This window comes from Aeromonas sp. s3 (genome assembly GCF_040907805.1).
GTDB classification, from domain to species: domain Bacteria; phylum Pseudomonadota; class Gammaproteobacteria; order Enterobacterales; family Aeromonadaceae; genus Aeromonas; species Aeromonas dhakensis.
On sequence record NZ_JBFOCQ010000012.1, the window covers coordinates 1 to 113135 of the forward strand.

The 113135-nt window shown below is 62.5% G+C and carries 101 protein-coding genes and 2 tRNA genes (1 of these 103 running past the window's edge); 58 read left to right on the top strand and 45 right to left on the bottom strand.

What is annotated here, in order from left to right; translation table 11 throughout:
• Positions 1-16 precede the first annotated feature (16 nt).
• Both AB5Y98_RS05965 and AB5Y98_RS05970 read left to right on the top strand, forming a co-directional pair.
• Positions 17-93 (top strand) — tRNA-Met (locus AB5Y98_RS05965).
• An 8-nt stretch (positions 94-101) separates the two neighbouring features.
• Positions 102-185: transfer RNA gene (locus AB5Y98_RS05970), tRNA-Leu, on the top strand.
• 233 nt (positions 186-418) lie between these two features.
• Here the strand turns inward: AB5Y98_RS05970 and AB5Y98_RS05975 are convergent.
• Positions 419-2251, bottom strand: a complete 1833-nt coding sequence (locus AB5Y98_RS05975) for an SLC13 family permease (protein ID WP_042007000.1) — start codon at positions 2249-2251, stop codon at positions 419-421.
• A gap of 263 nt (positions 2252-2514) precedes the next feature.
• Here AB5Y98_RS05975 and pnuC point away from each other — a divergent pair, with 263 nt between their 5' ends.
• The 6 genes from pnuC (at position 2515) to AB5Y98_RS06005 (ending at position 8884) form a co-directional block, all read left to right on the top strand.
• Positions 2515-3237: a nicotinamide riboside transporter PnuC gene (gene pnuC / locus AB5Y98_RS05980; RefSeq protein WP_010633219.1), complete on the top strand. Its 723-nt coding sequence runs from the start codon at positions 2515-2517 to the stop codon at positions 3235-3237.
• Positions 3234-3959 carry a nucleoside phosphorylase gene (locus AB5Y98_RS05985; RefSeq protein ID WP_368231514.1) on the top strand — a complete coding sequence of 242 codons (726 nt, stop codon included), beginning with the start codon at positions 3234-3236 and terminating at the stop codon, positions 3957-3959. The genes pnuC and AB5Y98_RS05985 overlap by 4 nt, the downstream gene beginning before the upstream one ends.
• A 127-nt stretch (positions 3960-4086) precedes the next feature.
• The gene (locus AB5Y98_RS05990; RefSeq protein WP_336288884.1) at positions 4087-4758 is read left to right on the top strand and encodes a Crp/Fnr family transcriptional regulator; all 672 of its coding nucleotides are present in this window, start codon (positions 4087-4089) and stop codon (positions 4756-4758) included.
• A gap of 43 nt (positions 4759-4801) precedes the next feature.
• Positions 4802-5122 carry a N(4)-acetylcytidine aminohydrolase gene (gene yqfB / locus AB5Y98_RS05995; protein WP_368231515.1) on the top strand — a complete coding sequence of 107 codons (321 nt, stop codon included), beginning with the start codon at positions 4802-4804 and terminating at the stop codon, positions 5120-5122.
• Positions 5123-5359: 237 nt separating this feature from the next.
• On the top strand, positions 5360-6109 hold the full coding sequence (locus tag AB5Y98_RS06000) for a DUF1266 domain-containing protein (protein WP_368231516.1): 750 nt from the start codon (positions 5360-5362) through the stop codon (positions 6107-6109).
• A 3-nt stretch (positions 6110-6112) separates the two neighbouring features.
• Positions 6113-8884 carry a J domain-containing protein gene (locus AB5Y98_RS06005; protein WP_368231517.1) on the top strand — a complete coding sequence of 924 codons (2772 nt, stop codon included), beginning with the start codon at positions 6113-6115 and terminating at the stop codon, positions 8882-8884.
• A 4-nt stretch (positions 8885-8888) separates the two neighbouring features.
• Here AB5Y98_RS06005 and AB5Y98_RS06010 read toward each other — a convergent pair whose 3' ends face one another.
• Positions 8889-10562, bottom strand: coding sequence for an Hsp70 family protein (locus AB5Y98_RS06010; RefSeq protein WP_368231518.1), 1674 nt, complete (start codon positions 10560-10562; stop codon positions 8889-8891).
• A 187-nt stretch (positions 10563-10749) separates the two neighbouring features.
• Between AB5Y98_RS06010 and AB5Y98_RS06015 the strand changes: the two genes are divergently transcribed.
• The 5 genes from AB5Y98_RS06015 to AB5Y98_RS06035 all read left to right on the top strand — a co-directional run bounded on the left by AB5Y98_RS06015 (position 10750) and on the right by AB5Y98_RS06035 (position 18241).
• On the top strand, positions 10750-11151 hold the full coding sequence (locus AB5Y98_RS06015) for a DUF1622 domain-containing protein (protein WP_005298442.1): 402 nt from the start codon (positions 10750-10752) through the stop codon (positions 11149-11151).
• Between the two features lie 198 nt (positions 11152-11349).
• Complete coding sequence (locus AB5Y98_RS06020; RefSeq protein ID WP_368231519.1) at positions 11350-12975, top strand: alpha-glucosidase; 1626 nt, start codon at positions 11350-11352, stop codon at positions 12973-12975.
• A gap of 419 nt (positions 12976-13394) precedes the next feature.
• On the top strand, positions 13395-15185 hold the full coding sequence (locus tag AB5Y98_RS06025) for a hypothetical protein (RefSeq protein ID WP_368231520.1): 1791 nt from the start codon (positions 13395-13397) through the stop codon (positions 15183-15185).
• Positions 15186-15541: 356 nt separating this feature from the next.
• Entirely contained in the window at positions 15542-17089 is a 1548-nt protein-coding gene (locus AB5Y98_RS06030) for an ABC-F family ATP-binding cassette domain-containing protein (RefSeq protein WP_368231521.1), read from the top strand.
• A 12-nt stretch (positions 17090-17101) separates the two neighbouring features.
• Entirely contained in the window at positions 17102-18241 is a 1140-nt protein-coding gene (locus tag AB5Y98_RS06035) for an MFS transporter (RefSeq protein WP_368231522.1), read from the top strand.
• A 128-nt stretch (positions 18242-18369) separates the two neighbouring features.
• Here the strand turns inward: AB5Y98_RS06035 and AB5Y98_RS06040 are convergent, their stop codons facing one another.
• The gene (locus AB5Y98_RS06040; protein WP_368231523.1) at positions 18370-19779 is read right to left on the bottom strand and encodes a PLP-dependent aminotransferase family protein; all 1410 of its coding nucleotides are present in this window, start codon (positions 19777-19779) and stop codon (positions 18370-18372) included.
• A 170-nt stretch (positions 19780-19949) separates the two neighbouring features.
• Positions 19950-20276, bottom strand: a complete 327-nt coding sequence (locus AB5Y98_RS06045; protein WP_054544311.1) for a hypothetical protein — start codon at positions 20274-20276, stop codon at positions 19950-19952.
• 509 nt (positions 20277-20785) lie between these two features.
• On the opposite strand from AB5Y98_RS06045, the gene AB5Y98_RS06050 reads away from it, so the two are divergent.
• From AB5Y98_RS06050 to nifJ, 3 genes are all read left to right on the top strand, one after another.
• Positions 20786-21811, top strand: coding sequence for a hypothetical protein (locus AB5Y98_RS06050; RefSeq protein WP_368231524.1), 1026 nt, complete (start codon positions 20786-20788; stop codon positions 21809-21811).
• A gap of 152 nt (positions 21812-21963) precedes the next feature.
• On the top strand, positions 21964-22734 hold the full coding sequence (locus AB5Y98_RS06055; RefSeq protein WP_368231525.1) for a substrate-binding domain-containing protein: 771 nt from the start codon (positions 21964-21966) through the stop codon (positions 22732-22734).
• Between the two features lie 413 nt (positions 22735-23147).
• The gene (gene nifJ, locus AB5Y98_RS06060) at positions 23148-26681 is read left to right on the top strand and encodes a pyruvate:ferredoxin (flavodoxin) oxidoreductase (protein ID WP_368231589.1); all 3534 of its coding nucleotides are present in this window, start codon (positions 23148-23150) and stop codon (positions 26679-26681) included.
• A 67-nt stretch (positions 26682-26748) separates the two neighbouring features.
• Here nifJ and AB5Y98_RS06065 read toward each other — a convergent pair whose 3' ends face one another.
• Positions 26749-28113 (bottom strand): MDR family MFS transporter, encoded by a 1365-nt coding sequence (locus tag AB5Y98_RS06065; protein WP_368231526.1) that lies wholly within the window; start codon positions 28111-28113, stop codon positions 26749-26751.
• Positions 28114-28290: 177 nt separating this feature from the next.
• Between AB5Y98_RS06065 and AB5Y98_RS06070 the strand changes: the two genes are divergently transcribed.
• Positions 28291-28887: an HAD family phosphatase gene (locus tag AB5Y98_RS06070; RefSeq protein WP_010633205.1), complete on the top strand. Its 597-nt coding sequence runs from the start codon at positions 28291-28293 to the stop codon at positions 28885-28887.
• A gap of 88 nt (positions 28888-28975) precedes the next feature.
• Here the strand turns inward: AB5Y98_RS06070 and AB5Y98_RS06075 are convergent, their stop codons facing one another.
• The 9 genes from AB5Y98_RS06075 to rpe all read right to left on the bottom strand — a co-directional run bounded on the left by AB5Y98_RS06075 (position 28976) and on the right by rpe (position 37282).
• The gene (locus tag AB5Y98_RS06075; RefSeq protein ID WP_024941153.1) at positions 28976-29773 is read right to left on the bottom strand and encodes a DUF1338 domain-containing protein; all 798 of its coding nucleotides are present in this window, start codon (positions 29771-29773) and stop codon (positions 28976-28978) included.
• Positions 29774-29836: 63 nt separating this feature from the next.
• A complete protein-coding gene (astD, locus tag AB5Y98_RS06080; protein ID WP_368231527.1) occupies positions 29837-31306 on the bottom strand; it encodes a succinylglutamate-semialdehyde dehydrogenase in 1470 nt (489 codons plus the stop codon).
• Between the two features lie 70 nt (positions 31307-31376).
• Positions 31377-32396: an arginine N-succinyltransferase gene (gene astA / locus AB5Y98_RS06085; protein WP_005298408.1), complete on the bottom strand. Its 1020-nt coding sequence runs from the start codon at positions 32394-32396 to the stop codon at positions 31377-31379.
• Positions 32397-32471: 75 nt separating this feature from the next.
• Positions 32472-33689, bottom strand: coding sequence for an aspartate aminotransferase family protein (locus AB5Y98_RS06090; protein ID WP_010633203.1), 1218 nt, complete (start codon positions 33687-33689; stop codon positions 32472-32474).
• 277 nt (positions 33690-33966) lie between these two features.
• A complete protein-coding gene (locus AB5Y98_RS06095) occupies positions 33967-34548 on the bottom strand; it encodes an aminodeoxychorismate synthase component II (protein WP_005298405.1) in 582 nt (193 codons plus the stop codon).
• Positions 34549-34568: 20 nt separating this feature from the next.
• A complete protein-coding gene (locus AB5Y98_RS06100; RefSeq protein ID WP_005298403.1) occupies positions 34569-34784 on the bottom strand; it encodes a hypothetical protein in 216 nt (71 codons plus the stop codon).
• Positions 34785-34908: 124 nt separating this feature from the next.
• Complete coding sequence (trpS, locus tag AB5Y98_RS06105) at positions 34909-35913, bottom strand: tryptophan--tRNA ligase (protein ID WP_005298400.1); 1005 nt, start codon at positions 35911-35913, stop codon at positions 34909-34911.
• Positions 35914-35952: 39 nt separating this feature from the next.
• Entirely contained in the window at positions 35953-36621 is a 669-nt protein-coding gene (locus AB5Y98_RS06110) for a phosphoglycolate phosphatase (protein WP_368231528.1), read from the bottom strand.
• Positions 36608-37282 (bottom strand): ribulose-phosphate 3-epimerase, encoded by a 675-nt coding sequence (rpe, locus tag AB5Y98_RS06115; RefSeq protein ID WP_010633199.1) that lies wholly within the window; start codon positions 37280-37282, stop codon positions 36608-36610. Before rpe ends, AB5Y98_RS06110 begins: the two co-directional genes overlap by 14 nt.
• 81 nt (positions 37283-37363) lie before the next feature.
• Between rpe and AB5Y98_RS06120 the strand changes: the two genes are divergently transcribed.
• Positions 37364-37525: a hypothetical protein gene (locus AB5Y98_RS06120; protein WP_368231529.1), complete on the top strand. Its 162-nt coding sequence runs from the start codon at positions 37364-37366 to the stop codon at positions 37523-37525.
• 273 nt (positions 37526-37798) lie between these two features.
• Here AB5Y98_RS06120 and AB5Y98_RS06125 read toward each other — a convergent pair whose 3' ends face one another.
• From AB5Y98_RS06125 to tapM, 9 genes are all read right to left on the bottom strand, one after another.
• On the bottom strand, positions 37799-38671 hold the full coding sequence (locus AB5Y98_RS06125; RefSeq protein WP_017765003.1) for a Dam family site-specific DNA-(adenine-N6)-methyltransferase: 873 nt from the start codon (positions 38669-38671) through the stop codon (positions 37799-37801).
• A gap of 70 nt (positions 38672-38741) precedes the next feature.
• The gene (locus AB5Y98_RS06130) at positions 38742-40349 is read right to left on the bottom strand and encodes an SPOR domain-containing protein (protein WP_368231530.1); all 1608 of its coding nucleotides are present in this window, start codon (positions 40347-40349) and stop codon (positions 38742-38744) included.
• Positions 40339-41421, bottom strand: coding sequence for a 3-dehydroquinate synthase (gene aroB / locus AB5Y98_RS06135; protein WP_017778955.1), 1083 nt, complete (start codon positions 41419-41421; stop codon positions 40339-40341). Before aroB ends, AB5Y98_RS06130 begins: the two co-directional genes overlap by 11 nt.
• Before the next feature lie 14 nt (positions 41422-41435).
• A complete protein-coding gene (gene aroK, locus AB5Y98_RS06140) occupies positions 41436-41954 on the bottom strand; it encodes a shikimate kinase AroK (RefSeq protein WP_005298388.1) in 519 nt (172 codons plus the stop codon).
• Positions 41955-42145: 191 nt separating this feature from the next.
• Positions 42146-44347: a type IV pilus secretin PilQ gene (locus AB5Y98_RS06145; protein ID WP_324039610.1), complete on the bottom strand. Its 2202-nt coding sequence runs from the start codon at positions 44345-44347 to the stop codon at positions 42146-42148.
• A gap of 16 nt (positions 44348-44363) precedes the next feature.
• Positions 44364-44894 carry a pilus assembly protein PilP gene (locus AB5Y98_RS06150; protein WP_005298376.1) on the bottom strand — a complete coding sequence of 177 codons (531 nt, stop codon included), beginning with the start codon at positions 44892-44894 and terminating at the stop codon, positions 44364-44366.
• Entirely contained in the window at positions 44891-45490 is a 600-nt protein-coding gene (tapO, locus tag AB5Y98_RS06155) for a PilO family type IV pilus biogenesis protein TapO (protein WP_005298374.1), read from the bottom strand. The genes AB5Y98_RS06150 and tapO overlap by 4 nt, the downstream gene beginning before the upstream one ends.
• Positions 45487-46065 carry a PilN family type IV pilus biogenesis protein TapN gene (gene tapN, locus AB5Y98_RS06160; protein ID WP_216973251.1) on the bottom strand — a complete coding sequence of 193 codons (579 nt, stop codon included), beginning with the start codon at positions 46063-46065 and terminating at the stop codon, positions 45487-45489. The genes tapO and tapN overlap by 4 nt, the downstream gene beginning before the upstream one ends.
• On the bottom strand, positions 46053-47123 hold the full coding sequence (gene tapM, locus AB5Y98_RS06165; RefSeq protein WP_017787953.1) for a PilM family type IVa pilus assembly protein TapM: 1071 nt from the start codon (positions 47121-47123) through the stop codon (positions 46053-46055). Before tapM ends, tapN begins: the two co-directional genes overlap by 13 nt.
• 287 nt (positions 47124-47410) lie before the next feature.
• On the opposite strand from tapM, the gene AB5Y98_RS06170 reads away from it, so the two are divergent.
• Positions 47411-49900 (top strand): penicillin-binding protein 1A, encoded by a 2490-nt coding sequence (locus AB5Y98_RS06170; RefSeq protein WP_368231531.1) that lies wholly within the window; start codon positions 47411-47413, stop codon positions 49898-49900.
• 69 nt (positions 49901-49969) lie between these two features.
• Here AB5Y98_RS06170 and oxyR read toward each other — a convergent pair whose 3' ends face one another.
• The 4 genes from oxyR to AB5Y98_RS06190 all read right to left on the bottom strand — a co-directional run bounded on the left by oxyR (position 49970) and on the right by AB5Y98_RS06190 (position 54461).
• The gene (gene oxyR, locus AB5Y98_RS06175) at positions 49970-50866 is read right to left on the bottom strand and encodes a DNA-binding transcriptional regulator OxyR (protein WP_368231532.1); all 897 of its coding nucleotides are present in this window, start codon (positions 50864-50866) and stop codon (positions 49970-49972) included.
• Between the two features lie 152 nt (positions 50867-51018).
• Positions 51019-52659 carry a methyl-accepting chemotaxis protein gene (locus AB5Y98_RS06180; RefSeq protein ID WP_368231533.1) on the bottom strand — a complete coding sequence of 547 codons (1641 nt, stop codon included), beginning with the start codon at positions 52657-52659 and terminating at the stop codon, positions 51019-51021.
• Positions 52660-52877: 218 nt separating this feature from the next.
• Positions 52878-53525: a DsbA family protein gene (locus tag AB5Y98_RS06185; RefSeq protein WP_368231534.1), complete on the bottom strand. Its 648-nt coding sequence runs from the start codon at positions 53523-53525 to the stop codon at positions 52878-52880.
• A 75-nt stretch (positions 53526-53600) separates the two neighbouring features.
• Positions 53601-54461: a Vmh family MBL fold metallo-hydrolase gene (locus tag AB5Y98_RS06190; protein ID WP_021463574.1), complete on the bottom strand. Its 861-nt coding sequence runs from the start codon at positions 54459-54461 to the stop codon at positions 53601-53603.
• Between the two features lie 127 nt (positions 54462-54588).
• On the opposite strand from AB5Y98_RS06190, the gene AB5Y98_RS06195 reads away from it, so the two are divergent.
• Positions 54589-55488 carry a LysR family transcriptional regulator gene (locus AB5Y98_RS06195; RefSeq protein ID WP_336288867.1) on the top strand — a complete coding sequence of 300 codons (900 nt, stop codon included), beginning with the start codon at positions 54589-54591 and terminating at the stop codon, positions 55486-55488.
• A gap of 63 nt (positions 55489-55551) precedes the next feature.
• Here AB5Y98_RS06195 and AB5Y98_RS06200 read toward each other — a convergent pair whose 3' ends face one another.
• Entirely contained in the window at positions 55552-56328 is a 777-nt protein-coding gene (locus AB5Y98_RS06200; protein ID WP_017781605.1) for a BPSS1780 family membrane protein, read from the bottom strand.
• Positions 56329-56504: 176 nt separating this feature from the next.
• Here AB5Y98_RS06200 and AB5Y98_RS06205 point away from each other — a divergent pair, with 176 nt between their 5' ends.
• Together AB5Y98_RS06205 and AB5Y98_RS06210 are read left to right on the top strand one after the other, a co-directional pair.
• Positions 56505-57356 carry a hypothetical protein gene (locus AB5Y98_RS06205; protein WP_337079030.1) on the top strand — a complete coding sequence of 284 codons (852 nt, stop codon included), beginning with the start codon at positions 56505-56507 and terminating at the stop codon, positions 57354-57356.
• A gap of 43 nt (positions 57357-57399) precedes the next feature.
• A complete protein-coding gene (locus AB5Y98_RS06210; RefSeq protein ID WP_368231535.1) occupies positions 57400-58224 on the top strand; it encodes a peptidoglycan DD-metalloendopeptidase family protein in 825 nt (274 codons plus the stop codon).
• A gap of 87 nt (positions 58225-58311) precedes the next feature.
• Here AB5Y98_RS06210 and AB5Y98_RS06215 read toward each other — a convergent pair whose 3' ends face one another.
• Complete coding sequence (locus tag AB5Y98_RS06215; protein WP_368231536.1) at positions 58312-59646, bottom strand: MATE family efflux transporter; 1335 nt, start codon at positions 59644-59646, stop codon at positions 58312-58314.
• Between the two features lie 155 nt (positions 59647-59801).
• On the opposite strand from AB5Y98_RS06215, the gene mscM reads away from it, so the two are divergent.
• The 7 genes from mscM (at position 59802) to frdD (ending at position 69634) form a co-directional block, all read left to right on the top strand.
• Positions 59802-63080 carry a miniconductance mechanosensitive channel MscM gene (gene mscM / locus AB5Y98_RS06220; protein WP_017778967.1) on the top strand — a complete coding sequence of 1093 codons (3279 nt, stop codon included), beginning with the start codon at positions 59802-59804 and terminating at the stop codon, positions 63078-63080.
• A 22-nt stretch (positions 63081-63102) separates the two neighbouring features.
• Complete coding sequence (locus tag AB5Y98_RS06225; RefSeq protein WP_368231537.1) at positions 63103-63813, top strand: glycerophosphodiester phosphodiesterase; 711 nt, start codon at positions 63103-63105, stop codon at positions 63811-63813.
• 132 nt (positions 63814-63945) lie between these two features.
• Complete coding sequence (locus AB5Y98_RS06230; RefSeq protein WP_368231538.1) at positions 63946-65823, top strand: methyl-accepting chemotaxis protein; 1878 nt, start codon at positions 63946-63948, stop codon at positions 65821-65823.
• Positions 65824-66340: 517 nt separating this feature from the next.
• Positions 66341-68125, top strand: a complete 1785-nt coding sequence (frdA, locus tag AB5Y98_RS06235) for a fumarate reductase (quinol) flavoprotein subunit (RefSeq protein WP_005298339.1) — start codon at positions 66341-66343, stop codon at positions 68123-68125.
• On the top strand, positions 68118-68852 hold the full coding sequence (locus AB5Y98_RS06240) for a succinate dehydrogenase/fumarate reductase iron-sulfur subunit (RefSeq protein ID WP_005298338.1): 735 nt from the start codon (positions 68118-68120) through the stop codon (positions 68850-68852). Before frdA ends, AB5Y98_RS06240 begins: the two co-directional genes overlap by 8 nt.
• A 16-nt stretch (positions 68853-68868) precedes the next feature.
• Entirely contained in the window at positions 68869-69267 is a 399-nt protein-coding gene (locus AB5Y98_RS06245; protein ID WP_005298336.1) for a fumarate reductase subunit C, read from the top strand.
• Positions 69268-69277: 10 nt separating this feature from the next.
• On the top strand, positions 69278-69634 hold the full coding sequence (gene frdD, locus AB5Y98_RS06250) for a fumarate reductase subunit FrdD (protein WP_005298330.1): 357 nt from the start codon (positions 69278-69280) through the stop codon (positions 69632-69634).
• A 121-nt stretch (positions 69635-69755) separates the two neighbouring features.
• Here the strand turns inward: frdD and AB5Y98_RS06255 are convergent, their stop codons facing one another.
• Complete coding sequence (locus AB5Y98_RS06255) at positions 69756-70454, bottom strand: hydrolase (protein ID WP_368231539.1); 699 nt, start codon at positions 70452-70454, stop codon at positions 69756-69758.
• Between the two features lie 94 nt (positions 70455-70548).
• Between AB5Y98_RS06255 and AB5Y98_RS06260 the strand changes: the two genes are divergently transcribed.
• The gene (locus AB5Y98_RS06260) at positions 70549-71190 is read left to right on the top strand and encodes a TetR/AcrR family transcriptional regulator (RefSeq protein ID WP_017787966.1); all 642 of its coding nucleotides are present in this window, start codon (positions 70549-70551) and stop codon (positions 71188-71190) included.
• A 139-nt stretch (positions 71191-71329) separates the two neighbouring features.
• On the opposite strand, the gene AB5Y98_RS06265 is transcribed toward AB5Y98_RS06260, so the two are convergent.
• From AB5Y98_RS06265 to AB5Y98_RS06275, 3 genes are all read right to left on the bottom strand, one after another.
• Positions 71330-72106: a substrate-binding periplasmic protein gene (locus AB5Y98_RS06265; RefSeq protein WP_368231540.1), complete on the bottom strand. Its 777-nt coding sequence runs from the start codon at positions 72104-72106 to the stop codon at positions 71330-71332.
• A 56-nt stretch (positions 72107-72162) separates the two neighbouring features.
• Entirely contained in the window at positions 72163-73383 is a 1221-nt protein-coding gene (locus tag AB5Y98_RS06270; RefSeq protein WP_368231541.1) for a winged helix-turn-helix domain-containing protein, read from the bottom strand.
• A gap of 74 nt (positions 73384-73457) precedes the next feature.
• The gene (locus AB5Y98_RS06275; protein WP_368231542.1) at positions 73458-74096 is read right to left on the bottom strand and encodes a class I SAM-dependent methyltransferase; all 639 of its coding nucleotides are present in this window, start codon (positions 74094-74096) and stop codon (positions 73458-73460) included.
• Positions 74097-74313: 217 nt separating this feature from the next.
• Here AB5Y98_RS06275 and AB5Y98_RS06280 point away from each other — a divergent pair, with 217 nt between their 5' ends.
• From AB5Y98_RS06280 to AB5Y98_RS06310, 7 genes are all read left to right on the top strand, one after another.
• Positions 74314-74958, top strand: a complete 645-nt coding sequence (locus AB5Y98_RS06280; RefSeq protein WP_017787970.1) for a thermostable hemolysin — start codon at positions 74314-74316, stop codon at positions 74956-74958.
• A complete protein-coding gene (locus tag AB5Y98_RS06285; RefSeq protein ID WP_139397256.1) occupies positions 74955-76421 on the top strand; it encodes an AMP-dependent synthetase/ligase in 1467 nt (488 codons plus the stop codon). Before AB5Y98_RS06280 ends, AB5Y98_RS06285 begins: the two co-directional genes overlap by 4 nt.
• Positions 76418-77077: an iron-containing redox enzyme family protein gene (locus AB5Y98_RS06290; RefSeq protein WP_349933036.1), complete on the top strand. Its 660-nt coding sequence runs from the start codon at positions 76418-76420 to the stop codon at positions 77075-77077. The genes AB5Y98_RS06285 and AB5Y98_RS06290 overlap by 4 nt, the downstream gene beginning before the upstream one ends.
• Positions 77074-77919: an SDR family oxidoreductase gene (locus AB5Y98_RS06295; protein WP_368231543.1), complete on the top strand. Its 846-nt coding sequence runs from the start codon at positions 77074-77076 to the stop codon at positions 77917-77919. The genes AB5Y98_RS06290 and AB5Y98_RS06295 overlap by 4 nt, the downstream gene beginning before the upstream one ends.
• A gap of 1 nt (position 77920) precedes the next feature.
• The gene (locus AB5Y98_RS06300) at positions 77921-78559 is read left to right on the top strand and encodes a tetratricopeptide repeat protein (protein WP_005298310.1); all 639 of its coding nucleotides are present in this window, start codon (positions 77921-77923) and stop codon (positions 78557-78559) included.
• Positions 78560-78641: 82 nt separating this feature from the next.
• Positions 78642-79331, top strand: a complete 690-nt coding sequence (locus AB5Y98_RS06305; protein WP_005298307.1) for a response regulator — start codon at positions 78642-78644, stop codon at positions 79329-79331.
• Positions 79328-80770 (top strand): ATP-binding protein, encoded by a 1443-nt coding sequence (locus tag AB5Y98_RS06310; RefSeq protein ID WP_368231544.1) that lies wholly within the window; start codon positions 79328-79330, stop codon positions 80768-80770. Before AB5Y98_RS06305 ends, AB5Y98_RS06310 begins: the two co-directional genes overlap by 4 nt.
• Positions 80771-80852: 82 nt before the next feature.
• Here AB5Y98_RS06310 and AB5Y98_RS06315 read toward each other — a convergent pair whose 3' ends face one another.
• From AB5Y98_RS06315 to AB5Y98_RS06325, 3 genes are all read right to left on the bottom strand, one after another.
• Entirely contained in the window at positions 80853-82145 is a 1293-nt protein-coding gene (locus AB5Y98_RS06315) for a phospholipase (protein ID WP_123246765.1), read from the bottom strand.
• A gap of 33 nt (positions 82146-82178) precedes the next feature.
• A complete protein-coding gene (locus AB5Y98_RS06320) occupies positions 82179-82670 on the bottom strand; it encodes a CesT family type III secretion system chaperone (RefSeq protein ID WP_139397246.1) in 492 nt (163 codons plus the stop codon).
• A gap of 123 nt (positions 82671-82793) precedes the next feature.
• Positions 82794-83291: an ATP-dependent zinc protease gene (locus tag AB5Y98_RS06325; protein WP_005298299.1), complete on the bottom strand. Its 498-nt coding sequence runs from the start codon at positions 83289-83291 to the stop codon at positions 82794-82796.
• Between the two features lie 406 nt (positions 83292-83697).
• Between AB5Y98_RS06325 and AB5Y98_RS06330 the strand changes: the two genes are divergently transcribed.
• From AB5Y98_RS06330 to AB5Y98_RS06355, 6 genes are all read left to right on the top strand, one after another.
• Positions 83698-84741 carry a GMP reductase gene (locus AB5Y98_RS06330; protein WP_005298297.1) on the top strand — a complete coding sequence of 348 codons (1044 nt, stop codon included), beginning with the start codon at positions 83698-83700 and terminating at the stop codon, positions 84739-84741.
• A gap of 95 nt (positions 84742-84836) precedes the next feature.
• Entirely contained in the window at positions 84837-86048 is a 1212-nt protein-coding gene (gene earP / locus AB5Y98_RS06335; protein WP_368231545.1) for an elongation factor P maturation arginine rhamnosyltransferase EarP, read from the top strand.
• A 45-nt stretch (positions 86049-86093) separates the two neighbouring features.
• Complete coding sequence (gene efp / locus AB5Y98_RS06340) at positions 86094-86660, top strand: elongation factor P (RefSeq protein WP_005298294.1); 567 nt, start codon at positions 86094-86096, stop codon at positions 86658-86660.
• Positions 86661-86799: 139 nt separating this feature from the next.
• Positions 86800-87426, top strand: a complete 627-nt coding sequence (locus AB5Y98_RS06345) for a DUF2238 domain-containing protein (RefSeq protein ID WP_368231546.1) — start codon at positions 86800-86802, stop codon at positions 87424-87426.
• A gap of 66 nt (positions 87427-87492) precedes the next feature.
• Positions 87493-88245 (top strand): DUF3530 family protein, encoded by a 753-nt coding sequence (locus AB5Y98_RS06350; RefSeq protein WP_017785051.1) that lies wholly within the window; start codon positions 87493-87495, stop codon positions 88243-88245.
• A 117-nt stretch (positions 88246-88362) separates the two neighbouring features.
• Complete coding sequence (locus AB5Y98_RS06355; protein ID WP_005298289.1) at positions 88363-89319, top strand: D-2-hydroxyacid dehydrogenase; 957 nt, start codon at positions 88363-88365, stop codon at positions 89317-89319.
• 61 nt (positions 89320-89380) lie between these two features.
• On the opposite strand, the gene AB5Y98_RS06360 is transcribed toward AB5Y98_RS06355, so the two are convergent.
• Together AB5Y98_RS06360 and AB5Y98_RS06365 are read right to left on the bottom strand one after the other, a co-directional pair.
• Complete coding sequence (locus AB5Y98_RS06360) at positions 89381-89848, bottom strand: YMGG-like glycine zipper-containing protein (RefSeq protein ID WP_005298287.1); 468 nt, start codon at positions 89846-89848, stop codon at positions 89381-89383.
• 209 nt (positions 89849-90057) lie between these two features.
• Positions 90058-91617, bottom strand: a complete 1560-nt coding sequence (locus AB5Y98_RS06365) for a diguanylate cyclase (RefSeq protein WP_368231547.1) — start codon at positions 91615-91617, stop codon at positions 90058-90060.
• A 288-nt stretch (positions 91618-91905) separates the two neighbouring features.
• Here AB5Y98_RS06365 and AB5Y98_RS06370 point away from each other — a divergent pair, with 288 nt between their 5' ends.
• Positions 91906-92508, top strand: a complete 603-nt coding sequence (locus AB5Y98_RS06370) for a nitroreductase family protein (protein WP_005298281.1) — start codon at positions 91906-91908, stop codon at positions 92506-92508.
• Positions 92509-92554: 46 nt separating this feature from the next.
• Here the strand turns inward: AB5Y98_RS06370 and AB5Y98_RS06375 are convergent, their stop codons facing one another.
• Positions 92555-93205, bottom strand: coding sequence for an HAD-IA family hydrolase (locus tag AB5Y98_RS06375; RefSeq protein ID WP_368231548.1), 651 nt, complete (start codon positions 93203-93205; stop codon positions 92555-92557).
• On the bottom strand, positions 93202-93447 hold the full coding sequence (locus AB5Y98_RS06380; protein ID WP_017780557.1) for a hypothetical protein: 246 nt from the start codon (positions 93445-93447) through the stop codon (positions 93202-93204). Before AB5Y98_RS06380 ends, AB5Y98_RS06375 begins: the two co-directional genes overlap by 4 nt.
• A gap of 116 nt (positions 93448-93563) precedes the next feature.
• Between AB5Y98_RS06380 and AB5Y98_RS06385 the strand changes: the two genes are divergently transcribed.
• Positions 93564-94472, top strand: coding sequence for a LysR family transcriptional regulator (locus AB5Y98_RS06385; protein ID WP_368231549.1), 909 nt, complete (start codon positions 93564-93566; stop codon positions 94470-94472).
• Between the two features lie 57 nt (positions 94473-94529).
• On the opposite strand, the gene AB5Y98_RS06390 is transcribed toward AB5Y98_RS06385, so the two are convergent.
• From AB5Y98_RS06390 to AB5Y98_RS06405, 4 genes are all read right to left on the bottom strand, one after another.
• Positions 94530-95486, bottom strand: coding sequence for a diguanylate cyclase (locus AB5Y98_RS06390; protein WP_368231550.1), 957 nt, complete (start codon positions 95484-95486; stop codon positions 94530-94532).
• 162 nt (positions 95487-95648) lie between these two features.
• Entirely contained in the window at positions 95649-96311 is a 663-nt protein-coding gene (locus AB5Y98_RS06395) for an excalibur calcium-binding domain-containing protein (RefSeq protein WP_368231551.1), read from the bottom strand.
• 116 nt (positions 96312-96427) lie between these two features.
• Positions 96428-96994: a cysteine hydrolase family protein gene (locus AB5Y98_RS06400; RefSeq protein ID WP_274181508.1), complete on the bottom strand. Its 567-nt coding sequence runs from the start codon at positions 96992-96994 to the stop codon at positions 96428-96430.
• A 33-nt stretch (positions 96995-97027) separates the two neighbouring features.
• Entirely contained in the window at positions 97028-98191 is a 1164-nt protein-coding gene (locus AB5Y98_RS06405; RefSeq protein ID WP_368231552.1) for an FAD-dependent monooxygenase, read from the bottom strand.
• A gap of 267 nt (positions 98192-98458) precedes the next feature.
• Between AB5Y98_RS06405 and miaB the strand changes: the two genes are divergently transcribed.
• The 5 genes from miaB (at position 98459) to lnt (ending at position 104185) form a co-directional block, all read left to right on the top strand.
• Positions 98459-99892 carry a tRNA (N6-isopentenyl adenosine(37)-C2)-methylthiotransferase MiaB gene (miaB, locus tag AB5Y98_RS06410; RefSeq protein ID WP_005298264.1) on the top strand — a complete coding sequence of 478 codons (1434 nt, stop codon included), beginning with the start codon at positions 98459-98461 and terminating at the stop codon, positions 99890-99892.
• 55 nt (positions 99893-99947) lie between these two features.
• Positions 99948-100991, top strand: coding sequence for a PhoH family protein (locus AB5Y98_RS06415; RefSeq protein ID WP_010633155.1), 1044 nt, complete (start codon positions 99948-99950; stop codon positions 100989-100991).
• The gene (gene ybeY / locus AB5Y98_RS06420; RefSeq protein WP_042049679.1) at positions 100988-101452 is read left to right on the top strand and encodes an rRNA maturation RNase YbeY; all 465 of its coding nucleotides are present in this window, start codon (positions 100988-100990) and stop codon (positions 101450-101452) included. Before AB5Y98_RS06415 ends, ybeY begins: the two co-directional genes overlap by 4 nt.
• Positions 101453-101547: 95 nt before the next feature.
• Entirely contained in the window at positions 101548-102432 is an 885-nt protein-coding gene (gene corC / locus AB5Y98_RS06425) for a CNNM family magnesium/cobalt transport protein CorC (RefSeq protein WP_368231553.1), read from the top strand.
• A 208-nt stretch (positions 102433-102640) separates the two neighbouring features.
• Complete coding sequence (gene lnt / locus AB5Y98_RS06430) at positions 102641-104185, top strand: apolipoprotein N-acyltransferase (protein WP_017764959.1); 1545 nt, start codon at positions 102641-102643, stop codon at positions 104183-104185.
• Between the two features lie 228 nt (positions 104186-104413).
• Here lnt and AB5Y98_RS06435 read toward each other — a convergent pair whose 3' ends face one another.
• Positions 104414-104902, bottom strand: coding sequence for a zinc ribbon-containing protein (locus AB5Y98_RS06435; RefSeq protein WP_005298255.1), 489 nt, complete (start codon positions 104900-104902; stop codon positions 104414-104416).
• Positions 104903-105047: 145 nt separating this feature from the next.
• Between AB5Y98_RS06435 and leuS the strand changes: the two genes are divergently transcribed.
• The 8 genes from leuS to rodA form a co-directional block, all read left to right on the top strand.
• Complete coding sequence (gene leuS, locus AB5Y98_RS06440; RefSeq protein WP_368231554.1) at positions 105048-107627, top strand: leucine--tRNA ligase; 2580 nt, start codon at positions 105048-105050, stop codon at positions 107625-107627.
• A gap of 148 nt (positions 107628-107775) precedes the next feature.
• Positions 107776-108258: an LPS assembly lipoprotein LptE gene (gene lptE / locus AB5Y98_RS06445; protein WP_005298250.1), complete on the top strand. Its 483-nt coding sequence runs from the start codon at positions 107776-107778 to the stop codon at positions 108256-108258.
• Between the two features lie 27 nt (positions 108259-108285).
• Complete coding sequence (gene holA, locus AB5Y98_RS06450) at positions 108286-109317, top strand: DNA polymerase III subunit delta (RefSeq protein WP_095592195.1); 1032 nt, start codon at positions 108286-108288, stop codon at positions 109315-109317.
• A gap of 41 nt (positions 109318-109358) precedes the next feature.
• Complete coding sequence (gene nadD / locus AB5Y98_RS06455; RefSeq protein ID WP_368231590.1) at positions 109359-110003, top strand: nicotinate-nucleotide adenylyltransferase; 645 nt, start codon at positions 109359-109361, stop codon at positions 110001-110003.
• A gap of 184 nt (positions 110004-110187) precedes the next feature.
• Complete coding sequence (rsfS, locus tag AB5Y98_RS06460; protein WP_005298244.1) at positions 110188-110529, top strand: ribosome silencing factor; 342 nt, start codon at positions 110188-110190, stop codon at positions 110527-110529.
• A 22-nt stretch (positions 110530-110551) separates the two neighbouring features.
• On the top strand, positions 110552-111019 hold the full coding sequence (gene rlmH, locus AB5Y98_RS06465; protein WP_005298242.1) for a 23S rRNA (pseudouridine(1915)-N(3))-methyltransferase RlmH: 468 nt from the start codon (positions 110552-110554) through the stop codon (positions 111017-111019).
• A gap of 156 nt (positions 111020-111175) precedes the next feature.
• Positions 111176-113092 (top strand): penicillin-binding protein 2, encoded by a 1917-nt coding sequence (mrdA, locus tag AB5Y98_RS06470; RefSeq protein ID WP_095592194.1) that lies wholly within the window; start codon positions 111176-111178, stop codon positions 113090-113092.
• On the top strand, positions 113085-113135 hold the 5' end (the start) of the coding sequence (gene rodA, locus AB5Y98_RS06475) for a rod shape-determining protein RodA (RefSeq protein WP_005298235.1). Its footprint extends 1053 nt past the window's final position; only the first 51 of its 1104 coding nucleotides appear in the window; its start codon is at positions 113085-113087; its stop codon lies off the right edge, out of view. The genes mrdA and rodA overlap by 8 nt, the downstream gene beginning before the upstream one ends.

A 113135-nucleotide genomic window follows, 5' to 3' on the forward strand; every position in this document is an offset into this window, starting at 1 on the left:
GTGGTTGACAACAAACGGCTATGTAGCTCAGTTGGTTAGAGCATCGCACTCATAATGCGGGGGTCACAGGTTCGAATCCCGTCATAGCCACCATTACTCTTGCGGAAGTGGCGAAATTGGTAGACGCACCAGATTTAGGTTCTGGCGCCCTAGGCGTGAGAGTTCGAGTCTCTCCTTCCGCACCATCGAAAGCAGTACCAAACAGACCAGCCCAGGCTGGTTTTTTTGTATCCGGCGTTTGCCACTCTTCTCCCCCTCTCCATGCCATTGCACCTCTGCAACCCCTCCCATAGCTGGGCCTTGTGCTCTCCTCTGCGACGGCGCTCATGCCCGGCTTTCGCTTAATGCCGTCCTTTTCATGTCAGATTACTGCGGGCAATAAAAAGGCGGCCCGCAGGCCGCCATGTCACGTGTGTCGTCAGAACGGGAAGAACCAGGGGATGGCGATGACGCTCACCACCATCACCAGCGCCGTGAAGGGCACGCCGATGCGCACGAAATCCACGAACTTGTAGTTGCCGGGGCCCAGCACCAGGGTGTTGACCGGCGAGGAGACCGGCGTCATGAAGGCCGCCGAGGCGGCAATGGCGATGGTCATGGCAAACGGATAGGGCGAGACCCCCATCTGCTGGGCCGTGCCGAGCGCGATCGGGGCCATCAGTACCGCCGTCGCGGTGTTGGAGATGAACAGCCCGATGATGGCGCACAGGGCGAACAGACTGGCCAGCATCACCCGCGGCCCCATCTCCCCCACCGCCGAGATCAGCGCGCCGACGATGAGATCCACCCCGCCGGTCTTTTGCAGCGCGAGCGCAAAGGGCAGCATGCCGACGATGAGGATCAGGGTCGGCCAGTGGATGGACTTGTAGGCGCTCTCCATGTCGATGCAGCGAAACTTGCCCATCAGCAGGCAGGCGATCAGCGCCGCTATCACGTTGGGCACGGGATCCGTCACCATCAGCACTATCATGACCCCGAGCGCGATCAGGGCGTGAATGGCCTGACTGCGGGCCGGCGCCATCTCGTCCACCTCCGCCGGCAGCCCCAGCAAGAGAAAGTCACGGCTGTGGGTCTGCAGCAGGCGGATCAAGCTCCAGTTGCCCACCACCAGCAGGGTATCCCCCATCTGCAGCGCCTCGTCCACCAGCTTGCCGCCAAGCGCCTCGCCGGCGCGGCGGATCCCCACCACGTTGAGGCCATAGTGGGAGCGAAACGCCACTTCGCGGATGCTCTTGCCGAGCAGACGGGATTCGGGGATGAGCGACACCTCCGCCATGCCCACCTCCCGCGCCTGATCGGAAAAATACTCCCCGCGCAGGATCATGGGTTCGAGCCGCGCCTCGCTGCAGAACTCCCGCACGTCCGCATCGGGGTCGGACATGTCGATGAGCAGCACATCCTTGGCCTGGAACTCGGTGACGCCAGAGACGGTCACCATCACCCGCCGGAACTTGCGCCAGCGCTCCACCCCGATGACATTGGCCCCGTAGCGGGCCCGCAACTGCAGCTCGTCCAGGGTCTGGCCGATCAGGGGGGAATCGGGCCGCAATGCCAGCCGGCGCGCCCGCCCGGCCAGCCGATAGTCGCGAATGAGATCGCGCATGGTGCTGCGTCCGCTCTGCTTGTGCTTGCCCTCCTCCTCGCTACGTACCAGAGAGGTGCGCATCAGCAGCATGTAGAGGATCCCCATCCCCAGGATGATGACCCCCATGGGGGTGAAGCCGAAGAAGCCGAAGCCGTGGATGTCGTGGCGCATCAGCTCGCTGTTGACCACCATGTTGGGCGGCGTCGCCACCAGGGTCATCATGCCGCTGATGAGGCCGGCAAAGCCGAGCGGCATCATCAGCCGACCGGCCGGGATCCCCATCCGGTTCGCCACGCTCAGTACCACAGGGATGAAGATGGCCACCACCCCTGTGCTGCTCATCACGGCCCCTAGCAGGGCGACCGCCACCATCAGCAGCACCAGCAATCGGGTCTCGCTGCTGCCGGCCACCTTCACCAGTGCGTCCCCCACCTGATAGGCGATGCCGGTGCGCACCAGCCCCTCCCCCACCACGAACAGGGCGGCGATCAGGATGACGTTGGGATCGCTGAACCCCGCCAGCGCCTGTGGCAGGGTCAGGGTGCCGCTCAGCACGAACAAGATGATGATCAGCAAGGCAACCACGTCCATGCGGACCCTGTTGCTCACAAACAGATAAATGGCGCCCACCAGCATGCAGAGGACCCAGACCAGCTCGGAATTCACGCTCGCTCCTTTCGTTCAACACCACCCCGACTGCAACGGGGGGATTCCATCAGACCACAGCCCATTCATCCCCATTTTGTGACATGTCAATAAAGGGCAGGGCATCATCGCATATCGGGGTGTCATCGGGGGCCTAAAGTTGCTTGCGGTTTGTCCATTATTTGAGGTGGCTCGGCCCTGCACGGACAAAAGTCCTGCAAAGCCCCCCACGCCGCCCCTAGAATAGGCCCGGTTCACTCCCCCTATTTTCCAAGGAAATGAAAATGAGCATATTCGAGTGGTTCAGCATCAATCACACCCTGGTGACCATACCGCTGGGCGGTGGCTACGCCATGTCGTGGATCGAAGCCGTCGGCACCCTGTTCGGACTGGCCTGCATCTGGTGCGCCAGCCAGGAGAAGACCATCAACTACCTGTTCGGGCTCATCAACGTCAGCCTGTTCGCCATCATCTTCTTCCAGATCCAGCTCTACGGCTTGTTGCTGCTGCAGCTGTTCTTCTTCTGCGCCAACCTCTATGGCTGGTACGCCTGGACCCGGCCGGCCAACGCCCAGGGGGACACCCTGCAGATCCGCTGGCTCAGCAAGTCCAAGCTCGTCGCCACCGCCGCCGTGAGCGTGCTGGCCATCGCCCTGCTGACCCTCTATATCGACCCGGTCTTCGCCGCCCTGGCACGCACCTCGGTCGCCCTGCTCAACCTGTTTGGCGCCAACCTCGCCACGCCCGAGCCCTCCCCCGATGCCTTCCCCTTCTGGGATGCCAGCATGACGGTGCTCTCCGTGGTGGCCCAGATCCTGATGACCCGCAAGTACGTGGAGAACTGGATCCTCTGGGTGGTCATCAACATCATCAGCATCGGCGTCTATGCCGCCCAGGGGGTCTATGCCATGTCCCTTGAGTACCTGATCCTGCTGTTCATCGCCGCCAACGGCACACGCCTGTGGATGGTCAGCGCCAAACGTCCGCAACAGGAAGTAATCGCATGAGCCTGCTGCCCCATCTGCAATGCCGCCCGGACCAGATCGCCGAACGGGTGGTGCTGTGCGGCGACCCGGCCCGGGTCGACCGCATTGCCGGCCAGCTCGATGAGTGTGATGTGCTGGGCCAGCACCGGGAGTTTCGCCTGATCAACGGTCGCTACCAAGGGCTGCCCGTCACGGTGTGCAGCACCGGCATCGGTGGCGCCTCCGCCGTCATCGCACTGGAGGAGCTGGTGCAGGCGGGCGCCCGCTCCCTCATCCGGGTCGGTTCCGCCGGCGCCCTGCAGCATGAGGTCGCGCTGGGGGATCTTATCGTGGTGGAGGGAGCGGTGCGCAGCGAAGGCGCCTCGCAGGCCTACCTGCCCCCCGAGTACCCCGCCTGCGCCGATATCCGCCTGCAGGCTGCCCTGCTCGCCCATCTCGGCGCCAGCGGCCAGCCTCACTGGCACGGTCTGGTGCGATCCCACGACAGCTTCTATCGGGATGACGAGCAGGAAGTGTGTCGCTACTGGCACGCCCGCGGGGTGCTCGGGGCGGACATGGAGACCGCCTCCCTGCTCGCCGTGGGGCGCCTGCGCAAGGTGCGGGTAGCCGCCGTGCTCTGCAACGTGGTGGCCTTCGAGCAGGACGTGCAAGCGGGGGTGAGCGACTATGCAGCCAGCGAAGCCGCCATGATGACCGGCGAGCAGCTGGCCATCGCCGCGGCCCTCCACGCCCTGACCCAATAGAGCGGGTCTGCCGGGGCCGCAACGGTCCCGGCAAAACGTTAAGCCCGGCACATTCGGGGGCACCAGCGCTGGCATCCTGCCCCCGCTCTTGCTAGCCTCATGACCCTCGTCAAGCCGGGCCTTCCCCATGCAGCAACAACCCTATCCGCTCGGTCGCTTTCACGCCGAGCTTGCCGCACTCGAACCGCGCTTTGCCGCGGCGCTGACGGCCTGCACCCTCTATTCTCGCCGCTACCTGCCGGGCGAGCCCATCATGCGCCAGGGGGAGCAGTGCGAGCACCTCTATCTGGTGGCGCAGGGCCGCATTTCCCTCAACAGTGCGGTGCACTCGGGGCGACTGTTTCAACTCGGCGAAATCGAGTGCCATAGCCAGATCTTCGGCGAGATGGAGTTCTTCAGCGCCACCCCGGTGCAGTGGAGCGTGGTGGCCGAGACCGAGCTGGACGCCGCCGTCATCTGCGCCGATAAGCTGGCCAAGCGGCTGCTGGCCGAGCCCGAGCTGACCCTCTTCTTCGCCGCGGCACTCGCCAGCGACTATCTGGATACCCTGGACATCACCACCAGCCGGCTGCTGCATCCCATCGCCTACAACATCGCCTTCGAGCTGTGGCGCGAGCGCCAGCGCACCCCCATGCTCGGCTCGCGCAAGCGGGCCCACGAGGCGGCACGCTTCGGTACCACCGAGCGGGTCTACCGGCGCGCCCTCAAGGAGCTGATCGAACAGGGCATCGTCGCCGATGGCCCCGACGGTCCCGTCATCGCCGATCTGGCCAGGCTGCGCGCCTATCTCGACCTTTGATTTCCATTCACCCCATTTCGATTCATCCTGTCAGGAGAGAGCCATGTCGACCCATCCCGAGTTCACCTTCTTCAGCCGCTTCGTCGCCGACATCCAGGCCGGCCGCAAGACCATCACCATCCGCGACGAGAGCGAGGCCAACTGGCAACCCGGCCAATGTCTGGCCCTGTTCACCAACCCGGAGCACCAGCCCTTTGGCATCATAGAGGTGCTGTCGGTCAAGGCAGTCGCCTTCGATGAACTGAATGACGAGCACGCCCGCCAGGAGAACATGACCCTGCCCGAGCTCAAACAGGTGATCCGTGACATCTACCCCACCCTGCCGACGCTCTATGTCATTGGATTCAAATTCGTTGGGATGTAAATACCAACTAACAACCATGACTCATACGTTAGTGGCAGAAATAACTGCGTCCGCGAAGATATCTAAATTCACCTATATCAAGATGCCTTTATGTAAGGCCTAGGAAGTAGGGTTGCCGCCTTAGTGCTCACTGTGTCTACATTGCTGACTCGTGAACTGCAAACCAGCCGCAATTGCATCCTTTCTCTTGCAACCTTATAGTCTACAACCTGTTCCAATCGCAGCTTTTCCAAGACTATGCTAGACAATGCGGCCCTTGCCCCCCACGAGAAGTGGTGGCTGACCCTCACTTCGCCCCAAATCGCTTTTCAGAAAGAGTGGCGCGAATACCTAAAACCCACCTCGCTGCGGGAAGGTCTTGTCGATCCCTCCACTCTCGCAGAAGACTGGAATATCGAGAACCGCCTCGATCTGCACCGACAGATCCGCGAGCTGGCATATGGCGAGTGCCACGGGCACCTCATGCTGGAAGAGTACGCCTCCTTTCATTGCATGCAGCGGAGCCAATGGCAGACGCAACGCGATAATGCGTCGACCACACACAGGCGAGCCTCGCTCGATTTCGTAGCCCGCACTGCGCCCTATATTGGCGCCCACGGTATACAGGCCTGGGACTATGGTCGCGCCTCTTACCTCACTCGTGAAGGGCTGCGTTATGGCTGGGTCAGTGAAGAGGAGTTTTGCTTCATCCACAATCAGCTCGCCTATCAGGCACGGCGGCGCTACAAGTCTTGGCTGCAATACACTCAGGCATGGTATGCCGGTCGCTGTCTCTGGCGGTACAGCCACGAGGACGATGATCCGGAACAGGCAGCACATGAGCTGCTGTACGGCTGGATAGCCAAGCAGATGCGTTCAATGCTGGCCGATGCGCTTCAGGATCCCGAAAACCCAATCCACGGACAGAGCTGGTATGACGTACCGTTGCCGGATATCGAGCAACCCCAGAGCCTAATTGACCTCTTAAATAGCGAGCCGCAGGAATAAATAATGGATATCTGGCAACGACTCGGGATCAAAGAGACCGACGATCTGGCCGCAATCAAGCGTGCCTACCACATCAAGCTGCGTGACTGCCATCCGGAGGATGACCCGGAGGGATTCCGCCTGCTGCGTGAAGCCTATGAAGAAGCCAGCCACCCACGCCCGACGATGAATGACTCCACCAAGCTACCGGTCGAGCTGGTACGTCCAGCCGCAGCCCCCGAACTCACAAATCTGCTTGCGCTGCTGGGCGATGCCAGCCGACGATTTGTGTCCGACGAGTGGGACAAGTGGCTGGCGTCACTGCAATCGCTCTCGCTGGTGCAGCAAAGCCAGCTGTCGGACGAAGTATTACAACATATCTTCGAATGGCAATGGTTGCCCTCTCCCTTAATCGAGCGGCTATGGCAAGCACTTGACTGGGCGGCACTGCTGCGCCGCAGCGGTGATATCCAGAAAAAAGGCGAATTTCTCGATTGGTGGCGCAAGGCGCCTGTTCCGGCACCGCTGGAGTGGCTTGCCACTCTCGACCATGCTCGCCAGCGTGCAGTAATGTCCTTTTATCAACCACTGCTACTTTCGCTGGAGGCTGGCGACCGCAACAGTGTGCTGGGGATCATCTATCACTACGCCATACCGATCGTCGGCGATCACCCGGCTCTATTACGCCTGCAACTGCGAGCCCTACGTGCAGCCGGTGACGACGGCGATATCACCCACCGCCTCTCACTCACCCTCTCCCTGCTCGAACAAGAGCAACTAGATGAGGATGACTGGGATTTGCTCTCCGACTCAGCCCTGCGTTGTGGCAAGGAACAACTGGTGATGCAGGTAGCCAAGGCCTTGGAAGAGCGAGAACACGAAGCGTTGCTCGCCAACCACCTCATCCACTGGTACATCAACAGCGACCAGGAGCTGGCACGTTGGCTACAAGCCCTGGCCCGTTCCAGTCACTGGCCCACGACACGCAGCGCTTTCTGGGAGCCGCAGTGGCTGATGCTGCCATGGCAACAATCCAACCCAATGGAGGAGTGGTTGCATGATCAGATGCTGGACATTGGCGAGGTACCACTCACCACGCTAGCGCTAGAGTCGATGCCTGGCGTTCGCGGTGCGCTGGCACGCCTCTGGTGGAGCAGTGAATTTGGTACTTGGTCATCATTGGAAACTGCGCTTGCCCAACCCGAACTAGCCGACGCCGAAGGCGGCTGGCAATTTGTTTCCCGTCTCTTGCAACGCCATGCTCGCCGCAAGCTGGCCGAGCGCCCCGAGTTACCACTACTGGACGTGCTGTTCGATCAATATGGCAATGATGACTGGCTGAACATCACGCCACCCAATGCTGCACAGATTGCCTGTGCATCTCCGGAGCAGTGGATCTCCTGCCTGCGCCGCTATCCGCTGATGCCGGATGAGTGGTTCAATGCAGTAGTTCAGCGCGCCAATGACGAAGGGTGGCAAGAGCAAATCATCCAAGGGCTGCATCTTGGAGCTCGCCTCTCCCACCAACGCATTCACTGCAACACACGTCTTGGCGATGCTTGGCATGGTGAGGGATGGAGCGGCTGTTTTCGCTGGGCACAATTCTATTACGCCTATGCCTGGACGCCGAGACAACACCTTGACGCAGTACGTTGCGCCATGGGCAGACTGCCGCCCAATCAGGATGACACTCCGCTTTCCACCGTCCTGCGCCTCTCAGCTCAGCCCACCGTCTATCAGGCTGCCATCGTTACTGCATGTGCTCGCTGGCCAGAGCAATATATGCTGTCGCAAGAGCTTCGCAACCAGACCGATCTGCTACGTAGATCCGAAGTGAGCGATCAGTCGCTGCTAGAGCGAGCCAAAGAGAGTGAATTACCGGCTCTCGCGGCCCTGATCGGCCGACGTCTTGATAACGATCCGGATCTCGCCAGCACCATAGTGTTGTGGAACCTGCTGCTTTGCCACAAGGAGAGCAATAACGCCTACAGCTATCTGCTCACCCCCCTGCACGAGCGGCTGATGGCTCTGCGCAGCGCGCAGGGGTTCGATTTAGACTTTTACCCTTATACCGAGGAGTCGCTGATTTATGCCTATTTGTGGCAGAGCCGCGAACACTTCCCTACGCTGGATTCACTGGAGCGCAGCACTCCAGATACCGTATCAGCCAAGTTTGTCTATCCGATCTGTTACGGGCTCGGCATGCTGGCACACGACTTCAGCGAGCAGGGGTTTCAGGCCAGACAACTAGACCCCATCTACAAGCAGCAGGCCGATCTCACCCAGCCACAACAGGAGGCCGTATCTCTGCTGTTGGTGTATCTGGAGGATAAGCTGAACGATCAGCTGGAGCACGATCGGCACCACGCGAAGCAACGCTTTAGGATGCACAGCGGAGCGCAACTGCTGTTTGTCAGCGTGCTAACCGCCATCCTGCCCTACTTCGTGTTTCCACTGGAACCGTCCGTGATCGAGGTTCTCACTTCCGGCTCTCCATACTGGGCCGATTATTATTCGCTCGGCCAAGATATGATAGGAATGCTGTTCCTGAACCTCTATCTGATGTGGCACATCTGTCGGGCCCAGACATGTCAGCGTACCACTCGAAATTACCTGAGCTGGAGTCTGATCTGGATAGCCCTCGCGTTCTACATCAACAGCGCCTGGCTGGCCGTTCCGCTATGGCTCGGCCACCTCTATATGAGCCTTCGCATAAGGCCTGGTGCGCTACGCCGGGGATGGCCAAGGGAATTCTACCAGCAGGGCAGGATGTCGCTTGGCGACATCCTCGACTAGCACACTAGTGCCACTGCTTGAGCAGGCCATTCATCTCCTCTCGAAATGAACGGATGAGCTGCGGGTCCTGGCTGGCCAGGACCCGTTCAAACTGCAGCAACCACTGTTCTACCTGTTGCCGCTCGTCACCAAGGCTCTCTTCGTAGAGCTGCGCCAGCCGCTCGCTCAAGGTCAAATTAGGCAGTGCATCGCGCGGATGATACTTGAGGCGAGCCAACCGCTCGCGGCTCTCCCGCTTTCCCTCCTCGGTTACGCCGGCCGGACTTCTGTCGATCACCTTTTGGAACTGCTCTCCGGTACCAGCGAGGGTTACATCCACCTCCAGCATGCCGTTGATGTCGTAACTAAAACGCACGTCCACCTGCTGAATCCCCTTGCCGGTCGGCAGCGGAATCTCGAGATCATCTATGTGCAGGTTTTCCCGCACCCAGAAGCGCTCACCCTGATAGATGCTGATGCATACCGCTTTTTGCTGCTCATGTGCGCTGTGATAGCGTTCGACTCGCGAAGCCGGCACCACAGTATTGCGTTCGAGAATTGGGCTGAACACACCGACCTGATCGCCCTGAGTGACCGCAATCCCGAGGGTAAAGGGGCAAACATCGGTCATGATAAGCTCGTCGACCGCGCTGTCGCGCAGACGGCAGGCAGCCTGAATGGCGGCCCCCATTGCCACTACCCGATCCGGATCCAACTCGTGACGGCCGAATCGTCCCAGCAGACGCACTGCAGTTTGCTGCACTTCGCTCTGGCGGCTCGCTCCACCGACAAAAATAAGCTCATCTACCTCCTCTGGACGCAAGCGCGCATCTGAGAGTGCCTGGCTGAGCGGTTTACGCAGGCGACTGAGCGTCTCGCGCCAGATGCCGGCCAAATCGAACTCGGAGAAAGTCAGGGTGCGGTTCAACTCACCACCAAGCTCTACGACCAGACCAGTGCCACTGCGATGACGCTTGGCTCGCTCACACGCCAGATAGACTTGGCCGAGCTGCGCCAGTGGCATGTCACTACGGTCGGTACCCAGCAGATCCAGTACCGCATCAACCAGATCCTGAGTAAAATCCTCGCCACCGAGTCGATTGTCACCAGCCGAGGCGCGCACTTCCATGATGTTGTCCTGATACTCCACCACGGTTACATCGAAGGTACCGCCCCCCAGATCAAACACCAGGAAACGGCGACTATGCTGCTCGTGCAGGCTGTAGGCCATGGCTGCGGCGGTCGGTTCATTGATAAGGCGCACCGCATCAAGCCCGGCCAACTCGGCAGCCAGCCGCACTTGTTTACGCTGTTGATCGCCAAAGTAAGCAGGCACAGAGATAACCACCTCACACACCGGGTGACCAAGCCATGCTTCCGCATCTGACTTCAGACTACCAAGCACTAGCGCGCACAACTCGGTCGGGGTGTACTGATCCTTGCCCAGTCGGTAACGCCGCTCGCTGCCGAGAAAACGCTTGAAGTGGGAGGCGGTATTCGCCGGATCGCTCAACAAGCGTGTGGCCGCCGCCTGGCCCACCAGCAGGGTATTGTCCTCACCGATGCAGACGATCGACGGAGTCAGATCTTCACCATGGGCATTGGGAATGAGACAAGCTTTGCCATCTTGCCATACAGCAATCGCACTGTTGGTTGTACCCAGATCAATACCAATCGCAGAGTTCCGCGTCTGCATCATCAAATGCCTCGTAACTATTTAACTAGATGAAAGAGCGAGGATTGTGCGGTGCATACAAAAAGTGGTCAAGTGGAGCCCAACTTTGAATCATCCGCTCATCTCACCCACAGGCCATAAGTGACTTCAATTGGTCTTTGCCGAGCGATGTGTTAATAGTGTCCTCTTTTGAATCAGGGAGGTGACCCGAGTGTTTGAGATAGCGAGCCTGCGAGAGGGCATGATGCACGGGGTCGAGCTGTTCCAGCTGCTGCTGGAGATCATCTCCATCGCCTGTGTGGTGATAGGGTTGGGCAAGACCCTCTGGCTGGCGGCGCGGGTGCGGGATCACGAGCCCGGCTTTCCCCATATCCGGCTCTGTTTCGGCAGCTGGCTCATTCTGGCGCTGGAGTTCCAGCTCGCCGCCGACATCCTGGCCACCACGGTGGCGCCGAGCAAGGAGGAGCTCATTCGTCTCGCCATCATCGCGGTGATCCGCACCTTCCTGAACTACTTCCTCGGCAAGGAGCTGGAAGCACAAGCGGAACGCCAGCAAGACAAGGCAGAGCGCCAGCTGGAACAGCGCAGCGAGCAGGCCAAGGTCGCCCAATAGCCTGCTTTCCTTGCCCGGCATCCGCGCTGGGTACCGTGCCATCCCGACCCCCGTGGTTCGGGATGGCCCAGTTGTGACCCTGCCCTCACTTTTGACAATCAGCCACCAATGGAACCCTTTTCAAGGTTTTCCCTGCCCTGTTGACTTCCCGCTCATCTGCGTAAGATAGACATTCTCCTCCCCCAACCGGCCAAGCGGATGAACAGAGAGCCCCTCCCCCTCGACCAGTGCGTCATCTACCAGATCTATCCCATGAGCTTTCAGGACAGTGACGGCGACGGCATGGGCGACATCAACGGCATCCGCCAGCGGCTCGGTTATCTGGCCACCCTGGGGGTCGACATGCTGTGGCTCACTCCCCTCTATCGCTCCCCCAAACGGGACAACGGCTACGACGTGGCGGATTACCGCGCCATTGACCCCGCCTTCGGCACCCTGGCCGAGATGGAGCAGCTGATCGCCGAGGCAGCCGCTCACGGCATCGGCATCATGATGGATATCGTCGCCAACCACACCTCCACCGAACACGCGTGGTTTGTGCAGGCGCTGGCCGGCGATCCCCGCTATCAGGCCTACTACGTGTTTCGCGATCAGGCCTTTGTCGATGCTCACCCCATTACCTCGATTTTTGGCGGCAGCGGCTGGCAGTACGTGCCGGCGCTGAATCGCTACTACCTGCACAACTTCGATGTGAGCCAAGCCGATCTGGACTGGGACAACCCGGTGGTGCGCGCCGAGATGGCAGAGGTGATCCACTTCTGGCTGGGCAAAGGAGTAAAGGGATTTCGCTTCGATGTGATCGACATGGTGAGCAAGGATTGGGACCGGCTTGCCATGAGCAACGGCCCCCGCCTGCACGACTATATCCGCGAGCTCAATGCCGAGAGCTTCGGCGGCCAGGGGATCATCACGGTGGGGGAGACCTGGTCGGCGGATCTTGCCCATATGCAGAACTATTCGAACCCCGATGGCAGCGAGTTCAGCATGGTGTTCAACTTCGAGCACCTGGGGCTCGGCAGTGACAAGTGGACCTCCCGCTTCGACCCCCTCACCTTCAAGCGGGCCATGGCCCGCCACCAGCAGGGGCTCCATGGCCGAGGCTGGAACAGCCTGTTTCTCGGCAACCACGACCTGCCCCGCGCCGTCTCCCGCTTTGGCGATGACAGACCCGAGTGGCGCGAAGTGAGCGCCAAACTGTGGGCCATGGTGCAGCACCTGATGCAGGGCACCCCCTTCATCTATCAGGGGGAGGAGCTCGCCATGACCAATCGTCACTGGCAGCCGGGCGAGCTGCGCGACGTGGAGGCGATCAACTACCGCGCCAGCCAGGCGGGGCTGGACCCTGCCGAGCTGAGTCGGCGCCTCGATGCCATCGGCCGCGACAACGCCCGCACCCCAATGCAGTGGGATGCCGGCCCCCGCGCGGGCTTCAGCACAGCCACCCCCTGGATTGCCCTCAACACCAATCACATCGAGATCAACGCCGCCGAGCAGCTGGCCCGCCCCGATTCGCCGTTTCACTGCTATCGCCAGCTCATCGCCCTGCGCAAGGCGCACCCCGTCATTCGTCACGGCGACTTCGAGTTGCTGGATGGGGATGACCCGGAGCGCATCGGCTATCGCCGCCGCTGGCAGGGTCCGGCGAGCGTAGGGCGGCACACCCTGCTGCTGCTCGCCAACCTCACTGACCACCCCCTGGTCATGCCACACCTTGACCAGCTGGAAGCTGGTGCCACCCTGCTGATCAGCAACTACCCGGGGCAGCCCGCCGCCACCTTTGCCCCCTATCAGGCAGCGGCCTGGCTGCTGCAAGCAAGGGAGTAACGGGCACTCCCTGACTCGGCGCCAGCCTTCGTCAAGGGGGCTGGCCCCTGTGCCTCCCCCTGGTTATTCCCCTCCCGCTGACCTGGCCGACCCGCACCGGCGATTTACTCACTTAAAAACTTCGCATTTAACGGCTCGTACGACACCGCTTTGAAATATCCGACCCGACCTCGCTATCGACAATTGAAATAGTGCAACACCCTGTTTTTGCTGGAAATAAGCAGCATCAAAAAAGACTCGTTTGTCATCAAGTGAATATATTCAACGCGGTTTAGTCTGGGTTAAAAGTCAATTCAGATTTGCGCCCTTGTGGTTCTTGGCGAGCTCCTTATGGTTTCCATCCGAAGCGTGCGGCGCAGCGCCGTACGCCGACGTTCAGGCTTGCGGGCACCAACCCGCCATAACAACAGGACATCATCATGCGCAAAACCGGTGTGGCACTCGCCATCTCCAGCCTCTTCTGGTTCCACTCGGCCATGGCGGCCCCTCTGCTCTTCCCGGACGACCCCGCCCTCACTAACGGCCAGCACTCCCCCGCTCTCGAGCGCAGCTTCCAGCTGGCCCAGGACGATCTGGGCAACCGGATCCACCAGCTCCACCTGCCCCTCCAGACCGAGCCGGAACTGGTGGCGGAGCTGGAGCAGATCGGCAGGGAACAGAGCTTTTCGGTCAGCACCCACGCTGACATGTACGCCTGGACCGAGGACAACATGTGGCTGTCGCGCGATGGCGCCCTCGTCTTCCGTCCCCAGGCGCCGCTGGCCGACAAGGGGCGCTACCACGCCTTCGTCACCGCCCTCACCGAGCAAAGCCCGGAGGCCCAGCAGGAGGGGCACCACAGCCTCGGCAGCCAGGATTCCCAGGGGCTGGATGATTACATGCTCTCCCAGGCCAACAGCTTCGCCGAGGCGCAGGGACACGAGCTCATCCCCACCTTCTCCATCATCGATGGCGGCAACATGCTGACCGGCCAGCGCCCAGACGGTACCCCCTATGCCCTGATCGGTCGCGACGCCCTGCTGCAAACCACCCTGCACCACAGCCGGCTGGATAGCGAGCGCATCGCCACCCGCCAGCAGAAGATGGAACGCGACGGCGAGTTTCGGCTGCAACTCAGCGAAGAGGAGTGGCTGGGCAGCCCCCATACCTTCCAGAAGGGCCATGACACCGAAGTGGACCTCATCCTGCTGGAGGCGGCCAACCTGCTGCCACAGGGGCTCGATGAGCCGCAGCGCCACGCCTTTGCCAGAACCGCGCGCGCCAAAGCCGAGCTGGCTCAGTCCGAGGTGAACTGGGCGACCCGCCAGGCGGCGGAGCAGCGCATGTTTCTGAGCACGCAGCAAGGGGATCGCATCGCCGAGCGCTATCGCGCCATCCACGGCCAACCGCTGCCGGCCTCCTTCGACCTGCTGGCCCAGCTCAAACGGGAGTACGCAGGCCTGGTGGTAACCGCCGGGCTGCACGCCGACTTCGGCGATGAGCAGATATCCGATGCGCTGCAGACGCTGGCGGCCGATGCCGCCACCCTGACCCGGCTTGGCCGCATGCTGCAGGCCGGCGGCTATCAGCGAACTGGGCTGACCGAGGCCGAGCAAGCGCACCAGACCCGCCGCTTCCTCGCCATGATGGCCATCAGCCAGCGCCTGATGGCGCAGGAGCTCAAGGTGGCCGAGCGGGATTTGGTGATCCTGGCCCAGCCCGGTTTCCACCTCGACATGGCCATGCGCCCGCTGGCCGACGGCCGCATCCTCTTCAACGATCACGCCGCCAGCGCGGCACTGATCGAACAGGTGCTGGCCAGCGATGCCACCCTGAGCGACAGCGAGCGGCAGGAACTGGCCAAGAGCGTGACCGACCTACGCCAGCAGGGCGAGCGCTGGCACAAGATCCACGCCCTCATCCATCAGCAACTGCGCGATGCCGGCCTGACCCCCATCGCTACCCCGGGCGCCTTCAGCGTGGGCAAACGGCCGGTGAACTGGATGAACGGCATCATGGGCACCCGTCAGCAGCCCTTCTACATCACCAATGCCGCCAGCATAACCCCCCTCAATCAGGCGTTCGCCGCCTGGTTGCAACGCGAGATGGCCGGACTCACCCCCTATTTCGTGGGGCAGGCTGCCAGCAACCGACGGGACGGCTTGAACCAGGCGGAGGCCCTGCTGCGCGGCAGCGGCGGGCTGGACTGCATCACCCTGCACCACGAGTAGCGCGGGGGTCGCAGATTTGACTCACCGGCAAATTCTGGGTATTTTGCGACCAGAATTTTTGTAGGACTGCTTTTCAATGTTGTACATCCTGTTCAAATGCTCGGTCAGGAGGCTGTGCTCCGTGCACTAACACGATGAAGTGTTGCCCGAAGCCCATCGACTGAATCTTCATCAGCTGCGCGAATGCCCTCTCTTTGGGAGGCTGCCCCGCATCTGATGAAAACAGGAGACACAGGCCGGCGAGATGCTTCATCGCCGGCCTTTTTGTCTCTGCCATTTGGCAGCGTTTCACCTTGCTGAGACGGGGGGCCGGTACGTCGCGTACCTGCCCCCCGTTTTTTATGGATGTTACAACCATGAGTGTGCTCACTATCCACAACCTGACCTACCACATCGGCGACAAGACCCTGTACCAGCAGGCGAGCTTTCGTCTCAACGCCGGCGAGCATGTCTGCCTCACCGGCCACAACGGTGCCGGCAAGAGCACCCTGCTCCAGCTGATCCAGGGGGAGCGCCTGCCAGACGGCGGCGACATCCTCTGGCAGCCCGGCATCAAGGCAGGCTATCTCGACCAGCACGCCGCGCGGGATGGCCACCTCACCCTGCGGGGCTACCTGCAGTCGGTGTTCGCCGATCTCTATGAAGCGGAAGCCGAGATGCTGGCCCTCTACGCCGACCCCGAACTGGGGCCGCGGCAGCTGGCCCGGGCGGCCGATCTGCAGGCGCACCTGGAGAGCCAGGGTTTTTACCAGTTAGATCCGCGCATCGACGAGGTGGCGGCCGGCCTCGGCCTGACCCAGCTCGGGATGCAGACCCTGCTCGCCAATGTCAGCGGCGGCCAGCGCCACAAGGTGATGCTGGCCGGCCTGCTGCTGCGCACGCCGGAGGTGCTGCTGCTCGACGAGCCGACCAACTATCTGGACACGGCTCACGTCGACTGGCTCGCGGGCTACCTGGAGCGCTTCCCCGGCGCCTTCCTGGTGGTCTCCCACGACCGCGCCTTCGTCAATCGCATCGCCACCGCCATCGCCGACATCGACCGCCAGCAGATCCACACCTATCGCGGCAACCTCGACCAGGCGCTGGCCCAGAAGGGCGCCGCCGAGGCGCTGCACGCCCGTCAATACCAGGCCCAGCAGAGGCAGATCGACAGGCTCGAGCAGTTCATCGCCAAGAACGGGGCCGGGGTCAACGCCAGCATCGCCAACGGCCGCAAGAAGCAGCTGGCGCGCATCGAGCGACTGGCGGCCCCCGAGCAGGCCAAACCGGTCACCCTCAGCTTTCGCGCCGCCCAGGGGGGCCAGCCGCAACTGCTGACCGCGAGCGAGCTGGAGATCGGCTACCACCAGCCCCTGCTGGCGCCGCTCAGCCTGCAGCTGCGCCGCGGCGAGAAGGTGGTGATCGCCGGCTTCAACGGCATCGGCAAGTCGACCCTGCTCAACACCCTGACCGGCCGCCTCGCCCCGCTCGCCGGTGAACTGGCCCTGGCCCCCGGCCTCAAGTCGGGTTACTTCGAGCAGGCGTTGCACTGGCCCGACCCCGCGGTCACCCCGCTGGCTCTGGTCAAGGCGGCCGCCCCCGGGCTGGATGACAAGGGGGCCCGCCAGCAGCTGGCGCGCCTTGGCATCGGCGGCAAGCTGGCCATCCAGCCCATCAGTGCCCTGAGCGGCGGCGAGCAGACCCGGGTCAAGCTGTGCCGACTGGCGCTGCAGCCCACTCATCTGCTGATATTGGATGAGCCGACCACCCACCTGGATGCCGGCACCAAGGCCGCCCTGCGCCAGGCCCTGTGCGACTACCCGGGCAGCGTGCTCGCCGTCTGCCACGAGCCGGCCTTTGTGGCCGACTGGCCGGATCGGGTGGTGGACATCCAGCAGTTCGCCGCCGTGTCGACCCAAGCTTAAGGAATAAAAATTATGTTACTGAAAGTACTGCTGTTTTTGATTGCATTTCTGGTCGGGGCCGATGAGCTGATGCTGGGCCCCCTGCTCGCCCCCATCGGCGCCGAGCTGGGGGTCGCCCCGGAACGGGTGACCCTGTTCATCACCGCCTACAGCGTGGCGCTGGCACTCATCGCCCCCCTGCTCGGCGGCCTGTCGGATCGCCACGGCCGGCTGCGGGTGATGCTGCCGGCCTCCCTGCTGTTTGGTGCCGCCTCGGTGGCCACCGGCCTGGTGGCGAACTTCGAGGTTGGGCTGGCGACCCGGGTGATCACCGGGCTGGCCAGCGCTGGCATGCTCCCCATCGCCTTCGCCATGGCGGCGGACGGCGCGCCGGCCGATGCCATGAAGCGCATCGCCTGGGTACAGTCGGGGCTCACCCTCGGCATGATCTCGAGCCCGGCGGTGGGCGCCCTGCTGGCCCAGCTCAGTAGCTGGCGCACCCCCTTCATCGTGCTCGGCCTCTGCGCCTGGGCCGTGGCAGGAGCCTTGGCCTGGCTCACGGTGCGCACGCCGCAAGTGCATGCCAGCGGCACGCACCCCGCGCCGCAGGGCTCGGTACTGGCCATTCCGGGGGCACTCGGTGCCCTGCTTGCCATGGGGTTGGGACTGGGGGGCGGTATCGGCCTGTTCAACCTGGTTGGCCAACACCTGCACGACAGCCAGGGGCTGCCCGTCTGGTCGGTGGGGCTGCTCTACGGCGCCCTTGGCGTGATCAGCGTGGTCGGCAACGTGCTGATGCCGCGCCTGGCCGGCTATGTGGAGAGCGGCCGCCCCCTGATGCGCGGCGCCCTGGTGGTGTGCGCCCTGGTCAGCGCCTTCTTCTACCTCTATCCGGCCGGCAGCCTGGCCAGCCTCGCCCTGCCGCTGGGCCTGTGGGCGCTGGCCGGCGGCATCGGCTCGCCGGCGCTGCAGGGTTACATCGCCCAGCTTGCCCCGGCCCAGCGCGGCATGCTGATGTCGCTGGCCATGACCCTGATGCACCTCGGGGTGGCGCTCTGGTCCGCCGTCGCCGGCTTTGCCTACAGCGCCGGCCCCATGGCTATGGCCCTGCTGGCCCTGCTGCTGTTTGGAGGGGCCATTCTCGCCCTGCGCCCGGTGCGGCTGCCGGGCTGAATACAACAGGCACAATGACAAGAGGGCTCCCGCGGGAGCCCTCTTCATGACCTCTGCCATGTGGCAGACAACGCCTAGTAACTCCTCCTCTTCACAAGCCGAGGAAGTGCATCACCCAAGGATGGCGCTCACTCTGCCGGCCACAGGGACAACAGCTGCTGCACGGCCCGATCGGCCTGCTCTGCGCTGGCAAAGTTGGCAAACCCCATCATCACCCCCCTTTGTTGCGCCGGGTTCATGTACCAGCTACTCAGGGCGTGCAATGCCAGCCCATTGGCTTGGGCGACCTCGACCAGTTGCTGATCCGTCACGCCCCCGGCAACCTGCGCCAGTAGCTGGATCCCGCCAGCCTGCGGCTGCACCCGCAACCGGTCGCCCAGGCGGGTGGCCAAGGCATCGACCAGATAGCCATGCCGCTCGGCATAGACTCTGCGCATCTTGCTCAGGTGACGGGTGAAATGCCCCTGATCCATGAAGTCTGCCAGGGTGGCCTGCAGCACCGGATTACCCGCGCCGGGCAACTGCGCCACCAGCTCGCGAAAACGGGCGACCTGCGCCTCGGGCACCACCAGATAGGCCAGCCTAAGGCCGGGGTAGAGCACCTTGCTGAAGGTCCCCGTGTAGAGCACGCGCCCCTGATGATCCAGGCTCTTGAGAGGAGGCAAGGGCCGGCCGTGGTAGCGAAACTCGCTGTCATAGTCATCTTCGATGATCCAGGCGTGGCGCCGCTCCGCCCACTCCAGCAGCGCCAGTCGACGCGGCAGGCTGAGGGCCACCCCCATCGGGCTCTGGTGAGTGGGGGTGACCACCGCAAACCGGGCCTCGTCGGCGGTTTGCTCACCCTGGCTGACATCCATGCCGTGCATGTCGACGGGCACCGGGTGCAACCGCAGGCCCGCCTGCTGCAAAAACTGGCGCGCATGAAAATAGCCTGGCTCTTCAAACCAGCCCAGATCTCCCGCTCGCAGCAGGGCGCGGCACACCAGATCCAGCGCCCCCCGATAACCAACCGTGATGAATACCTGTTCGTGGCTACAGCGGATCCCCCGTGAAATGCCCAGATAGGTGGCGATGGCGCGGCGCAGGGCCGGGTGCCCGGCCGGATCCGGCGTCACCATCTCCATATTGCGCAGATGCCGGGTGGCAAGCCGGGCCCAGCTCTTGCGCGGGAACAGATCCAGCGCGGGCACACCCAGCTGGAACGGCAGGATGTCGCTGTGAGGGATCCCCTGAACCGGCGCAGGCGCGGCGGCGGGTCGGGGAGAGGGTGGCGCCTCGACGAGCCTGTTCAGCCCGGCGGCAACCACAGTGCCCGCGGCACCGCGGGATATCAGATACCCTTCACCGATCAGCATCTGATAGGCCATTTCAACCGTGCCGCGCGCAAGGTTGAGTTCGCTTGCCAGACTGCGCACCGAGGGCACACGGTCACCGGCGTTCAAGGCTCCGCTCGCGATGGCATGGCAATAACGCTGGTATATCTGCAGATAGAGCGGGGTTGCCTGCTCCCGGCTGAGGTTCAGATCCTGAATGTCCATGAGAGGGGTCCATGAAATATGGCTCTGTATTCTATCACTTCCGTTGTTTATCCATTATCCACTCCTGTTGGCATCACGATAGAAGAGCAGCATGACAATATTGGCTGATAACACCCTGTACCATGAAAACATGGTATATGGCGCCATCACGGGCGTGCCTTGGCTGACCGCTATTTGCTGATCAGCGTCAGCTTGTCAGTGGTAAAGGTGGTCGTACCGTGGCCATCTGTCGTCGATTTTATTTCATCAGCTTCAGCATTGAATTTTTCGGCAGACAAGGTGACCTTGCCAGAATATTCCATGCCATCCTGGCTTTTTCTGACCGAATCGGCAGAGACAGTCACAGACTCATTATCATTTACCTTCAACATGACATTGCCGGTAAATTCCTGAACAGTTCTGCTTTTATCTGCAGATATTTCCATGGCCATGGCCGAGGAGGTAAATAACAGTGAAAGAGACAGCAGCGCCGCCTTATTAACAGTGAACTCGAACACGACACACTCTCCTTGGTATAGCGCTATCAGTTGGCGTATTTTTTATACAAGCCTGCTCAATACGTCAAGATTAAAATCCATCGCCTCCCGCCCGTCTTTATATCACGCTATGGCCGAATTATCTCTGCCAGCCTGCCGGTTGTCGGCAATCAATAAAAGGGAGTCAAAAGAGATCTCATTACTCCCTGTTATCTGTATGGACTACTCCATATGACCATTCTTGTCCCTGTTACCCCTTGGCCGCTTTTTTTATCCTCACATTATCAACCTGGCACTCAGTTAAAGGGGAAATAAAACATATGCATTACCTGACCTCCTTGCTGAGATATTCCCTGGAATAGATTGGCCCACCTCTCGCCGGCCCCGATTGCTGGGAGCCGACACTCGGTCACTGCGGCCCCTCGCTCATGGCGGCATGACGGGTTGCCCCGCGCAGGATATCGCGCCGCGGTTATCTGAATAGACCCGAATCAAGGTGGTTTTCCGCCCTATCAAGCAGGAATATCAGTATGCCCTTACCTTCCAGGATCGCGGACGAGAGCCGCGAGCACATGATGGTGCAGCGCCCTCACTCACTCTGTCTGCTCCCCCCGCTGGCCGCGCTCGGCTATCCGTTTCTGTTAGTGATCTTCAACACATTGGTCGGCCAGAACGGCGCTGCCAGTCTGCTCGGCGCCCTGCTCTCGCTGCTGCTGGCCTTGGCCGTTCCCCTGGCGGGGCTGATCGTCGCCAATCGGCCCGGCATCACCACAGGCATGCGTCGACTGGCCTATCTGAGCGTGGCGGCCCCCAGCCTCTATGTCCTGCTCGGAGTGGTGCAGACGCTGGTCGGCAGCCCGCTGCCCGATGTGCTGGTGTGGTCTCTGTTCTGGGTTGGCGCCATGCTGCTGGGGTGGGAGTCACACCAGACAGTGGCAGCGCAGGCCCGTCCCGTGAGCGGACTGGGACGCTGGCGCGTCGCCCATGGCATCAGCGCGCTGGTGCTCTGTTGCTATGTGATCTTTCATCTGGCCAATCATCTGACCGGGCTGGTCGGCCCCGAGCTTCATGTCCGGGTCATGGCGGCGGGTCGCACCGTCTACCGGGCCGGCGTTGTCGAACCCCTGTTGGTAGCGGCGTTTCTCTTCCAGGCCGGCTCAGGTCTCTATCTTGCCTGGCGCTGGAGCAGTACCCGGCATGGCTGGCTGACCACCTTCCAGATCGCCTCTGGCGTCTATCTGTCGGTGTTCGTGCTAGGGCACATGAACTCGGTGTTCATCTATGCCCGCAGCTTCCTCGGCATACCGACCGACTGGAGTTTTGCCACCGGTGGTGAGGCGGGCCTGCTGATGGATCCCTGGAATATTCGCCTGGTGCCCCACTACACCCTCGGCGTCTTCTTGGTACTGGCGCATCTGCTGGCCGGGTTGCGGGTGGTGCTCGCGGCCCACGGCGTGGCAACGAGCCGCATCAGGCTGCTGTGGTACACCGGACTGGCCGGCTCGGCAACCCTCGCGCTGGCCATCATTGCCGGTATGGTGGGCGTCAGAATATAAGAAAGAAGAGATGTTAAATCATGGCTTGCACGGCTTTAAATAATATTGATGCCTGACCATGAAATATTTCACCGCACATCTCTCGTTGCAATAAATTCGATAAACGACCGGTCCTTTTCGCTTGAACCATCAGTCCAAAAGGAGTGTAGATAATGAAAAAGCATATATTTATGACGGCTTCCGCATTGGTGACCATGCTGACCAGTTATGCCACATTGGCGGACGTCAACTTATATGGCCCCGGCGGGCCGCACACCGCCTTGATCAAGGTGGGCAGCGCCTTTGAAGCGGAGACGGGGATCAAGGTGAACGTCCATTTCGGGCCGCAGGCGACCTGGAATGACGATGCCAGCAAAAACGCCGACATACTGTTCGGCGCCTCCGAGCAATCGGCCCTGGCGATAGCCACCGACCATCAGCAGCAGTTCGACATCAACAAGATTACCCCGCTCTACCTGCGCCCGGCCATCATTCTGGTCAAGAAGGGCAACCCCAAGAATATCAAGGGGCTGGCCGATCTGGCCAAACCGGGTATCGGCATAGTCGTGCCGGAGGGGGCCGGGGTCAGCAACACCTCGGGAACCGGAGTGTGGGAAGACATGATAGGCCGCACCGGTGACATCAAGCTGGTGGCCGATTTTCGAAACAACATAGTGCAGTACACCCTCAACAGCGGCAGTGCCCGCAAGGCGTTTCAGGAAGATCCCAACGTCGATGCCTGGATCACCTGGATTGACTGGGCCAGGAGCAACCCGGACGTGGGCGACGTGGTGGCGATTGAAGAGCAGCTGGTGGTATATCGGGATGTGAACATAGTCCTTAACAAGAATCCGAGCCAGGATGCGGTACCTTTCGCCGAATATTTGAAAGGGGAAAAATCAAAGCAGATTTTTCAGCAGCTGGGCTGGTCCGATAAATTTTAATGACAAGAGAATGATGACCTTCTGATGACTATTATTGCATGCCAGTGCAGGGACGCATTGGCATCTATTCCCCCATAAACAGGATGGTCTGATTCACCAGATATTTATTTTGGCAATGCCGACTCTTGCTTAATAAATATGAAGCCTTAATTCATCGAGCGGATAAATTTGAAGATTGACAATCACAACCGCGAGACATTACTCATATTAACGTTCCATCACATATTTTCTTGCCGCAACATTGATTCACCCCAGCGCAGGATCAGCGAATTCACCGTCACAGGCCAGTGACACAGATTGCCACAAGGAAGGGCACAGCACGCTTTCGCTCCCCCCGGGGCAAGGCCCGGTCTCTTTTGTCGTTTGCGTACCCACGCCGACTGTGCAACCAAGGTTTGAGAATGAAACACGACATGCTAACGACGGACGCCAACAGCGCCGTTGCCTCCGTGGTTTATCGCACCAGCGAAGTGATCGCCATCTATCCCATCACCCCCAGCTCCGCCATGGCCGAGCAGTCGTCGGCCTGGGCGAGCCAGGGCAGTGCCAACCTGTGGGGGGATGTGCCGCGGGTGGTGGAGATGCAGTCGGAGGGGGGCGCCATCGCCACCGTCCACGGTGCCCTGCAGACCGGGGCGCTGGCGACCTCGTTCACCTCCTCCCAGGGGCTGCTGCTGATGATCCCCAACCTCTACAAGCTGGCGGGTCAACTCATCCCCTTCGTGCTGCACGTGGCGGCGCGCACCGTGGCGACCCACGCCCTGTCGATCTTCGGTGACCACTCTGACGTGATGGCGGTGCGCCAGACCGGCTGCGCCCTGCTCTGCGCCAGCAATGTGCAGGAGGCGCAGGACTTCGCCCTCATCTCCCAGGTGGCCAGCCTCAACAGCCGGCTCCCCTTCATCCACTTCTTCGACGGTTTTCGCACCTCCCACGAGATAGCCAAGATAGTACCGCTGGCTGACGACACCCTGCGCGCCCTGCTGCCCGCCGAGGCGATCCGTGCCCATCGGGAGCGAGCGCTGACCCCCGACAAGCCGGTCATTCGCGGCACCGCCGCCAACCCGGACACCTACTTCCAGTGCAGGGAGGCGAGCAACCCCTGGTATGACGAGGGCTATCGCCACGTGAGCGAGGCGATGGACGCCTTCGGCGCGCAGACCGGCCGCCACTACCGGCCGTTCGAATACCTGGGTCACCCAGAGGCCGAGCGGGTGCTGGTGCTGATGGGGTCCGCCATCGGCACCTGTGAGGAGGTGATCGAACACCTGCTGGCCCAAGGGGAGAGGGTGGGGCTGGTGAAGGTGCGCCTCTACCGCCCCTTCTCGGCCAAGCATCTGCTGGCCGCCCTTCCCGCAAGCGCCCGCAAGATAGCGGTGCTGGATCGCACCAAGGAGCCGGGCACCCTGGCCGAGCCCCTCTATCTGGACGTGATGACGGCACTGGCCGAGGCGGTCAGCCGGGGTGAGCGGGTCAGCCTGCCGCGGGTCATCGGCGGGCGCTACGGCCTCTCTTCCAAGGAGTTCGGCCCGGCCTGCGTGCAGGCGGTGTTTGACGAGCTGGCGCTGGCTAACCCGCGCCCGCGCTTTACCGTCGGCATCTTTGACGACATCACCGGCCTCTCCTTGCCGCTGCCGACCTCAGTGCCCCCGGCCAGCCACCTCAAGCTGGAGGCGCTCTTCTACGGCCTTGGCAGCGACGGTACCGTCTCGGCGGCCAAGAACAGCATCAAGATCCTCGGCAACCACACCGAGCTCTATCCCCAGGGCTACTTCGTCTACGACTCCAAGAAGGCGGGTGGCCTCACCGTCTCCCACCTGCGGGTGGGAACGCGGCCGTTGCAGTCGGCCTATCTGGTGGAAGAGGCGGACTTCGTCGGCTGCCACCAGTGGCAATTCATCGATCTCTACCGGATGGCGGAGCGGCTCAAAGCGGGGGGCATCTTCCTGCTCAACAGCCCCTATGGTGCGGCCGAGCTCTGGGGCCGCCTCCCCCTCGAGGTGCAACATGCCCTGCGCGAGAAGGGGGCCCGTCTCTACACCATCAACGCCGCCAAGATTGCCCGCGATTGCCAGCTCGGCCAGCGCATCAACACCGTCATGCAGATGGCCTTCTTCCAGCTCACCGCCATCCTGCCGCTGGATGAGGCCATCCGGCTGCTGAAACAGGCCATCGCCAACAGCTACGGCAGCAAGGGGCAGGCGCTGGTGGAGCGCAACTGGCAGGCCCTCGCTGCCACCTGCGCAGCCCTGACCCAGGTGCACCTCGGCGAGATGGAGGCCGGCAGTCGGCCCCGCCCGCCAGTGGTCTCCCCCAAGGCGCCGGACTTCGTGCAGACCGTCACCGCCGCCATGCTGGCAGGGCTTGGCGACAGCCTGCCGGTCTCCGCCTTCCCGCCGGACGGCACCTGGCCGGTGGGCACCACCCGCTGGGAGAAGCGCAACATCGCCAAGGAGGTGCCCATCTGGCAGGCAGACCTTTGCACCCAGTGCAACTACTGCGTCGCCGCCTGCCCCCACTCCGCCATCCGCGCCAAAGTGGTGGATAAAGAAACGCTAGAGGATGCCCCCGCCACCCTGGATGCGCTGGATGTGAAGGCCCGCGACATGCGCGGCCAGCACTACGTGCTGCAGGTGGCGCCGGAGGATTGCACCGGCTGCAACCTCTGCGTCGAGGTGTGCCCGGCCAAGGATCGTGCCGATCCGAACCGCAGGGCGATCAACATGGAATCGCGGCTGGATCACCTCGAGGCCCAGAAGGCCAACTACGACTTCTTCCTGGACTTGCCCGAGCGCAGCGCCGAGCAGCTGGAGCGCATCGACATCCGCACCTCCCAACTCATCTCGCCGCTGTTCGAATACTCGGGCGCCTGCTCCGGCTGCGGCGAGACCCCCTATATCAAGCTGCTGACCCAGCTCTACGGGGACAGGTTGCTCATCGCCAACGCCACCGGCTGCTCGTCGATTTATGGCGGCAACCTGCCCAGCACACCCTATACCACCAACGCCGACGGGCGTGGCCCGGCCTGGGCCAACTCCCTGTTCGAGGACAACGCCGAATTTGGCTTGGGCTTTCGACTCACCGTGGATCAGCATCGCGAGCGGGTACGCCGCCTGTTGGCGAGCCTGGGGGACGCCGTCCCGGCCGAACTTCAACAGGGGCTGCAGGACGCCAGCCTGCCGGTCGCCGAGCAGCGGGCCCATATCGCGCAGCTGCGCGCCCTGCTGCAGGGGCGCAGCGACGCAGCGGCCCGGGAGCTGGCCCGTGATGCGGACTACCTGGTGGAGAAATCGGTCTGGCTCATCGGCGGCGACGGCTGGGCCTACGACATCGGTTACGGCGGGCTGGATCACGTGCTGAGCCTGGGGGAGAACATCAACGTGCTGGTGCTCGACACCCAGTGCTACTCCAACACCGGCGGCCAGCAGTCCAAGGCCACCCCGCTCGGTGCCATCACCAAGTTTGGCGAGCAGGGCAAGCGCAAGGGGCGCAAGGATCTCGGTGCCAACGTGATGATGTACGGTCACGTCTACGTGGCGCAGATCTCCCTCGGCGCCCAGATGAACCAGACGGTGAAGGCGATTCAGGAGGCGGAGGCCTACCCGGGCCCCTCCCTCATCATCGCCTACAGCCCCTGCGAGGAGCACGGCTACGATCTGGCCCAGAGCCACGAGCAGATGAAGCAGCTGACCGCCACCGGTTTCTGGCCGCTCTACCGCTACGATCCGCGCCGCAAGGAGGAGGGCAAGGCGCCGCTGGCACTGGACTCTCGCGCCCCCAGCGCGTCGCTGGCCGAGACCCTGCAGCAGGAGCCCCGCTTCGAGCGCCTCACCCGCCAGCTGCCGGAGGTGGCCAGCCGGCTCTATGAAGAGGCGCAGGAGGATGCCCATCGCCGCTTCGCCTGGCTGAGCCAGCTGGCCGGCAAGGAGGCATCGGCGCAGGAGTAAGCGCGCAAGTTGCCACCAATAAAGAGGGCTCCCCGCGGGGAGCCCTCTTTTTATCGGCTGGCGGCCATCAGGCGGGCATGTCGGCCAGCTCGTGGCGCTTCAACGCCAGCAGGGTGACCAGCAGGGCGGCGCTGGCGATCAGCGCCATGCCGATGTAGGTGGCGCTGAAGCCGGGCGCCAGCTCGACCGGGCTCAGGCTGGCCAGGTTGTGGCTGCTGCCCGCCGGCAGGGCAGAGTGGAACAGCACGGCGCAGATGGCCACCCCGACCGCCCCGCCCAGCTCGCGGCCGAAGTTGAACAGCGACATGCCGATGCCGCGATCTTCCCGCGGCAGGGCGTTTTGCACCACCACCGAGAGCGCGGGCAGCACCAGGCCAAGGCCGATGCCGGCAAACGCCAGCCCCAGCCTGATCCAGACGTCGAAGTGGATCTGCCACAGGGCCAGCGCCGCCAGGGCGAACCCCACCACCACGAAACGCTTGTAGTAGCCGGTGTGACCGATCAGCTTGCCGCCGACGAAGGCCCCCGCCGTGATGCAGACCATGAAGATCACCATGATCTCGCCGCTGTCGCTGGCGCTCATCCCCTTCTGCCACTGCATCTGCAGCGGCAGGTAGACCAGCACGGCGAACATCAGCAGTTGTGAGGCCAGCGCCAGCAGCACGCTCACCAGATAACCGGGCTGACGCGCCAGGTGGGCCGGCAGGATAGGGTCGTGGGCCAGCCGCTCGATCAGCACCAGCAACAGCAGGGCCACCACCAGCGCGGCCGCAAGCCAGATGGCGGGCAGCGCCGCCTCCGGCGAGAGCAGCAACAGGGTGAGAGTGGTGACAGTGATGAGCAGCGCCGCCCCCTTCCAGTCGAAGCGGCTGTGACGACGCACATTGAGGTGGCCCAGGTTGCGGTTCACCAGCCAGAGGGCGATGGCCCCGAGCGGCAAATTGATCCAGAAGATCCAGCGCCAGCTGAGCTGCTCGGTAAAATAACCGCCGAGCAAGGGGCCGGCGATGCTGGAAACCGCGTAGACCGCCGAGATGTAGCCCTGATACTTGCCCACCTCCCGCGGCGGTATGCTGTCGGCGATAACGGTGAAGGCGAGCGCGATCAAGCCGCCGCCTCCCAGCCCCTGCAGCACCCGGGCGGCCAGCAGGGTCGGCAGATCCTGGGCCAGGCCGCAGGCCACCGAGCCGGCCAAAAACAGGCCTATACCGATGTTGAGCATGCGCACGCGACCGAACATGTCGCTCAGTTTGCCGTAGATGGGCAGGGCGGCGGTGGCCGCCAGCAGGTAGGCGGTGACCACCCAGGTGAGGGCGGCGCCGGCATTGAGCTCGGCCCCTATGATGGGCAGCGGGGTGGTGACTATGCTCTTTTCCAGTGAACCCAGCGCGATCACCAGGGCCACGCTCGAGAAGATGGTTTTGGGGGACATAAGACGGGCTCGCTCCTTTGTTGCTCCAGCGTCTGCGGCGCAGAACTTGTTATTGTCTCATACATCACTGGCGGATGACCAAAACCGGGCGCCCGTGCCGGCAAGCATGACCCCGGTCGCGGCAATGTGCCCCCCGCTCTGGTAGGCTGCCCTTTTACCCCGAGAGGAAGCAGCCCCATGTCCGAGCAGTTCCGGTTTGAGCAGTACGACGCCCTGATTTTCGATATGGATGGCACCCTGGTGGACTCCATGCCGCGCCACCTGGATGCCTGGGAAGCCACCAGCGCCGAGTTCGGCCTGCCCTTCGATCGCGCCCAGCTCAACGAGTACGGCGGCATTCCCACCCGCAAGATCGTCGCCATCCTGGCCGAACAGCACGGCCTGACCATAGACGTGGAGGCCTTCACCCGCCGCAAGGTGGCCCTCTACATGGAGCATATCCAGCAAGTGAGCGTCTTTCCTGCCATGTGGGAGCTGGTCAGGCGCTGCCACGGCAAGGTCCCCATGGGTATCGGCACGGGCTCGCCGCGCAATCAGGCGGAGTCGATCCTCAAAAGCACCGGGCTCGATGCCTATATCCAGGTGGTGGTGAGCGCCGACGACGTGGTCAACCACAAGCCCCACCCCGACACCTTCCTGCAAGTGGCCGAGCAGCTGGGGGCCAACCCCGCCAACTGCCTGGTGTTCGAAGACACCCAGATCGGCCTGCAGGCGGGCCGCGCCGCCGGAATGGAGACGGTACTGGTGCTGGAGGGGGAGCTCTACCAGCGCTAGGCTACACAACCCTCGCTGTCACCAATGGAAACGCCTCCGCAAGGGAGGCGTTTTGCATGCAGCAGTGCCGGCATGAGCCGGCCCCGGCTTACATGGCGTTGGTGGATTCGAAGATCTTGTCGGCCGACGCCTCGACGAAGCCCGGGTAGAGCACGCCGTCGGCCTGCGGGTAGCGCAGGGCGAATTCGTAGAAGCAGCTCGGGATGGTGCGCACGCCGTCGCTGAAGGCCACGTCCGCCTTGTCGGCCATGGTGGAGGATTGCTCCAGCATCACGTGGCGGTCTCCTTTCACCTCGCCGCCCACGCTGTTGAGCACGAAGCCGGCCGCTTTCAGGGCAGCGTTGACCTGCTCTATGGTGTCGAAATCCCGCAGGCGGTTGATGTTGACGGTGAAGTGGTTGGCGCGATAACCCCAGGCCGCCATCCAGGCCGCATACTCGCTCTCCGCCAGCAGGGTCTGGTAGTCGGCATAGGAGACCTGCCAGGGGGCACCGGCATAGAGGAAGGCGGCGGTATCGGTCAGATGATCGGGCACCTGATCCACCAGCTTGTGGATGATGGCCTGGGCGCCTTCGGAGAGCTCTTCTACCTTCAGCTCGCTGATGAACACCTTGGGAGCGTCCGGATCCTTGTGCTCGAAGTGCTTGGCGTAGAGCTTCTTGGCCTTGAACACGTACTCGCCCTTCTGCTCGTAGCCGAGCGCCAGGAAGTGGGCCGCCAGCTTCTCCAGCCCCAGCTTGGGCAGGTTGTAGGTACGAAACGCCACGTGATCGTTGACGATGGGTTCACCGCCCCCCAGCAGGGTGTGCACCTTGTGGGCACTCGGGGTCACCTTGATGTAGTTGTCCCACAGATGACTGAACAGGGTGTCGATATCCTTTTGCATCTCTCTTTCCTTTGATTGCGGGTACAGACAGGGGCACCCTGAGGTGCCCCCTTTTCGTTGTTGTCAGAAGCTCAGGCCGGGAGACAGCTGATCCGGCATGGCAGCCTTGCTGTCTTCGACGGAAGCGACCGGATACGCACAGTAGTCGGCGGCGTAGTAGGCGCTCGCTCTGTGGTTGCCGGAGGCACCGATGCCGCCGAACGGAGCGGCACTGGAGGCACCGGTGATGGGCTTGTTCCAGTTGACGATGCCGGCGCGAATGCGCTTGAAGAAGTGGTTCCAGTCCGCCTCGCTGTCGCCGAGCAGGCCGGCCGAGAGGCCGAAGCTGGTGGCGTTCGCCTTCTCGATAGCGGCATCGAAGTCGTCGTAGCGAATGAGCTGCAGCAGCGGGCCGAAGTACTCTTCATCCGGCAGCGCGCTGACCGCGGTCACGTCTATGATGCCCGGGGAGACGAAACCGGTGCCCGCTTCCAGGTGCTTGAGAGTGAGCAGGCTCTCGCCACCGAGGCGCTGCAGGTTGGCTTGCGCCTCGACCATGCCCAAAGCTGCACGCTCACTGATCATGGCGCCCATAAAGGGCTGAGCCTCGTCATCGTAGTGACCGACCTTGATCTGGCCGACCACCTCCACCAGGCGCTTGACCAGGGCATCGCCACGCTCGCCGCGCTCGACGAACAGGCGACGGGAACAGGTGCAGCGCTGGCCCGAGGTGATGAAGGCGGACTGCACGATGGCATGGACGGCGCCGTCGATGTCGCTCACGTCTTTCACGATCAGCGGGTTGTTGCCGCCCATCTCCAGGGCCAGGATCTTGCCCGGCTGGCCGGCAAATTGCTGGTGCAGGAAGTGGCCGGTGCGGGATGAACCGGTGAAGAAGAGGCCGTCGATGTCCGGGTTGCCGGCCAGCGCCTTGCCGGTGTCCACCTCGCCCTGCACCAGGTTGAGCACGCCCTTGGGCAGTCCCGCCTCCTGCCACACCTTCAGCATGGCTTCAGCCACCATGGGGGTCAGCTCGGAGGGTTTGAACACCACGGTATTGCCGGCGATCAGCGCCGGCACGATATGACCGTTGGGCAGGTGGCCCGGGAAGTTGTAGGGGCCGAACACCGCCACCACCCCGTGGGGTTTGTGGCGCACGAATGCCTTGGCGCCCGGCATGGGGTTCTCCACCGTGCCGGTGCGCTCGTCATGGGCGCGGATGGAGATGGCGATCTTGCCCTGCATGGCGGCTACCTCGGTACGGGTCTCCCACAGCGGCTTGCCGGTCTCGCGGGCGATGGTCAGGGCCAGCGCCTCCTTGTGCTCGCCAAGCAGGTCGGCGTAGCGGCGCACGATGGCCAGACGATCGTCGAGGGCCAGATCGGACCAATGATAGAAGGCTTGGCGGGCGGCCTTGACGGCGGCATCGACCTGGGCGGCGCTGGCGGCCTCCCCTTGCCAGATCACCTGATTCTTGGCCGGATCCTTTGATTCGAACGGCTTGCCTTCACCGGCCAGCCACTGACCGTCGATAAATTGCACTAAATGAGTCATCCAATCACTCCCTGTGGTATGCAGGCAGCCGAGGCTGCCTGTTTCATATTCGGTTTCGTCGCCAGCCGGATCAGTCGAGATCGACGGCGCGCACCATGTCGCCATCCTGCACCTTGAGCGCCGCCGCCATCTTGGGCGGAATGATGGCCTCGTGCTTGTCGAGATCGACCCGGATGTTGCCGTAGCAGGCGCGGTAGTGCTCGTAGCGGGTGTTGCAGATCAGGTGGGTCTTGCCGCCGATGGGCTCGCCCACCAGTACCCGCAGCTTCTGGCTGCGGCGCACGCTGCGAATGTTCTTCACGTCGCACTCGACGGTGGGGCCGGCATCGAAGATGTCGACATAGCCGCGATTCACGAACCCTTCGTCCTGCAGCATCTTGATGGCCGGGCGGGTCTTCTCGTGGGTCTGACCGATGACGGCGCGCGCCTCGTTGCTCAGCAGATTGACGTAGATGGGGTACTTGGGCATCAGCTCGGCGATGAAACGCTTCTTGCCGATGCCGGTGAGATAGTCGACGGTGGGAAAATCCATCGAGAAGAAATGCTTTTGCAGCCACTCGTAGAAGGGGCTGTGACCATCGCCATCGGAGACGCCGCGCATCTCGGCGAAGACGGTTTCGTCAAACAGCTCGGGGTGTTCGGCCATGAACAGAAAGCGGTGCTTGGAGAGCAGACGGCCGTTGAGCCCCTCGCGGGCGCATTCGCGCAGAAACAGGGTGCAGAGCTCGGAATTGCCGGTGTAGTCGTTGGAGAGGGTGAGCGTCTCCACCACGTTGTAGATGCCGAGCTTGGGGGAAGAGTGCACCACCTTGCCGATGTGATAGTTGTAGAACGGCTGGGACAGGCCCACGGCCGCATCGATGGCGCAGGTACCGACCATTTCGCCGGTCTCCAGATCCTCGGCGACGAAGAAATAGAGGCAGTCACCCTTGCCCGCAGGCTTGTCCGAAAAGGTCTGGGTGGAGGCGTCTATCTTGCGCTGCAGCAGTTCATCGTTGACGGGCAACGAGGTCATGCCGGTGCCGGATTCGATGGCACAGGTCTTGAGACCGGCAAAATCTTTTTGCTCGATGGGACGGATAACCAACATAAATGACAACTCCCTTTCATTGACGACAGGTGGGGGCCCGGCTCCTGCCGGGCGGGTTCCCCACCTCAATTTGGATCAGGCGTTAACCACCTGGGCAACCGCTTTCTCGAACCGGGCCAGCCCTTCCTTGATGTCCGCTTCCGGAATAACCAGGGACGGCGCGAAGCGCACCACGTTGGTGCCGGCAACCAGCGCCATCAGACCCTGATCGATGGAGGCCAGCAGGAAGTCGCGGGAACGCCCCTTGTAGTCGTCGTTCAGCACGGCGCCCAGCAACAGACCCTTGCCGCGCACTTCGCTGAAACAGTGGTACTTGGCGTTGATGGCTTCCAGCCCTTCGCGGAACAGTTGCTCGCGCTGCTTGATGCCGCTCAGCACTTCCGGGGTGTTGATCACGTCGATCACCGCCTCGGCCACCGCACAGGCCAGCGGGTTGCCGCCGTAGGTGGAGCCGTGAGTACCCACTTTCAGGTGGGAGGCGATCTCGGTGGTGGTCAGCATGGCGCCGATGGGGAAGCCGCCGCCCAGCGCCTTGGCGCTGGTGAGGATGTCCGGCGTGACACCCAGACCCATGTAGGCAAACAGATCGCCGGTACGGCCGACGCCAGATTGCACTTCGTCATAGATCAGCAGGGCGTTGTGTTTGTCGCACAGCTCGCGCACCCCTTTGGCAAACTCGTCGGTGGGACGAATGATGCCGCCCTCGCCCTGCAGCGGCTCCATCACCACGGCGCAGGTATTGTCGGAGATGACCTCGGCCAGTGCGGCCAGATCGTTGTAAGCCACGTGGGTGATGTCAGCGGGCTTGGGACCGAAACCATCGGAGTAGGCAGCCTGGCCACCGACACTGACGGTAAAGAAGGTACGACCGTGGAAACCCTGATGGAAGGCGATGATCTGGGTCTTGTGGGCGCCGAACTTCTCGATGGCGTAGCGACGGGCCAGCTTGAGGGCGGCTTCGTTGGCTTCGGCACCGGAGTTGCAGAAATAGACCTTGTCGGCGAAGGTAGCGGCGACCAGCTTCTTGGCCAGGCGCAGAGCCGGCTCGTTGGTCATCACGTTGGAGAGGTGCCACAGCTTCTCGCCCTGGGTTTTCAGGGCCTCTACCAGCTTGGGATGGCAATGGCCCAGGCCATTGACGGCGATCCCGCCGGCGAAGTCCACATACTCACGGCCTTCCTGATCCCAGACACGTGACCCTTCACCACGCACCGGGATGATCTTGGCGGGCGCATAGTTGGGAACCATCACTTCATCAAACACTTCACGTGTCACTGCCAACAACTCTGACATATTGCTCTCCTTCGATCTGGCGACAGAATAATCCACCGCCCAAAAGTTAAATCCATGTAAACACATCGGCATTGTCACAGAAAAAAAGCTAAAAGTCTGCAACAAAGCGCGTTACAGGGAACAATGTTCGATTGCCCGTGAGATTTTAGGCAACCGCATTGCATAACGGCTCAGGGGGTGTTGGCAAGAGATAATTTGGACAGGGAGGCAGGTGAATAAAGTGTCAGGGAAAATATTTTTGGCCTCATCACGATTTTGAGAGGCCGATCACGACTTGTCAGGAATTTGCCAGAAAATTGGCCAGCAATTGATGGCCCTGTTCGCTCAAAATGCTCTCCGGATGGAACTGAACCCCCTCTATATTCAACTGCTTATGGCGCAGGCCCATGATCTCGTCCGGGCTGCCGTCGGCATGTTCGCTCCAGGCGGTGATCTCGAGACAGTCGGGCAGGGTGTCGCGCTCCACGATGAGCGAATGGTAGCGGGTGACCCGCAGCGGGTCGTTGAGCCCCTTGAAGACGCCCTCCCCCCGATGGCGAATGAGCGAGGTCTTGCCGTGCATCATCTGGCGCGCACGTACAACCTGAGCGCCGAACGCCTGCGCCAGGGACTGGTGGCCGAGACAGACGCCGAGGATGGGAAGCTGGCCGGCAAAACGGGAGATGGCCGCCAGAGAGATGCCCGCCTCGTTTGGCGTGCAAGGGCCGGGAGAGATCACCAGATAGCGGGGAGAGAGCCGGGCGATGGCGTCCAGCGTCAGCTCGTCATTGCGCTTCACCACCACCTCCTGTCCCAGGGCGCCAAAATATTGCACCAGATTCCAGGTAAAGGAGTCGTAGTTATCGATCAACAACAGCATGGGTCAACCAGGGCAGAGAATTAACGATCCAGATAGCGGCCCTGCTCCATCTCGCGCTCGCGCTGGCACTCGGCCAGGTAGATGGCGGCGGCGATGGCGGGGATTTTGTGGTGCTTGTCGATGGCGTTGGAGACCATCAGTTGCAGGGTATGCAGGTTCTTGGCCTTGCGGAACTTGCGCAGCCAGTGACCCTTGTCACCCAACTCTTCAATCGTGGTATTTGATTCGACAGACATGCTAACTCTTGGGGCAGACGCCCGCGTTTGAAATTGGAAGATGAAAACAACGAATAGCAGGTCGGGTAAAACAAAGAAAGCCAGGCAAATACCCAGCTCTCTTCTACTACACCTTCCCAGTATGTCAGGCTCGAGGAACGAAGCCGACTACATCATATACGCTGGCCAGGGTTTTTTCAGCCCTTTCCCGCGCCTTTTGTGCACCTGCCGCCAAAATGGCCTGCAGATGAGCCTCATCCTGACGCAGCTCGTGGAAGCGCGCCTGGATCGGCTCCAGCAAGGCAACCACGGCTTCGGCGGTTTCAGTCTTGAGGTGACCGTACATCTTGCCTTCGAAATGCTGTTCCAGCTCGGGGATGGAGCGACCTGTCACCCCGGACATCAGGGTCAGCAGGTTGGAGACCCCCGGCTTGTTCTCCGGATCGAAACGCACCACCGCCGGCTCGTCGGAGTCGGTCACCGCGCGCTTGATCTTCTTGACGATCTGCTTGGGATCTTCCAGCAGGCCGATGAAGTTGGCCTCGTTGTCATCCGACTTGGACATCTTCTTGGTCGGATCCTGCAGGCTCATCACCCGGGCGCCTTCGGTCGGAATGAAGGGCTCCGGCAGGGTGAACACCTCGCCGTAGAGGTTGTTGAAGCGGGTGCAGATGTCGCGGGTCAGCTCCAGGTGCTGCTTCTGGTCGTTGCCCACCGGCACCTGATTGGCCTGATAGAGCAGAATGTCGGCCGCCATCAGCACCGGATAACCGAACAGGCCGACGTTGACGTTGTTCTCGAAACGGGCGGACTTGTCCTTGAACTGGGTCATGCGCGACAGCTCGCCCATCTGGGTGTAGCAGTTCAGGATCCAGCCAAGCTCCGCGTGCTGCGGCACGTGGGACTGGATGAAGACGGTGCTCTTGGCCGGATCGATCCCCACCGCCAGATAGAGGGCGGCGGCGTCCAGGCAGGCCTTGCGCAGGGCGGCCGGATCCTGGCGGGTGGTGATGGCGTGCAGATCGACGATGCAGTAGAGGCAGTCGAAGTCATCCTGCATGTTGACCCACTGACGCAGGGCCCCCATGTAGTTGCCGATGGTCAGCTGGCCCGACGGTTGGGCCCCGCTCAATACGATAGGTTTAGTCATCAGAGTGTTGATCCTTGTTATTCGGCCTGCCTGGCCAGCTTATTCGGCCAGCAGCGCGTCGAGCTGGGCAAACTGTTCACATACCCAGTCCGGGCGGGAATCTGCGATGGGACGGCCATAGTTGTAGCCGTAGGTCAGCCCCACCACCTTCATGCCGGCAGCCTGGGCGGCCAGCACGTCATTTTCGGAGTCGCCCACCATCAGGGTGCGCGACGGGCTGACGCCCAGCTCGTGGCAGGCCAGCAGCAGCGGTTCCGGGCTCGGTTTCTTGACCGGCACGCAGTTGCCCCCCAGCCAGAGCGCGAAGCAATCGGCGATGCCGAGGGCATCGAGGATCGGCTGCACGAAGTGGCTCGGTTTGTTGGTCACGATCCCCTGCCGGTAGCCCAGCGCCTGCAGGCGACGCAGGCTCTGCTCGACCCCGTCATACATGGCCAGCCCTTCCAGCAGGCAGGCCTGATAGTGACGATCAAACAGCAGACGGGCGCCAGCAAACAGCTCGGGCGCCGCGCGATAGTCCAGCGCCCGCTGGATCAGCTTGTCGGCACCATTGCCGACCCAGGTCCGCACCACGGCCTCGTCAGCCTCGGCCAGCCCGAGTTCGGTCAGCGTACGGTTGACCGCCAGCGCCAGTTGCGGGGCGCTGTCGATCAGGGTGCCGTCCAGATCGAACAGCACCAGGTCAAAATCACGTTCAGCGTTTGACATGAGAGAGCTCCGCCCGCATCTCGTCGATCACCGCCTTGTAGTCCGGGCGGCTGAAGATGGCAGAGCCGGCCACAAACATGTCGGCACCCGCCTGGGCAATTTCACGGATGTTCTCCACCTTGACCCCACCATCGATCTCGAGACGGATGTCGCGGCCGCTCTCGTCGATCAGGCGTCGCACCTGGCGCAGCTTGTCGAGGGTGCCGGGAATGAAGCTCTGGCCACCGAAGCCCGGGTTGACCGACATCAGCAGGATCACGTCCAGCTTGTCCATCACGTACTCCAGGCAGGTGAGCGGGGTGGCCGGGTTCAGCACCAGACCGGCCTGGCAGCCCTGCTCCTTGATGAGGCCCAGGGAGCGGTCGACGTGGTCGGACGCTTCCGGATGGAAGGTGATGAGGGAGGCACCCGCCTTGGCAAAGTCGGGAATGATGCGATCCACCGGCTTGACCATCAGGTGCACGTCGATGGGGGCTTCGATACCGTAGTCACGCAGGGCCTGACAGACCATGGGGCCTATGGTCAGGTTGGGCACATAATGGTTGTCCATCACGTCGAAATGGACCACGTCGGCACCGGCGGCCAGCACCTTGGCGACATCGTCCCCCAGACGGGCAAAGTCGGCGGAGAGGATCGAGGGGGCAATCAGAAAGTCTTTCATCAGCGTCATCCATTGGCAGCGTGGCAGAAAAAGCGGCGCAATTTTACCGCAAACGAGCGCCGAAAACGACCCGCACAGGGTATGGAAAAAGCGAACGTCATCATCACTGCAAGCGAGCGCCGAAAACGACCCGCACACGGTATGGAAAAAGCGGACACCATCATCACCGCAAACGAGCGCCGAAAACGACCCGCACACGGTATGGAAAAAGCGGACGCCATCATCACCGCAAGCGGACGCTGAAAACGCCCCATACGCAATACGGAAAAAGCGAACGCCATCATCACCGCAAACGAGCGCCGAAAACGACCCGCACACGGTACGGAAAAAGCGGACACCATCATCACCGCAAACGGACGCCGAAAACGACCCGCACAGGGTATGGAAAAAGCGGACGCCATCATCACCTTTACCGCAAACGAGCGCCGAAAACGACCCGCACACGGTATGGAAAAAGCGAATGCCATCATCACCCGCGGGAGATATAAAAAAACGGCACCCAAGGTGCCGTCTGTCTCAGCCGAGTGGCGCCAGTTCGGCGTCGCTCGGGTAGTAGCCCTGCTCCGGCTCGATGCCGGGCGGATAGAGCGCCAGCAACTCGGCTACCTTGTTGCGGGTGCCACCGTTGCGGCTGATGGTGCGTTTGACCAGGATCTCGTCGAGGCGGGCACCGCGATAGAGTTCGCGGGTCAGCTCGATGTCGTGGTTGCTGATGAGCACGGGCACCCCTTTGCGGGCCGCGGTGTGGCGGGCCAGTCTGGCCAGCACGGCCTGATCGTCCAGGGTAAAGCCGCCGGCCGAATAGGTGGTGAAGCTCGCCGTGGTGGAAAGCGGCGCATAGGGCGGATCGCAATAGATGACCCAATCCTCTTCGGCGCGCTGGATGGCGTCGGCATAACTTTCACAGATGAAGGTCGCCTTCTGCGCCTTCTCGGCGAAGGCCCACAGCTCTTTTTCCGGGAAATAGGGTTTCTTGTAAGAACCGAACGGGACGTTGAAGCCCCCTTTCTTGTTGTAACGGCACAGGCCGTTGAAACCGTGCCGGTTCAGAAACAGGAACAGCAGAGCACGTTCGAAACTGGTATCAGCCTGATTGAACTGGGTACGCAGCCGGTAGTAGGCGGCCTTGTGGTTGTGCTCGGCAACGAACAGCTTGCGCGCCTCGGCGATGAAGCTGTCCGGCGTCTGCTTGAGGTGGTTGTAAAGCCCGATAAGATCCGGATTGATGTCGTTGAGCACATAGGCGTCGTAGTCGGTGTTGAGAAACACGGACCCGGCCCCGACGAAGGGCTCCAGCAACACACGCCCGGCCGGCAAACGCTCGGCAATCTCTTCAACCAGGGAGTATTTTCCCCCGGCCCATTTTAAAAAAGCGCGTGTTTTTTTCATGGAAATCCGGTGTTAAGAAGGCATCGACCAAAAAAGGGGGACGATTCTACCCCCTTCCCGGCCAAAATGGCTATTGCTTCAACTCTTTTTGTACCTGCGCAAACGACTTGGGCCAGGGTTGACCCTTCAGCAAGGCGGGCGACAGCTTGCGAATGGCGGCCTTGGCCTGGTTGCTGCTGGCGTAGTCCCCCTGCAGCACCACATACCAGGGGCTGCCGCGGAACTGGGTCTGATAGACCCAGATCTTGCCGGCAAGGCCATTTTCGGCCACGAACTTGTCGACCGCCTTGGTGTTGCTCGCCCCCATCAGCTGGATGCTGTAGTGGCTGCGCGGCTTCTTGTTCAGGGTAGCGGCGGGGGTCAGCGCCACCTTGGGTGCAGGAGTCGCCACCGGCTCGGCGGCAGCAGGTTTGACCACCGGCTTGCTGGTAGCCTGCGCGGGCTGGGCCTTGGCGGCTGTTGCCGGCTGGGCAGCCTGGGCGGTGGCATTGGGTGTGGCCGCCTGCTTGGCAGGCGCATCCTGGGTGGCTGCCGCCCGGGAATCGGCGCCGGTCAACTCATCCACCACCGCCGTGGGCAGGGCCCCGCTGACGTTGGGCTGCTTCATCAGCTTCTCGACCACCTCGTCGGAGATCACCACCCGGCGCCCCTCGTAGTTGGTCGATTCGGTGGTAACCGTGTCGCTCTCCACCGCCTTGGGCAAGGCCTTGGCATCAGGCTGCCAGTCGCGTACCACACCACCCTGATTGGTGGCGGCATCATCATTGTTCACACTCTGATTGCCGTTCTGGCTGCTGTTGCTGCCACCGACGGTGAGCGGATCGCCACCCGACACGGGGATCGGCAGCGCCGTGCTCTGGGCGGGTTCAGACACGGCCCCTTTGTCGTCACTGCTGAACAGGGCCGGCAGCAGATAACTCAGGGCCAGCAGGCCGCCGGCAACCAGTGCCAGCAGGGTCGCAATCTTCTTGACGGGCAACTCGGCCTGACGTTTCTTGGGCCTTCTGTCGGTCATGATATCCTCCAGTAACTGCATGATGGTGGACGGATGTCCATTCGCCACTTTCAGGATCTCTTCCACTTTCGGCTTGGGCAAGAGGGCTGTCGGGATCTTGAGCTCTTTGGCCTTCTCATACAAGAAGATACGTTGTTCGGGGGCGCTCAGTGGCGCGACTTCCAGCTCCAGTGCCGGCATGGCACGCCCTTTGAGCAACGCCTTCTGGGTGCGACACCAGACGTCACTGCCGGACACCATGATCGCCAACTGATGGGGCACAGCCAGGGTGTCGTTGTGGCGGCACAGGCTCCACAGCTCGCCAACCAGTTCGGCCGGCAGCTCGTCTGCCCGTTCGATCAGCAGCAGCAATGTGGCCGGTTTGCCCTCCAGCATGCGAAAGAAGCTGTCTGCCAGCGCATCCTGTGGATTGAACAGCGGGCGGGCCACCACCTGGGGCAGCAACAGCTGACGCACGTCCACCATCTTCATGGCCGGACTGCCGATGAGGCTGGCGACGCGGACTTTTTCAGGCAGACGATCGAGCATGTCCTGGCACAAGGTGCCGCGACCGCTGCCGGGTTTGCCGGAAAGAAAAATGAAAGGATGATTGAATTCAATCAGATGCAGCAGCCGGTCAACCAGCTGCCGCTGGGAAGGAAGCTTCAGCAGTTTATTTGTCACGACCAGACTCGATCACCGCCAGCAGTTCAGCATCGGAGACATCGGCCACTACCTGGGCATGACCGATGCCAACCGGCAGCACCAGACGCAGTTTGCCTTCCAGTACCTTCTTGTCGCGACGCATGTGGCGAATGAAGGCGGCAAAATCCATCTCGGGCGGTGCCTGTACCGGCAGATTGGCCGCCAGCAGCAGTGCCCGGATACGGGCTACGTCCTGCTCGGTCACATCGCCACGGGCCTGTGCGGTCCAGGCAGCCAGCATGGTGCCCGCCGCCACGGCCTCGCCGTGCAGCCAGTTGCCGTAGCCCTTTTCGGCTTCGATGGCATGGCCGAAGGTATGACCCAGGTTGAGCAGGGCACGCACGCCATGCTCGGTCTCGTCCTGACCGACCACGTCGGCCTTGATTTCGCAGCAGCGGCGGATGGCATAGGCCAGCGCGGCCGGCTCCTGCGCCTGCAGACGGGACATGTTGGCTTCGAGCCAGCAGAAGAATTCGACATCCCAGATGATGCCGTACTTGATCACCTCGGCCATGCCGGCGGCGAATTCACGGGCAGGTAGGGTCTGAAGGCACTCGGTGTCGATGACCACGTGTCTGGGCTGATAGAAGGCCCCAATCATGTTCTTGCCGAGAGGATGGTTGACGGCGGTCTTGCCGCCGACGGAGGAGTCAACCTGGGAGAGCAGTGTGGTAGGCACTTGAATGAAAGGAATGCCACGCTGGTAGCTTGCCGCAGCAAAGCCGACCACGTCGCCTATCACACCGCCCCCCAGGGCGATCAGAGTGGTATCACGGCCATGGTTGGTTTCCAGCAGAGCAGACATGATCCGCTCGAAGGTTGCCAAGTTCTTGTAGGCCTCGCCATCCGGCAGGATCAGGTGTTCAACCTGATAACCGGACAGCAGCTGGGTAATGCGCTCAAGATACAAGGGGGCGACAACGGTGTTGGTCACTATCATGACCCGCTTGCCCTTGATGGTTTGCGTCAGCACCTCTGCATGCTGCAACAGACCTGCCGCTATCTCGATGGGATAGCTGCGTTCACCCAGTTCGACCTTCAACCTTTCCATGGACGTCCTCTTGATTACATGCCGATCAACTTGACGATTTGATTGGCAACAACTTTTGCGCTCTGGTCATCAGTCTGGATGACAAAGTCAGCCACTTCTTCGTACAGGGCGTTGCGTTCTTGTGCCAGACGTTCGAGTACTTCGCGCGGCGGCTCTTCGGTTTGCAGCAGCGGGCGACGTTTGTCACGTTGCGTCCGGGCCAGCTGCTTCTCAATGGTGGTCTCGAGGTACACCACGATGCCGCGAGCAGAGAGTTTGTTGCGTGTTTCACGGCTCTTGATGGCACCACCACCCGTTGCCAGCACGATACCCTGCTGTTCGGAAAGGTCACCAATGACCTTCTCTTCGCGGATCCGGAAACCCTCTTCGCCTTCAACATCGAACACCCAGCCGATATCGGCACCACTGCGGCGCTCAATCTCATGATCTGAGTCGAAAAACTCCATATGCAGTTGTTCTGCCAGATGTCTACCTATGGTGCTCTTGCCCGCACCCATGGGACCTATCAGGAAAATATTGCGTTTCTCAGCCATGTCTTTTCGTTAGTAATTACAAACTGTACGACCCCGACAAACTCTCGATCGGGGTACCTATGAACCTTATCTTGCGATGGATCAGGAGGGGGATTATCTCAATAGAAATCAGGACTGGCAACCGCAGCCCTTACGCCCCAGCCTCATTGGGGCGTAAGGTTATATGTGTTTTACCTTCACATGTAAAGTCTTCAGAAAGTCTCGGTGACTATCTTCGGTGTCACGAAAATCAGCAGCTCCCGCTTTTTGTTCGCGCTGGTCGTCTTGCGAAACAGCACCCCCAGACCCGGGATATCACCCAGCAGGGGGACCTTGGTCACATCGTTTGTAATGGTCTGCTGATAGATACCGCCCAGCACCAGCGTCTCGCCATTGTTGACCAGCACCTGGGTGGTGATCGACTGGGCGTTGATGGAGACGGCATCGCCGGTACCGGTAGGTACGGTTTCACCCTTGGTGTCCTGGGTCACGGTCAGATCCAGGATCACCCTGTTGTCGGGGGTGATCTGCGGCGTCACCTTGAGACTCAGCACAGCTTTCTTGAAGGTGACCGAGGTAGCCCCGCTGGAGGAGGATTCCACATAGGGTATCTCGGTCCCCTGTTCGATCAGCGCCGGCTTCTGGTTGGCCGTGGTCACCCGTGGACTGGCAATGATCTCGGCCTTGCTCTCCTTCTCCAGTGCCGACAACTCGAGATCCAGCAAGGTGCCGTTCGCCAGCCGTGCCACCTGGAAGGCCAGGGTACCGGCGGCGTTGGTCACCGGCAGGTTGACGTTCAACCGATCGTCCACCCCGGGGCGGGTAATGGTCGAGCCGCCGTTGTTGTTGCCGGAACCATCATTGCCCTCGATGGAGCCCGAGGTACTGTTGCCGTGACCGTCGTTCTTGGTCACCCCCCAGCGCACCCCGAGTGCCTCGTCGAAGCCGTCGTCTATGGTCACCATGCGTGCTTCGATCACCACCTGTTTGACCGGGATATCCAGAATATCCAGCATGCGCTTGATGTTGCTGATGACGTCGGCGGTATCCTTGACTACCAGCACGTTGGTCCGCTCATCCACGCTCACCGCCCCCTTGGCAGAGAGCAGTTTGGTGCTTTCAGACGAGAGCAGCGCCGCCACCTCGGATGCCTTGGCATAGTTGATCTGCAGGTATTCGGTGTAGAGCGGTGCCAGATCGGCAACCTGATTGCGGCTCTCCAGCTGCTGTTTCTCGCGGGCGGCTATCTCTTCCGCCGGAGCAACCAGCAGAATGTTGTTGTCGAGCCGCTTGTCGAGTCCACGCACCTTCAAGATGATGTCGAGGGCTTGCTCCCAGGGCACCCCATCCAGCCGCAGGGTGATGTTGCCCGACACCGAGTCCGTGGTCACCAGGTTGAGATTGTTGAAATCCGCGATGAGCTGCAACACGGTTCTGACCGGAATATCCTGGAAATTGAGAGAGATGGGTTTGCCCTGATACTGCTTGCCGGCACTCGCTGCGGTGCGCTTTTTCACCTCGACGATGAACATCTTGTCTGCCTGGTCGTAGCGATAATCAAACTGGCCATTGACCGACAGCTCGAACAGGGTGTCATTGCCCTGGCGAAACACCTCAACCTGAGAAACAGGGGTGGCAAAATCCTGCACATTGATCAGATTAAGCAGGTCGTCCGGAACCCGGGTGCCGTGAAACTTGGCCAGCACAGTCTGACCGCGGCTGCTGACGTCCACGGCGGCAGAGCTGTTATCCAGCGTCACCAGAAATTCCCCCTGTCCGTCCTTGCCACGTCGAAAATCCACGCCTTTGACGGAGTTGAAGTAAGCGCCACTGGCCGAAGTTTGCGGGGTTGGCAACACAGGTTTGCTGGCAACCGGCGCCGCCACCGGAGCACTCTGGCGGGCAAGCTGCTGGCTGTTGATCAAGGCCGACGAAGTTGCCGGCTGGGTATTGATAAGGGCGGACGAGCTCTGCTGGCGGGCCACCATCCCGGAGGAAGAGGTCGTGGTTGGCAGCGGCATGGCCGCCTTGTCCCCCAATGCAACCAACAGCTTGTTGCCCTGCTGGTGCACCTGATAGGGAGTCAGTTGATCGAGCGCAATCTTGATATCGAGACCCGCACCCTTGCCCTCTACCTTGATGTTATCCACCCCCTGCTGCTTGATGGGCAGGGGATTCACATTGAGTGCCCCCACCGCCCCCGGCACATGCAGCAGCAACTGGTTGGGTTCATAGGAGAGCCGATCGGTAAACCCGCTGACCGGTTCACTGAAACTCAGCTCCAGCAGCAGTTGATCGGCCATCAGCGGATTGACTTTGACCTCCTGCAGGGTGGCCACCGCCCAGGCCTGGCCCCATGCACCGACGCAAAACAGCAGGGCCACTCTGGTTGCCTTACCTATTGTTGTTCTCATCGCAGTTCATCCCTGATTATCGTTTTGCTTCAAGATTGGCCATGCCCAGCTGGGTTTCTCGAGTCACCCAGCATCCCTTGCCGTCCGGTATAGTCTCAATCAAATCCACATAAGTGTCAGTGATCCTGATCACCCGCCCCTGATCCAGCCCCATATGCTGGTTGAGGCCCACCCGGATGGATTGACCATCCGGCGTTCTGATCAGGGCCCACAGCTGCCCCTGCTTGCCAAGGGAACCCTGCATGCTCAGGCTGGCCAGTGAATAGTTCTCCAGCACCTCTTTCTCTCTGTTGGCGACAATCTGGGCACAATCCGGTTTCACCTTGGCATCCGTCTTGGCACTGCTGGCCTCGGGCTGGGGAGCGATGAAGGGACTGCGCTGGTCACTGAGATGATAAGCCATGGGAGAGAAGGGCTTTATTTCGGGAAGAGGTTCAATGGGAACCGGCTTTCTGGCCTTCACCTCGGCCACGTAATTATCCATGTCATCCTGACCGCCGCAGGCCGTCAGCAACAATGCCGGCAACAAAACGCAGAGTATCCTCATTTTTTCTGCTCCACCGTCTTGCCGTTGTATTTATAGGTCTTGGCCAGCATCGACATGGCGATCATGTCATCCTGCTCCTTGCCCTGACCCAGCGTGAACGACTCCAGAATGACGATCCTTGGCAAGGCCGCCATGTCAGCCGTGAACTTGCCGATCTCATGATAGGTACCCACCACTTCTATTCGCATGGGCAGCTCGGTGGAAAACTCGTGCTTGATCTCCGGCTCCCAGTTGATGCGATTCAACTTGAGGCCATTGTCGGTGGCGATGAAGCTGATGTCATCCAGCAGCCCGGCCACTTCATGGGTATTGGGCAGCTGTTTGAGCTGGGTATCGACCAGTTGTTCAAGCTGCACCATCTGCGCCTTGTATGCACCGAGATTGGCGGCCAGCATCGCCTTGCTCTCAAACTGTGACTTGAGCTCCGCCTCCTTGTCGGTTTCCTGGGTCAACAGAGTCAGCGACTTGGCAATCACGTAGTAATAGATGGCGCCCCCAAGCAGGGCACAGAAGAACAGGATGAAGATCCCCTTGGCCAGTTTGGGCCAGCTGGCAATGTTGTTGAAATCAAGTTCGTTGAGCTGTTGCAGGTTCATTTCTGCCCCTTAGCCATCTCGAGGCTGGCTCCAGCCGCCACGGCGACCTGGAACATCATGGAAAACTGGCTCAGGGAGACGGGTGCCACATCGGCCGCAAAGATGGTGCTGATCTGCGACTGCCCCAGCCAACCGGAACCATCGATGCGACGCATCATGCTGGCCACCCTGCCATAGGCTTCGGTCTTGCCGTTCACGTCGATCCGGTTGTCCTGCAGAGCCAACGTGTTGAGATACACCCCATTGGGTACCAACGAAGGCAGCTGGTTGAACAGACGAACCGGCAGGTTGCGACGCATCTGCAGATGCTCGATCAGCTGCATGCGGTCAATCAGCTCCTTGCGCCGCTCCTTGAGCAGGCGGATCTCGCCAAGCTGGGCATCGAGTATGGTCATCTCCTGCTGCAGGCGCTGGTTGCGCTGCTGCTGATGGCCGATCTGCTGTTCCACCAGCCAGTCAGCGGCAAAACCGAGGGATGCCGTGATGGCCATGAAGATACCGAGCATGACGCCGAACTGCTTCTTCTGCCGCTGGGCCCTGGCCTCGCGCCAGGGCAAGAGGTTTATATTTGACATGGCGTGAAGCTCCTCAATGCCAGACCCAGCGCCGTCATGTACTTGGCACCATGGGCAGCGACCTCTCCCTTGGGTTTGCCGAACAGGGTAAAGGGATCGGGATGCAACACCTCGCAGCTGAGCTCGTTGCCAATCTGAGCCGCCAACCCGGGCAGCAGGCTGCCCCCTCCGCTCAACACCAGTTTGGAAAGCTCCCGGTGGCCGGAAGAGCTGCAAAACAGCTGGACGTTGCGCCGCACCTGCTGCAGCAACGCATTCATGTGGGGCAGCAACACATCCAGCTCGTGATCGATCGGCAACTTGCCCTGCAGCTTGGCCTGCTCGGCATCATCCAGAGAGAGGCTGTAGAAAGAGGCCAGTGCCTGGCTGTATTGGTCGCCACCGAAGTTCTGCAAGCGGGAGTAGATCACCTCCCCCTTCACCAGCGCGGCAAATGTCATGGCGCTGGCGCCGATGTCGATGACACCGACCGGTTTGTCCCACTCCTGCAGCTCAGGCAGACAGGCGAGTACCGCCCGCCCCAAGGCGTGTGCCCCGACATCCACCACCTTGGTGGTCATGTCGGCTTCCGCCAGCGCGGTGACCCGACCATTCACGCTCTCGGTGCGGGCCGCGCTCAGCAGCACCTCCTGGCGCTCCTGATCGGCGACCTTGCCCAGGATCTCGAAATCCAGGCTCACTTCATCGAGGGGGAAAGGAATGAGTTGTTCAGCCTCAAGCTGGACCTGATTTTCCAGCTCGCTTTCACTCAGGCTGGCATCCACCTGAATGACCTTGGTGATCACGTTGGAACCGGTAACGGCAGTAGCCACATACTGGCTGCTGCCCGAGATGAGGCGCTTGAGGCCCTTGAGAGACTGGCCGACCCGCTCGATATCCTGCAGCTGATAATCGACCAGGGTGCCTTTGGGGGTGGCAACCTCCGCCACGGATTCGAGGTGCAGCTTGCCGGGACGGCCGGTGATGGTCACGGCCTTGATGGTCTGACTTCCAAAATCAATGCCTGCCAGTGGAAGCAGAGAACCCTTGTTGAATAGCCCAAACATATACACATCCATGCGTTATATGGGTTTTAGGATTGATTGTAGGACAGCTAATCAGAAGATGATGGCTTAACTCATCCTAAATGCTCTATCTATCAATGTCATAAAGTTTATGCCGAAAAGTGATGCAACTCGCTTTCCGAGCCGCGCCCTCCTCCCCTTGGTTATTGAGTCGCAGAGTGCTAACCTCCCGCCTCTTCTCGAGGAGCCGGACCATCGTCAGGAAAACCTCGAATTCACGAAGGCAAAAGGGCTATACTCTGCGCCCGTTGGCTAATTTTAAGACGATTGGTAGTTCTTCCATGCTGAAATGGCTCGTACGCCTGTTTATTGTCATGATGCTGGGTGCTGTGCTGGGTGTTGCCAGCCTCATCGGTATCTACTTCTACATCAAGCCCCAGTTGCCGGATGTGACCGCACTGCGCGACGTCAAGCTGGCCACCCCGATGAAGGTGTACAGTCGGGATGGGGAATTGATCTCCCAATTTGGCGAAATTCGTCGCATCCCCCTGCATCTGGATGAAATTCCCCAGTCCATGATCGATGCGGTGCTCGCTACCGAAGATGCCCGCTTCTACGAGCACCCCGGCATCGACCCCATCGGCATTCTGCGGGCTGCCACCGTCTGGGCAGTTTCCGGCCAGGCACGCCAGGGCGCCAGTACCATCACCCAGCAGGTTGCCCGCAACTTTTTCCTGAGCAACGAGAAGACCCTGGTGCGCAAGATCAAGGAGGTGTTCCTCGCCTGGCGCATCGAGCAGAACCTCTCCAAGGACGAGATACTGCAGCTCTACCTCAACAAGATACCGCTCGGCTATCGGGCCTTCGGGGTCGGCGCCGCCGCCCAGGTCTATTTTGGCAAAGAGGTGAAAGAGCTCACTCTGGACGAGATCGCCATCATTGCCGGTCTGCCCAAGGCCCCCTCCATGCTGAACCCGATCCGTTCGCCGGAGCGGGCCTTCGCCCGTCGCAACGTGGTGCTGGGTCGCATGCTGGAGACAGGCAAGATCACCCAGGCCCAGTATGACGAAGCCTCCAAGATGCCGATCAAGGCCCGTTATCACGGAGCCGAGACCACCCTCAACGCCCCCTATCTCGGCGAGATGGTGCGCCAGAAGATGGTGGAGCAGTTTGGGGAAGACGCCTACACCATGGGCCTGCACGTCTACACCACGGTCACCGCCAAGCGTCAGCGGGCTGCCCGTCAGGCTCTGCTCGACGGCGTGTTCGACTATGACACCCGCCATGGCTACAAGGGGGTGACCGCCCAGCTGTGGAAGAGCGGCGAGGCCGACTGGGATTACGACAAGATCATGGCCCATCTGGCCAAGCAGCCGACCTATCAGCCGCTGATGGCCGCCGTGGTCACCAAGCTGGGTGACAAGAGCGCGACCATAGTGCTGAAAAACGGCAAACAGGCCGAGCTTGGCTGGAACGGCATCAAGTGGGCCCGTTCTTTCATCACCGACGATCGCCAGAGTTTTGCCCCGAAATCGGCACGGGACGTACTCAAGGTGGGCGCCCAGATCTGGGTACGGGAGAAGGGTGAAGAGCTGCTGCTCTCCCAGATCCCCGAGGTCAACGCCGCCCTGGTGGCCATGAATCCGCAGGATGGCGCCATCGAGGCGCTGGTCGGCGGCTTCAGCTTCGAGCTGTCCAAGTTCAACCGGGTCGATCAGGCACGTCGCCAGATAGGCTCCAACATCAAGCCTTTCCTTTATGCCACCGCACTGGAGCAGGGCTATACCCTGGCCTCGCTCATCAACGATGCGCCGATCAACCAGTGGGATCCCTCCAAGGGCCCCATGTGGCAGCCCAAGAACTCCCCGGCTATCTATGACGGCCCCACACCGCTGCGCCTTGGTCTTGCCAAGTCGAAGAACGTGATGTCGGTCCGGCTGATGCGCGCCATCGGGCTGGATACCTATATCGACGGTCTGACCCGCTTCGGCTTTGTCCGCGACACCATCTCGCCCAACGAATCGCTGGCGCTGGGCGCGGCCGAGTTCACCCCGCTGGAAGTGGTGCGCGGCTATTCGGTGCTGGCCAACGGCGGCTTCCAGGTCACCCCCTACTTCATTACCGAGGTGACCGACAGCTTCGGCGCGCCTCTCTATCAGGCCAACCCGGCCGCCGCCTGCCGCGATTGCGGCGTACTGGCCGCCGCCGGTCTGGACAGCGCGGATGCCTATGCCAATACGGCCCCCGACTGGAAAGCCCAGTGCCCCATCGATCCCGTCGTGCCCAACAATATGGCGCCGCAGACCATCAGTGCCCAGAGTGCCTTCCTGGTCACCGATACCCTGACCACCGCCATCTGGGGCGGCAATGGCTGGCGTGGCACCGGCTGGCGAGCGGCTCGCGACCTCAAGCGCCACGATATATCGGGCAAGACCGGGACCACCAACGAGTCGCGCGATGCCTGGTTCTCCGGCTATACCCCGAACCTGGTCGCCACCTCCTGGATCGGTTTTGACAACCACCAGCGTGGCCTGGGCCGGGCCGAGTTTGGCGGCGGCGCCGCACAGCCCATCTGGATCGACTTCATGAAGACGGCGCTCAAGCAGATCCCCGAGCGCAAGATGCCGGTGCCGGAAGGGATCATCACGGTGCGCATCGACCGTGAAACCGGCCTGCTGACCAACCGCACCGATGGCAGCAGCACGGACGAGTTCTTCAAGGAAGGCACCGAACCGACCCGCTTCGCCACCCAGAGCTCGGATGGCAATCAGGTCTATGGCGGCGATGGCTCGGACACTGACGGCCCCGTCTCCACCGACGATATCTTCTAAGCAACCGCAGCAGACAAAAACCGGCGCCCAGGCGCCGGTTTTCTTTTGGTGAACACGAATGCGTTGTCGTCAGCCGAGCAGGCTTTTCATCAGGCTCGAGATGCGGGCGGCCAGCTCGTTGAAGCAGGGCCGGCGCACCGAGTAGTGGCGATAGAGCAGCGCTATGGTACGCCCTGGCACCGGATCGATCACCGGCCGGTAGCTCACGCCCCCCTCCTCGGTATTGGCTGGCACAGCGAGCCTGGGTACCAGCGTCATGCCGCTGCCGGCCGCCACCATGTTGCGCAGCGTCTCCAGGCTGGTGCCCTTGAAACGCTGATCCTCGCCGATGCCGGCGGCAAAACAGAAGCCCATCGCCTGATCCCGCAGACAATGGCCATCGGCCAGCATCAGCAGCTTCTTGCCCTTGAGACTGCTGAGCGGCACCGCCTTGGCCCTGGCCTCCGGATGCTGCTGGGGCACCGCCAGCCACATGGGCTCCTGATAGAGAGGGATGGAGCCAAACCCTTCCATCCCCTCCAGTTCGGCCAGGATCAGGCAGTCCAGCTCCCCCTCTTCCAGCCGTTTGAGCAGCACCTGGGTCTGCTCTTCATAGAGGTAGAACTCCAGCTTGGGAAAATGTTCGCGCAGATCCTGGATGATGTGGGGCAACAGATAGGGGCCGACGGTGGGAATGAAGCCGATGTGGATCTCGCCGGACATGGGTTCGGCAAAGTGCTGGCCTATGCTCTTGAGTTCGCGCACCTCTTTGAGCACCTTGCGAGCCTGCTGCGCCATGGCATCGCCAGCCGGGGTGAACAACACCTTGCGGGAGGTGCGCTCGATCAGGATCACCCCCAGCTCATCCTCCAGCTTGCGCAGCTGGCCGCTCAGGGTCGGCTGACTGACGAAACAGCGCTCCGCCGCCTTGCGAAAGTGCTTCTCCTCTTCCAGCGCCACCAAATACTCGAGATCGCGAAGGTTCATACATCCAGAATCCTGCCAACCAATGGGGCCATTAGCATGCCCAAGAACGGCGGGAGGGACAAGGGATGGTGAGATTGGACAGACCATGCACAGGGGATAAATAAAACGGGCCCGGATCCTGGATCCGGGCCCGTCGGGTCAGCATAGCCTCATCACACCCGGAAGCGGCGTACCAGCTCCTGCAGCTGGGTGGCCAGATGGTTCAGGTCGTTGCAGGCCTGCGCCATCTGGGTTGCCCCGGCCGCCACCTCTTCCGAGGCATGGCTGATATTGACCACGTTGCGGTTGAGCTCTTCACTCACCGCCCCCTGCTCTTCGGTGGCGGTCGCAATCTGGATGTTCATGTGGGAGATGCTCTCCACCGAGCCGCTGATCTCGGAGATGGACGCCCCCGCCTCACGCGCCGTACTGACGGTGGAGTTCATCATGTCCTGACTTTGCTGCATGGTGGTGCCGGCCTGCTCGGCCCGCTGCTGCAGCTCGGCAATGATGGTGTTGATCTGGGAGGTGGAGTCCTGGGTCCGTTTCGCCAGGGTGCGCACCTCATCGGCCACCACCGCAAAACCGCGCCCCTGTTCCCCGGCCCGGGCCGCCTCGATGGCGGCGTTCAGTGCCAGCAGGTTGGTCTGCTCGGCGATCCCACGAATGACCTCCAGCACCATGCCGATGTTGCGGCTGTCATCACCTAACTGATGAATCACCACGGCGGTGCTCTCGATGGCACCGGCCACCTGCTCAATGCGCTTGATGGAGTCGTTGACGGTGCGGGCCCCCAGCTCGGCGGTGCTGCTGGCGGCACTGGCGGCACTGGCGGCATCGCTGGTGTTGCGGGACACCTCCTGCACCGTCGCCTGCATCTCGTTCATGGCGGTGGCCAGCTGGTTCAGCTCGTGCTGCTGGCTGTTCATGTTGTTGGCGGACTGACGGGCAACCGCACTGATCTCTTCGGCCGCAGAGCTCAGTTGCACCACGGATCCGGAGACTTCACTGACCAGATTGCGCAAGTTTTTCTGCATCTCGCCAAAGCCCTTGGCCAGTTGACCCAGTTCGTCATTGTTGAACTGGCTGGTGTCAAGATGGGTCGCCAGATCACCTCCCGACACTTTACCAACCACCTCCAGCAACGCGTTGACCGGGCGCTTGATTTGTTGAGTCAGATACCAAGCCACCAACACCACGAAAAGCAGCGTCACGAGTCCAATCGCTATGCTGAGCAGTTTGGCTGACTCATATGATTGCTCACTGCTGGTATGCATGGCACTACCAATGCGGTCGTTAATCTCGCGCAACGTCATTGTGAGCTGAGTGGTCTGGTCCAACGTAGTGCGGGTAATGCCATCCCGATACTCGCCAATCTTGGCGCCTTCGTTGTTCATGACCGCTTGATACAGCTGATCATGGGCACCGAAATAGGCCTCTCCTGCTGGTTGCAAGGCACGATAGGTCTGCTCTTCTTCTGCGTCGTTGAAAGCCAAACGGCCATAATCCGACAACGCTTTTAGAAAGCGAGCCTTGGCATCCGAGAAACTGTCGTTCCGTTTGGCGATATCCGCCTGGTCATTGTTGGTCAACGCAATGACCATGGCCAGTTCGGCTCGACGCGCATCCAGCAACGCAACGTGCATTTGGCTGGCATAGCGAATGGAAGGCACCAGGTTATTGACAATAAGCTGAGTGTTCGCATTCAGGTAGGAGAGCCTGGAGATCCCAAATCCGGCGATGACCAGCACCAATAATGCCAACACCGCAAAACCGGCGCTCAACTTCTGACCTATAGACATATTTTTGAACATGATTGGTATCCTTGGCGGCTAGACGCAAGCCCCTGACATCGAACGTCCGGGCTATCCCCATAGAGCATAGCGCGATGACTGCAAGCGGATGATTTTCAAACTATCCGCTGCTGAATATATCGTCCTGCCCGGGGATAGCATGAGGGCCACCCAGGCAGGAAAATCCACTCAGGACTCATCCGATCAAGGTTATCTTCGGCAGGATACCAATTCCCCCCTCAGCGCCCCATCAGCTGCTGGATATGGCGGGCAAATGCTTGCGGCTCGCCCAGGAAAGAGGACGCTGACAGGGGCGTTACCTTGTCCCCCTGCACCAGCCCCAGAGTCGGGTAACCCTGCCCGCCGAGACGACGCATCCAGACCTGGCTGTCCGCAAGATGGCTTGCCAGCTCAACCGCCTGATAAGCCTGCACGAAGGCCTCCTGCGCAATGCCCTGCTCCGCCGCCAGGCTGGTCAGATGCTCGAGAGAACCGATCCAGATGCCATCGCGATAGTGGGATTGCTGGATGCGGTGCAGCATCACCAACCCATTGCCCCCCAGGGATGCCACCGCCAGGATGGCGCGGATCGGTTGCTCCGAGTCCAGCAGCAGGCCATCTCGCAGCAGCAGCTCATTGAAATAGCGCTCGCCGAAGGGCTGACCGGTCAGCGCCTGGATCCGCTCGTCATGGGGGCGCACATAGTCGCGCAGCGCCTGACCCATGGCCTGGCGGCGACCACCCAGCCAGAGGCCGCCGGCATGCAGTTCGATCTGCAAGCTGGCGACATCGGCTGCGGCTTTCAGCAGCGGGGCGGCGCCATAGCACCAGCCACAGAGGGGGTCATAGACATAATGGAGGGTTGTTTGCACTTCGTTCATCATCATTCTCGCTTCAATTCTGGATAAAAAACCGGGCCCTCGGGCCCGGTAAAAAAACACAGGGAAGTAGGCGTCAGGGGATTACCACTTCATCTCGCCGGTATTGACCTTGGCACCGATGGCCAGACCATCATCGACCGGCAGGGACGGGTAAGCCTTCTTCAACGCTTCAATCAGCTGCCCGGAGTTCTTGGCCTTGGCCAGCTCCTGCTCAAAGCGCTCTACGTAGTCACGGGTGAAGGTCACGGCTTCGGTACCCTTGGGCGCAGTCCCCAGGAAGTGACCCGGCACCACGCGCTCAGGCTTCAGCGCCAGCAGATTGTTCAGCGCCTTGACCCAGTTGCTGCGAGCGGCCTTGGTCTGACTGTCCGCCATCCACACATGTACGCCGCTGTAGACCGGCACACCACCAAAGGCAGTCTTGATGGACGGCGCCCACAGGTAGGCATTCGGAGTGTTCATCTCCTTGATCTCGATCTGCTCGCCATCCAGGGTCAGGTGGCTGGCCGTCATCACTTGCGGCACGGTCAGGCTCTTGGGTGCCCCCTTGCCCAGAATGGGGCTCCAGTAGCTCAGCTTGGCATCCTTGGTCTGGTTGATGTGGTCAACCACATGCTGGTCGGCCAGCACCTTGACGTCGGGGAACGCGGCCATAACAGGTTCCAGACCGAAGTAGAAGTCGGGGTCACCGGCACTGATATAGACGGTGGTCAGTTTCTTGCCGCTCTTCTTGATCATGTCGACCAGTGCCTGACCGTTTTGCACGTCGAACTGGGCATCGATCAGGATCGCCTCCTTGTCACCGGCCACCAGGGAAGAGGAGACCGGGAAGATGGCCTTCTCGCCAGGGTTGTAGACAGTTACGGTCAGCGGGGCGGCCATGGCGGCACCGCTCAGCAGGGTGGTAGCCAGGGTCAGATTGCGGATCAGGGTATTGTTCATCGGGTATTCCTCATCAAGTCATCAGGGGTTCATCAGATGGACACAGTTTATTGGATCATTTTCGGTACAAATACAGCATAATGAGCGCATCACTGTTGCATTAATCGAGCATATAGAGAGCCTGAACATGGATCGACTGACCGCATTGCGGGTCTTTGTCAGCGTAGTCGAACAGGGCAGCCTGAGCGGCGCCGGGGAGAAACTGGAGATGTCGCGCGCCATGGTGACCCGCTATCTGGCGGAGCTGGAGCAGTGGATGGGGGCGCGGCTGCTGCACCGCACCACCCGCCGGCTGAGCCTGACCGGACCGGGGGAAGAGGCGTTGAACCGGGCCCGGGCCATGCTGGCGCTGGGGGAAGAGATGGAGCAGATCGCCGTGCGCGGCGACGAGGCGCCCAAGGGGCAGCTGCGCATCACCAGCAGCTATTCGCTCTCGGAAGCCCTGCTGGTGGGGGCCGCCAACGACTACCTGGCGCGCTATGCGGGCACCGCCATCGATATCCTGCTGCTGGACCGGACCGTCAACCTGGTGGAGGAGCGGATCGATCTCGCCATCCGCATCACCAATGATCTCGATCCCAACCTGGTGGCCCGCCGGCTCGGCACCTGCCACTCCGTGGTCTGTGCCAGCCCGGCCTATCTGACCAGGCACCCGACACCACACAAGGTGCAGGAGCTCGCCCTGCACAACTGCCTCACCTACACCTATTTCGGCAAGAGCCTGTGGGAATTTCAGGGGCCGGACGGGCCTGAATCTGTGCCGGTCAGCGGCAACCTCAGCGCCAACATCTCCAACCTGTTGCTGGAGGCGACCCTGGAAGGTGCCGGCATCAGCCTGCAGCCCCGCTATTCCGCCCAGCCCCATCTCGAGACCGGCACCCTGGTGCCGCTGCTGGAGCAGTGGCAGCCCAAGCGGCTCGGCGTCTACGCCGTCTATGGCACCCGCAAGCAGATGTCACCGCTGTTGCGCAGCTTCCTCGACTTTATGGTGGAACGCATGGCCGCCGACCCCATGTGGCGCGATTAAACCGGCATGAAAAAGGGGCCAGCAGGCCCCTTTCGTTCAATATGCCAGACTCGCTGGCCGCATTCAGGCTTCGAAACCGCTCAGCGGGGCCTCGGCCGGCGTCTCCTGCGCCACATCCAGGAAGATCTCCCGATATGCCACATAGATGGAGTAGTTGAGCGCCGGGATCACTACCAGCAGCCCCACCAGCATCAGCGCCGCACCAAACAGCATCAGGATGGCGGCGACTATGCCCCACCAGAGGAAGGGCCACATGTTGGTCAGGCAGCCTTTGAAGCTGAGCTTGGCCGCCTGCAGGATCCCCACGTCGTGGAAATAGATGAGCGCGGGGGCGAAGGTGATGGCCATCAGCACCGGGATCAGCAGCGCCAGCCCCAGCAGCAGGCAGAGCAGCAGCCCCTGGGCCTGGGCCGCCGTGACCACCAGGGATTCGGGATCCTGGGTCAGCAGGGAGGTAAGCCCCCACATGGAGAGCAATCCCAGGCAGATGAGACCGATCAGGCTGAACAGGGCCAGCACCAGCAGCCCTCCCAGCATCAGCGGCGTCAGCTTGTGGCGAAAACCGGAGAAGAAGTCGGCGAAGCGCAGCGGGTTGCCTTCATAGCCGTGGTGGGCCACCGCCACCCAGCCGGCGCCCCAGACCATGTAGAGCAACTGGGAGATGAGGCTGCCCGCCGGCAGGCGCTCCAGCAGCAGACCAACCGCAAACCAGACGAGAACCATGCCGACGCTGGCCCCCATCCCCTTGTTGAAGATATCGAAGCCGGACCGCACCCAGACCCAGCCACGCCCTATGGGGTGACGGGCGGGTGCTGTGCGCAGGGGGGACAATCCATTCATAACATTTCCTCGGATGAAAACGGCTGGTTGCCGATTCTAGAGCCATGGGGCCCCCGACTCAATGGCGGGCCACCGTCGACACCGCAGGTGCACGTCATGGCTGCTTGTATCAGACGTTACGGTTATCATAAGAGACCCTTCTGCAAGGGGCGTTCACTTATTCAAGAGAATCCAAAATGCGTACATCTCACCTGGCGCCGCTGCTGCTGGCCTCCCTGTTGCTCAACCTCTGGCAGTGGCAAGCCGACCACACCGCCGCCCAGCCGGAATCAGACGCCACCGGCACCGCCCGCTCAGCCCAGTGCGACGCGTCAGCTTCCCAGAGCAGCAGCCAGAACCCGGGGCAGAACCTGCTGGCCAAGCTGCCCGGCAAGGGCCCCCAGAGCGAGCCAGCGCCCACCCAGGAGGTGCTCCCCCCCAACCCCGAGCTGGAAGCCGCCATCAGCCAGTGGAGCCAGTCGAGCGAAGGGTCCGTGCTGATCGAACGGCTCTATGACGCCGAACAGGGCAGCCAGCTCACCACCGTCTTCGATCGGCTCGACATCGTGGAGGACGTGCGCGGCCAGGTGCAGGAGCAGTTGCGCGAACTCTATCGCCTCGGCTTCGATCATCCCGACGCCTATGAGCAGGAGAGCCAGCGCATCTGGAGCAACCTCAGCAACCTGCTGGGGGAGGATACCCGCACCCGGCTCGAGCAGGAGATCTACTCGGGCGACACCAACCGCCTGTTGGAGATCCAGGGCCGCCTGGCGGAGCGCGGCGAGCTGCTGGCACCGGCCCAGCGCCAATCCCTGACGCGTCTGTTGAGCGAGGCGAACCAGCAGCTGGCCCAACAGGAGAGCGGCGATGCCAGCACCTATCTGGAGAACCAGCGCGCCTATACCCAGCGGGTGCTGGAGAGCAGCCGTGGATTCCTGAGCCCGGATCAGCTCAAGGTGCTGCAAGACATGCTGGAGCTGGATCTGGTGCGCCAGGAGGTCTCGGTCCAGATGGAAGCCATCTACCAGCGCTTCCAGCCAGCCTCCTGATTTCGTTACCGTTTCGTCTTAGTCAACCCAGCCTGGAATCATCATGAGAGTCGTTTGTTGTCTATTGTTGCTGCTGGCCAGCCAGTCCGCCCTCGCCGAGGGCTTCATCAGTCGCCTGCTCAACCACCCGGTGCCAGGTGGCGTCGCCGTGGTGCCCCTTGGCAGCGAGGCGCAGGCCCCGACCGCCCGCTATCAGGACAAGCCGGTGCTGGTGGTGCGTGAAGAGGGCAAGCGCTGGATTGCCATCGTCGGCATCCCCCTCAAGAGCCAGCCCGGCCCCCACCAGCTGCAGGTGAGCGATGGCCGCACCCTCGGCTTCACGGTCGGCAGCAAGCACTACCGGGAGCAGCACATCAAGCTCAAGAACGGCCGTCAGGTCAACCCGCTGGCCGAGGACATGGCCCGCATCAACCGCGAACTGGCGGAGCAGACCCGCGCCTACCAGACCTTCAGCCCGGCCCAGCCCAGCAACCTGCTGTTCGACAAGCCGGTGGAGGGCCCACTCTCCAGCCCATTCGGGCTGCGCCGCTTCTTCAACGGCGAGGAGCGCAACCCCCACTCCGGCCTCGACTTCGCAGTCGATGCCGGCACCCCCATCAAGTCGCCGGCGGCGGGCAAGGTGATCCTGATCGGCAACTACTTCTTCAACGGCAATACGGTGTTCGTCGATCACGGCCAGGGGCTCATCAGCATGTTCTGCCACATGTCGAAGGTCGACGTGAAGCTGGGTCAGAGCCTGCCCCGTGGCGGCATCGTCGGCCGGGTCGGCGCCACCGGCCGCGCCACCGGTCCCCACATGCACTGGAACGTCAGCCTCAACGATGCCCGCGTCGATCCCGCCATCTTTATCGGGGCCTTCAAGCCCTGAGGCCGGAGACCTGTCGCGCGCAGGCAGGGGCGTTCAAAACGAAAAAGGCAGCCGAGGCTGCCTTTTTCATGGCCGAATGACCACCTGTCAGGCAGCGCTGTGCTGGCGCGCCTCCCTGTTCATCGCCCGCCACATCACCAGTACCAGCAGGGTGCTGCAGGTGGGCAGCGCCAGCCAGACGCCGGATACCCCCCACAGGGAAGAGAAGCCCCACAGAAAGCCGCCGATCAGCACCAGCTTGCCGCCGGTGAGCAGGGAGGCGACGCGGGCCCGATTGATGGCCTGGAAGTAGGTGGCCCCCACCAGCAGCAGGCCCTCCATCGGCAACCCCCAGAAGTAGAGCCAGATGCCCAGGCTGGCCACCGGCAACAGGGCCGCGTTGTCCCCGGCGAACAGGTAGACCACCCCCTCCGGCCAGAGATAGAGCGGCAGCATGCCGCACAGGGCCACCAGCAGCGTCACCCCGAGCGCCAGGTTGCGCACCCGCAGCACCCGTGCCCAGTTGCCCGCCCCGGCGTTGAAGCTGGCGATGGGCTGGATGCCCATGGCGATCCCCTCGAAGATGAGATAGAAGAAGGCCTCGCTGTAGCTGATGACCCCATAGGCGGCCACGTGCAACGAGGTGCCGACCGAGAGCAGCGCCTTGTTGTGCAGCGCCAGCACCACCGACAGGTAGAGGTACATCAGAAAGCTCGACACCCCGAGTCGCAGCGTCTCCCCCATCAGGCGCCAGTCAGGCACCAGGGTGTCCAGGCGAATGCGCAGCTGGCTGCGCGGGGTGAAGAAGTGCCACAGGCACAGCCCCCCGGTCACCGCCTGGGAGAGCATGGTGGCGATGGCCGCCCCCGCCAGCCCCCAGGGGATCACCGCCATCAGCAGGTAGTCGAGCAGCACGTTGAGCACGCCACCCCCCACCAGGATCCAGGTGGTGAGGCCGGGTCGCCCGTCGTTGCGCAGCAGGGCGGTAAAGGCCATGGAGAGCACCGCGAACACCCCGAGCCAGGCGTACCACTGCAGATAGGCGTATCCGGCGTCGAAGATGGCCCCCTCCGCCCCCATCCACACCAGCATCTCGTCACCGTAGTGGATGCCGATGAAGGCGAGCAGCGCCGAGGCGATGAGCACCATCACCAGCGCGTTGCCGACGATGTGACGGGCCCTGGCCTGCTCCCCCTTGCCCAGATAAAACGAGGCGAGCGCCGAGGAGCCCATGCCGATCAGCGCCCCCACCGCATAGAGTACGGCGCAGATGGGGTAGGCCAGCATCATGCCGGCCAGGCCGTCCTGGCCCAGAATATGGCCGACGAAGATGCCGTCTATGGTGACATAGATGCCGGTGACCAGCATGGCGGCCACGGTCGGAGTGACGTAGCGCCAGAACAGGCGGGAAAGGGGGGCCGTGCCCAGATCGACTGCGGACATAGGATGCTCAATGGAGGGGAAAACGGCCGGAATGATAGCCAAAGCGGGCCGGGATCGCCCGTTATTTATGTTACAAATCATTAATATGGAAAACTTTACCCGCCCAGGCCCCTGCTTTAGGCTAGGGCGACTCCACCTGAACGGAAACGTGCGCCATGTTGCAACGCCTGCTCTCCCTGCTGCTCTGCCTTACTCTTCTCTCTCCCCTTGCCCAGGCCGATGACGCCATCACCCAGGTGGAAGAGCTGCTGCAGAGCGTGCCCAAGACGGACACCCCGGAGAACCAGAAGCTGCGGGAGAGCTACCAGCAGGCGCTGCAATTTGCCCGGGAAGCCCAGCGCTACCGCGAGCAGGGCAAGGCCTATCAGCAGGTGCTCATCGACTATCCCAAGGAGTCGGCCCGCCTCAAGGAGAGCCTGCACAACTACCAGCCCCAGCCTCGCCCTGCCCTCTCCTCCCTGAAGGAGGAGGCGCTGCGCCAGGCCATCGGCCTGAGCAGCAACCGCCAGCTCAACCTGCGCAAGGAGCGCCAGGGGGTGATGGACAGCCTCAACCAGCTGGAGAGCACCGGCCAGGAGTATCACCTGCGGGTCGACGAGCTGCGCAAGCAGTTGCAGCAGACCCGTGCCCTGCTCGATCGCCTGAGCTTCAGCAGTGAGTCTGACCGCCAGCAGGATGCCCAGCAGCTGGTGACCCGCCTCAAGGAGCAGAGCCTCTCCGACCGGATCCAGATGCTGGAGCTGGAACAGCTCTCCGCCCAGCAGCGCAACGATCTGGGCAAGCTCAGGCTGCAGGAGCTCAACCTCGCCATCACCGACGAGGACGAGTGGCAGACCAGTCTGCTCAACCAGCAGAACCAGCTGCGCCGCGACAAGACAGAACAGGCACTGGCGGAGAGCGAGCGCCTGCGCAAGCAGCTCACCTCCGACATGCCGCTGCTGCTGGAGCAGCAACAGCAGAACCAGGCGCTCTCCATCCAGCTCGGCGCGCTCGAAGATCAGATTGAGCGGGTGCAGGACGAGCAGCGGGTGATCGACACGAACCTCTCGACCCTGAACGACCTGGTCAACTCGGTGCGCGAGCAACTGGAGTGGCTGCAGATCAGCAACGCCTACGGCGAGAACCTGCGCAGCAAACTCTCGGATCTGCCCGCCTACTTCCCCCTCGACAAGCTGGAGTCGGCCATCGTCAACGCCCGCATGGCCAAATACCAGTACGAGACCGAGCAGGATGCCCTCAAGGATCCGCGTCAGCTGCGCGATCAGCTGCTGACCACCGACGGCATCACCCTGGATCGCGCCCAGCTGGCGGTGCTCGACAACCTGCTCAAGGCCAGGCGGCAGCTGCTGACCCGACTCAACGACGCCGCCGACAGCCTCATTCAGGAGCAGACCCGGCTCAAGCTGCTCTACAGCCGCCAGAACAGCAAGATCGACGAGATCCGCGAGCTCAGCGCCAGCCACCTGTTCTGGATGCCGGACGTGCGCCCGCTTACCCCGGCCGTGCTGCTCGGGGTGCCGGCCGCCCTCGGTCTCGCCCTCAACCCGGTCAACTGGCTGCAACTGCCCCAGGCCATCGCCGAGAACAACCCCATCACCCTCACCTTCGCCGGCATCGGCATCCTGGTGCTGGCCTGGTGCTGGTTCAAGCTGGCTCGCCACCTGACCCACTACAGCCAGTACATAGCGCCCCGCATCGGCAAGGTGACCCAGGACAAGTTCAGCCTCACCAGCCGGCTGCTGATGCGCTCTCTGCTGGCCTCCCTGCCGCTGCCCGCCATGGTGCTGATGGTGCGCGGCCTGCTCGACGGCGCCTGGCAATACCCGTTCGCGGTGGCGGTGGCCCGCGGCCTCGGCGAGATCTGGTTCCTGCTGCTGGCGCTCTTGATGGCCCGCCACCTGACGCTGGAGAAGGGGATTCTGATCCTCCATTTCCGCTGGCAGAAGGAGCGGGTGCAGAAGGTGTGGAGCCAGTTTCGCACCCTCTTGCTGGTGATCATCCCGAGTTTCTTCGTGCAGGGCATGGCCAACAGCTATCAGGAGCACGCCTTCTACGACTCCCTCGGCCGGCTGGCCTTCATCGTCGGCGCCCTCTGGCTGCTGCTGTTCTTTGCCCGCCTCAACCGGGAGCGGCTGCCGCTCACCTGGGGCCAGGCCGACATGAGCAAGCCCCACCTGCTGCACCACTTCATCTGGAACAGCCTGATGCTGGCGCCGCTGCTGGCGGTGATCGGCTCTCTGCTCGGCTACTTCTATACCTCGCGCATTCTGTTGCGCCAATTAGAGCTGAGCCTGCTGATGGGGCTGGGTTGCCTGCTCGTCTACTATCTGGCGCACCGCTGGATGCTGATCCAGCGCCGTCGCCTCGCCTTCGAGCGAGCCAAGAGCAAGCGCGCCGAGATCCTGGCCCAGCGCGGCCGGGAAGAGGGACACGACGAGCTCAGCTCCGAGATCCCGGATGTGGTGGAGGACACCGAACTGGATCTGGACACCATCAGTGCCCAGTCCCTCGGGCTGGTACGCACCCTGCTGATGCTGGGCTTCACCATGCTGGTGGTGGTGCAGTGGTCCGAACTCAACTCGGCGTTCAGCTTCCTGCGCAGCATCGAGGTGTGGCAAGTGAGCAGCAAGATCGGCGGCATCGAGCAGGTCGTCGCCATCACATTGCAGGATCTGATGCTGACGGCCTTCACTTTCATCCTGACCGTGGTCACCGCCCGCAACCTGCCGGGCCTGATGGAGCTGACCCTGCTCCAGCACCTGAGCCTCTCTCCCGGCACCGGTTTTGCCATCACCACAGTGACCAAGTACATAGTGCTGGTGGTGGGGGCACTGACCGGCTTCTCCATTCTCGGCATCGACTGGTCCAAGGCGCAGTGGATGGTGGCGGCCCTCTCCCTGGGCCTGGGTTTCGGGCTGCAGGAGATCTTCGCCAACTTCGTCTCCGGCCTCATCATACTGTTCGAGAAACCGATCAGGCTCGGCGACACAGTCACCATCCGCGAGCTGACCGGCACCGTCACCAAGATCAAGACCCGCGCCACCACCATAGTGGATTGGGACAGGAAGGAGATCATCGTCCCCAACAAGGCCTTCATCACCGAGCAGTTCATCAACTGGTCGCTGTCCGACGCCATCACCCGGGTACGGCTGCGCATCCGCATCGGCCTGACCCAGGAGCCGAGAAAGATACAGACCATTCTGGAAGAGTCGATCAAGGCCTCCACCCTGGTGCTGGAGACCCCCTCCCCCGAGGTGTTCCTGATCGAATTCACCGACTCGGCCCTGATCTACGAGATCCGGCTCTACGTGAACAGCATGGATCACCGCATGCCCATCACCCACGAGGTCCACTCGCTGGTGCTGGAGAAACTGCAGCAACAGGGGCTGGGGCTGCCGCACCAGCAGATCGACATTCGTCTGAGCCGGGCCTGAGTCGCCCTCACAGGAGCACAACATGCAGATCATCGCCCATCGCGGCGCCAGCGGACTGGCACCGGAGAACACCCTCAAGGCCATCAGGCTGGCGCTGACGCTGGGGGCTGGAGCCATCGAGATCGACGTGCAGCAGGCCGACGGCGAGCTGTGGGTCTTCCATGACCGCAGACTGGAGCGCTGCACAGACGGCCGCGGCGTGCTGATGGCCCAGTCGCGTGCCTATCTGGCGAGCCTGAATGCCGGCGAGGGAGAGGGGATCCCGACCCTGTGGCAGGTGATGGAGGCCATCGCCGGCCAGGCCGAGCTGCATATCGAGCTGAAAGGAGCACAAACAGCCGACGAGGTGGCCCGACTGACCCGGCGCGCCGAGGCCGAGCTTGGCTTCACGACCGCCCAGTGGGTCGTCTCCTCCTTCCACCATCCCGAGCTTGCCCGCTTCGCCGCCCTGCGCCCCGAGATCAGGCTGGGGGCGCTCACCTCCACCATCCCCCTCACCCAGGCGGCCTTTGCGGCCGAGCTGGGGGCCTGGTCACTCAACTGCGACGTGGATTTTGTCGATCAACAGCTGGTGCAGGATGCCCACGATCGCGGGCTAAGAGTGCTGGTCTATACGGTCGATGATCCCGCCGATCAGGCGATGCTGGCTGCCATCGGCGTCGACGGCATCTTCACCAACCGGCCGGATCGCTTTCTGCCATCCGCCAAATTGGACTCATTGTGTCGGGGGTGATCGATAACCGCTGATTTAAGCTATAAATTTAATGGCGCACCGGGATACAAAAAGTTCTACTTTGGCCGATACAGTGTTGGCCCATAACAATAAAACCACACATCGCAGACTGAAGCTCACAAGGATGTAAACATGAACTTATCCATCAAGAACAAGCTTGTCCTCGCCATCGGGGTCATTATCCTGGTCATCACAGGCCTGCAGGTCTGGTACAACACAAGTCAACTGAAAAGCGAGACCCGGCGTCTGATCTGGAGCTTCATCGACGACAGCTCGGTCTCGAATGTCAAAGGCATCTCCCGCTGGCTGGATGCCCGCATCGGCATGGTCACCGCCACTAAGGAGGCCTTCGCCAAGGAAGACGAACCCATCAGCCATCTGGCCCAGACCATGAACGCAGGCAACTTCGACCTGGTCTACGTGGGCACCAAGGATGGCAAGATGATCCAGAGCAAGCCGACCAACCTGCCGGCCGGCTATGACCCCCGTCAACGTCCCTGGTACAAGGACGCCATGGCAGCCGGCAAGCTGGCCATCACCTCGCCTTATGCCGATATCACCACGGGTCAGCTGATCATCACCATCGCCGAGCCCTTCACCCGGGGCAACACCCAGGGGGTCATCGCCGGTGACGTCTCCATCGATGCCCTGGTACGCGATGTGCTGGCCCTCAATTCGGAAGGCACCTACGCCATCCTGGTTGACGGTAATGGCACCATCATCGCCCACCCGGACAAGGAGCTGGCGCTCAAGCCGGCCACCGCCCTCTCCCCCGATCTGACCGCCGCCAAGGTCAACGAACTGGCCCATGACAACACCATCTCCGAGATGGAGATCAGCGGCAAACCCAGCGTGTTCGACCTGACCGAGATCCCGAACACCAACTGGTATTTCGGTATCGTGGTGGACGAAGCAGTCGCCTACCAGTCCGTCTCGCGCATGGTCACCTCCGCTCTGCTGCAAGGTCTGCTGACCATCCTCATCGTGGCCGGTTTCTCCTACGTCGCCATCAGCGGCTCCCTGGCTCCGCTGAAGACCCTTGGCGAGGCGATTGCCGATCTCTCCCGCGGCAACGGGGATCTGACCCGCCGCGTCAAGATCGAGCGGGAAGACGAAGTGGGCATAGTCGCCAAACACGTCAACACCTTCATCGACCGCATCCACGTGATGGTGCAGGACATCTCCAACTCCTCCGGGCAACTGAACCAGCAGGCCAAGTCGTCCCACAACATGGCGGAGAAATCGAGCCAGGGTCTGGCCCGCCAGCAAAACGAGATCTCCCAGATCGCGACTGCGGTGCACGAGATGTCCGCCACCGCGGTGGAAGTGGCCAGCAACGCCGAGCAGACCGCCGATGCGGCCCGCAGCTCCTCCAGCAGCTGTGAGCACGGCAAGCAGGTGATCGCCCGCAACCAGCGCTCCATCACGGATCTCGCCACCCAGGTCAAACAGGCTTCCGGCATCATCCAGGAGCTGGAGAAGAACGCTCAGGAGATCAACACCATCCTCTCCACCATTCAGGGCATCGCCGAGCAAACCAACCTGCTGGCACTGAACGCCGCCATCGAGGCAGCCCGTGCCGGCGAGCAGGGTCGCGGCTTCGCGGTGGTGGCCGACGAGGTGCGGGTGCTGTCACAGCGCACCCACAGCTCCACCGTCGAGATCCGCAACATGATCGAGACCCTGCAGCGCAACACCCAGGGCGCCGTCAGCACCATGCATGAAGGCCAGCTGCTGGCCCAGAACAGCGTGGAAGATGCCAACGATGCCACCCAGGCACTGGAGCAGATCACCTCCTCCATCAACCAGATCTCCGATATGGCGACCCAGATCTCCAGCGCCGCCGAGGAGCAGCGGGCCGTTACCGACGAGGTGAGCCGCAACATCCAGGCGGTCAAGGACGTCTCGGACGAGCTGGCGGTCGATGCCGACAGCTCGCGTCATCTCTCTGAACAACTTAAAAATATTTCAGGTGAACTGAGCAATCAGGTCGGCATGTTCCGCATCTGATGCAGATCGACAAAAGGGGCCATGCAGGCCCCTTTTTTTATGAAAAAATGCTTTGGTTTCAATAGTCATTACCACATCAACCCGCAGGGATTACCGACTCTCCTGTACGACGCCGGTCAGCCCTCGATCCTGCAACAACTGACTCACCATGACATTCGGATTAGTTTTTTGAACTCAATCACCACATTCTTCTATCCGTGAATAATTCTTATTAAATATTTTTGATAAAAAACTTAAAAACTTTGGGGGTAATACCTAAAAAGAGAGGTGTTTCTCATTTTTTTGAAAGAAAACTACGTATAATCCTGAGCTTAAAATAACCATAGTAATGACAGCGGCTGATACCGATAACTGCAGGATGGCGATAATTACGGCGTTTTCATCCAAGGAATGGGGTGATTTTGATAAAGATCACCATTGCCAAGCACTAAAACAGACCAGTTTGACTTGCATCAAGCCTGAATTTTTTTTATAGAGCAAAATCGTGCCCAGCAAATCTATCCCTAAGGAGGCAGATGTGGATATTATCAAGACCGATGTCGCCATCATCGGTGCTGGTGGTGGTGGCCTGCGTGCCGCAATCGCCATAGCGGAAGCTCACCCGGAGCTGGAGATCGCCCTGATCTCCAAGGTCTACCCGATGCGCAGCCACACAGTGGCCGCAGAGGGCGGCGCCGCCGGTGTCGTCCGTGATGATGACTCCCTCGAAAACCACTTCAACGACACCGTCTCCGGTGGCGACTGGTTGTGTGAGCAGGACGTGGTCGACTACTTCGTCAACAACGCCACCAACGAGATGATCCAGCTGGAGCACTGGGGTTGCCCCTGGAGCCGCAAGCCGGACGGCAAGGCCAACGTGCGCCGTTTCGGCGGGATGAAGATCCCCCGCACCTGGTTCGCGGCAGACAAATCCGGTTTCCACATTCTGCACACCCTGTTCCAGACCTCCATCAAGTACCCGAGCATCAAGCGCTTCGACGAGCACTTCTGCATGGATCTCATCGTGGAAGATGGTCGCGTCCAGGGCGTACTGACCTTTGACATCCAGAACGGCATCACCCGCTTCATCCAGGCCAAATCCGTCATTCTGGCCACCGGTGGCGCCGGCCGTGTCTATCGCTACAACACCAACGGCGGCATCGTCACCGGTGACGGCATGGCGCTGGCCTACCGCCACGGCGTACCGCTGCGGGACATGGAGTTCGTCCAGTACCACCCGACCGGTCTGCCGGGCACCGGCATCCTGATGACCGAAGGTTGTCGTGGTGAGGGCGGCATCCTGCTCAACAAGGATGGCTACCGCTACCTGCAAGACTACGGCTTGGGCCCGGAAACCCCGGTCGGCCAGCCGAAGAACAAGCACATGGAGCTGGGTCCCCGTGACCGTCTCTCCCAGGCCTTCTGGCAGGAGCAGCAGAAAGGCCGCGTGATCCAGGGCCCGATGGGCGACGTGGTTCACCTCGACCTGCGCCACCTCGGCGAGAAGTACCTGAAGGAGCGTCTGCCCTTCATCTGCGAACTGGCCAAGGCCTACGTGGGTGTGGATCCGGTCAAGGAGCCGATCCCGGTACGTCCGACTGCCCACTACACCATGGGCGGCATCGAGACCAACGGCGCATGCGCCACCCGTCTGCCGGGCCTCTATGCCCTGGGCGAGTGTGCATCCGTTGGTCTGCACGGCGCCAACCGTCTGGGTTCCAACTCCCTGTCTGAGATCGTGGTGTTCGGCAAGGTGGCCGGTGAGCACGCCGGTGAATTTGCCAAGACCCAGTCTCATGGCAACACCCAGGCGCTGGCCGCCAAGGCCGAGGCGCTGATCAAGCAGCACCTCTCCCTGCTCGATATCGACGGCACCGAAAACCCGGCGGATATCCGCAATGAGCTGGGCATGTCCATGGAAGCCGGGGTCGGTATCTACCGTACCGAAGAGCTGATGCAGGGCACCATCGACAAGATCAACGAGCTGAAAGCCCGTTACAAGAAGATCAAGATCAACGACAAGTCCTCCGTCTTCAACACCGATCTGCTGTACGCCATCGAACTGGGCTACATGCTGGACGTGGCCGAAGCCATGGCGCACTCCGCCATCAACCGGAAAGAGTCCCGCGGTTCCCACCAGCGTCTGGACGGTTACGAGGAGCGCGATGACGTCAACTTCCTCAAGCACACTCTCTCCTTCTACAACGGCGAAGGGGCCCCGACCATCGACTATTCCGATGTGAAGATCACTAAATCCCAACCGGCCAAGCGCGTGTACGGTTCCGAGGGTGAGAAACAAGACGAGGCTAAGAAGAATGGCTGAGATGATCGAAATTGAAATCCTGCGCTACCGTCCCGAGCAGGATAACGAGCCCTGGATGCAGACCTTCCAGGTGCCCTACCTCAAAGAGATGTCCCTGCTGGATGCACTGCAATACATCAAGGATCATCTGGACTCCACCTTGAGCTTCCGCTGGTCCTGCCGGATGGCGATCTGCGGCTCCTGCGGCATGATGGTCAACGGCATTCCGAAACTCGGTTGCAAGACCTTCCTGCGCGACTACCTGCCGGGCAAGATGACTATCGAGCCGCTCAACAACTTCCCGATCGAGCGCGATCTGGTAGTCGACATGTCCGACTTCATCGAGAAGCTGGAGAGCATCAAGCCCTACATCATCCCGTCTGAGCCGCGCAACCTGTGCGATGGCGAGTACACCCAGACCCCGGCTGACATGGCGAAGTATCACCAGTTCTCCATGTGCATCAACTGCGGTCTGTGCTACGCGGCCTGCCCGCAGTATGGCATCAACAAGAAGTTCACCGGTCCGGCGGCCCTGGCACTGGCCTACCGCTACAACGCCGACAACCGCGACAGCGCGTCCAAAGAGCGGATGAAGATCATCAGCCAGGACGAGGGCGTCTGGGGTTGCACCTTCGTGGGCTACTGCTCCGAAGTGTGCCCGAAAGGCGTGGATCCGGCGGCGGCCATCCAGCTTGGCAAGGTCGAGAGCGCCAAGGACTACATGATCGCCATGTTCAAGCCAGATTGAGAGCAGGAATGAGACCATGAACAACACCAATAGCAAACGTAAGCCTTACGTCCGCGAAATGAAGAAAGACTGGTGGCTGAAGAATGCCTTCTACACCGGCTACATGATCCGCGAAGGCACCAGCATCTTCGTCTCCATCTACGCCGTCGTGCTGATGTGGGGTCTGCTGCGGCTGGTACAGGGTCAGGAGGCGTTCAACGGCTGGCTGGAATCCCTGCAGAGCCCGATCGCCATCCTGTTCCATGTCATCGCCCTGGCAGCCTGCCTGTTCCACGCCAAGACCTGGTTCGCCCTGGCGCCGAAAGCCATGCGCATCTTCCGTGGCGAAGACCTGGTGCCGGAGAAGCCGATCGTCATCGCCCAGTATGTGGCGCTGGCGGTGGTATCCCTGCTTGTCCTGATCATCGTGGCCTGAGGAGAAAACAATGAGACGTTCTGACGAGCCAATTTACTGGGGTCTGTTTGGTGCGGGTGGCATGGTCGTTGCCATGCTGCTGCCGGTCATTGTCCTCATTACAGGTCTGCTGGTGCCCATGGGCATCATGGACGTGGAGACCATGAGCTACGAGCGCGTACTGGAATTCGCCAGCTCCTGGTGGGGTGCCTGCATCCTGCTGGCCATCATCGCCCTGCCCATCTGGCACGGCATGCACCGCATCTACCACGGCCTGCATGACTTGGGGATCCACACCACCAAGCTGCACCACTATGTGTTCTATGGCTTCGCCTTCCTGGTGTCCGCCATCACCCTGGGTCTGCTGATGGTGCTGGTGTTCCAGTAAGCACATCCAGACTGCATGACAAACCGGGCCAAGTGCCCGGTTTTTTTATGTTCATCTCTGCCGCTCATCTCCGTCCGATAGCAGGCCAGATGTGCTTGATGAGACAGCTTTCAATATCCCTTCACCAGAGCCGCGGTGCCGGCTCACGACCGTTTTCCGCGTAGTAGAGCGACGGCAGAAACTGCGCCAGATAGCTGAATTCGCTGTAGCAGTGGCGCATCAAATTGAAGCCGATCTCGTCCGGCACCTCGTCAAGCGGATTGGTGCAGGCCTTGCCCAGCAGGAAGCGGCTGCGCAGCACACAGCCGTATGGGGTATCGCGCGCCAGGTGCAACATCTCGCCATCCAGCGGCGCCCCGTTCTCATCCAGCACTACCTCATCGCCAAAGCCGATACGGGCGCAGATGGCGGCAGAGAGAGCCTGTGTCTCCCGCGCCTCCTGCAGCGGCTGCGGGGCGAACACCTCTTCGGCGCCGTGGAACTTGAGGCGAGCTGCCACCGGCGGCAGCTCGGCAAGCCACTCCACCGCCGCTATGCTGGCTCCCACATAACGCTCACCTCTCTTCCAGTGATGATCCCAGCCCCGGTGTTCGACGTGGTCGTGGGGGTGCCACCAATGGATGTGCTGGGTCGTCTCGAAGAAGGTGAACCACCAATCCAGCATGCGCCCCTTGCAGCCGTGCAGATCGGTGCGGATGGCGACCGTCAGCAGGCCCTCGGTGCTGCGGGTCAGGCCCATTTCCAGGCGCAGCGGCTGCGGTCTGAGCAACTCATTGATGTCATTGACGCCCCAGGGGGCAAGCAAGGCGGAAGTATTCATGATGAGACCCCGATAAATTTAGGAAACGAAAGTCGTTTCCTAAATTACGCTATGCCTGTATGCTGGGTCTGTCAATGCTTTCCAGGAGCCCATCATGTCGCACCAAACCGATGAAGAGACACGCTCACGAGGCCGCCCGCTCACCCCGGAAGCGGATCTGCGTGGCGCCCTCGCCGAGGCAACGCTGACCTTGCTGCTCAAGGGAGGATACGGCGCCGCGACCGTGGATGCGGTGGCCAAAGAGGCGGGGGTCGCCAAGAAGACCCTCTACCGCTTTGCCGCCAACCGCGACGAACTGGTGGCGCAGGCGGTGCGCAGCTGGACCGATGCCTTTCAACCCGCATTCGAGCAGGATGCCACTCACCCAGGCGCCCTGGGGGAGATACTGGAGCAGGGCTTGCAGGCGATTGCAGATCAGGTGCTGAGTGCTCAGGCGGTCGGCATGTTCCGGCTGCTGCAGCATGAGTTCACAGGGCGCGATGCCCTGTTGATGGCCTATCAGGAGAACGGTATTGCGCGCGGCAGGGCGACCCTGGCGGCGTGGTTGCAGCGCCAGCAGCAACTGGGCTGGCTGCGCGAGCTTGATTCAGCCCAGACCAGCGATCTGCTGCTGGCGATGACCATGGCGGAGCCGCTGCGCCAGATGGCGCTCGGCTTGCTGGCGCCGGGCAGCGACATCCGCGCGCGCATCGCCGCCGCCGTTGCTCTGGTCCTGCCCGGCCTGGTGCGAGGGTAAAGCCCCCTCGGCCAGGAGGCTGCGTCGCGGCAAAGGGCGAGATGACATCAGAACGCGAAACCTGCCGAGAAGTTGCCGCCCCAGTCAGCGCCATCACAGCCATAAAAAACCGGGCATCAGGCCCGGTTTTTTATGGTCATCACTCCATCGGCGGCAAGAAGCGGCGCATCACCTCGTCGCTGTAACCGCTGTCCTGAAACTCGATCAGCAACTGGTTGAGGTGGGTCACCAGCTCATAGGAGCGCGGCGACCCCTTGCTCACCAGCAGATAGAAGCCCTTGCGGCTGGGCAGGGCGAGGTGGAGCAGCCCGCTCTCGCTCTGATAGATGCCAAGGCCGATACCGCTCATCAGGGGTTCAATCTCGCTGGGCAAAAAGTCGCAGCGATCGCGCCCCAGCATGTCCAGCGCCTGCTGCAGCTGCTTGAGCCGGCGCGGCTCCTGCGCCAGCCCGTAGGGGGCATAGTTGTAGCCGAGCACCCCGCACACCCGGGAACGATTGACCGTCTGCAGATCGGGCGCCTCGGGAAAGCGCCGCTTGAGGTAGAAAAATCCGAGGTGGGTGTAGTAGAGCGGTACGCTGTAGAAGGCATATTCTGCCCGCTCCGGCTTGTAGCTGGCATCCCAGGTCAGCTCGCACAATTGGTTCTGGCGATAGTCGGCCAGCTCCTGCTGCACCCGTGCCCAGGGCAGATAGCGGATCTTGTAGGACAAACCGAGCCGCTTCAGGGCCTCGAGCACCTGGGTCGTGGCAGAGCCGGTGAGACGGCCGGTATCGGGCACGCCATCCTTGCGCTCCCAGTAGGTGAAGGGGGCCCACTCGTTGCCCTCCCCCAGGCAGATCTGCACCTCGGGCTGGGCCGCCTCCACCAGCCCGGTCAGGCCCCATCCCAGCAGCAACAACATGGCTCGCGTCATCGTCTCCCTCCTTCGCCTCCCTTGCAGCTTAGTGCAGGCGAGTGTGACGATCCCCGTTATAGTGCCCCCTCCTGCCACAGGGCCAGCAGGGGCGCGGGGATGGCGCCGTAGCGCAAGGTCGGAGTCTGGTGCCAGTCGGCCAGCCGCTGCAGCGCCTTGGCCAGCTCCTGCGCCAGGGTCCGGGTCACCCTGACCCCCGCCTCCAGATAGAGGTTCTTTATCTCGAAGATCCCCTGCTGGCGATGGGCCTTGGCGTCCATCCTGCCCACCAGCTTGCCGCGATGCAGCAGCGGCAGCACGAAGTAGCCGTACTGGCGCTTGGGCGCCGGGGTGTAGCACTCGATGCGATAGTCGAACTGGAACAGCTCGCTGGCCCGCTTGCGATCCCAGACCAGCGGATCAAACGGTGACAGCGCCGTGGTGTGACTGGCCTTGAGGGTGCCGGACTGGGCCTGGGCCAGCTCGTCCGCCAGCGAGGCGTGCACGAAGGCGCCGTGCTGCCACCCCTCCACCCGCACCGGCAGCAGCTCCCCTTCGTCCGCCAGTTGATGGAGCAGGGCGTCGTATTTGCCGCGCCGCAGCCGATAGTAGTCGGCCACCCAGCCGGTCTTGACCAGCCCCAGCGCCCGGCAACTGGCTCGCACCATGTCCCTTTGCGCCTGTTCCGGGCTCGGCAGATCCCGCGCGTCGCGCCACTCTGGCATCACCCGCTCGGCCAGATCGTAAACCCGCTGGAAGTTGCGCCGCTCGCGCACCATCAGCTGGCCTGCGGTGAACAGCACCTCTAGATGGCGCTTCTCCGGCTTCCAGTCCCACCAGCCGTTGCCCTTGCCCCCCTTGCGTTCAAAATCGGCCGCCCGCACCGGGCCATGCTGGCGAATGCGCTCTATGATCTCGCCAATCTCCTGCTGATGGGTGGCGAGCCAGTTGGCCGAAAACTTCCAGCCCATGGCGGCGGGATCCAGCATGCGGTGGCGCAGCAGGCGGTAATCCTCCCGCGGCACGAAGCAGGCCTCGTGGGCCCAGTATTCGAATAGATCGCCATCGGCCAGCAGTTGCTCCAGCCAGCGCGGATCGTACTGCCCCAGCCGGCTGAACAGCACCAGATAGGGGCTGCGGGCCACCACCGAGATGGTGTCTATCTGCAGCAGCGCCATGCGGCGGATGGTGGCCAGCAGATCGGCCGGTTTCGCCTTGCCGCGGCGCGGCGTCAGCAGCCCTTGGGCCGCCAGTTGCAGATGACGGGCGTCTTGCAATGAGAGGTGGGGGATCGACATGGAAATTGGGGCATCCGTTCCTGGGTATCGGGCCACCAGCATGCCCAACTCATGGCCAAATGAAAACGCCCGGCTCAGGGTTTGGTGAACACCGCCACATCCTGATGGGGAAACTCGACCTCTGCCTGCCAGCGGTCCGCCAGGGCACGAAAGGAGGCTTCGGCAAAGAAGACGATGTGGGTGGGATCGTGGCGGTAGCGCCACTGCCGAAAGCGCTCGTCCCCCAGCACCCGCTGGGTCTGCAGCACCAGCAGGCCGCCGGGCTTGAGGCAGCTCCACAGCGTCTCCAGCACGGCGCGCGGCTCGGCGATGTGCTCGATCACCTCGGTGCTGGTGATGAAGTCATACTGCCGCGTCAGCAATTCGGGCTCATCGGCATAGAACTTGTCGTAGCCCGCCATCTGGTAGCCCGCCTCCCGCCCCATGGCGATGAGCGCCGGGCCCGGGCCGCAGCCAAAATCGAGGCCGCTAGCCGGCGGGGGCAAGCGGCGCTGCACCTCGCCGAAGGCACGCAGCAAAAAGGCGCGATAGCGGGGGTCATCCACCTGGTTGTCGTGGCCGTCATAGACCGCCTTCTCGCGCTCGGGATCCAGGTGCTCGGCCACATCCAGCCAGACCAGCTCGCAGGCCCGGCAACGATGGTAGAGCTTGCCGGCCACCGGCAGCTCATAGGCATCGGTGGCGCAGCAGAGCGGGCAGGATAAGGGGGTCATGGCATCTCCTCTCGAAAGCGGGGCGGTCAAACGTGGCCGCAGCTTGCCTGCCTGTCTGGCGGCTGACAAGGTTTTTGTCCGGCCGCCCCGCAATCGGGTCACAGCTTTACCTCTCTTTTCAATCAGTTGCCTCTGTGTGAAACAGATTTTTTACCTCTTAAGGGTTTCTTAAGTTTGCCCCTTTAGTCTGATGACAATCGACAAGAAGGAGCCATCCATGACCACAGACATTCAAGCCCCCTATCGGCTGGCGCTGGCCGATACCCCGCAACAGGTCATGGCACTGCAGGGCTACATCCAGGCCGCCTACAGCCAGGAGTTCAACGCCCGCATTCCCCATTTTCTGCCCTGCCTGCTCGGTCTCTACCGGGCCGACGGCCTGCTGGTCGGCGCCTGTGGTCTCAAGCTGGCCGGCAGCGATCGCCTCTATCTGGAACAGTATCTGGATCAGCCCATCGAGGCCGCCATCGAAACCCGGCTCGGCGCCCCCGCCCGGCGGGATCGCATCGTCGAGGTGGGCAACCTCGCCTGCAGCGAGCCCGGCAACGCCCGCCTGATGTTTGCGGCGCTCTGCCGTCTGCTGTGCGACAACGACCTCGACTATGTGGTGTTCACCGGCACCGCCAAGCTGCGCAACAGCTTCCACCGCCTTCACCTCACCCCAGTGGAGCTGGCCCCCGCCCAGGCCGACAAGGTGGGTGACGACGCCAGCGCCTGGGGCGCCTATTACCACTGCCAGCCCAAGGTGATGGTCGGCGATCTCGGCCTCGGACGGCAGGCGCTGGCCCGGGGCAGCCTGCTGCTCTCCCTGCTGGCCCCCATGCCCTCCCTGTTCAACTGCCCGCACCGGAGCGCCTTATGATGCTGTTTGACCAAATCGCCTACTTCGCCCGCCAGACGCCCCACAGCCCGGCTCTTGCCAGCAGCCAGCACAGCCTCAGTTACGAGGCGCTGTGGCAGCAGTTGCCGCCGCTGGCCGACCGCCTGCAGATGGCCGGGATCAGCCGATTGGCGCTGCAACTGGACAACGGCCTGCCCTGGGCGCTCATCGATCTCGCCTGCGCCATGGCCGGTATCGTGGTGATCCCGATCCCCCACTTCTTCAGCCTGGAGCAGCAGGAGTGGCTGCTGGAGAGCAGCGGCGCCGACGCTCTGATCGGCCCCCACCATCCCGGTTGGCAGGCCAGCGAACCGCTGACGCTCGCGGTCGGCGAGCTGCCGCTGTGGCGCCGTACTCCTGCTCGGCTGCCCCCCCTGCCGGCCGGCACCGCCAAGATCACCTATACCTCCGGCACCACAGGCCAGCCCAAGGGGGTCTGCCTGTCGCTGGCCCAGATGATGGCGGTCTGCAGCTCGCTGGCCGAACGGGTCGCCCCGGCCAAGGTCGAGAAGCACCTGACCCTGTTGCCGCTCACCACCCTGCTGGAAAACCTCACCGGTCTCTACGTGCCACTGCTCACCGGTGCCTGCAGCCGCATTCCTTCGCTGGCAGAACTCGGCTTTGCCGGCTCCAGCAAGCTGGACCCGGCCACCCTGGCCCAGGCCCTGCTGCGCTGGCCCACCCACAGTCTGGTGCTGGTGCCCGAGCTGCTGCGCCTGCTGCTAGCCCTGTGCAGCGCCAACCCGGCGCTGGCCGAACAGCTGGCCGCCCTGCGCTTCGTCGCGGTGGGTGGCGGCAAGGTCTCGCCCGAGCTCATCAGCCGGGCCCGCAAGCTGGGGCTGCCGGTCTACGAGGGGTACGGGCTGTCGGAGTGTGGCTCCGTCGTGGCGCTCAACGGCCCCGACGGCCACAGCCTGGGCAGCGTCGGCCAGCCACTGCCCCACTGCCGGGTATCGATCGCCGCCGACGGCGAGATCCTGGTGGAGGGAGCCGCCATGCTCGGCTATCTGGGCAGCGATGAAGCGGTACCAGCACTGGTCGCCACCGGCGATCTGGGCCACCTGGATGCCGAGGGTTACCTGCACATCACCGGGCGCAAGAAGAACGTCCAGATCACCGCCTTCGGTCGCAACTTCTCCCCCGAATGGGTCGAGGCGGAAGCCCAGCTCTGCCCGGCCATCGCCCGCATCGTGATCTTCGGCGACGGTCAGCCGGCCAACGTCGCCCTGATCCAGCCGCAGCCCGGCACCGACGCCCTGCTGGCCCAGCAGATCGAGCAGCTCAATCATCGCCTGCCCGACTATGCCCGCATCCATCACTGGCTGCCGGTGGCGCTGGATCAACATCCGGAGCTGCTGACCGCCAACGGTCGCCCCCGTCGCGAACGGATTTATCACCACTTTTCCCGGCAGATCAGCCAATGCCTTACAGGAGAGACCTCATGAGCTTCTATCAGACTCTGCAACAAGCCACTGCCAGTGAGCGCGAGCATCTGTTTAACGCCCCCATCATAGAGGCGTGCCGCAAGGGGGAGATCTCCCGCGACACCTACCTGCGTTTCCTCTCCCAGGCCTTCTATCACGTGCGCCACACGGTGCCGCTGCTGATGGCCACCGGCGGCAAGCTGGGCCAGGAGTATGAGTGGGTACGCGGCGCCATCAAGGAGTACATCGACGAGGAGTACGGCCATCAGGAGTGGATCCTCAATGACATCCGCGCCTGTGGCGGCGATGCCGAGGCGGTGCGCCACGGCCAGCCCGAGCTGCCCATCGAGCTGATGGTGGCCTTTCTCTATGACCAGGTGCAACGCGGCAACCCCATGGGCTTCTTCGGCATGGTGCAGGTGCTGGAAGGCACCAGCGTCGCCATCGCACTGACCGTGGCCGACCAGCTCAAGGCGGGCCTCGGTCTGCCGCCCCAGGCAATGAGCTATCTCAGCTCCCACGGCGCGCTGGATCAGGATCACCTCAAGTTTTTCGAATCCCTGATGAACCGGGTGGAGAGCCCGGCCGATCAGGCGGCCATCATTCACTCGGCCAGGGTGGTCTACCGCCTCTACGCCGACATGCTCTATCAACTGACGGAAAACCAGACATCATGAAGCTTGAAGGAAAACTCGTGCTGCTCACGGGCGCCAGCGGCGGGATCGGCGAGGCGCTGGCCCAGGAGCTGGCAGCCCAGGGAGCGCACCTGTTGCTGCACGGACGCAGGGCCGGTGCACTGGAGCGGCTGTGCAAGGAGCTGCCTCACCCGGAGCGCCACCAGACGGTGATCGCCGATCTGGGCTCGCCCCAGGAGCGGGCCAGACTGCTGCAGCACCCGGCGCTGGACGAGGGGCTGGACGTGCTGATCAACAACGCAGGCTGCAACCAGTTTGCCTGGCTGGAGGATCAGAGCAACGAGCAGGTCGAGCGCCAGCTGCTGCTCAACGTCGAGGCGCCGATCCAGCTCACCCGCATGCTGCTGCCCCGCCTGCGCAAGCCGGCGGTGATCATGAACATCGGATCCAGCTTCGGTGCCATCGGCTACGCCGGCTACAGCGTCTATTGCGCCAGCAAGTTCGCCCTGCGCGGCTTCAGCGAGGCGCTCGGCCGCGAGCTGGAGGGAACCGGCATCCAGGTGCTCCACTTTGCCCCCCGCGCCACCCGTACCCGCCTCAACTCGGAGGCGGCCTACGAGATGAATGCCGAGCTCGGCACCCACACCGACAGCCCGCAGGACGTGGCCGAGGAGGCCGTCATCGCCCTGTGTAACGAAACCCGCCGCAGCTGGCTCGGCTGGCCGGAGAAGCTGTTCGTGCGGCTCAACGGCCTGCTGCCCGGCCTGGTCGACCGGGCGCTGGCCAGGCAACAACCCATCATAGAGCGCTATGCCCGCCACCCGGCACCCGCTGCCGGCACGTCGGGGCACGCCACCTCCGTCATGACAGAGAAGGAACGTTAAGATGAAGCACGCCACTTTCCGCCCCCGTTTCACCCACGGCGCCCTCCTGCTGCTCATGCTGGGCTCGGGGATGGCCCAGGCCGCCGACGCCCTGCCCGTCATCCAGCAGCAGTGGGCGGTCTGTCAGTATCAACAGACCGGCAAGGCCAAGGAGAGCTGCCTCGAACAGCTGAGCAGCGAGGCCGATCAGGCCAGCGCCAAGGAGGCTTTTCGCACCGATCTGCTGATCTGGTCAGCCATCGTCAAGAGCACCTGGGCCGGCGCCAAGGGCGGGCTGGGTGCGCTCGGTCTGGTCAAGGAGGCCAAGGCCAAGCTGGAGATCGCCCTCCGGCAGGACCCCAAGGCACTGGACGGCTCCGCCTACACCAGCCTGGGCTCGCTCTACTATCAGGTGCCGGGCTGGCCGGTGGGCTTTGGCGATGACGAGAAGGCCGAACAGCTGCTCAAGCAGGCGCTGGCCATCAACCCCACCGGCATAGACCCCAACTTCTTCTACGGCGACTTCCTGCTGGATCAGGGCCGCAAGGCCGAGGCCAAGAGCTATCTGGAGAAGGCGCTGAGCGCCCCGCCCCGGCCGGGTCGCGAGCTGGCGGATCAGGGTCGACGCATCGAGATCCGCGACCGCCTCGACAAGCTGTAAATCCGTTCGGGATCAGCGGGCTATTTAAACTCTGCCCACCAGCTTGCATACTGGTGGGCAGCGTCTTTTGAGGGGAATAACAATGCGGATCCTGTTGGTGGAAGATGATGTGATGCTGGGCGACGGCATGGTGGATGCCCTGCGCAGCAGCGGCTACACGGTGGACTGGCTGCAGCAGGGGCTGCCTGCCCTGTCGGTGCTCAAGAGCGAGGAGTTTGCCGCGCTCATTCTGGATCTCAACCTGCCGGACATCGACGGCATCAGCCTGCTGCGCAAGCTGCGCCGGGAAGGGCAGACGCTGCCAGTGCTGATCCTCACCGCCCGCGACGCCCTGGACGACCGGGTGCTGGGGCTGGATGCGGGCTCCGACGACTACATGGTCAAGCCGTTCGCCCTGCAGGAGCTCAACGCCCGTCTGCGCGCCCTGGTGCGCCGCAGCAAGGGCCAGGCCCAGGCGGTGCTCGAATACGGCGAGCTGCAGCTCTATCCTGAGTCCCAGCAGGTCACCTATCGGGGCGAGCCGGTCAAGCTCACCCCCCACGAATACAAGCTGCTGCAGGAGCTCATCACCCAGAGCGGGCGGGTGCTGAGCAAGGATCAGCTGCAGCAGAGCCTCTACGGCTGGGACGAGGGGGCCGAGAGCAACGCGGTGGAGGTGCACATTCACCACCTGCGCAAGAAGTTCTACAGCGACCTCATCCGCAATATCCGCGGGGTCGGCTACATCATTCCCCAGCTTGAACAGGCACAGCGCCGGGACGGCCGGGCATGACACGTCCCCGCTCCATCCGCCGCTTTCTGCTCTCCGGCATCCTGGCGCTGGTCAGCGCCAGCCTGGCCGTCAGCGCCCTCATCGGCTATCTGGAAGCGAGCCACGAAATGGAGGAGCTGTTCGATGCAAGACTCGCCCAGTCGGCCCGCATCACCAACCAGCTGCTCGGCCGCTATCTGGAACAAAACGGCGAGCTGCCCGCCAACGGTACCGTCTATCAGGAGTGGGAGCAGAGCAACCCGGAGCCGTGGCAGAAAGACAAGAGCTTCAACCTGCGGGGGGAAGACAGAGAGCTCACCCCCTTCGGCCACGAGTTCGAGCGCAACCTCTACTTCCAGCTGCTGAGCGAGCAGGGCGGCATACTGCTGCGCTCCCCCAGCGCCCCCAGCCAGCCCCTCGGCACCCTGGCCCCCGGCTTCAACAGCGTCACCAAGGACAACCACGAGTGGCGCACCTTCACCCTCTACAACCAGGATGCAGAGACTTGGCTCATCGTGGCGGAGCGGGACGACGAGCGCAGCGAGCTGGCCAGCAAAATGGCCACCCTGACCATGCTGCCGCTGCTCATCACCCTGCCCTTCCTGCTTGGCCTGTTGTGGTGGCTCATCTCCCGCGGGCTGGCGCCGCTGCGCCAGCTGGCCCAGGCCATCGGTGAGCGCCACCCGGCCAACCTGAGTCCGCTCAACCTGAAGATCCGGGCCCAGGAGCTGACCCCGCTCACCAACGAGATCAACCGGCTGATGCACGCCCTTGCCGACACCATAGAGCGGGAGAAGCAGTTCACCAACGAGGCGGCCCACGAACTGCGCACCCCGCTGGCGGTGCTGCGCATCCACAGCGAAAACGCGCTGGCCGCCGAGGATGCCGAGAGCCGTCAGCACTCCCTGCAGAAGATGCTGCTGGCGCTCGATCGCAGCGATCGGCTGCTGCGCCAGCTGCTGACCCAGGCCCGCATCGACAACCAGCAGGGGCTGGAGCTGAGCGAGCTCAACCTGAACCAGCTGCTGCAGGGCACCCTGGCCACCCTGGCCCCCATCGCCCTGAAAAAGGATCAACAGCTGTCGCTGGAGGGCACCGAGCAGCTGACGGTGATGGGTCAGGCCACCCTGCTGGAGCTGATGTTCAGCAACCTCATCGACAACGCCCTGCGCTACACCCAGGCCCAGGGCGAGATCGTGGTCGAGGCTTGCCAGGAGGGGCACAGAGTCAGGGTCGACATTCGCGACAACGGCCCCGGCATCCCCACCGCCGCCCTGTCGCGCCTGTGCGAGCGCTTCTTTCGGGTCAATCCCCAGCAGGGGGACGGAGTCGGCCTCGGCATGGCCATCGTCTCGCGCATCGCCCAGCTGCACGGCGCCGATCTCGATATCCACAACCGGCCAGAAGGGGGGCTGGAAGTCAGCGTGCTGCTGCCCTCTCGCAATCCATCCCAGCCATGACCCTGAAACGACAACGCCTCCCATCGGAGGCGTTGTTCACACAGGTTGATGACGCAGAAGCAGCCAGGCTGCGGTCGGCAGCTCAAGCAAGCAGCTTGTCCAAACCGGCCGTTACGGCCTCCATTCGGTGACCACCGGAATGTTCTATGACATACCGCTTGCCCACCTGAGCAGAGGCATCCAGCCCGAAAATCCCGTGCTCAACCTTCTGACTCAGCGGATCGCCACTGGTATTGATATGGGTAACGTTGGCTTGATCAAGCTTGTGGGCGAGGCGATCCCGTAGCCCAACATGCAGCCCCATGCTGTTAAAGGCCGTAACCTTCAACCCGTGTTTGATGCCGGCATATTGCGCCAAGCCGCCCCCCAAAGAGTGTCCCAGCACCTCGACCTTGCCACCATGCTGCTCGGCAAACGCCTTGACCAGACGGTCTGCATCCTGAAACGCACTGTCCTTGATCCCGAGCGCCGCACCGGCATCGCTCTTTAGCGTCCCCGGCCGCTTGGTTGGCTGGGTACCAACAAATGAGAGCACCAGGGTGTCGTCACGCTTGTAGACAGCGACCTTGAGCGCAGACCAGGCATCCCCAGCCAGGATGAAGGGGTCGTTTTCACCCTTTTTCGCAACAATATGAAGGGCCAGCGCACTCCCGCTACCACCGGTTCCATCTTCACGCCGCGCCAGGATAGAAGGCGGTATGTCCGCCAGCGTAGCGTGATGATAACCAGCCGGCATCTCCCGATAGCTGCTGGAACAACTGACTCTTGCCAGCTGGGCGGCATCCATGACGGCACGAGCCCCTTCGGCAGTGAGTGGTTCCTGCTCCGACTTGGCTACGAAGGCAGGCTTGAGCACCTCTTTGGCAGCACTCAACGCCTGCTGTGACCCTTGCAGCAGTCGCTCCGACATTCCCAGGGGCAAATGGGAAGCCCCTTTCATCACGGCACCAGCCAGTCCCAATGAAGAGGAGGCAACCAGACGGGCGGCCGACTCACCCAGATTTTTCACCCCTGCAGCGCCAGCGGTCACAACGCCGCTGGCGACACTGCTGATGCCCCCAGTGATATTGGCCAGGCCCTTGATGAGGGCGCCTGTCCAGTAACGAGCCTTGCCTTTGGCACTCTGGGCATGAGAGTCATGACCACCCTGAATGGCAATGCCAATCTTGCGAGCCGGAGCACTGAGGGTCAGCCATTTGAGTGAGGTATTCAATACCTTGCCTGGCTGCACACGGGAACCGAACCCGAGGCTGGTATAGTGAGACGCCAGATTGTGGTGCACCTTGCTCTGACGAGACGAGGTCTGTACCTCGCCATGAGCATGAGAAGTAACTGTGGTGGTATGCAGGGGCTGCCCAATGTTTTGGATAGACATATTCTGTTCCTGATTAATACGAGCGGACACCCGTCAACATGGAATGATGACGCCGGACAACGGGGATGGACGCGAGGGACTCTCCTGCTGCGCGAGCACGCTCTGCAACTGCCCCAGCAACGTAACGCCGAGATCGAGAAATTCGCCCAAGATCTGCATGAACAGAGCGCTATCAAGCATTTCGATGAGAGAAGAAAAAGTCAGCACCAGGTGGTTACTGCGACTGTCCAGGCTGATCTGGCTGCCCCCGGTGACAAGGCCAAACATGTTCAGCTCGAGGGCTGCCCGAGTCAGGGTCAACTGGCCGTCGGTATCTTCCGGTAGGCGCAACAACGGGATATAGAGGTAACACGCTTGCAGCTCATCGTTGTCTGGCACCTCGACCAGGCACTCGCCATCCTGGCCGAACGGCACACGGCAGTGGCCATCACTTCCCAGGCTCAAGGCAACGCCCTGCTGCTCACCTGCGAGCGATAGCCATTCAGATACGGTTTGTTGGTAGGCTTTCACTATGCTCCACTCCATGCTCCATCCCTTGCGGGCGAATGGGCTCGCCCGCATCGAGGGTATGGTGCAAATGCTACCGCTGGCAGAGACAGTGTGATTTAGCTGTGAAACGCCGTTTTTTAGATCCGCGCCGAAATTGCTCTAGCGACAGCTCGGCTGCACCGTGAAGGTGCGGCTCGAATCCACCGCGCCGAGATCCGCCAGCAGGCGGCGCCCCAGCAGCACCGGATAGATCATCTTGCTGCGATCCCGCAGGGTGAACCACTCCTCATAGACCTTGTCGCCCAGACAGATGGACATGGTGACCGTGGGGCGCTGCTCCATGCCGCCGGCACCACGCACCGTCACCATGTGCTCCACCGGCCGCTCCAGGGTCTGGCTCACCTGCCGATCGGTATTGGCATCGGTCACCTGCAGGGTAAAGCGCACCCAGGGCTTGCCGTCACGCTTGAAGTGGCGCAGATCCCGCGCATCGAGCGAGGAGGTGAGCGCCCCGGTATCCAGCTTCATCTTCACCGCCACCCCACTCGGCATGATGAGCCCCTTCTCAATCCAGCCATAGATGGCGGGCGCCGGCGCGGCGAGGGCCGGCAGGGCGAACCCGGCCAGCAGCAGCGGTATCATTCGCAATCGGATCATCTCTACTCCTTGTCAGGACGGGGCCGACACAGGCCCGAGCCGCCCAGAGTGGGGATGGAAAGCGCCGCTGTCAACCGCTGAAAAGCACGGCAGACCAGCGAGTGACGAGTGGCCGGATGCGGTGCGTCAGCAGCCTGCGGTGACGGGGCAGAACAGTGTCATCAGAAGCTGACCAGGCAGGCAAGGAGGGAGGCAAGATTGGTGTTGGATGAAACCCGAGGCTGTGCTCAGGTTGTGACGCCAAAGGCTACCACAAGGCTTCGCGAATTATCAGTCTTGTTCCGGAGGGATTTTTGCCTACACTGTTGTAAACCGGAGGCCCTGAAAACCACCGGTTTTTTTGTGCCTGCCGAAAAGTTGCCACTGCAAAGTGACCTATCAAACAAGGCTCAATAAGGAATTCGTAATGCGTATCGAAGAAGACTTGAAGCTCGGTTTCAAGGATGTCCTGTTCCGCCCCAAGCGCTCTACTCTCAAGAGCCGTTCCCAAGTCAGCCTGACCCGCCAGTTCACCTTCAAGCACACCCAGACCCAATGGCAGGGCGTGCCCGTCATCGCCGCCAACATGGATACCGTCGGCAGCTTCGCCATGGCGCGTACCCTGGCCGGCTTCGAGATGATGACCGCAGTACACAAGCACTACAGCCTTGCGCAGTGGCAAACCTTCGTCAGCGAAACCGACCCGGCGCTGCTGGGCCATGTGATGGTCTCTACCGGCACCTCCGAGGATGACTTCAACAAGACCCGCCAGATCCTGGCCATGTCCGAAGCGCTGCGCTTCATCTGCGTCGACGTGGCCAACGGCTACTCCCAGCACTTCGTCGAATTCGTGCGCAAGATCCGTGACGCCTGCCCCAACCACGTCATCTTGGCGGGCAACGTGGTGACCGGCGAGATGGTGGAGGAGCTGATCCTCTCCGGCGCCGACATCGTCAAGGTGGGCATAGGCCCGGGCTCGGTCTGCACCACCCGGGTCAAGACCGGCGTCGGCTACCCGCAGCTCTCCGCCATCATCGAGTGTGCCGATGCGGCCCACGGTCTGGGCGGCCAGATCGTCGGTGACGGCGGCTGCACCTGCCCCGGGGATGTGGCGAAGGCGTTTGGCGGCGGTGCAGACTTCGTGATGCTGGGCGGCATGCTGGCGGCCCACGAGGAGTGCGGCGGCGAAATCGTCGATGTGGATGGCGAACCCTTCATGAAGTTCTACGGCATGAGCTCATCGAGCGCCATGGACAAGCACGCCGGCGGCGTCGCCGAGTACCGCGCCTCCGAGGGCAAGACGGTGCTGCTGCCCTACCGCGGCCCGGTGGAGAACACGGTGCGCGACATTCTGGGCGGGGTGCGTTCCACCTGCACTTATGTGGGTGCCAGCCAGCTGAAAGAACTCACCAAGCGCACCACCTTTATCCGGGTGCGCGAGCAGGAGAACAACGTCTACGGCAAGGAGTAACCTGCCGCAGCCACCGTCACGCGCTGACGGTTAGAAGCCAGCCAACCGGTGTGCTACCCTGCGCACCGGTTTTTTTGCATCTGGAACCCCGCGACATGACAAGCCCGCTTCCCCCGTTTGACTGGGACATCTTCTGCTGCGTAGTGGACAACTTCGGTGACATCGGCGTCACCTGGCGGCTGGCCCGCCAGTTGAAACGGGAAGGTGCGATCCCGGCGCAGGAGGGTGAAGTTCAGGTGCGGCTCTGGGTGGACGATCTGGCGAGCTTCGCCCGCATCTGCCCTGGGCTAGACCCGGCGCAGGAGAGCCAGTGGGTCGACGGCATCCATATCCAGCACTGGCATGAGACCCTGCCGGCCGACACCATCCCGGCCCGGGTGGTGATCGAGGCGTTCGCCTGTGAACTGCCCGCCTCCTTCGTCGCAAAGATGGCGAGCCAGCCAACCCCCCCTTGCTGGCTCAACCTCGAATACCTCTCGGCCGAGAGCTGGGTCGAGGATTGCCATGGCCTCGCCTCACCCCAGCGTCTCGAGAGCCAGAGTCTCGGCAGCCTGAGTCTCAACAAATACTTCTTCTTCCCGGGCTTCACCGCCAGAACCGGCGGCCTCTTGTGCGAACGCGGTCTCATCGTCGAGCGCGAGCGCTGGCAACAGGATGAAGCGGGACTGAACGCCTACTGGGCCAGCCTCGGCCTGCCCCCCAAACAGGAGCACGAGCTGCGGGTCAGCCTCTTTACCTACGAGAGCGCCGCCCTGACCAGCCTGGTCGAGTGCTGGTGCCAGAGCGCAATCCCCGTCACCCTGCTGCTGCCGCTCGGGCGCTCCCTCAACGACGTGCTCACCGGCGCCGGGCTGGCAGACGCCATCCCCACCGCCCGGGCGGGGGAGCTGCTGCGCTCGGGCAACCTCGCCATCAAGCTGCTGCCGATGACCGATCAGGCCGGTTACGATCGGCTGCTGTGGAGCTGCGATCTCAACCTGGTGCGCGGCGAAGACTCCTTCGTACGGGCCCAGTGGGCTGCCCGCCCCTTCCTCTGGCATATCTACCCGCAGGAAGAGCAGGCACACATGGTCAAGCTGGACGGCTTTCTCGACCACTATCTGGCAAAGCTGCCCACCGCCACCAGCCAGTGGCTGCGCGGTTTCAGCCACGCCCTCAATCAGGGGGAAAATACCCGCGAATGGTGGGCCCAATGGCCGGATCACGCCGCGATATGGCAGCAACATGGGCGACACTGGTCACATAAGCTGCTCCAGGACGGGGATCTCGTCACGAGGTTGGTGAAATTTTTAGAAAGCCGTATATAATCTGGCAGTTTTTATCCGTCCGTTTCACGAACAGGAATTTTTTACATGAAAACCGCACAGGAAATCCGCGCTGGTAACGTAGTCATGATCGGCACCGAGCCGATGGTGGTCCAGAAGGCTGAATTCAACAAATCCGGCCGTAACTCCGCCGTGGTCAAAATGAAGCTGAAAGGCCTGCTGAACGGCAGCGCCACCGAGACCGTCTTCAAGGCCGACGACAAGCTGGACGTTGTTCAGCTGGAACGTAAAGAGTGCACCTACTCCTACTACTCCGACCCGCTGTACGTATTCATGGATACCGAATACAACCAGTACGACGTCGAGAAAGACAACCTGGGTGACGCGCTGAACTACCTGGTAGACGGCATGGAAGATCTGTGTGAAGTGACTTTCTACAACGAGAAAGCCATCTCCGTAGAGCTGCCGACCACCATCGTGCGCGAAGTTGAGTACACCGAGCCGGCTGCTCGTGGCGACACCTCCGGTAAAGTGACCAAGCCTGCCCGTCTGAAGGGCACCACCTACGAGCTGGCCGTTGCCGCCTTCGTAGAGATCGGTGACAAGATCGAAATCGATACCCGCACCGGTGAGTTCAAGCGTCGCGTCAACTAAGTTGACCTCTTGGATCAGTGGTAAAAAAGCGAGCCGTCGGCTCGCTTTTTTTATGGGCACATCGGCCCCCAGGCTGTATTCGCGGCGCAAACATGGCTAAATGGGGCATGCTGGCTTTTGCCATCCCTCGGAGCGCCCCATGACATCCCTGCACAAAGCGCTGTTGTTGCTGTTGACCCTGCTACTGCTGCTCCTCTCCGGCTGGCAACCCTATGACAGGGCGACCTGGCTGATGGAGGTCGCGCCCGTGTTCATCGCCATGCCGCTGCTTGTCCTGACGCACCGCTCTTTTCCGCTCACCAGCCTGCTCTATCTGTGCATCACCCTGCACGCCATGGTACTGATGCTGGGCGGCGCCTATACCTATGCCCGCGTCCCGCTCGGGTTCGAACTGCAGCAGTGGCTCGAGCTCGGTCGCAACCCCTATGACAAGATTGGCCACTTCTTCCAGGGCTTCGTGCCCGCCCTGGTGTGCCGGGAGATCCTGCTGCGCGGAGATTATGTGCAGGGCCGGCGCATGCTGGCGTTTCTGGTGGTCTGCGTGGTGCTCGCCATCAGCGCCACCTACGAGTTCATCGAGTGGGGAGCCGCCCTGGCCCTTGGCCAGGGGGCGGATGAGTTTCTCGGCACCCAGGGCGATCCCTGGGATACCCAGTCCGACATGTTCTTCGCCCTGATTGGCGCCGTCACTGCCCTGCTGCTGCTCTCCCCCCTGCACGACCGCCAGCTGGCCGGGCTGGCAAGCCTCAAGCAACCGTCACGCTAGCGCTGCCACTTCCCCTTCAGAAATCCGGCCTGGTGCCGCTAACCCGAATAACCGGGGGAGCACACTATGGCCAGACTGTTCTTATCACTGCTGTTACTGACCCTGCTGGCAGGCAACCCCTTGCAGGCCAGCGAGGGCACACCGCTCACGCCCCTCGACTACTGGCAGAACAGCGACTGGCAGGGGCTGCCCAACAGCACCCAGATCGACAAGCAGACGGTGCTGTTCGCCAAGCATGACAGCGACAGCTATGTGGGGCTGGCCATCCTCTTGCCCGACTGGCAGCGCAGCGGCCAGCTGTGGCAGCTGACCCGCGCCCTCGGCCGGCTCGGCTTCGACACCCTGCTGCTGCTCCCCTCGCCCCAGCAGACCGAACTGGACCCCGCCGCCGAGAAAAAGCAGCAGGCCATCGACGACTTTCGCAAGCAGTTTGCCACCCGCATCAGCAAGCTGGGGGACGCCAAGCTGCAGGAGGGGGGCTTCAAGCTGATACTGGCGCAAGGCACCGGCGCCGCCTGGGCCACCAACCTCATCGCCAGCGAACAGCTGCCCGCCCCCGATGCGCTGGTGCTGCTCGACGGCTTCTTCCCCGACCAGCAGAGCAACCAGATCTTCGCCAAGGAGATCGCCCAGGCCACCATGCCGACCCTCGACCTCTATCAGGAGGATGGCGGACGCTGGCCGCTGCTGGCCGCCGAGGCGCGCAGAAGCGAGAGCCGCCGCAGCCACAAGCTCAACTACCGCCCCTACGCCCTGCTGGAACTGGATGAAACGCCGACCCGGATCCAGGGCTGGCTCACCCACCTCGGCTGGCTCTGACCCCAAAAATGCCGCCTGTCTCACATCCGGCGCGATTGCCAAGGCCTTGAGGTGCAGCAAACTGGCCCTCGGTCGCCGATGTTTGGCATCATGGACGCCTCAACGGCAGGAGGCTTCATGCAGCAAATTGTGTTTCTCGACAGCGATACCCTGGATACCGGCATCACCCTGCGCCACCCCGACTTTCCCCACCACTGGCAGAGCTACCCGAGCACGGCCCCCGAGCAGGTGGTGGAGCGGCTCAAAGACGCCAGCATCGCCATCATCAACAAGGTGCGCATCGGCGCAGCCGAGCTGGCCCAGCTGCCGGAGCTCAGACTCATCGCGCTGGCGGCCACCGGCAGCGACAACGTGGATCTGGAGGCGTGCCGCGCCGCCAACGTCGGGGTATGCAACATCCGCAACTACTCGGGTCCCTCGGTACCGGAGCACGCCATGGCGCTGATGCTGGCCCTGGCGCGCAACCTCTTCTGCTGGCGCCAGTCGCTGCTGGAGGGGCGCTGGCAGCAGAGCGGCCAGTTCTGCTTCTTCGATCACCACATCACGGATCTGCACGGCAAGCGGCTCGGCATCATCGGCAAGGGGACGCTCGGCCAGGCCCTCGGCGAGCGGGCCAGGGGGATCGGCATGGAGGTGCGTTACGCCCAGAGCCAGGTCGGCGCCAGCCACGACGAGGATCGACTGCCGCTGGACGAGCTGCTGCAAAGCGCGGACGTCATCAGCCTGCACTGCCCGCTCACCCCCTATACCCGCAACCTCATCGGCGAGCGGGAGCTGGGGCTGATGAAGCCGGGTGCCCTGCTGATCAACGTCGGCCGCGGCGGTCTGGTGGACGAGGAGGCCCTGCTGCGAGCGTTGGCCAACGGTCGCCTCGGCGGCGCCGGTTTCGACGTGGCAAGCGTCGAGCCGCCGCCCCCCGACCACCCCTTGATGAAGGCGCTGCAGTACCCCCACTTCATCCTCACCCCTCACGTGGCCTGGGCCAGCGAGGAGTCGATGCAGCGCCTCGCCGATCAGCTGATCGACAACATCAACGCCTTCGCCGAGGGGCGCCGCCAGCACCGGCTGGTGTGACCCCTCTGGCGGCCAAAACAAGAGAGGGGCCCATCGGCCCCTCTCTCAATGCTGGCGGCGATCAATCATCGTCGTGCCATCTGTGTTTCTTGTGCTTCTTGTGTTTCTTGTAGTGCCTGTGGTCATCGTCGTAGTAGCGATCGTTGCTCTTGTGGCCATCCCCGGTCTTGGCCCCGATGGCAGAGCCGCTGGCCCCGCCGACGCCGGCCCCGATCAGTTGGCCCGTGCTGCCGCCCACGCTCTTACCGATGGCGGCCCCGCCCAGCGCCCCGACGGCCCCGCCGAGGGCGGCTTCGTTCTTGTTGCCCTTGTTGGCCGTGGCCGCGCCGCCGGCCGCCCCGCCCAGTGCAGCACCCACCAGGGCGCCGGTGTCACCGCCCAGCTCCTTGCCGATCATGGTGCCGGCCACACCGCCCGCACCGCCGCCCAGGATGGTGTTGAGGGTCTCCGAGGCCTGCGCCGCACCGCTGGCCAGCAGCAGTGAGCCCAACAGGGCCAGGGCGCGCATGCCGTGCTTGTTCATCTCCATGGGGTACTCCTGTCAAACCTGATTAATTTCCCCGAACTATACGATTCCCGGCAAAGGGCGCCACTGTCGCAGCAGAGCGACACCGCCTCCCGCGCCGCCTTCGATGTCGGTCAATTAGCTCATAAGATATTGAATATAAATATGTAAATGACATCAGATGGAAATTGGACAGCGAACGGTGCTGGGACCCACCGAGCGGCAGCGGTCGCTTAGCCGTTATCCATATGACAGGATCTGTCAGCATCTCCGTCCGGCCGGGGCCACTGCGTCAGCGACCAGCCGTCGCGCCCCAGCCGTTTGCTCCGGTAGAGGCACTCGTCGGCCCGCTCGAACAGCAGGGCCCCGTCCTCCGGGCTGTGGGCGCCGCCCACGCTCAGGGTCACAGCCTCGTGAAACTCGCGCCAGCGCTGGTTGCGCACCCTGGCCAGCAGCCGGGTCAGCCCCGCCTCCAGCTCGCCGCGCGGCCAGGGCAGCAGGGCGGCAAATTCGTCCCCCCCGATCCGGAAGACTCCGCCGCTGCCAAGCTCGGTCACCAGCAGCTCGGCCACCCGGCAGAGCACGCCATCCCCCACCGCATGCCCCCAGCTGTCGTTGATGCGCTTGAAGTGATCCACGTCGAACAGCAGCAGCCAGTGGGGTGTCGCGCGCTCTTCCAGCTCAGCGCGACGCTGGGTGAAGGCTCGCCGGTTCATGATGCCGGTGAGGGGATCGTGCAGCAGCGCATCCTGCCCCTGCAGAAAACTCGCCCGCACCTGATCTATCTCGCTGAGGCTGTCGTGTACGAACCAGGTCTTCAGCCGGCCGGGTCTCCTGGCCTGGGTCGGATCCCGCACTATGCCGGTCAGCGAGCCCGCCACCAGCGCCTGCTCCTGATTGAACACCCGCACCAGAAAGTTGATGCTGCAAAACCAGATGGCAAACAACAGGAGCAGTGGCAGCGCCACCATCAGCAGGGCTTCTTCAAGGTCGTCATGAAACAGCCTTGGCGGCAGATAGATGTTGAGATCCCAGTCGATATCCTCCAGCTCACGGCGCAGATGGCTGCCGTGCCAGATCACCGCCAGCCCCTTGTCCGCGCCCCCCGGCTCGGCCGCTGACGGCTGATAGAGCCCCATGTTGCTGCCCACCACCAGCTTTCCGTCCTCCCGCGCACTGATGTAGATGGCCGCCCGGTTGCTGCCCATGGCCCGCTGCAACGCCTGTTCGATGGTGTTGAAGGACATGTCGACCATCAGCAGGCCGAGCAGTTGATCGTCCAGCCCCTTTACCCGCTTGATGAGGGTCAGGATCGGCTTCTGGGTGTCGAACGCCGGATAGGGGCCGAGCCAGACGAGATCCGCCCCCGGCATCGACAATGCCCGATACCAGGGCCGGCTGGCGGCACGATACTCGACCGGCTGCTGCCAGGCCGGGTAACTGCTGAGGCGATCCGTCTGCGGGTGATAGAAGTAGATGTAGTGGCTGTCGCGCTTGATCTGGTGGGCGATGGCCCAGAGCGGGTTGTCGGCCGGCTCGCCGCGGGCGATGGCGGCCTTGTCCAGCGACGCCTCCAGCACGGCGATCTGACGCTGGTTGGCCAGCACCAGCTCGTGGATCAGAGCCGCTTCGAGGGAGGAGAGCATGTGACCGTAGCCGGTCACCGTCTTGTCGATGCTGCGCAGATAGCTGGCCATCGCCAGGGTGAGGGTGACCACCAGCACCAGGGCCCCCAACAAGAGGGTAAACGAGGTCAACAGATAATAACGCCGACTAACCAACCACTGGATCATCAACACTCCGCAACAAAAACTGGAATGCGAGAATTTTATGGTGCTCAAACGGAATTATTCATTGATTGATATCAGCCGGATTTCGGCTAACTGACAAAAAACACATAAACGTGATACTGCTCATCCATACGGTAGATATGTATATCAACAAAAAGTAAAAACAGTGACCACTGTGCGTTGACGGCTAACCCGCAAGAGGGTGTTATAGTCTACAACTCGAGCAATCGGAGCCGGATGGCCTTGCCAAGGATCACCGAAGACGATTCCCCGTCAAACAAAGGAGATGTTATGAGCAGTCCGTTTATCGAACAGATCAAAGTACGTCGTACCATCTATGCCCTGGGTGACCAGGTTTCCCATACGCCGGAGCAGCTGACCGCCCTCATCCAGGACGCCATCAAGCACAGTCCCTCCTCGTTCAACTCCCAGAGCTCCCGCGCCGTCATCCTGTTTGGTGCCCAGCATCACAAGCTGTGGGACATCGTCAAGGCAGAGCTGAAGAAGATAGTGCCGCCGGAAGCCTACGCCCAGAGCGAAGCCAAGGTGAATGGCAGCTTCCGCGCAGGTGTCGGCACAGTGCTGTTTTTCGAAGATACCGACGTCATCAAGGATCTGCAGCAAAAATTCGCCCTCTACGCCGACAACTTCCCCATCTGGTCGGAACATGCCACCGGCATCGCCCAGTTTGCGGTCTGGACCACCCTGGCCCAGGAGAAGATCGGCGCTTCCCTGCAGCACTACAACCCACTCATCGACGAGGCGGTGCGCAAGGAGTGGAACCTGCCCGCCAGCTGGCTGCTGCGCGCCCAGATGCCCTTTGGCAGCATCCAGCAACCGGCCGGTGACAAGACCTTCATGGACGACGCCGAGCGTTTTCGCGTGTTCAAGTAATTGCCCCATCGCCAGTCAGGCCCCCGCTCGCGGGGGCTTTTTGTTGTCAGGTGAGCAGCGTCAGCTGCAGACCCTCAGCCTCCACCACCACACTCACCTGGCGCCAGTCCTGGATCAGGGCGCTGATGCCGGGACTGAGCCGCTGCCGGCCCCCCACCTGTACCACCCGGCAACCCGCCCGCAGGGCGCTGCTGATGCCGGCGGGCGCATCTTCAAACACCAGGCAATCGGCCGCAGCCAGCCCCAGACGCTCGGCCGCCAGCAGGTAGGGTTCGGGATCCGGCTTGCCGTGTTCCACATCCTCGGCCCCCACCAGCAGGGCGGGCAGCGGCAGACCGGCGCTGCGCAGCCTATGCCTGGCCACCCGCTGACTGGCGGAGGTCACCACTGCCCAGCGCTCGACGGGCAGACTTGCCAGCAGGGTCCGGGCGCCGGCGAGGGCCTCGGCCTGGCCGGTGTGATGGATCTCGAGATCGTCGAGCAGGGCCACCTCCTGCGCCAGGTCGAGCTGCGGGGCCAAGGTGCGGATCACCTCCCGCGAGCGCACCCCGTGGCACATGGCCAGTACCGGCTCGGGATCCAGCCGGTGGCGTCGACACCAGAGCCGCCACACCGTCTCCACCTCGCCGGTGGAGTGCACCAGGGTGCCATCCATGTCCAGCAGCAGGGCGCGGGCCCGCAGCGTGAGCATGCTCATGAAACGGCTCCGGCCACGGCGGGTTCGGCCCCGGCCAGAATATCGCCGAAGGCCCGCCGTTGGGCTGCCTGCTCATAACAGGCCAGCGCCTGCTCGGCATTGCTCGCCCAGACTTGCAGGGGACCCACCGCAAAGCCCTGCTGCAACAGGCTGGTCAGCAGCTCCCCCGTCTCCGGTGCAGCCAGCGGCTGGGCCAGCACCAGATCTCCCTTGATCAAAAACAGATAGCGTTCGGCAGGCATGAATGACTCCTTGTTAGCAAGCTGACGGGGCCGACAGGGCCCGCTTCAGGTCTATTAGAACAAGGCAGTTAGATAATTTATAATCACAAAATGGCCACTTTCGATAACCAAACAGAATGAAATTCGATTTGAGACAGCTGCAGGCCTTCGTGACCCTGGCGGAGACCGCCAACTACCGGGAGGCCGCCAACCGCCTGTTCATCACCCAGCCGGCGCTCACCAAGCAGATCCAGGGGCTGGAGCAGACCCTTGGCAGCACCCTGTTCAACCGGGGGCGTCACGGCGCCGAGCTGACCGCCATCGGCACCCAGCTGCTCACCCAGGCCAGGGCGCTGGTCGAGCATGGCAAGGGCTTTGAGCGCCACGCCCTGGCGCTGGCCAGCGGCATTGCCGGACGACTCAAGATTGGTTTCGGGCTGTCGAGCTTTGCGCTGGCGCCGGCGCTGGTGGTCCGCTTCAAACAGCAGGCCCCCGATGTGATGGTGCACCTGCAGGACATGACCTCCGCCATCCAGCAGGAGCGGCTGCTGTCAGGTCAGCTGCAACTTGGCTTCATGCGCCGGCCCCAGGCCCCGCAGCTTAGGGAGCACAGGCTGCTGACCGACCGGCTGGTGCTAGCGGTGCCGACCCAGATGACGCAGCCGGATCCGGCCGCCTTCGACATCGAGCAAGCCTTGGCCAGCCAGCCCTTGCTGCAGATGGTGGGGCACCGCTGCCCCGGCCTCAGCCAGCAGATCGCCAGCTTCCTCGGCGCCAACCGGCTGACCGGCATGGTGCAGGAGGCAGAAGATATCCAGACCCTGGTGGCGCTGGTGGCCGCCGGCATCGGCAACGCCATCCTGCCGCGCAGCGTCAGCTTCATCGCGGGCCGGGACGTCACCCTCTATCCCCTCTCCGGCCCCTGCTCCGAGTGGGAGATAAGCCTGGTGTGGAACCCCGACTTTGCCGACCCGATCCGCGACCGTTTCTTGCAATTGGTCGTCGATGCCCATCCCGAACCGCAGCCGGCCGGGCAACAGCGTTAACAGCAAGCAGAGTCGTTCATAGAGAGCAGGGTCACAGACAGGATAAAACGAGGAATATCAGGGGGATGGCAGGGTACTGCAGCTGACGCTGTGGCAACGATTCTTGCCCCCCTGCTTGGCCAGATAGAGCGCCATGTCGGCGGCGCTCAGCAGCTCCTCCTCCGAGGCGCGGGCCTGCTGCGGCAGCAGGGTGGCGATGCCGACGCTGGCGCTGAGCCTAAGGGTGTCCGCCCCCTGGATCAGCAGCTCGCCGATGCCAAGGCGAATAGCCTCCCCCATGCGGGAGGCGGCCTCTGCCCCGGTGTTGCCGAGGATCAGGGCAAACTCGTCGCCGCCGAAACGGCTCGGCAGATCGGTGGCTCGCTGGCAAAAGGTGCCCAGCAGCCGACCCACCTGCTGCAAGAAGTCATCCCCCACCTGATGGCCGAAATGGTCGTTGCACAGCTTGAAGTTGTCCAGATCCAGCATGATGAAGGAGAGCGGGGTCTGTTCGCGCATGCTGCGCCGCCACTCGTTGTGCAAAAAGCTGTTGAACAGCCGCCGGTTGGCCAACCCGGTCAGCGGGTCGTGCAGGGAGAGGTAGGCCATGTCCAGCTCCTGCAGCTTGCGCTCGGTGACGTTGATGTGGCTGATGGTGTAGAACTCGACCTCGATACCCGGGATGGCGGAGACCCGCATCATGAACCAGCGCTGGGTGTCCGGGCTGTGACAGGGGTACTCCAGATGAAAGTGCTGCTGTTCATGGCGCAGCACCCGCCGGATCCCCTCCGCCGCCATCAGGGCCAGCGGCTCCACCGAGTTGTCGCACACCCGCAAGTAGTTGACCCCCAGCCAGTCATAGCCTGCCGGCATGCCATTCTGCTCGGCAAAGCGGTTCCAGGCGAGGTTGGTGTAGTGGATGACGCCGTCCCGGTCGATCACCGAGATCTGCTCCTCCAGCGAGTTGAGCAGCGCGGCCAGGTATTGCGCCCGATCGGAGAAGTGAAACAGTGAGCCCTGAAAATAGTCCGCCATGACCGCACTCCTCACCCAAAAACGACGTCCCCGGCATGGCCGCAACAACCGGAGCCATCCCGGCCCGCCCGTGTGTTGCCAATGACCGGGGCCACACCTGCCATGACCCGACCAGCAAGATAATGATAGATGATCAACGACTTGAGTCAGCCCCCGGGTCCGCTAGTGGCCACACCACTGCCGCTCGCAGGGGATGCCGTCGCCCTCGCCGTCCATCCTGGTATTGGGGCAGTTTCGCAAAAACCAGGTCGCCTCCTCGCAGGAGGTCATCTGGGAGCAGTACTGCCGACCGTCGCACTGGCGGACGAAATTGGCGGTCTGCTGCGGGGTGTCCGAACTGTCGGCCTCTGCCTGGCTGAACGAGGAAGTGGAGGTAGGTGAGACCGACTCGGCCGAAAAACGGGAGTAGAGGGAGAAGATCCCGACCAGCACCAGCAGCGGGATGAGCTTGCCGCGCCAGTGGCTGCGGCGCCGGTAGGTGGGGCGAGGACGCCTCTGCTGCGGGGTAGGCCCGCTGCCCGCCGGGATGCGACTGCCCTCCGACATGCGGCGGCCCGCCGGCGTGGGTCGACTCTCATTGCCGTCTGCCAGCGACAGGGGGCGTTCGGGGAAAAACACCTGCTCGGCCCTGGGCTTGCCATCCTGGCCGGCCCCCACCAGGTAGGAGACCCGCTCCCCCGCCATGGGCGGCAGGCCGTCGCACTTCAGTGCCGAGATGTGCACGAACAGTTCGGCCCCTTTCGGGGCACCCTCGCCCTGCTCGGGCGCGATAAAACCAAAGCCGCGCGCCTCGTTCCAGCGCACGATCCGTCCCTGATAACGCATGTCCCCATCCTTGTGGCCATCGATGCTCGCTTCATGTTGCCCAAAATGGCTGCGGCCCGACAGGGGGCCGCAGACAAAATGTCAAAACAGTGAGCAAGCTCCGCTTGCCGCCGGGCTCAGGCCAGCTGGGCCACCTTGATGATCTCGGCGATGCGGCCGAGCAGACGCAGCGAGGCGTGGTGCTCGTTGGCATCCGCCGCTGCGCAGGCATCTTCCAGGATGGTGATGGCGTAATCCCGATCGTGACCCTCCCGCACCGCCGCCTGAATGGCCCAGCCGGTGCTCACCCCGCACAGATAGAGATGCTCGATGCGATTGGCCCGCAGCGCCGGCTCCAGCGCCGTACCGTAGAAGGGGCTGACCCTGGGCTTGGTCAGCACCAGATCGCCGGGTCGCACGTCCAGATCAGGGTGAAAGTCGGTGCCGCTATCGCCAAGCGACAGCGCCCCGAACTGGTGAGCCCGGCCAAACATGGGGGAGCCCTTGGGCTGCAGCAGATAGTGCGGGTCAAAGCCCACCTTGATCTGCACCACCAGCCAGCCGTGGGCGCGGGCATGGGCCAGCGCCTGGTTGGCGTGCGCGATGGCGTCCTGCTCCAGCACATGGGCCGCCGAGGCGGCGATGCGCCCGTCCGGGTGGGCGATGTCGTTGATGAAATCGATCACCAGCAATGCCTTGTTCATGGGCTCTCCTCCCTCATGATGGCGCCACGCGCCTTAAACCAGCCCCAGCGCATAGCGTAGCGCCATCTCCTTGAGCGGGCCCGCCTTGTCCGCCAGATTGAGGGCCAGGTTGCGGGCCAGCTTGAGGGGGCCTATCTCGTTGCTGAAGACGCCGTAGAAGAGATCCATCCCCGACTGCATCAGCAGGTTGTCCGGGCGGCGCCGCCGTTCATAGCGGGTCGCCAGTTCGGGCTTGTGCCACTCGGCACCGGCACTGTGCAACAGATCCGCCCAGCAGGCCACGTCCTTGAAGCCGAGATTGACCCCCTGCCCCGCCAGCGGGTTGATGGTGTGGGCGGCATCGCCCAGCAGCACCACCCGGCCGGCGTGGTAGTCGTTGGCGTGGCGGCGCACCAGCGGGAAGCTCCCCTTGCCGGTCGCGGAAAAACCACCGAGGCGAGCCGGGAAGTGGCGGCGCACCTCGGCGGCCAGCCCCTCGTTGCTCATGGCCGCCAGCGTCCGGATCCGGGCCGGACTGTCATACCAGACCAGGGAGCCGTGCCGGCCCGGCAGCGGCAGGAAGGCGCGCGGACCGCTCGGGGTGAACTGTTGCCAGGTGATGTCTTCCTGCTCGAAGTCGGTGTCGATGTTGATCAGCATGCAGTGCTGGCGGTATTCAAAACGCGACACCCCGATGCCGGCCAGCTGGCGGGTGCGGGATTCGGCGCCATCGCACGCCAGCACCCAGCGGGCGGCTAGCTCGCTGCCATCATCCAGGGTCAGCACCACCTCGTCCGCGCCCTGGCGCAGGCTGGTCACCGCTGCCGGGGTGTGGGTCTGGATGTTGGGGAAATCTTCCATGCGTCTGAGCAGCGCCAGCTGCACCAGCCGGTTCTCGATGATGTAGCCGAGCTGGGGCAGGCCGAGGTCGGCGGCGTTGAAGTGGGTGGCGAAGCCATCCAGCTCCCAGGTCTCCAACCGGCGATAGGGGCACAGCCGCATCTGTTGCAGGTGTTGCCAGGCACCGGCCTGCTCCAGCAGCGCCACCGAGGCCTGACTGATGGCGGAGACCCGCAGATCCAGCGGCTGCTCGGCGGCGTACTGCTCCGGCAACCGGGTCTCGATGACCCGGATGGAGAGGCCCTGCGCCGCCAGCAGACAGGCGGTGGCGGCGCCGACCATGCCGGCCCCGACAATGGCGATATCACACTGTTCCATAACTTGATTCCTGCAAGGGGTGGGCCCGGGCAAGGGGAGAGCGCAGCCGGACCGAATGGTCACATGATACCGCAAGGGGCGCCGAGAAACAGTGAAGGCCGTGGAGAATTAGTGCGCCAAATCAAGGAGAAAGCCGATGCCTGCCGAGGTGGCTACGGCTGCGTTCCGACCATGGCGGGCTGGATATTTGCTAGGCAGTCTCCGGATTGCGGAGTAAAATGCCCGGTCCTTTGACCATGCCGCATTCAAAACAAGTCAAGAGAAGCAATGAGCAAGAAACTTCACATTAAAACCTGGGGCTGCCAGATGAACGAGTACGACTCGTCCAAGATGGCCGACCTGTTGGATGCCAGCAATGGCTACACGCTGACCGAAGAGCCCGAAGAGGCAGACGTCTTGCTGCTCAACACCTGCTCCATCCGCGAAAAGGCGCAGGAGAAGGTGTTCCACCAGCTGGGACGCTGGAAAAAACTGAAAGCGAACAAGCCCGGTCTGGTGATCGGCGTGGGCGGCTGTGTCGCCTCCCAGGAGGGGGACAACATTCGCACCCGCGCCCCCTATGTGGACATCGTGTTCGGTCCGCAGACCCTGCATCGCCTGCCCACCATGATCAAGCAGGTACAGGAGGGACGTGGAGCCCAGGTGGACGTCGCCTTCCCCGAAATCGAGAAGTTCGACAGCCTGCCCGAGCCGCGCGCCGAAGGGGCGACCGCCTTCGTCTCCATCATGGAAGGCTGCTCCAAATACTGCTCCTTCTGCGTGGTGCCCTACACCCGCGGCGAGGAGGTGAGCCGACCGCTGGACGACGTGCTCTATGAAATTGCCCAGCTCGCCCAGCAGGGCGTGCGCGAAGTGAACCTGCTCGGCCAGAACGTCAACGCCTACCGTGGCCCGACCTTCGACGGCGGCATCTGCACCTTCGCCGAGCTGCTGCGACTGGTGGCCGCCATCGACGGCATCGACCGCATTCGCTACACCACCAGCCACCCCATCGAGTTCACCGACGACATCATCGAGGTCTACAAGGACACCCCGGAAGTGGTCAGCTTCCTGCACCTGCCAGTGCAGAGCGGCTCCGACCGCATCCTGACCATGATGAAGCGCCCGCACACCGTGCTGGAGTACAAGTCCAAGATCCGCCGCCTGCGCGCCGCCCGTCCCGACATCACCATCAGTTCCGACTTCATCGTCGGCTTCCCGAACGAGACGGACGAGGATTTCGAGGCCACCATGAAACTCATCGAGGATATCAACTTCGACATGAGCTTCAGCTTCATCTACAGCCCGCGCCCCGGTACCCCGGCCGCCGACCTGCCCGATGATGTCGACATGGAGGTGAAGAAAGCCCGCCTGAGCCGCCTGCAGCACGTCATCAACAACCAGGCGATGCAGATTGGTCGCGCCATGCTGGGCTCCACCCAGCGCATCCTGGTGGAAGGGCCCTCCAAGCTCGACCCCATGCAGCTGTGCGGCCGCACCGAGAACAACCGGGTGGTCAACTTCGAAGGCCCGCACACCCTGATCGGCGGCTTTGCCGACGTGGAGATCACCGAGGTGCGCCCCAACTCCCTGCGCGGCAAATTCCTGCGCGGCGAGAACGAGATGAACCTGCGCATCGCCACCGCCCCGAGCGAAATCCTGGCCCGCCGCCCGGACAACGTACCGGACCAGCTGGGCGTGGCCGCCTTCACTCCCCACTAATCTGTTCACTCCATCCGGCCCCGGCCGGATGGAGTCGCGTCAAGACGAGGACACTTTGAGCCGACACCTCTCGACCCTGAATCTGCATCTGGAACCCGCCGACAACCAGCGTCTCGCCAGTCTGTGCGGCCCGTTCGATGACAACATCAAACAGCTGGAGCGCCGCCTCGGCGTCGAGATCAGCTACCGCGACAACCACTTCCAGCTGCTGGGCAAGCAAGCCCAGGTGGACGCGGCCGCCGTCATCATCAAGCACCTCTATGTGGAAACCCAGCCGCTCAAGGGCGGCAAGGTGACCGACATCACCCCCGACATGGTTCATCTGGCCATTCAGGAGTCGCGGGTGCTGGAACAGGATGACGAGCCGGCGCCGAGCATCCCCTACGGCAAGGAGGTGACGGTCAAGACCAAGCGTGGCCTCATCAAGCCGCGCAGCCCCAACCAGGCCCAGTACATCGCCAATATCGTGCGCCACGACATCTGCTTCGGCATAGGCCCTGCAGGAACAGGCAAGACCTATCTGGCGGTAGCGGCGGCGGTGGATGCGCTGGAGCGCCAGGAGATCCGTCGCATCCTGCTGACCCGGCCGGCGGTGGAAGCGGGCGAGAAGCTCGGCTTCCTGCCCGGCGATCTCTCCCAGAAGGTGGACCCCTACCTGCGCCCGCTCTACGACGCCCTGTTCGAGATGCTGGGCTTTGAGCGGGTGGAGAAGCTGATGGAGCGCAACATCATCGAAGTGGCACCGCTCGCCTACATGCGTGGCCGCACCCTCAATGACGCCTTCATCATCTTGGACGAGGCCCAGAACACCACTACCGAGCAGATGAAGATGTTCCTGACCCGCATCGGCTTCAACTCCAAGGCGGTGGTCACCGGCGACATCACCCAGATAGACCTGCCCCGCAACCAGAAATCGGGCCTGCGCCACGCGCTGGAAGTGCTGCAGAATGTCGACGGCCTGTCATTCAACTTCTTCCAGTCCGCCGACGTGGTGCGCCATCCGGTGGTGGCCCGCATCGTGCAGGCCTACGAGGCGTTCGATGCCAAACAGGCGGCCGACAAAGTCGCCACCCACACCAGTAAAGAGAGTGCCCAATGAGCGTGACCCTGGATCTGCAACTGGCCAGTGCCAACAGCGACGGCCTGCCGAGCGAGGCCCAGCTGCAGGGCTGGCTCGACGGCACCATTCTCGGCTTCCAGCAGGAGGCCGAAGTGACGGTGCGCATCGTCGACGAGGCGGAGAGCAACGAGCTCAACCTCACCTATCGCGGCAAGGACAAGCCCACCAACGTGCTCTCTTTCCCGTTCGAGGCACCGCCCGGTCTGGAGCTGCCGCTGCTCGGCGATCTGGTGATCTGCCGCCAGGTGGTGGAGCGCGAAGCCATCGAGCAGGGCAAGCCGCTGATGGCCCACTGGGCCCATATGGTTGTGCACGGCAGTCTCCATCTGCTAGGTTATGACCATATCGAGGATGACGAGGCCGAAGAGATGGAAGCGCTCGAGCGCGACATCATGCAGGAGCTCGGTTTCGCCGATCCTTATCTGAACGACGAAGAGTAAACCGCGGGATGGTCATCGCCTTGAAACAGCCGATGCTCATCCTCATATAGCCACAACGATTTCAAGTGTGTTCATACGAGTAACCAAGAGAGAAAATGACCGACGATCACCCTAGTACCGGCTCGCCGAAGAAAACCTGGCTCGACAAACTCAGCCAACTCTTCCAGGGCGAGCCAAAAGACCGCAACGATTTGGTGGAAGTGATAGCCGACGCCGAAGAGCGCGATCTCATCGATCAGGACACCAAGGACATGATCGAGGGGGTGCTCGAAATTGCCGAGCTGCGCGTGCGCGACATCATGATCCCCCGCTCCCAGATGGTGACCATCGAGAAATCCCAGCCGGTGGACGAGATCCTGCCGGTGATCATCGAGTCGGGCCACTCCCGCTTCCCGGTGATCAATGAGGACAAGGATCACGTGGAGGGCATCTTGCTCGCCAAGGATCTGTTGCCGTTCGGGTTCGGCGGTCACCATGCCAGCGAGCCGCTGCAACTGGAGAATATCCTGCGCCCCACAGTGATCGTGCCCGAGAGCAAGCGGGTCGACCGGCTGCTCAAGGAGTTTCGCGAAGAGCGCTACCACATGGCCATCGTGGTGGACGAGTTCGGCGGCGTCTCCGGTCTGGTGACCATCGAGGACATCCTTGAGCTCATCGTCGGCGAGATCGACGACGAATTCGACGACATCGAGGACGAGCCGGACGAGATCCGCCGCATCAGCAAACGGGTCTTCTCGGTGAGCGCCCTCACCGAGATCGAGGATTTCAACCACTTCTTCGGCACCCAGTTCAGCGATGAAGAGGTGGATACCGTCGGCGGTCTGGTGATGCACGCCTTCAGCCACCTGCCCAAGAAGGGCGAGGAGATCGAGCTGGACGGCTACCTGTTCAAGGTGATGCATGCCGACAAGCGTCGTCTGCAGCAGCTGCAGGTGAAGATCCCCGACAACCATGTCGCGGCCCAGTCCGAGGCCCAATAAGCCCTGGTTCGAGTCAACAGCGCCCCGCCCGTCGGGGCGCTGTTCGTTTGACCACATGCCCCCTGTTTCCCACCGGCTATCGGGCCCGTCATCACCCTTTTATCCCCTCGCTTCGGGCCATCGGCCGGGAGGCTCGCCGTTGACCGCCTTTACGGGTTAAGATACCGGCCATTCAACCCATAGCAGTCCAATCCGAGCCTCATCGCCCGTGAAATTACAGCCCGCAAAATCGAAACTTCTGACCAGCCTGTTTGCCATGGCCTCTGGCGCCATCGCCGTGCTGGCCTTCTCCCCATTCAACTACTGGCCGCTGGTGATCCCGTCCCTGCTCGGCCTCTACGCCCTGCTGGACAAGGCCACTCCCAAGCAGGCGGCCTGGCGCGGCTTTGGCTACGCCATGGGGCTGTTTTTGCCGGGGCTGTGGTGGATCCACGTCAGCATGACCATGTTCGGCGGCATCGCCCTACCGGTCGCCTTCGTGCTACTGGCCGGGCTGTCGGCCTATCTGGCGCTCTATCCGACCCTGGCCTGCTGGCTGTTTGCCCGTTTCTTCCGCGAACGTCACTGGAGCCGCTGGCTGCTCGCCTTCCCGGCGCTCTGGCTGATGGCCGACTGGCTACGCGGCTGGGTGATGACCGGCTTCCCCTGGCTCTGGTTCGGCTACAGCCAGATCGACGGGCCGCTCAAGGGCTTTGCCCCCATCCTCGGCGTACAGGGCATCACCCTCGCGCTGTTGCTGACCGCCTCCGCCCTCTGGCTGCTGTGGCAGAGCCGCAAGCCGGCCTGGCTACTGGTGCCGGTGGCCCTGGTGGGCGCCGCCCAGGGGCTGATGCAGCTGAACTGGGTGACCCGAGGTGAACCGGTCAAGGTGGCGCTGGTGCAGGGCAACATCGAGCAGTCCCTCAAGTGGGATCCGGAGGCCCTGGTGCCGACGGTGCGCAAGTATCAGGATCTGAGCCGCGAGAATCAGGATGCCGACATCATCGTCTGGCCGGAATCCGCCATCCCGGCCATCGAGAAGGAGATGGGCAACTACCTGGAGAGCCTGGACAAGGCGATGAAGGTGAACGATACCGGCCTGCTGGCGGGGATCATCCACTACGATCTCGAGCAGCAGCGCTTCTTCAACACCGTGCTCGGCATGGGGGTGCAGGATGCGGAGGGCAAGGAGTCCTACTACTACCAGCACAAAAACCGCTACTACAAATATCACCTGCTGCCCATCGGCGAGTTCGTGCCGTTTGAAGATCTGCTGCGCCCCATCGCTCCCTTCTTCAACCTGCCCATGTCCTCCTTCAGCCGCGGGGACGAGGTACAGCCGAACCTGATCGCCAAGGGGCTCAAGTTTGCCGCCGCCATCTGCTACGAGATCATCTTCCCGGACGAGGTGCGCCGCAACGTGCAGCCGGACACCGACTTCCTGCTGACCGTCTCCAACGACGCCTGGTTCGGCACCAGCATCGGCCCCTGGCAGCACATGGAGATCGCCCGCATGCGCGCCCTCGAGCTGGCCCGCCCGCTGCTGCGCGACACCAACACCGGCATCACCATAGTCACCGAGATCGACGGCAGCATCATCGCCCAGATCCCGCAGTTCGAGGCTGGCGTGCTGCGCACCGAGGTGCGTCCCGCCCACGGCGTGACTCCCTATCTGCGCTTTGGCAGCTGGCCCATGTACGGTCTGGCCGCCGCCCTGCTGGCACTGGCCCTGTGGCTGCGTCCCCGCGCCCACCCCTGGGCGCGCAAGGGCTGAGGCAACACAAGGCAGATAAACAAGAGAGGCGCCCAGGAGCGCCTCTCTTCTGTTCAGTCTGATACCTGCTCAGAACCTGTTCAGGCTCTGCAACGAGAGGTCGTCAGCAAGGTAAAGAGCAGCGCAGGAACCGGAGCGTATAGATATACGTGAGAACTCTCGGTTACAAACAAGCGAGCAGTACATGAGCCTTGATCACGGCCTCGCAGTAAGAGTGTGGACAGGTTCTCAGGGCGAGAGCGGCTCACGGTGATATTCATCGGCCCCGCACTCGGGGCAGGTGCCTAGCTGTTCCGGGTGGAGCACGGTATGGCGCCACTCGCAGTGATCGCACACCAATACCCCGAGCCCCACCCAGTCACCGGCGCGGTAGACCCCCTTGTGCTCCAGCTCGTCCGCCAGCTCCTGCCACTCCACCTGGGTGCGGTCGGTCACGTCCGCCAGCCAGGACCAGGCGGTGTCTTTGAGCGCCAGCATGAAGGCGGACTCCTCCACCTGCTCATCCTTGCGCCCCTCGTCATAGTTGCCCAGATCCCGCTTCACATACTCGGCGATCAGCGCCAGCTCGTCCTGGGTCAGATCCCCGGCCGCCTCCAGATAGGCCTGTACCTTGGCGATCATCCGGTTGAGGCGCTCCCCCTGGAACTGTTCTGTCTCTTGCCACTGCTTCTGCAGTTCGGCAATGAAGGCTTCGTACCCTTTTTGACGTTTGTCCATGGCCGTTACTCCTCTACTGAACCCTGATCGAGCCCGGCTTAAGGCCCGAGGGACGCTGGCGGTTGTTGCCGCCGCAGGATATGGGTATTCTATTGCGATTTCCCAGCTGATTTATCTATCCATTTCACAGATCCGGATGTCACCAATGCAAGAGCAATACGTTCCCCAATCCATAGAACCAGCAGTGCAAAAGCACTGGGATGCCAAGAAAACCTTCAAGGCGGTGGAGAAAGTAGACAAGGAAAAGTTCTACTGCCTCTCCATGTTCCCCTATCCGTCTGGTCGTCTACACATGGGGCACGTTCGCAACTACACCATAGGTGATGTGATCTCCCGTTATCAACGCCTCAATGGCAAGAACGTGCTGCAACCCATCGGTTGGGACGCCTTCGGCCTGCCGGCAGAAAACGCCGCCATCAAGAACAACACGGCGCCGGCCCCCTGGACCTACGAAAACATCGAATACATGAAGAACCAGCTGAAGATGCTGGGTCTGGGTTATGACTGGGATCGCGAGCTGGCTACCTGCAAGCCGGACTACTACCGCTGGGAGCAGTGGTTCTTCACCAAGCTCTACGAGAAGGGTCTGGTCTACAAGAAGACCTCCTCCGTCAACTGGTGCCCGAACGACATGACGGTGCTGGCCAACGAGCAGGTTGTCGACAACTGCTGCTGGCGCTGTGACACCCCGGTGGAGCAGAAAGAGATCCCCCAGTGGTTCATCAAGATCACCGACTACGCCGAAGAGCTGCTCAACGACATCGACAACCTCGAAGGCTGGCCTGAGATGGTCAAGACCATGCAGCGCAACTGGATTGGCCGCTCCGAAGGGGTCAACATCAGCTTCGCCATCGAGGGTCAGACTGAGCATCTCGAGGTCTACACCACCCGTCCGGACACCTTCATGGGCGTGACCTATGTCGGCATCGCCGCCGGCCACCCGCTGGCGCTGCAGGCTGCCGAAAGCAATCCGGAGCTGGCCGCCTTTATCGAAGAGTGCAAGAACACCAAGGTGGCCGAAGCCGAGCTCGCCACCATGGAGAAAAAGGGCATGGCCACCGGCCTCTACGCCATTCACCCGCTGGATGGCCGCAAGGTGCCGGTCTGGGTCGCCAACTTCGTGCTGATGAACTACGGCACCGGCGCCGTGATGGCAGTACCGGGTCACGACCTGCGTGACCACGAATTCGCCACCAAGTACGGCCTCGAGATCAAGCCGGTCATCAAGCAGGCCGACGGTGAAGCGCCGAACGTGCTCGAAGCCGCCTACGCCGAGAAGGGCGTGCTGTTCAACTCCGGCGAGTTCGACGGTCTCGACTTCCAGGGCGCTTTCGATGCCATCGCCAACAAGCTGGAAACGCTGGGCCACGGCAAGCGCACCGTCAACTACCGTCTGCGCGACTGGGGTGTCTCCCGTCAGCGCTACTGGGGCGCCCCCATCCCGATGCTGACCCTGGCCGACGGCACCGTCGTGCCGACCCCGGAAGATCAGCTGCCGGTGCTGCTGCCGGAAGACGTGGTGATGGATGGCATCCAGAGCCCGATCAAGGCCGATGCCGAGTGGGCCAAGACCACCTACAACGGCCAGGAAGCGTTCCGCGAGACCGATACCTTCGACACCTTCATGGAGTCCTCTTGGTACTACGCCCGCTACTGCTCCCCGGACTACGACAAGGGCATGCTGGATCCGGCTGCTGCCAACCACTGGCTGCCGGTGGATCAGTACATCGGCGGCATCGAGCACGCCTGTATGCACCTGCTCTACGCCCGCTTCTTCCACAAGCTGCTGCGTGATGCGGGCCTGGTGAACAGCGACGAGCCGTTCAAGCGCCTGCTCTGCCAGGGCATGGTGCTGGCTGACGCCTTCTACTACAAGGACGAGAAGGGCGGTAACGTCTGGGTCAGCCCGCTCGACGTCAAGGTTGAGCGCGACGACAAGGGTCGCATCACCAAGGCGGTCGACCTCGAAGGCCGTGAAGTGATGCACTCCGGCATGACCAAGATGTCCAAGTCCAAGAACAACGGCATCGACCCGCAGCTGATGGTGGAGCGTTACGGCGCCGATACCGTCCGTCTGTTCATGATGTTCGCCTCCCCGGCCGAGATGACCCTGGAGTGGTCCGACTCCGGCGTAGAAGGTGCCCAGCGCTTCCTGCGCCGCCTGTGGCGCATCACCTTCGAGCACGTCTCCGGTGGCGCCGTTGCCGCGCTGGATCTGGCCGCCCTCACCAGCGACCAGAAAGCCGTGCGCCGCGAGCTGCACAAGACCATCGCCAAGGTGAGCGACGACGTGGGTCGCCGTCAGACCTTCAACACCGCCATCGCCGCCATCATGGAGCTGATGAACAACCTGGCCAAGCTGGGCAGCGACGCTCAGGATCGCGCCCTGATGCAGGAAGCACTGGAAGCGGTGGTGGTCATGCTCTACCCCATCACCCCACACATCGGCTTCGAGCTGTGGAAGATGCTGGGCAAGGGCGACGACATCGATCACGCGGCCTGGCCGGTGGCCGACGAGGCCGCCATGGTCGAGACCGAGAAGCTGGTAGTGGTGCAGATCAACGGCAAGATGCGCGGCAAGCTGACCGTGCCGGCCGAGATAAGCCAGGCCGACGTCGAGAAGCTGGCCATGGCCGATGCCTCGGTACAGAAGTTCACCGACGGCCTGACCGTGCGCAAGGTGATCTACGTGCCGGGCAAGCTGCTCAACATCGTAGCCAACTGATGCCATATTGCTTACTGGCAACCGGGGACCGGTTCGGGTCGACGCAACTGCGTCGCCAACGGAGCGGTTGCCAAGCGGTCACAGCAAACGGATGATAACGGCGGGCCCTGCGCCCGCCGCTCTTCACTTCATGCAAAGAGGATTTTCTATGGGCACCACCCTCACCCGCTGGATGGCCATCCTGCTGACCGGTCTGCTGCTGCAGGCTTGCGGCTTCCAGATGCGCGGCACCGCCATCCCGCCCGAGTTGATGACCATGAAGGTGGTCGGTGACAACAAGAGCGACTTCTACCGGCTGGTCACCACCCGCCTCAAGGCCGCTGGCGTCGAACTCGCCGACAAGGAGGGCATTCCGGTGCTGACCCTGTCCGGCGTCGGCAGCACCAGTCAGGTCGCCTCCGTCGACTCCATCGGCCAGGCCCGTGAGTACGTGCTGGGCTACAACACCCAGTTCACCGTCTCCATGCCGGGCAAACCGACCCAGGTCTTCCCCATCGCCTTCAACCGCAGCTTCCTGAACAAGCCGGACGCGGCGCTCGCCTCCTCCCGCGAGCAGGAGCAGCTCGGCAAGGAGATGCAGGAGCAGGCCGCCAACCTGGTGATCCGCCAGCTCAGTCAGGTCAAATTCTGATGCGCCCATCCTGATGAGAGTGTGTTGATGAGAGTCTATCCCGAGCAGTTTGCGGATCATCTCAAGGCAGGGCTCAAGCCCTGCTATCTCATTTTTGGGGACGAGCCCCTGCTCAAGCTGGAAGCGATCGACGCCGTGCGCCAGGTGGCGCGCAAACAGGGCTTCGATGAGCGCCACAGCTTCGTGGTGGAACAGGGGCTGGACTGGAATCAGGTCTACGATGCCTGCCAGGCCATGAGCCTCTTCTCGGCCCGCCAGATCATCGAGCTGGAGCTGCCGGCCAAGGTCGACAAGGAGTTGGCCGCCCGCATCAGCGAGATCGGCAAGCAGCTGCACCCCGACCTGCTGCTGGTACTGAGCGGCAATCGTCTCAACCAGACCCAGATGAAGGCAGCCTGGTTCGACAAGCTGAGCCAGAGCGGCACCTATGTGCCGGTCAACCACCCCGAGCCCCGCTTCTTTCCGCGCTGGATGAGCGCCCGCTTCCAGCGCTTCGGCCTCAAGGCGCTGCCGGATGCGGTCAACTTCATGTGCCACTCCTACGAGGGCAACCTGCTGGCCGCCAGCCAGGAGATAGAGAAGCTGACCCTGCTCTCGCCGCCCCAGCCCATCAGCGTCGCCTATCTGCAGGAGACCATCATCCGCCACGCCCACTTCACCCCGTTCCAGCTCATCGACACCCTGCTGGAAGGGAAGGTGAACCGGGCCCAGCGCATCCTGCTGGCCCTGCGCGCCGAAGGCACAGAGCCCGGCATGCTGGCCTGGACCCTGTGCCGCGAGCTGGAGCAGCTCACCGAGCTGGCGCTGGCGGCCCGCGCCGGTCAGCCGCTGGTGGAGCACTTCTCCCGATTGCGCATCTGGCAGAGCCGCCAGCAGCTTATTCAGCAGGCGCTGACCCGGCTCCCCTTCGCCAAGCTGCAGCAGTTGTGGCAGCTGATGGCCCGCCTCGACGACGCCCAGCGTCGCTTCGATACCGAGCAGGCCTGGCTGATGCTGCAGACCATCGCCCTCGGTTTTCGCGATGGCACCCCCTTGCCGCTGGCGGGATCTGACGCATGAGCCAGCCCGTCGACATCCCGGCCATCACCGGAGGGGAACCCATGCTGCAGCCGCCCATCGGCATTCTGGGGGGGACGTTCGATCCCATCCACATCGGCCATCTGCGCCCGGCCATCGAGGCCCGCGACGCCATTGGTCTGGCCGAAGTGCGCCTGTTGCCGAACCATATCCCGCCCCACCGCGCCAGCCCCTTCTGCTCGAGCGAGCAGCGTCTGGCCATGGTTGCCCTGGCGGCGGCGGAAAACCCGGGCTTCGTGGTGGATGAGCGGGAGCTCAAGCGCGATACCCCCTCCTGGACCATCGACACCCTCATCGAGCTGAGGAGCGAGCTGCCGGACACCCCGCTCTGCTTTCTGATGGGGATGGACTCCCTGCTGAGCCTGCCGAGCTGGCACCGCTGGCAGGAGCTGCTCGATTACGCCCACCTGGTGGTGAGCACCCGTCCCGGCTGGCAGCCGGATTACCCGGCCGACGTGGTCGCGCTGCTGGCCCGCCACCAGACCCGCGAAGTGGCGGAGCTGCACCGGCGGCGCCACGGCCGCATCTGGCTGGCGGACAACCTGCCCGTCGAGCTGTCGGCCACCCGGCTCAGAGAGCGCTTGGCGGCGGGGGCGGATCCCCGCTATCTGCTGCCGCCATCGGTGGCGGAGTACATCCGCCAGCAAGGGCTCTATCGACCGGCCTGAACCCGGTTTGCCGGGGTGGTTGTCCGACGCGGATCGCGCACTATAGTGATCAACAGGGGGCCGTTTTCCGAGCGGGCACGGCCCCTGTTCCACTCCCCTTCACCGGACTGGGAAACGGGAGTGACCATGATATAATCCGCCGCCCTCACGCCGTGAAAGCGCGCCGGAATACAGGAGAGACTCATTGCAAGGCCAAGAACTGCATGCCTTTATCGTCGACAAGATCGATGACATGAAAGGCCGCGACATCATCACCCTCGATGTGCGCGGCAAATCCAGCATCACCGACACCATGATCATCTGCTCCGGCAACTCCAGCCGTCACGTCAGCGCCATCGCCCACCATCTGGCCAGCGAAGCTCGCCATGCCGGGCTCGATCTGCTGAGCGTGGAAGGCCAGCTCACCGGCGAGTGGGTGCTGGTGGATCTGGGCTCCGTCATCGTCCACGTGATGCAGGATGAGCATCGCGATTTCTATCAGCTGGAAAAACTCTGGAGCAACACCGCTCAGGTGAATGCGCAATAAACGAGCACAAGTGTAACGACCGATGAAAATCCAGTTGATTGCGGTGGGCACCAAGATGCCCGCCTGGGTAGAGCATGGCTTCGAAGAGTATCGCCGCCGTTTCCCCAAAGACATGCCATTCGAACTTGTCGAGATCGGCGCCGGAAAACGTGGTAAAAATGCCGACATTCCCCGCATTCTGCAAAAAGAGGGGGAAGCCATGCTGGCTGCCGCCGGCCGCTCGCGCATCGTGACCCTGGACATCCCCGGCAAACCCTGGACTACCGAGCAGCTGGCCGTGCAACTGGAAGCCTGGAAGCTCGATGGCCGCGACGTGGCCCTGCTGGTGGGTGGCCCGGAAGGGCTCTCCCCCGAGTGCAAGGCTGCCGCCGAGCAGAGCTGGTCGCTGTCGCCGCTGACCCTGCCCCATCCGCTGGTGCGGGTGCTGGTGGCCGAGAGCCTCTATCGCGCCTGGAGCATCACAACCAATCATCCGTATCACAGAGAGTGAACCATGCGCTATTCCAGCATCACCCTCACATACCCGTATCACAGAGAGTGAGCCATGCACCATCCAAGCATTCCCCTCTCAAACCCGAATCACAGAGCGTGAGCATGCACATCTGCACCCCGTTTCTCACCTGCTCGACAGTCATAAGGTAGCGGCATGCTGAAGACTCGCATCGAAATGCGCGACCACAGCGCCGAGGGTCGCCTCTTCTTCCGACGAACCCTGGTCGCCTACGTTGGCATGATAGTGCTGATGCTGGTGCTGCTGGGCAATCTCTACTACCTGCAAGTAGAGTCTTACGACACCTACCAGACCCGTTCCAACGACAACCGCATCCGCGTCGTGCCGGTGGCGCCGCCGCGCGGCCTCATCTATGACACCAACGGCGTGCTGCTGGCGGAAAACCGCCCGGTCTACAGCCTCGAGATCGTGCCGGAAGAGACCAAGGATCTGGAGAAGACCGCCGACGAGCTGATCGCCCTGCTGAAGCTGCCGGAGGGGACCAAGGAGAAGTTCCTGGCGGAGGTCAAACGCCAGCGCCGCTTCAAGCCGGTCGCCCTGTACGAGAAGCTGACCGAGTATCAGGTTGCTCTCTTCTCGGTCAACCAGCACAACTACCCGGGTGCCAGCATCGAGGCCTACCTCAAGCGCTACTACCCGTTTGGCGACACCCTGACCCATGCGCTGGGTTACGTGGCCAAGATCAACACCCGCGACGTGGAGCGCCTCGACAAGGAGGACAAGCTCGCCAACTATGCCGCCACCAAGGATATCGGCAAGCAGGGGGTGGAGAAGTACTACGAGGATCAGCTGCACGGCGTGGCGGGCTACCAGGAGGTCGAGGTAAACAACCGCGGCCGGGTGGTGCGCACCCTGAAATTCCAGCCGCCCGAGCCTGGCAAGGACATCTACCTCAACATCGACATCCGCCTGCAGCTCAAGGCCCAGCAGCTGCTGGCCGGCCGCCGCGGCGCCATCGTGATGATGGATCCCAATACCGGTGCCCTCCTGGCCATGGAGTCGAGCCCGAGCTATGACCCCAACCTGTTCGTGACCGGCATCTCCAGCGCCAACTACTCGGCGCTGCTCAACGATCCGGCCCGGCCGCTGGTGAACCGCACCACCCAGGGCATCTACGCCCCCGCCTCCACCGTCAAGCCCATGATGGCGGTGATGGGGCTCAACGAGGGGGCCATCACCCCCAACTACCGCTACTTTGGCGGCCCCAGCTTCTCCATCCCCGGCACCACCAAGAAGTTTCGCGACTGGCGCCGCTGGGGCCACGGCTGGCTCGACGTCTATCGCGCCATCGAGGTGTCGGCGGATACCTACTTCTACGATCTCGCCTACCGGGTCGGCATCGACAAGATCAACAGCTACATGACCAGGTTCGGCTTCGGTCAGTACAGTGGTGTCGACATCTACGAAGAGACCAAGGGGGTCATGCCGTCCCGCGACTGGAAGATGGCCCGCTGGCGCCAGCCCTGGTATCAGGGTGACACCATCTCCATCGGTATCGGCCAGGGCTACTGGAGCGCCACCCCGATCCAGCTGGCCAAGGCCATCAGCATCCTGACCCAGAACGGCCACGACGTGACGCCGCACCTGCTCAAGAGCACCGCCTCCATCGATGGCGTGGTCAACGCCCCCATCAACCCGAACATGGCCATCCAGACCAAGAGCGACAGCTACTGGCAGGTGGCCAAGGACGGCATGTGGCGGGTCATCAACGGCCACGAAGGGACCGGTCGACGCGCCTTTGCCAACACCCCCTACAAGGCGGCGGGCAAGTCCGGCACCGCCCAGGTGGTGGGCCTCAAGGAGAACCAGGTCTACAACGCGGCCACCACCAAGGTGGAGCATCGCGACAACGCCCTGTTCGTCTCGTTTGCACCGTTCGAAGCACCCAAGGCGGTAGTCGCCCTGGTGCTGGAGAACGCCGGTGGTGGCAGCGCCATGGCGGCACCCGTCGCCCGCAACATGCTGGATGCCTATCTGCTGCCGCCGGAGCCCCAGCTGCCGCCGGCGCCGGCCAAGAAGCCCCAATCTGAAGAGGTCGCTCCTCATGAGTAACTCCGCTCGCCAGCAGAGCATCTGGTACAAGCTGCATATCGAC

What these genes read in the sequence shown, in the direction of transcription:
- pnuC (WP_010633219.1), top strand. Translation starts at nt 2,515, where the DNA reads ATGAGCATATTCGAGTGGTTCAGCATCAATCACACCCTGGTGACCATA.
- AB5Y98_RS05985 (WP_368231514.1), top strand. Translation starts at nt 3,234, where the DNA reads ATGAGCCTGCTGCCCCATCTGCAATGCCGCCCGGACCAGATCGCCGAA.
- AB5Y98_RS05990 (WP_336288884.1), top strand. Translation starts at nt 4,087, where the DNA reads ATGCAGCAACAACCCTATCCGCTCGGTCGCTTTCACGCCGAGCTTGCC.
- yqfB (WP_368231515.1), top strand. Translation starts at nt 4,802, where the DNA reads ATGTCGACCCATCCCGAGTTCACCTTCTTCAGCCGCTTCGTCGCCGAC.
- AB5Y98_RS06000 (WP_368231516.1), top strand. Translation starts at nt 5,360, where the DNA reads ATGCTAGACAATGCGGCCCTTGCCCCCCACGAGAAGTGGTGGCTGACC.
- AB5Y98_RS06005 (WP_368231517.1), top strand. Translation starts at nt 6,113, where the DNA reads ATGGATATCTGGCAACGACTCGGGATCAAAGAGACCGACGATCTGGCC.
- AB5Y98_RS06010 (WP_368231518.1), bottom strand. Translation starts at nt 10,562, where the DNA reads ATGATGCAGACGCGGAACTCTGCGATTGGTATTGATCTGGGTACAACC.
- AB5Y98_RS06020 (WP_368231519.1), top strand. Translation starts at nt 11,350, where the DNA reads ATGAACAGAGAGCCCCTCCCCCTCGACCAGTGCGTCATCTACCAGATC.
- AB5Y98_RS06025 (WP_368231520.1), top strand. Translation starts at nt 13,395, where the DNA reads ATGCGCAAAACCGGTGTGGCACTCGCCATCTCCAGCCTCTTCTGGTTC.
- AB5Y98_RS06030 (WP_368231521.1), top strand. Translation starts at nt 15,542, where the DNA reads ATGAGTGTGCTCACTATCCACAACCTGACCTACCACATCGGCGACAAG.
- AB5Y98_RS06035 (WP_368231522.1), top strand. Translation starts at nt 17,102, where the DNA reads ATGTTACTGAAAGTACTGCTGTTTTTGATTGCATTTCTGGTCGGGGCC.
- AB5Y98_RS06040 (WP_368231523.1), bottom strand. Translation starts at nt 19,779, where the DNA reads ATGGACATTCAGGATCTGAACCTCAGCCGGGAGCAGGCAACCCCGCTC.
- AB5Y98_RS06050 (WP_368231524.1), top strand. Translation starts at nt 20,786, where the DNA reads ATGCCCTTACCTTCCAGGATCGCGGACGAGAGCCGCGAGCACATGATG.
- AB5Y98_RS06055 (WP_368231525.1), top strand. Translation starts at nt 21,964, where the DNA reads ATGAAAAAGCATATATTTATGACGGCTTCCGCATTGGTGACCATGCTG.
- nifJ (WP_368231589.1), top strand. Translation starts at nt 23,148, where the DNA reads ATGCTAACGACGGACGCCAACAGCGCCGTTGCCTCCGTGGTTTATCGC.
- AB5Y98_RS06065 (WP_368231526.1), bottom strand. Translation starts at nt 28,113, where the DNA reads ATGTCCCCCAAAACCATCTTCTCGAGCGTGGCCCTGGTGATCGCGCTG.
- AB5Y98_RS06070 (WP_010633205.1), top strand. Translation starts at nt 28,291, where the DNA reads ATGTCCGAGCAGTTCCGGTTTGAGCAGTACGACGCCCTGATTTTCGAT.
- AB5Y98_RS06075 (WP_024941153.1), bottom strand. Translation starts at nt 29,773, where the DNA reads ATGCAAAAGGATATCGACACCCTGTTCAGTCATCTGTGGGACAACTAC.
- astD (WP_368231527.1), bottom strand. Translation starts at nt 31,306, where the DNA reads ATGACTCATTTAGTGCAATTTATCGACGGTCAGTGGCTGGCCGGTGAA.
- astA (WP_005298408.1), bottom strand. Translation starts at nt 32,396, where the DNA reads ATGTTGGTTATCCGTCCCATCGAGCAAAAAGATTTTGCCGGTCTCAAG.
- AB5Y98_RS06090 (WP_010633203.1), bottom strand. Translation starts at nt 33,689, where the DNA reads ATGTCAGAGTTGTTGGCAGTGACACGTGAAGTGTTTGATGAAGTGATG.
- AB5Y98_RS06095 (WP_005298405.1), bottom strand. Translation starts at nt 34,548, where the DNA reads ATGCTGTTGTTGATCGATAACTACGACTCCTTTACCTGGAATCTGGTG.
- AB5Y98_RS06100 (WP_005298403.1), bottom strand. Translation starts at nt 34,784, where the DNA reads ATGTCTGTCGAATCAAATACCACGATTGAAGAGTTGGGTGACAAGGGT.
- trpS (WP_005298400.1), bottom strand. Translation starts at nt 35,913, where the DNA reads ATGACTAAACCTATCGTATTGAGCGGGGCCCAACCGTCGGGCCAGCTG.
- AB5Y98_RS06110 (WP_368231528.1), bottom strand. Translation starts at nt 36,621, where the DNA reads ATGTCAAACGCTGAACGTGATTTTGACCTGGTGCTGTTCGATCTGGAC.
- rpe (WP_010633199.1), bottom strand. Translation starts at nt 37,282, where the DNA reads ATGAAAGACTTTCTGATTGCCCCCTCGATCCTCTCCGCCGACTTTGCC.
- AB5Y98_RS06120 (WP_368231529.1), top strand. Translation starts at nt 37,364, where the DNA reads ATGGAAAAAGCGAACGTCATCATCACTGCAAGCGAGCGCCGAAAACGA.
- AB5Y98_RS06125 (WP_017765003.1), bottom strand. Translation starts at nt 38,671, where the DNA reads ATGAAAAAAACACGCGCTTTTTTAAAATGGGCCGGGGGAAAATACTCC.
- aroB (WP_017778955.1), bottom strand. Translation starts at nt 41,421, where the DNA reads ATGGAAAGGTTGAAGGTCGAACTGGGTGAACGCAGCTATCCCATCGAG.
- aroK (WP_005298388.1), bottom strand. Translation starts at nt 41,954, where the DNA reads ATGGCTGAGAAACGCAATATTTTCCTGATAGGTCCCATGGGTGCGGGC.
- AB5Y98_RS06145 (WP_324039610.1), bottom strand. Translation starts at nt 44,347, where the DNA reads ATGAGAACAACAATAGGTAAGGCAACCAGAGTGGCCCTGCTGTTTTGC.
- AB5Y98_RS06150 (WP_005298376.1), bottom strand. Translation starts at nt 44,894, where the DNA reads ATGAGGATACTCTGCGTTTTGTTGCCGGCATTGTTGCTGACGGCCTGC.
- tapO (WP_005298374.1), bottom strand. Translation starts at nt 45,490, where the DNA reads ATGAACCTGCAACAGCTCAACGAACTTGATTTCAACAACATTGCCAGC.
- tapN (WP_216973251.1), bottom strand. Translation starts at nt 46,065, where the DNA reads ATGTCAAATATAAACCTCTTGCCCTGGCGCGAGGCCAGGGCCCAGCGG.
- tapM (WP_017787953.1), bottom strand. Translation starts at nt 47,123, where the DNA reads ATGGATGTGTATATGTTTGGGCTATTCAACAAGGGTTCTCTGCTTCCA.
- AB5Y98_RS06170 (WP_368231531.1), top strand. Translation starts at nt 47,411, where the DNA reads ATGCTGAAATGGCTCGTACGCCTGTTTATTGTCATGATGCTGGGTGCT.
- oxyR (WP_368231532.1), bottom strand. Translation starts at nt 50,866, where the DNA reads ATGAACCTTCGCGATCTCGAGTATTTGGTGGCGCTGGAAGAGGAGAAG.
- AB5Y98_RS06180 (WP_368231533.1), bottom strand. Translation starts at nt 52,659, where the DNA reads ATGTTCAAAAATATGTCTATAGGTCAGAAGTTGAGCGCCGGTTTTGCG.
- AB5Y98_RS06185 (WP_368231534.1), bottom strand. Translation starts at nt 53,525, where the DNA reads ATGATGATGAACGAAGTGCAAACAACCCTCCATTATGTCTATGACCCC.
- AB5Y98_RS06190 (WP_021463574.1), bottom strand. Translation starts at nt 54,461, where the DNA reads ATGAACAATACCCTGATCCGCAATCTGACCCTGGCTACCACCCTGCTG.
- AB5Y98_RS06195 (WP_336288867.1), top strand. Translation starts at nt 54,589, where the DNA reads ATGGATCGACTGACCGCATTGCGGGTCTTTGTCAGCGTAGTCGAACAG.
- AB5Y98_RS06200 (WP_017781605.1), bottom strand. Translation starts at nt 56,328, where the DNA reads ATGAATGGATTGTCCCCCCTGCGCACAGCACCCGCCCGTCACCCCATA.
- AB5Y98_RS06205 (WP_337079030.1), top strand. Translation starts at nt 56,505, where the DNA reads ATGCGTACATCTCACCTGGCGCCGCTGCTGCTGGCCTCCCTGTTGCTC.
- AB5Y98_RS06210 (WP_368231535.1), top strand. Translation starts at nt 57,400, where the DNA reads ATGAGAGTCGTTTGTTGTCTATTGTTGCTGCTGGCCAGCCAGTCCGCC.
- AB5Y98_RS06215 (WP_368231536.1), bottom strand. Translation starts at nt 59,646, where the DNA reads ATGTCCGCAGTCGATCTGGGCACGGCCCCCCTTTCCCGCCTGTTCTGG.
- mscM (WP_017778967.1), top strand. Translation starts at nt 59,802, where the DNA reads ATGTTGCAACGCCTGCTCTCCCTGCTGCTCTGCCTTACTCTTCTCTCT.
- AB5Y98_RS06225 (WP_368231537.1), top strand. Translation starts at nt 63,103, where the DNA reads ATGCAGATCATCGCCCATCGCGGCGCCAGCGGACTGGCACCGGAGAAC.
- AB5Y98_RS06230 (WP_368231538.1), top strand. Translation starts at nt 63,946, where the DNA reads ATGAACTTATCCATCAAGAACAAGCTTGTCCTCGCCATCGGGGTCATT.
- AB5Y98_RS06240 (WP_005298338.1), top strand. Translation starts at nt 68,118, where the DNA reads ATGGCTGAGATGATCGAAATTGAAATCCTGCGCTACCGTCCCGAGCAG.
- AB5Y98_RS06245 (WP_005298336.1), top strand. Translation starts at nt 68,869, where the DNA reads ATGAACAACACCAATAGCAAACGTAAGCCTTACGTCCGCGAAATGAAG.
- frdD (WP_005298330.1), top strand. Translation starts at nt 69,278, where the DNA reads ATGAGACGTTCTGACGAGCCAATTTACTGGGGTCTGTTTGGTGCGGGT.
- AB5Y98_RS06255 (WP_368231539.1), bottom strand. Translation starts at nt 70,454, where the DNA reads ATGAATACTTCCGCCTTGCTTGCCCCCTGGGGCGTCAATGACATCAAT.
- AB5Y98_RS06260 (WP_017787966.1), top strand. Translation starts at nt 70,549, where the DNA reads ATGTCGCACCAAACCGATGAAGAGACACGCTCACGAGGCCGCCCGCTC.
- AB5Y98_RS06265 (WP_368231540.1), bottom strand. Translation starts at nt 72,106, where the DNA reads ATGACGCGAGCCATGTTGTTGCTGCTGGGATGGGGCCTGACCGGGCTG.
- AB5Y98_RS06270 (WP_368231541.1), bottom strand. Translation starts at nt 73,383, where the DNA reads ATGTCGATCCCCCACCTCTCATTGCAAGACGCCCGTCATCTGCAACTG.
- AB5Y98_RS06275 (WP_368231542.1), bottom strand. Translation starts at nt 74,096, where the DNA reads ATGACCCCCTTATCCTGCCCGCTCTGCTGCGCCACCGATGCCTATGAG.
- AB5Y98_RS06280 (WP_017787970.1), top strand. Translation starts at nt 74,314, where the DNA reads ATGACCACAGACATTCAAGCCCCCTATCGGCTGGCGCTGGCCGATACC.
- AB5Y98_RS06285 (WP_139397256.1), top strand. Translation starts at nt 74,955, where the DNA reads ATGATGCTGTTTGACCAAATCGCCTACTTCGCCCGCCAGACGCCCCAC.
- AB5Y98_RS06290 (WP_349933036.1), top strand. Translation starts at nt 76,418, where the DNA reads ATGAGCTTCTATCAGACTCTGCAACAAGCCACTGCCAGTGAGCGCGAG.
- AB5Y98_RS06295 (WP_368231543.1), top strand. Translation starts at nt 77,074, where the DNA reads ATGAAGCTTGAAGGAAAACTCGTGCTGCTCACGGGCGCCAGCGGCGGG.
- AB5Y98_RS06300 (WP_005298310.1), top strand. Translation starts at nt 77,921, where the DNA reads ATGAAGCACGCCACTTTCCGCCCCCGTTTCACCCACGGCGCCCTCCTG.
- AB5Y98_RS06305 (WP_005298307.1), top strand. Translation starts at nt 78,642, where the DNA reads ATGCGGATCCTGTTGGTGGAAGATGATGTGATGCTGGGCGACGGCATG.
- AB5Y98_RS06310 (WP_368231544.1), top strand. Translation starts at nt 79,328, where the DNA reads ATGACACGTCCCCGCTCCATCCGCCGCTTTCTGCTCTCCGGCATCCTG.
- AB5Y98_RS06315 (WP_123246765.1), bottom strand. Translation starts at nt 82,145, where the DNA reads ATGTCTATCCAAAACATTGGGCAGCCCCTGCATACCACCACAGTTACT.
- AB5Y98_RS06320 (WP_139397246.1), bottom strand. Translation starts at nt 82,670, where the DNA reads ATGGAGTGGAGCATAGTGAAAGCCTACCAACAAACCGTATCTGAATGG.
- AB5Y98_RS06325 (WP_005298299.1), bottom strand. Translation starts at nt 83,291, where the DNA reads ATGATCCGATTGCGAATGATACCGCTGCTGCTGGCCGGGTTCGCCCTG.
- AB5Y98_RS06330 (WP_005298297.1), top strand. Translation starts at nt 83,698, where the DNA reads ATGCGTATCGAAGAAGACTTGAAGCTCGGTTTCAAGGATGTCCTGTTC.
- earP (WP_368231545.1), top strand. Translation starts at nt 84,837, where the DNA reads ATGACAAGCCCGCTTCCCCCGTTTGACTGGGACATCTTCTGCTGCGTA.
- efp (WP_005298294.1), top strand. Translation starts at nt 86,094, where the DNA reads ATGAAAACCGCACAGGAAATCCGCGCTGGTAACGTAGTCATGATCGGC.
- AB5Y98_RS06345 (WP_368231546.1), top strand. Translation starts at nt 86,800, where the DNA reads ATGACATCCCTGCACAAAGCGCTGTTGTTGCTGTTGACCCTGCTACTG.
- AB5Y98_RS06350 (WP_017785051.1), top strand. Translation starts at nt 87,493, where the DNA reads ATGGCCAGACTGTTCTTATCACTGCTGTTACTGACCCTGCTGGCAGGC.
- AB5Y98_RS06355 (WP_005298289.1), top strand. Translation starts at nt 88,363, where the DNA reads ATGCAGCAAATTGTGTTTCTCGACAGCGATACCCTGGATACCGGCATC.
- AB5Y98_RS06360 (WP_005298287.1), bottom strand. Translation starts at nt 89,848, where the DNA reads ATGGAGATGAACAAGCACGGCATGCGCGCCCTGGCCCTGTTGGGCTCA.
- AB5Y98_RS06365 (WP_368231547.1), bottom strand. Translation starts at nt 91,617, where the DNA reads ATGATCCAGTGGTTGGTTAGTCGGCGTTATTATCTGTTGACCTCGTTT.
- AB5Y98_RS06370 (WP_005298281.1), top strand. Translation starts at nt 91,906, where the DNA reads ATGAGCAGTCCGTTTATCGAACAGATCAAAGTACGTCGTACCATCTAT.
- AB5Y98_RS06375 (WP_368231548.1), bottom strand. Translation starts at nt 93,205, where the DNA reads ATGAGCATGCTCACGCTGCGGGCCCGCGCCCTGCTGCTGGACATGGAT.
- AB5Y98_RS06380 (WP_017780557.1), bottom strand. Translation starts at nt 93,447, where the DNA reads ATGCCTGCCGAACGCTATCTGTTTTTGATCAAGGGAGATCTGGTGCTG.
- AB5Y98_RS06385 (WP_368231549.1), top strand. Translation starts at nt 93,564, where the DNA reads ATGAAATTCGATTTGAGACAGCTGCAGGCCTTCGTGACCCTGGCGGAG.
- AB5Y98_RS06390 (WP_368231550.1), bottom strand. Translation starts at nt 95,486, where the DNA reads ATGGCGGACTATTTTCAGGGCTCACTGTTTCACTTCTCCGATCGGGCG.
- AB5Y98_RS06395 (WP_368231551.1), bottom strand. Translation starts at nt 96,311, where the DNA reads ATGCGTTATCAGGGACGGATCGTGCGCTGGAACGAGGCGCGCGGCTTT.
- AB5Y98_RS06400 (WP_274181508.1), bottom strand. Translation starts at nt 96,994, where the DNA reads ATGAACAAGGCATTGCTGGTGATCGATTTCATCAACGACATCGCCCAC.
- AB5Y98_RS06405 (WP_368231552.1), bottom strand. Translation starts at nt 98,191, where the DNA reads ATGGAACAGTGTGATATCGCCATTGTCGGGGCCGGCATGGTCGGCGCC.
- miaB (WP_005298264.1), top strand. Translation starts at nt 98,459, where the DNA reads ATGAGCAAGAAACTTCACATTAAAACCTGGGGCTGCCAGATGAACGAG.
- ybeY (WP_042049679.1), top strand. Translation starts at nt 100,988, where the DNA reads ATGAGCGTGACCCTGGATCTGCAACTGGCCAGTGCCAACAGCGACGGC.
- corC (WP_368231553.1), top strand. Translation starts at nt 101,548, where the DNA reads ATGACCGACGATCACCCTAGTACCGGCTCGCCGAAGAAAACCTGGCTC.
- AB5Y98_RS06435 (WP_005298255.1), bottom strand. Translation starts at nt 104,902, where the DNA reads ATGGACAAACGTCAAAAAGGGTACGAAGCCTTCATTGCCGAACTGCAG.
- leuS (WP_368231554.1), top strand. Translation starts at nt 105,048, where the DNA reads ATGCAAGAGCAATACGTTCCCCAATCCATAGAACCAGCAGTGCAAAAG.
- lptE (WP_005298250.1), top strand. Translation starts at nt 107,776, where the DNA reads ATGGGCACCACCCTCACCCGCTGGATGGCCATCCTGCTGACCGGTCTG.
- holA (WP_095592195.1), top strand. Translation starts at nt 108,286, where the DNA reads ATGAGAGTCTATCCCGAGCAGTTTGCGGATCATCTCAAGGCAGGGCTC.
- nadD (WP_368231590.1), top strand. Translation starts at nt 109,359, where the DNA reads ATGCTGCAGCCGCCCATCGGCATTCTGGGGGGGACGTTCGATCCCATC.
- rlmH (WP_005298242.1), top strand. Translation starts at nt 110,552, where the DNA reads ATGAAAATCCAGTTGATTGCGGTGGGCACCAAGATGCCCGCCTGGGTA.
- mrdA (WP_095592194.1), top strand. Translation starts at nt 111,176, where the DNA reads ATGCTGAAGACTCGCATCGAAATGCGCGACCACAGCGCCGAGGGTCGC.